Here is a 113999-nt window from a genome sequence, read left to right as displayed (position 1 = left end):
CGGGCAAGGCGCTCGACGAGTTCCTCGGCACCATCGCCTGGCCCGACGCGGTCGTTGGCTGCGCGCTCACCGTGGAGCGCCTGATGCTGCCGCCGACCGCCGAGGCGTCCGTCCCGCAGGGGCTGAGCGAGGCCCGGCTGGCGAAGTGGGTCGCCGAGCACCCGGACCGCCAGGAGGTCCGCATGACGGTCGGGGTCCTGCGCAACGGCACCCGCGACTCGGCCCTTCGCCTGCGCGAGAAGGACTCCCCGACGGAGGTCCTCACGGGCGGCGCGCTGGTCCCGGGTCTCGCGGAGGCACTGTCGGCGACCTTCGAGGACTGAGCCCGGCCGCAGCGGTCGCGGGTCCCTGGTTCTCCTTCTCCGACACGACGACGGGGGCGCCCTTCTGTGTGAAGGGCGCCCCCGGTCGTGTGCACGCGACGCGGTCAGCCCTTGGTGGTGCACTTCGGCAGGTCGGACGTCCTGCCCTCACGAAGGTCCTTGAGCGCGCCGAGGGCGTCGTCGATGGTGCTCACCTTGACCAGGGTGAGCCCGCCGGGAGTGTCCTTGGCGGCGGCCGCGCAGTTGTCGGCGGGCGTCAGGAAGTACTGGGCGCCCTTGTCGCGCGCACCGACCGTCTTCATCTCGATGCCGCCGATCGGGCCGACCTTGCCGTCGTCGTCGATCGTCCCGGTACCGGCGACGAACTTGCCGCCGGTGAGGCTGCCCGGAGTGAGCTTGTCGTAGATGCCGAGCGCGAACATCAGACCGGCGCTCGGGCCGCCGACGTCGGCGAGCTTGATGTCGATGGTGAACGGGAAGGTGTGGTCGGTCCCGGCGGCGATCCCGACGATGGCCCGCTTCTCGCCCTCGTCGTCGGAGGTCCTCGTCGTGATCGTGACCTTCTCGGTCCTGGTCGCCGTCTTGTTCGCCTTCTCGGCGGCGGCCTGCTCCTTGGCCGGTACGACCGTGAAGACGACCTTCTCGCCGGGCTTGTGCTTCGTCACCAGCTTGGCGACGTCGTCCGGCGCCTTCACCGTCGTACCGTCGACGGTCTTGATCACGTCACCGGCGTGCAGCTTGCCCTCGGCCGCGGAGTCCTTGACGACGGTCGAGACGATCACCCAGGACCGGACGGGGACGTCCAGCTCCTTGAGGGCGGCGACCTTGGCGCTCTCCTGGGACTGGCTGAACTCCTCGGCGTTCTCCTGGGTCGACTGCTGCTCGGTCTTGCCGTCCGGGTAGAGGGTGTCGTGCGGCACGACCTTGCTGTCGTGCGCGAGCCAGCCGTAGACGGCCTCGACGAGACTCATCCTGAAGTCGGCGCTGGTGACCCGGACGGTGGTCATGTTCAGGTGACCGGTCGTCGGATACGTCTTGCGCCCCGAGATCTGGAGCACCGGCTCGCTGCCGTGGTCCCCGAGGGTGTTCACCGTGGGGCCCGGTGACATCTCGGCGTACGGCACTTTGATGAGGAATCCCGCGCACAGGAGCGCGATCAGCATCAGGGTGGAGGCGAGCATCGTCGCGGTGCGGCGTGGCATGGCACGACAGTACGGGACGCTCCTGTCGGACCATCGTCAGGGCGCCGCAGCCGAGGCTGGCTGTCACGGGGCCGTCAGGTGCCGGAGTGCGACTTCTCCATGGCGGCGCGGAACCGGGCGTATCCGTCGAGCTCGGGGCCGTCGCTGCGCGCGCTACGGGTGCGGTTGGCCCAGCTGCCCCAGAGCCCGGCGGCAACCGCTGCCACGAACGGAATCAACAACCAGACGAGCGCCCCCATGCCGACCTCCCGACCCCACAGTGAGCAAGCGTGAAAAACTGACAGATCAGCAGATTAACCATCCGCACTGACAACGCTCACGCCAGGGGTGCAGTTACGCAACCGGAGGGGTGAAGGAAGGGTTCAGCAGGCGCCGACCCATTCCTCCGTACCGTCAGAAAACGTCTGGTGCTTCCAGATCGGCACCTCGTGCTTGAGATCGTCGATCAGTTTCCGGCAGGCCTCGAAGGCCTCCCCCCGATGAGGGCAGGAAACGGCGACGACGACGGCGAGATCCCCGACCGCCAGGTCCCCGACCCGGTGCACCGCCGCCAGCGCCCGCACCGGATACCCGGCGACCACCTTCTCGGCGATCCGCCGCATCTCGGCCTCGGCACTGGGGTGGCACGAATAGCCGAGCTGATCGACGTCGGCTCCCCCGTCGTGATTCCGCACGGTCCCCACGAACAGGGCGGTGCCCCCGGCGGCTTCGTCGCCGACGGCGCGGAAGACCTCGTCGAGGGAGAGCGGGGTCTCACGGATCGCGATCAGCTTGACGGGGTCCTGCGCGGCCTGCTCGCCGGGATGGTCGTTGGTGGGTGCCATACGTCCATCGTGCCGCACACCGGAGAGGGGCGGGAATTGCGTGATCGCCCGGCACACGCGTGTGCGCCTTTGGAGCGTCCTACGATGCAGCCCGTCCGGCGTCATCCAGCCCCTCCGGCGTTTGAGGAGCGGGGGCCCGGGGGCGGAGCCCCCGAGGGACGGGAAGGGGCGGCGGGGGCGAGAAAACCCAGACGCCACCCCCAGCCCACTCAGATCCGCCGACGCGCCTTCCGAGCCCGCCGTACGACGGCCGCCGCACCTAGCAGCGCCACCGTCGCCCCCGCGGCTCCCGCAGCCGTCGCGTCCTTGCGCCCGAGCCGCCGCCCGGCAACCGTGTGCCGTCCGGCGACCTCCTCCAGCAGCTCCGCAAGAACCTCTTCATTGGTCCACTTCGGCCGCCACCCGGCGTCATGGAGCCGGCTCCCGCTCACCACCCAGGGGTACATCGTGTACGCGAGATCCCCCGCCGGAGACGGCGTCAGCCCGATCCGGTGCAGCCGAGCCGCCGCTCCCAGCGCGACCGCCGAGGGCAGCTCCATCCGCCGGATCCCGCTGAGCTCCTCGATCTCCTCCTGCTCCAGCCACCCGTCGCACCCGACGGCGAGCTCCCCGTCGACCTTCTCCAGGACGGCGTACTCCAGAGCGCTGCACAGGTCCTCGAGGTGGCAGAACTGCCAGGCGGGCCGGGACCCCGCGACGACCAGCAGCCGCGGCGACTCGAAGTACCGGGTCAGCGCGGTGTCGGTCCCTCCGCCCACCAGCACGGCGGGCCGTACGACGGTGACGTTGAGTCCGGGGTGTGCCCGCGGCGCCCGCCGCGCGAGCCGCTCGATCTCCAGCAGGTCCCCGACGCCGGTCGCCTCCGCCGTGGCCCGCAGTTCGGCATCCTCGGACAGCGGCAGCTCGTTGTCCGGGAGCGCCCCGTAGACCATCGCGGAGGTGCACAGCACGACCCGGTGGACGCCGACGGCCGCAGCGGCGGTCAGGACGGTCTGTGTCCCCCGCACGTTGTACGCCGTACGGGCGGCCGGATCGGTCTCCAGATCGAGATCGAGCGCCAGGTGCACCACGACGTCGGCGCCCCGCAGCTTCTCCGCGATGGCCGGATCACGCACATCGAGGATGTGCCATTGCGCCGCCTCGCACTCGCCGCGCCGCTCGTCCAGCGCGATGACCTGCTTGATCTCCTCGGAGGCGGCGAGCCGCTCGGTGAGCATGGCTCCGACGCCGGACGCGGCACCGGTGACCGCGACGACTGGCCCGCGCGCGGCGGGATTGGTTGACTGGTTTCGCGCTGCGCGAACCTGCGGATCAGGGGAACTCACCGGGCGTCTCCAGCGGTTGTCTTCAGTAGGAACGCGAGTGACGCGTACGTACCAGGTGGCATCCATCCTGCCGCAGGCCGCGAGTCGGCGGAGCACCGAGGCCCGAACCGCCCGCGGTGTCTACGCTGGGTGGTGTTATCGGGCAGCCGCGCCGCCGGAGGAACCGGTGGCCTTACCAGCCGAGGAATCCCGTGAGTGACACCCCATTCGGATTCGGCCTTCCGCCGGAGGAGCCGGACGACGGCGACGAGGGCAAGAAGAAGGACCAGCAGAGCGGTGGTGGTCAGGGCCCGGCCAACCCGTTCGGTTTTGGCGACCTGCCCGGCGCCGGAGGCTTTGGCGGCCCTGGTGCCGACAATCCGCTCGCAGCCATGTTCGGTTCCCTGAACCCCACCGACCTGGGCGCCGCCTTCCAGCAGCTGGGCCAGATGCTCTCCTACGAGGGCGGCCCGGTGAACTGGGACATGGCCAAGCAGATCGCCCGCCAGACCGTCTCCCAGGGCACCCCTGACGGCACCAAGGACGCGAGCGTCGGCCCCGCCGAGCGCACCGCGGTCGAGGAGGCCGTCCGGCTCGCCGACCTGTGGCTCGACGACGCGACGTCCCTGCCGTCCGGTGCGGGCTCCGCCGTGGCGTGGTCCCGCGCGGAGTGGGTCGAGGCGACCCTGCCCGCGTGGAAGGAGCTCGTGGACCCGGTGGCCGAGCGCGTCGGCACCGCCATGGGCGATGTCCTGCCGGAGGAGATGCAGGCCATGGCCGGCCCGCTGATCGGCATGATGCGCTCAATGGGCGGCGCCATGTTCGGCACTCAGATCGGACAGGCCGTCGGCGTGCTCGCGGGCGAGGTCGTCGGCTCCACCGACATCGGCCTGCCGCTGAGCCCGGCCGGCAAGGCGGCGCTGCTGCCGGTGAACATCGAGGCGTTCGGCAAGGACCTGGGCGTGCCCAAGGAGGAGGTGCGGCTGTACCTCGCCCTGCGCGAGGCCGCCCACCAGCGCCTGTTCACGCACGTGCCGTGGCTGCGCTCGCACCTGTTCGGCGCGGTCGACGGCTATGCGCGCGGGATCAAGGTCGACACCGCCAAGCTGGAGGACGTGGTCGGCCAGTTCGATCCGCAGAACCCCGAACAGCTTCAGGACGCCCTCCAGCAGGGCATGTTCCAGCCGGAGGACACCCCGGAGCAGAAGGCGGCCCTGGCCCGTCTGGAGACGGCTCTGGCGCTCGTGGAGGGCTGGGTGGACGCGGTGGTCCACGCGGCTGCGAAGCCGCGCCTCACGTCCGCCGACGCGCTGCGCGAGACCCTGCGTCGCCGCCGTGCCTCTGGCGGGCCCGCCGAGCAGACGTTCGCCACGCTGATCGGTCTGGAACTGCGCCCGCGCCGCCTGCGCGACGCCTCCCGCCTGTGGGCCTCGCTCACGGACGCGCGCGGTGTCGACGGCCGGGACGGCCTGTGGGCCCACCCGGACATGCTGCCGACCGCCTCCGACCTGGACGACCCGGACGGCTTCGTGCACCGCGAGCAGCTGGACTTCTCCGAGCTGGACAAGATGCTCGGCGAGGCAGCGGAGAAGCCCGACCTGAAGAAGAAGGACGACTCCGAGGGCGACGACACCGAGTGAGCCTCCACGACGACGCGGTCCTCGTACTGAAGGGTTACGAGGACCAGGAGGAGCTGCGCCAGGCCTATCTGGATCACTTGTCGGCCCACCCGGACGGCATGTGGAAGGCCTGTCACGCGGGGCACATCACGGCGAGCGCGTTGGTGATCGACCCCTCGCGCGGGCAGGTTCTGCTCACCCTCCACAAGAAGCTGCGCATGTGGCTCCAGATGGGTGGCCACTGCGAGCCTCAGGACGTCTCCGTGGCGGCGGCGGCCCTGCGTGAGGCGACGGAGGAGTCGGGCGTGGCGGGGCTCACCCTGCTGCCCGGCGGCCCGGTCCGGCTGGACCGGCATCCCATCCCGGCGCCCTGTCACTGGCATTTCGACGTCCAGTACGCGGCACTCGCCCCGCACGGCGCCGTGGAGACGATCAGCGACGAGTCGCTCGACGTGCGGTGGTTCGCCTACGACGAGGTTGCGGGGGTCGCCGACGAATCGGTCGTACGACTACTGGAAGCCACGCGCGCGAGGCTGTGAGCGCATGTGTAAGGGGCGCCCGGCAATGGCGGGCGCCCCTTACCTGTACCGTCCCGGCGGTCAGCTGTTGCTGCCGCCGAGGGAGTTGCCGCGCATGCCGAACTGGCCGAGCATCCCGCCGTTGCGCATGCCCTGCGGCGGCAGGAGTTCGCTGGGTTGGACCAGGACGTGGCCCGTACCGCCGAAGTGCATCTCCCAGCCCTCGCCGGTGGTGCCCCTGCGGCGCCACACGCCGGAGGTGGAAGTGGGCGCCTGGAGCTGGGTGCGCAGGGATGTGGACCAGGCGATGACAGCGTCGGAGTCGACACAGACGTTCTTTTCCGGTCCGACCTCCAGCACCAGTGGCTCGCCCGAGGTCATCAGGACGACCTGCCCGGAGCCGGACAGCTCCAGGTTGTAGGCGCCCGCGGCGGCCACCTCGACCGCGCTGTCCACCGCGACGATGCCGACGCCGAGGGAGCCGTCGAAGGCCAGGACGTAGGAACTGTCGACGGTGATCCCGCTGCCGACCTCCATGACGTGCAGGTGCTGGGCGAGGTTGGCCAGGTAGACGACGCCGTTGCCCTTGCAGCGCATGAGTTCGAGGCGTTCGCCGGTCATCCGCTCGACGTTGCGCCAGTTGCGGTTGCGGTACTGGCTGTCGAACTCGACCTGACCCTCGAAGGCCACCATGGCGCCCTGCCGGGCCAGGATCGGGCTGCTGCCCTGGGTGACGTCGGTCTTCAGCAGCTGTGGGTTCTGCAGGGTGTAGCGCCCGGTCGACTCGACCGGGACGTGTGCGAAGAGTGTGCTGTGCATGATGTGTCTGGTGCTCCCCTCAGCCCCGGATCTTGAATCGGTCGCCGGTGTCCTCGCTCGGCTGGACGACGACGAAGCCCTGCCCCTTGAAGCCGATCTGGAAGGCCTCGCCGCTGCCGCGGCCGATGAGGGCGCTCGCCTTGATGGTGCGGCGGGCCTTCATCTCCATCCCGGTCGTCCAGGCGACGAGCGCGTCCGGGTCGACGTACGTCTCGCGTTCGGCGCAGTCCAGGGCCATCGGGATGCCGCGGCTGACCAGGGCGACCCAGCCCGTGCCCTTGATGACGAGGTTGGTCAGTCCGGAGCCGGACAGCTTGGCGAGTCCCTTGACCGGTTCGATGGCCAGTTCGAGCGAGGCGTCGCAGGCCAGCAGCGTGGCCCCGTTGACCGACAGCGCCTCGCCGTTCAGGTGCAGGACGAGGATGTCGCCGCCGTAGTCGGCCAGGTAGAGGTCTCCGTCGCCGCGCGCCAGCATCAGCCGGCCGCCCTCGCCGGTGACCATCGCCTCCGCCGAACGGCGCAGGCTCGCGGGCGCGCCGTCGAACTGCACATAGCCGTCGTACGCGATCATCGAGCCGGCCTTGGCGATCAAGTCCTGCCCGCTGACCATGGTGACCTTGAGCGTCTTGGAGCTGTGCACACTCATGCGGACGCCGGTCGGGGCGGCGCGGTGCGCACTCAGAGTCTGGGAGTCCATGGCCTCACACCTCGAAGGGCTGTACGACGACGAAGTTGCCGGGGGCGCCGCGGAACTGGAGGTTCACGGCCTCGGTCGTCGGCTGGGCGTACCCGGAGCGACGCAGCCTGAGCGCGGTCGTGGTGACCGCCTGCGCACCGGCTGACCAGGCGATCACGGCGTTGCCGTCGACGTAGGTGGCCGGGCCGACCGGGATGACGACGGGCACGCCGCGTGTTTTGACGACGACCGCTCCGGTGCCCGAGAAGAGCATGCTGAAGAAGCCCCCGCCGGGCAGTCCCTCGCCCTCGATGCGGCGGACCTCGGTCTCCAGGGACTCGTCGAAGGCGAGGACACCCTGGGCGCTGGTGTAGAGCTGCTCGCCCTGCAGACGGATGACGAAGACACGGCTGGCCTCGTCGGCGAGGAACACCTCGCCGTTGCCGGTGCAGCGCATCAGGGACATGCCCTGGCCGGTGAGCGCCCCGGTGAGTTTGCCGAGCACTCCCGAGCCCTTGTGGGCGAAGTCGATGTCGCCCTGGTAGGCGACCATGCTGCCCTGCTTGGCGAGGATGGGGGCGTCCTTGGTGAGGGTGGCCCGCACCAGGTTCGCGTTCTGTTCGGTCCAGCGGTCGCCGACCGGGGCTTCCGCGTACTTCGTCAGGACGACACGGACGTTCGCCTCCGGCGGCACGGGAGCGAGCTGTGTGCCGCCGCCGAAGGGCTGCGCCTGACCGGGGAAGGCCCCGGGGGCACCGGGAGGCGCGAACTGACCCGCGACGGCACCCGGGGGCGTGAACTGACCCGCGGGCGCGCCGGGGGGCGAGTACTGACCCGGCGCAGGCGCGCCGGGCGGCGCGAACGTCTGCGGGCTCGTCGGCGCGGCGGGCGCGGGCGGGGCGGCGGTCCCGGCGAGCGTCGGAGCGGTGTGGACGGACGGCGCCGGAGCGGGCGGTGCGCCGAACGACGGAGCCGGCGCGGCGACCTGGGCGGGTGGGGCGAAGGCCGGCGGCTGGGCCTGTGCCGGTACGGCGACCTGGGGCGAGGATTCCGGCTCCTCCTCGGCGACCTCGCCGCCGAAGTTCTTCAGCAGCGCGTCCAGCCCGCCGTCGAAGCCCTGGCCGACCGCGGCGAACCGCCAGACGTCCTTCAGGTACAGGTCGCCCACCATCACAGCGCGCTCGGTGGAGAACTCACTGCCGTCGAACGGGTACCGGGCCACTTCCTCGCCGCCGGCGACGATACGGAGACAGCCGGGGGCGATCTGCGACATCTGGCCGTCGCCGTCGAGAGTCGCCGTGAACGAGAGCTTCTGGATCTGCGACGGAATCTTGTCGAGCGTGACCCGGAACGACTCCGTGTCGCCCGCCTGCGCACCCAGGAGCTGAACGGAGTCCTCGGGAGACTTCGGCTGGTTGAAGAAGATGAAGTAGCGGTCGTCCGAAAGCTGTTCTTCGGCGTCGAGCCCGAAGCAGCTGATGTCGAAGGTCAGTCCGGGGCCGGAGATCTGTACACCTACGTACAGGTCCGTGCCCGCGGTCAGGTCACTGATCTTGGCCTTGTGGCCGCGCTGGAATTCCCTGGCCATGCGTAACGACCGTCCCCCATCCCGAATGCAAGTGCGTCGCGACAGGCTAACGGCAAACTCGGACACCGAGGGAGCTCGGTACAGATCCGGTACAAAAACCTGTTCGAGTCCGTGGTCACTCTCCGCGGGCGCCCGGAGGATGCGGCAACCGGTCCGCGGCGACTACGCCTTCCAGGTAGCCCTTGGCCCGTTCGGTGCGCGGATAGGCCTCCAGCAGCCGCCAGAAACGGGGCCCGTGTCCCGGGACGAGCAGATGTGCGAGCTCGTGGACCAGAACGTAGTCGACGACGTACTCCGGCATGCCCTGCAGCCGGTGCGACAGCCGGATGCTGCCCTCGGACGGGGTGCAGGAACCCCAACGCGTGTTCTGGTTGGTGACCCAGCGGACCGTGGTGGGCCGCGCCCGGCCGTCGAAGTACTGGTCCGACAGCCGCCGGGCGCGCTCGGAGAGCTCGGTGTCACCGAGAACCCGTTTGCTCTCCTGGGCTGCCAGCTTGTCGAGCATGACGCTCACCCAGCGCTGCTCCTCGGCCTCGGACATCCGGGCAGGGATGAGCACGACGGTGCGATCGCCCTCGCGGTACGCGGAGACCGTCCGGCGGCGACGGCTGCTCCTGCGAACCTCGATCGCGCTCGCCCCCGAGCCGCTCGGCGGCTGACTCGTCGTGCTGCGCTGTGGCGTTCCGGCGCTGTGCAGTGGGTCGGCGGGCACGCCTTGACGTTACCCTCTGCACACGCGGGAAGTCCCGACTCCGGGACGGTTCGGTTCCGATCGCCCGCCATGCGCTTGATTTGTACGACGAATACCCCCACCTGTGGACAACTTTCGGCACGCCCAGGCCGGGTCCGGGCATGCTGGCACCGCCGCCGGAATCGCGACCGACCATCGCCCGGCTCCGACGGTGTACGGAGACGTTCTACGAGGGCTACGGGGGCCTGTCATGCAAGCAGTGGTTCCGCTCGTGCACACCATGGTTCCGCAGATGAAACCCGCGCTCCGGCGTGGCTGGCGCGACCTCAACACCGTTCAGTTCGGGATGACCCCGGCACACGCGATGACGCTGGGTCCCATGGACACGGCGACGGGCAGCTTCCTCGACCTGCTCAACGGCACGCGCGGTCTCGCGCTGCTGCGGGAGGAGGGACACCGTATGGATCTGCCCGAGGGGCATGTCGACACGCTGGTGGACCGGCTCGCGCGGGCCGGCCTCGTCGACGACGCGAACGGCGGCGGGCCGGCCGCGGATGCCCTGCGCGGGAGGAAGGAGGTCCTCGACCGGCTCGCACCCGATCTGGCATCCCTCTCCCTGACCACGTCCGAACCGGGTGAGGCGATGGCGCTCCTGGCCGCGCGCCGCTCACTGCGTGTGCAGGTCAGGGGCGCGGGCCGGGTGGGCGTGGTGCTGGCCACCCTGCTCTCGGGTGCCGGAATCGGGGAGGTCGACGTGCGGGACGGCGGCCGGGTGGAGCCTGGGGACGTGGCCCCGGGCGGACTGCCTGCGGCCTCCGTCGGCGACCGCAGGGACACGGCCGCCCGCCGGGCGGTCTCGGCGGCGGCTCCGGGGCGCCTGCCACGCCACGGCTCCCGGGCCTCGGACGGGGCGGACGATCCCGGATTCGCCCTGGTGATCCTCGCTCCGCGGGACGACGTCGACGTGCACGCCCCCGCCCCGTCCACCGGCGAACCCCTTGTGCGGTCCGGGACACCTCATCTGTACGCGGGAGTGGCCGAGGCCACGGGGGTGGTCGGCCCGTTCGTCCTGCCGGGCGAGACGGGCTGCGCGGGTTGTCTGCACGAGACACGGACCGACCGGGACCAGACCTGGCCCCGGCTGGTCGCCCAGTGGCGTTCGGGCAGCAGGCCGCATCCGGCGCGACCCTGTGATCTGGCGCTGGCCACGACGGTCGCCGGGTTGGCGGCCGCCCACGCGCTCGCCTTCCTGGACGGCCGGGTGCCGTCGAGCGCGGGCGCCCGCTGGGAGGTCTCACTGCCCGGATTGAACTGGCACTCACGACCGGTCTGGCCGCATTCCGCATGCCCGTGCGGGGCCACGGCGAAAGGTAAGGGAGAACACACCTCCAAGAAGGAGGATGCGCACGAGACAATGAAGGAGCAATGGCCGTCGGAGGAGTTGTGCAACAGGGCAACCGCACCGCGGCCGGCTGGGACCTGGAGGGCGCATGTCTGATCTTCCCCGGAAGGCGGTTACCCGTACCGCCAAGCTCGCTGCGCTCCCGCTCGGCTTCGCCGGGCGGGCCACCTGGGGACTCGGCAAGCGGATCGTGGGCGAGTCCGCGGAGATCGTCGGCCGCGAACTGCAACAGCGCACAGCTGACCAGCTGTTCAAGGTGCTCGGGGAGCTCAAGGGCGGCGCCATGAAGTTCGGCCAGGCCCTGTCCGTCTTCGAGTCGGCTCTTCCCGAGGAGGTCGCCGGTCCCTACCGCGCGGCCCTGACGAAACTCCAGGAGGCGGCGCCTCCGATGCCGACCCGCACCGTGCACACGGTGCTGGAGGAGCGCCTGGGCAAGGACTGGCAGGAGCTGTTCGCCGAGTTCGACGACAAGCCCTCCGCCGCGGCGTCGATCGGTCAGGTGCACCGGGCCGTGTGGCACGACGGGCGCGAGGTGGCGGTCAAGGTCCAGTACCCGGGAGCCGGCGAGGCCCTGTTGTCGGACCTGACCCAACTGGGCCGCTTCGCCCGCCTGTTGGGCCCCCTCGTGCCCGGCATCGACATCAAGCCCCTCATCGCGGAAATGCGCGACCGGGTCTCGGAGGAGCTCGACTACGGCCTGGAGGCGCAGGCCCAGCAGGCCCATGCCGAGGAGTTCGCGGACGATCCGGACGTCGTGGTGCCGGCCGTGGTCCACCAGAGCGACCAGGTCCTGATCACGGAGTGGATCGAGGGCGTCCCCCTGTCGGAGGTGATCTCCGACGGCACCCCGGAGCAGCGTGACCGCGCAGGCCAGCTCCTGGCCCGCTTCCTCTTCTCCGGCCCCGCTCGTACCGGCCTCCTCCACGCCGACCCGCACCCCGGCAACTTCCGCCTCCTGCCCGGCGGTCCCGACGGCGAGGAGGACTGGCGCCTGGGCGTGCTGGACTTCGGCACGGTGGACCGGCTCCCGGGCGGTCTGCCCGCCCCCATCGGCGCCTCCCTGCGCATGACGCTGGACGGCGAGGCGGAGGCGGTCTACGACCTCCTGCGTGCGGAGGGCTTCGTGAAGGAGTCGATAGAGCTGGACCCGGACGCCGTCCTCGACTACCTCCTGCCGATCATCGAACCGGCCGAGGTCGACGAGTTCACCTTCAGCCGCAGCTGGATGCGCAGCCAGGCCGCACGGATCGCAGACCCCCGCTCCCCCGCCCACCAGCTGGGCAAACAGCTCAACCTCCCCCCGGCGTACCTGCTGATACACCGGGTGACCCTGAGCACCATCGGTGTGCTGTGTCAGCTGGGCGCGACGGTCCGGCTGCGCGAGGAACTGGAGGAGTGGCTGCCGGGGTTCCTGCCGGAGGACGAGCTCGACGAGGAGGTACCGGCCGCGGAGGCGTGACCTTGGCTCGTCAGCTCGTGTGGAAGTACACGGTCCCCGACCGCCACGGACCGTGCTCGGTCACCTCCGAGGCGATGACGACGTCCTGGATCTCGACCGGCCCCAACTCCTCGATGGAGTCCGCCAGTCGCCGCAGCAGCGCCGGCACACTGTCGCAGCCCGGCCCCTCCGGGTTGGCCTGGGAGAAGTACTGCAGGGACCAGTGCTGTGAGGTGCTCGTCATGGGCCGATCGTAGAGCGGCCCTACCACCAGGCCGAGTCCAGCCGGCCCTCGATGGCCCTGAGGTTCTCCCGAGAGCACGCGTCGCAGAAGTACTGGCGGTCGCCGTTCTCCACGGAACAGACCCAGGTGGGCCGTGGACCCGCAGCACTGGTGCCGCAGCGGGCGCACACGAGGAGCCCCGGCTGCGCCTCGGAACCGCCACCGTCACTGTCGCCGGGATAACTCGTCACCCCGGGGACGATAGCGCCGCACCCGGTCGAGTGCCGCACAACGCACCGCGAGGGCCGGCCCGTTCGGACGGACCGGCCCCCGAGAGGAGCTACTGCCTCCCGTCCGGCTCGGAACTGCACGATCCGGCTCGGTTCGGGAGGCCACCGCTTCAGGTGTGGTCGGACTACTGCATGACGGCCAGGGCGAGCGCACGGCGGGCACGCATCGAGGCGCGCTCGGCACGGCGCTGCATCCGGCGGGCGGTCGCCAGGCGCGATGCCCGGCGTTCCTGCTCGGCCTCCTGCAGCCGGTCGCGCATATGCGCACGAGCCAGGGCTTCTGGGATGAGTTGCATCTCTCGGGTCCTGTTCTGACGCGACTCGGTCGCGCCGATGGTGGTGAAGTCTGGGGTCGCGGAGCCTGCGGGCTCGGTGGTGGACGGCTTCATCGGGGCCTGCTTCTTGGGGTCGTTCGTGAGGGGGCGGTCGATTGTTCCTGTGATGTTCATGCTGTGACCGGGTTCTTGCGCGGACGGCCACGCGGCCGCTTCCGGGCGACGACGACACCCTGGACGAACAGCTCGCCACCCCAGACGCCCCAGGGCTCACGCCGCACCTTGGCGCCGGCGAGGCAGGCCTCCATCAGCGGGCAGGTACGGCAGAGGGACTTGGCGTACTCGACGTCGGCCGGCGACTCGGCGAAGAAGACCTCCGGGTCGTAGGAACGGCAGGGGACGGGTACGCCGAGGTTCTCGATGGCGTCGTCGAGCGCGGTGAGCGCAGTGAGCGGGATCAAGGTGGAGTCCTCCGTGAGACCGGGCGGGGGGAGTGTTTCGGAAGGCGGTACGGACGGGGCGTGCGCTTCGAGTTGCACGGTTGGTTTTCCTCGTCTGGTCGGTCCGGCCCTGTTGGGCCGGTAGTCGGCTTTGGTACCGGGTTCTTTACTTGTCCCGAGGCCCCTTCGCTCCGCTCTCCCCGTTCGGGGAAAACAGAAGGGCCGCGGATCCCGGGTGGGGTTCCGCGGCCCTGAAGGCGCCGGCCTGAGTCGATCAGGCTGGATCACTCCAGGGTTCTGGCCCACGGAAGGCCCACATCTGGTGGTGCTGCGTCGTCTGCTTCCGGGATCCGGCACCGGCCGCCGCAAAGGCATAGGCATGCGCCTGCGCCGCTACTGCTTCCAGTGCCTTCATCGGTCGCTCATTGCGCTCACGGACGGGAAGGACCGCGAGAGAGACGGAGGAGGACGCCGGACGGACGGCACGAATGCCGGACAGACCGGTGCCCAGGTTGGAAACGCCGAGCATGCACGCGGAGACGACCGAGCGATCGGTCATTTTGGCCGGGCTGATGAAGCTGGTGTTGATGCTGATCACTGGAATCGCCTCCTCTCGGCGTCTCGGGGGACCACGGCGCGAGCCGCAGTCCGACGGATATGCAAGTAGAGCACGGAATCGGGGCCTTCGAGAAGGCCTCCGTCCCCGTGGTTAAGAACCTATGGGGATTGCTGGGGCATGCGCAAACTATTTTTCCGACGAGTTGGAATCAGTCCTCGTCTTCTTCCTCCGAAACCTCCTGGCCTGCGCAGATGGCCAGAACATCGGCTCCGTAGCGGTTGAGCTTGCGGATGCCGACGCCCGGGATCCTCGCCAGCTCGTGCTCGTCGTCGGGGACGCCCTCGGCGATCGCCATCAGGGTCTTGTCGGTGAAGACGCAGAAGGCGGGCTGTCCACTGCGCTGCGCCTGCACCGCACGCCAGTCGCGCAGCCGCTCGTAGAGCCCCTCGTCCATGTCGGAGGGACAGTCCTCGCACCTCATGAGCTTCAGGTCGCCCGCGTCGGTGAGCGTGCGCCCGCAGACCCGGCAGCGGGCCGGGACGCGCCGGGTACGCCTCGGAGCGGCGTCCACGGGACTCGCGAGACCGCGCTCGACACTTCCGGCACCGCCCGCAGCGGGCCGTCCCGCGGTGGCCGTGGACCCGGGCCGCAGCCCGTCGAGGAAACGGCTGGGGCGGCGGTTGGGACGGCCGCCGGGCGAGCGGGAGAGCGACCAGGAGACATGGAGGCGCTCCCGGGCGCGCGTGACGCCGACGTAGAGGAGGCGGCGCTCCTCCTCGATCTGCTCGTCGGTCTTCGCGTAGCTGATCGGCATCATGCCCTCGGCGACACCGACCAGGAAGACGGCGTCCCACTCCAGACCCTTGGCGGAGTGCAGGGACGCGAGGGTGACGCCCTCGACGGTCGGGGCGTGCTGGGCGCCGGCCCTCTCGTCGAGTTCGGCCACGAGGTCGTTCAGGGTGGCTCCGGACCGCGCGGCGGCGAAGTCCTGCGCGAGGTTCACCAGCGCGGCCAACGACTCCCAGCGCTCTCTGACGGCACCGGAGCCGGCCGGGGGCACGGTGGTCCAGCCTTCGCTCGACAGCACGGCACGCACCTGGGAAGGCAGGTCGACGGCGTCGTCCAGCCCCGAGTCGTTGCCGCCGAAACGGGCCGCACCCCGGAGGTTGACGATGGCCCTGCGGACCTCGGGCCGGTCGAAGAACCGCTCGGCGCCGCGCAGCTGGTAGGGGACTCCGGCGTCGGCGAGGGCCTGTTCGTAGGTCTCGGACTGGGAGTTGGTGCGGAAGAGAACGGCGATCTCGCTGGCCCGGACGCCCGCGCTCATGAGGTCCCGGATGCGGTGGGCGGCGCCCTCGGCCTCGGCGGGCTCGTCGGTGTATTCGGTGTAGACGGGTTCGGGGCCCGGCCTGCGCTGGGAGACCAGTTCCAGCCGGTGGTCGGCGGCTCGGCCGCGGGCCTGGGCGAGCAGACCGTTGGCGAGGTGGACGACCTGGGGGGTCGAGCGGTAGTCGCGGACCAGCTTGACGACGGTGGCACCGGGGTGGCGGGTGCGGAAGTCGAGAAGATGGTCAGGAGTTGCGCCAGTGAACGAGTAGATCGTCTGGCTGGCGTCTCCCACGACACACAGGGTGTCCCGGCGCCCCAGCCACAGGTCCAGCAGGCGCTGCTGGAGGGGGCTGACGTCCTGGTACTCGTCGACGACGAAGTGCTGGTACTGGGAACGGACCTGTTCGGCGATGTCGTGCCGGTCCTGGAGGATGGCGACGGTCAGCAGGAGCACGTCCTCGAAGTCGATGACGGCACGGTCCCGCTTGAGGTCCTCGTAGGCAGCGTAGAGCTGGGCGATCTCGGCAGCCGCGCGCGGGGTCTCACGGCCGACCTTCGCAGCTGCGAGGGCGTATTCGGCGGGCACGGTCTGGGTCACCTTGGACCACTCGATCTCGCCGGTGACATCCCTCAGCTCGCCCCGGTCGAGGCGGATACGGCAGGCGGCGGCCGCGTCGGCGACGAGCTGGATCTTGCGGTCGACGAGCCGCGGCACGGATCCGCCGACGGCTTTCGGCCAGAAGTACTGCAGCTGACGCAGGGCGGCCGAGTGGAATGTGCGCGCCTGGACGCCCTCCGCACCGAGTTGGCGCAGCCGCCCGCGCATCTCACCGGCTGCGCGGTTGGTGAAGGTGACGGCGAGCACGCTGGAGGGCTGGAGAATTCCGGCCCGCACCCCGTAGGCGATGCGGTGGGTGATGGCCCTGGTCTTTCCAGTTCCGGCGCCCGCCAGCACGCAGACCGGCCCGTGCAGGGCGGTGGCCACCTCGCGCTGCTCGGGATCGAGCCCTTCGAGCACCGCGTCGGCGGAGTCCGGTGTGCGCGGGAAGAGCGTGGAATGCGTTGCTGCTGTCACACGGCCATGCTGCCAGGTCGGTGGAGACGGGTGAGCCGGTTGTCCACAGGGAGGTAGGTGCAGTCGTACTAATGCGGCAGGCGTCGGCGTGCGAGGGCCCCGGGTCGGGAATGTCACCCCGGTCGCATACGTTCCCTCTCTGGACGAGCTCTTCCCCCGAGCCATCGAAGGAGCGCGCGAGACATGCAGGGCACTGTGACGATGTACAGCACCACCTGGTGCGGTTACTGCCAGCGGCTGAAGAAGCAGCTGGACCGCGAAGGCATCGCGTACACCGAGATCAACATCGAGCAGGACCCGGCTTCCGCGGCGTTCGTGGAGAAGGCGAACGGCGGGAACCAGACGGTTCCGACCGTGCTCTTCCCAGACGGTTCGACGCTGACGAACCCGTCGCTGGCGCAGGTGAAGCAGAAGGTCGGCGCGTAGGCGCGGGCGGGCGTGGGCGGTTCCTGAGGCAGCTCAGGGACCGCCTTCTTGTGGCTTGTCCCAGACCACCGTGTAGCGCCACAGCAGTCGGCGCCGGTAGTGGCAGCCGGGCAGGAGGCGTCGGGCAGCACGCCGGGCTTCGCCCCAGTGCATGAGCGAGTCCTCGACGGGCATACCGGTCGGCGCTCGTCTGCCACCCCGCAACCGTCTGAGGAGCAGGCTCGCCAGCAGGCCGCAGCCGCTGAGCACCCGGTCCAGGCGGGTCTTGTTGTACGCCATACCGACGATGACCAGGCGCCCGCCCGGAGCCAGCAGCCGGAGCAGGCCTCCCACCGCCTCCTCGAAGCGCGCATGGTGCACCACCGCGACCGCGCTGACGAAGTCGTACTCACCCTCGGGCAGAGCTGTCCCGTCGAGGTAGTCCGCTTCGAGGAACACGATGTTCCCGGGGGCTGCCGCGCGGGCCTGCCGGATCATCTCCGGTGAGCGGTCCACGCCCGTCACGGACGCGGCCCGTGCCGCGAGTTTGCGGGCCAGCAGCCCGTCCCCGCACCCCACGTCCAGGACCTCGCCGCAGCCTTTCGGTATGGCGCCGAGCACCACCGAGTGGTAGTGGACGTTGTGGTTCCAGTACGGGTCGGGCATGCCGTCCCCTCAGACGAAACTCCTCGTCGGCAACGGCTTTCCGTACCAGAGCTCGATCAGGCGGGCCGCGATCGAGATGCCGTACGGCGGAAGGACCTCGCCGGACTCGAAGGCGGCCTGGAGTTCGTCGCGGGAGAACCAGCGGGCCTCGTGGATCTCGTCCCCGTCGACATTGATGTCCGTCGAGGTGGCGCGGGCCATGAAGCCGAGCATGAGGCTGGAGGGGAACGGCCAGGGCTGGCTGGCGACGTACTCGACGTGACCGACGGTGATGCCGGCCTCTTCGAAGACCTCGCGGCGCACCGTCTGCTCGATGGACTCGCCGGGTTCGACGAAGCCGGCGAGGGTGGAGAACCGGCCCTCCGGCCAGTGCACCTGACGGCCGAGCAGGATGCGGTCCTCCTCGTCGGTGACGGCCATGATCACGGCCGGGTCGGTACGCGGGTAGTGCTCGGCACCGCAGGCCTGGCAGCGGCGGATGTGACCGGCCGCGGCGATGACCGTGCGCTCACCGCAGCGGGAGCAGAAGCGGTGGGTGCGCTGCCAGTTCTCCAGGCCGACGGCATGCACCATCAGGCCCGTTTCGCGCGCGGACAGCAGCAGGCCCGCCTCGCGCAGGCCCGCCGGGCGCGCGGACTGGTCGATGCGTCCGGGCAGGGCGTCCTTCTGGAGCGCGAAGTAGCGGACGCCTTCCTCGTCGATGCCCAGGAAGTAGCGGTGTGCCTCGGTGAGCGGGGCTTCGAAGGCCGGGGTCATGACGAGTTCGGTACGGCCGTCCGTCGTCTCGTCGATGAGGACCTGGCCGCCGGAGACCACGAAACAGCGGGTCGTGGGGTGGCTCCATGCCGCCGCGAGCCAGGCCTCGTCGAGCCGGTGATGCGCGGCGCGGTCGATGCCGCTCGGAGCGGTGAGCGAGACGGGACGGTCGGCGGTGTGATCGGTCCAGGTGGTCACGGGTGCTTCCAACTCCCCCGGTACTGCGGATTGGTTCGGCGTGTGGTGGTTCGGCGGGGCGTGCGGCGGAGGGCGACCGGATCCGGCAGCAGCTTCGCGATGCGGGGCGGCCCTTGTGAGGTGCCCCGCGCGCTACCGGTCGGCGCGGGCCGGTCAGGGCGCATGACTCCAGTGCTCGGCGAGATCACCCCACAGGTACGCGGAGGTCTCGACACCCTTGAGGAGCAGATCGATCTCGACCTTCTCGTTGGGCGCGTGCCAGCCGTCGGAGGGGACGGAGATGCCGAGGAAGAGCACGGGCGCACCGAGGACTTCCTGGAGGTCGGCGGCAGGGCCCGATCCGCCTTCGCGGGTGAAGCGGACCGGCTTGTCGAAGGCACGGCTCATGGCTCGTACGACGGACTTGAGGGCGGGGTGGTCGAGCGGGGTCAGGCACGGGCGCGTGGCCGCGCCGAAGGTGATCTCCAGCCGGATCCCGGCGGGCACCCGGTCGGCGGCCCAGGCGCGAACGGCCTTCTCAATGTGGCCCGGGTCCTGTCCCGCGACCAGCCGGAACGACAGCTTCACCATGGCCGACGACGGGACGACCGTCTTGCTGCCGGGGCCCTGGTAGCCGCCCCCGATGCCGTTGACCTCGGCGGTGGGGCGGGCCCAGATCCGCTCCAGAGTGGAGTGCCCGGCCTCGCCGTGGGTCGCGTGCGACTTGGCGGTGCGCAGCCACTGCTCCTCGTCGAAGGGCAACTCGGCGAAGAGTTCCCGCTCACGGTCGGTCAGTTCGACGATGCCGTCGTAGAAGCCGGGGACGGCCACGCGTGCGTGCTCGTCGTGCAGGGCGGCGACGAGGCGGGCGGCGGCCGTGGCCGGGTTGGGGACGGCGCCGCCGAAGGAGCCGGAGTGGATGTCCTGGTCGGGGCCGTACAGCCGGATCTCGCACTCGGCGAGGCCACGCATGCCGGTGCACACGGTGGGGGTGTCCTCGGCCCACATACCGGTGTCGGAAACGATCACTGCGTCGGCTGCGAGCCGCTGTGCGCGCTCCTCGACCAGGGCGCGGAAGTGCGGGGAGCCGGACTCCTCCTCGCCCTCGATCAGCAGCTTCAGGTGCACCGCGGGGGCGGTGCGGCCGGTGGCGGCGAGGTGGGCGCGGACGCCGAGGGTGTGGAAGAACACCTGGCCCTTGTCGTCGGCCGCCCCGCGCGCGTAGAGCCGGTTGCCGCGGACGACCGGCTCGAAGGGGTCGCTGTCCCAGCCGTCCTCACGGGCGGCGGGCTGTACGTCGTGATGGCCGTAGACGAGGACCGTGGGCGCCGCCGGGTCCTCGGCGGGCCACTCGGCGAAGACGGCGGGCGCGCCCGGCGTCTCCCAGACCTCGACGGTGGGGAAACCGGTCTCCTTGAGCCTGGCGGCAAGCCAGTCGGCGCTGCGGCGTACATCGGGGCCGTGGTCGGGCTGGGCCGAGACGGACGGGATGCGCAGCCATTCGGCGAGGTCGTCGAGGAAGGCGGCGCGGTGCTGCTCGATGTACGTGCGGACGGCGCTGACGGCACTGTCAACGGGATGGCTCATGGTCATGAGCCTATCGGCCCGCACCGACATCCTCGTTGGGCGGTTGCTCACAGTTTGCTTGCGCGGAAGGGTCCGGGTCCTGTGTGAGCAGTCGTTCCAGGGCGGCCCTGTCCGGAAGGTTCCTGGGGCGTACGACTTCTCCGGTGCGCACGTACAGGAAAGTGGCCGTGACCGATTCCACAGGCACACCCTGCTGTTCGGCCCAGGCGAGCCGGTACAGGGCGAGCTGGAGGGGGTCGGCGGTGCGCGTGCGGCTGGTCTTCCAGTCGACGATCTCGTACGTCGTCGCGTCCCCGTCGGTCTGCCGGTAGACGGCGTCGATACGGCCCCGGACCACGCGGCCCGCGATGGCGAGCTGGAAGGGCGTCTCAAGGCGATGGGGGGTGCGGTGGGCGTACTCGGTGCGCTCGAAGGCGTCCTTGAGGCCTTCGAGGTCGCGTTCGTCGGCGATCTCGGCGTCGCTGCCCGGCAGGTCGTCCGGCTCCAGCATGGGCAGGGTCAGTGCTTCGAAGCGGGCTTCGACCCAGGCATGGAAACGGGTGCCCTGACGTGCGGCGGGTTGCGGAGGGCGCGGCATGGGGCGCGCGAGTTCCTCCGCGAGCCCGTCCGGGTCGGCGGCCAGGCGGAGCACCTGCGTCGCGGTGAGCGACGCGGGCAACGGCACTTCGGTGACGGATCGCCGCGCGCGCAGGAGTTCCCCGGTGAGGGCATCGAGGTCACGGTCCCAGGAGGCGATGGTGCGGGCTTCCTCGGGAGTGATGCGGGGGTGCGCTGCACGCGCGTGTGCCCGCGTGGGTGGGCGTTCCGGACCGTGGGCGGGCGGATCCTGCGGCTCATGCTCATCGGGGTGGCCGCGTGGTCCCTCCGTCGCATCGGAGTGCCCGTGCCCGTCGGTGTCCGGGGCCGTGGCCTGGTGCGGGACGGCCGGCCGGGCCGACGTCCAGGAGTCCCAGTCGGCCGGGTCCTCCGCAAGGGGCTCGTCCTCGGGGTCCCCGAGGTCCCCGAAGTCCGGCTCTCCGAAGGCCTGCCGCTCGAAGGCCCGACCCTCGGAGTCCTGTTCTTCGTCGTCCGGCGGCGGGGGCCAGTCCGGGTCGTCGTAGCTGTCCGGGTCGTGGGCGGCCGCGGGATGGTCGTCGGTGTGGGAGGCGAGGGCCTCCAGGTGGGCCAGGACCGTCTCGGCGGCGGCGCGACGACGGGCGAGGGCGGTGTCGTCGAGGGGCAGGGGCCAGACCTGGTCCAGGGTCTGCTGGTGGAGCGCCGGGTTCTCCTCGTCCTCGGCGGGCTCGTCGGCCCAGGACTCGATCTCGCCGTGACCGGCCGTGCAGTGGTCGTACAGGGCCTGGAGGAAGTCGGACGGTCCTCGGGGCTTCTTCTGCGTCGGCCCCCACCAGTGGCCGGAGCCGAGGAGCAGGGAGCGGGGGCGGGTGAAGGTGACGTAGCCGAGGCGGAGTTCCTCGGTGTGCTGGTGGTCCTTCATCGCCTCGTGGAAGTCCCTCATGCCACGCGAGTCCCAGGACGCGATGTCGGGCAGGGTGTCGGTGTCGCCGCGCAGGGCGTGCGGCAGCACCTTGCCCTGGGCGGTCCACTTCTCACGGCCCTTGGCGCTGGGGAAGGTACCGGTGACCAGGCCGGGAACGGCGACGACGTCCCACTCCAGGCCCTTGGACTTGTGCGCGGTGAGCACCTTGACGGTGTTCTCGCCGCCCGGCAGGGCGTTGTCGAGGCCCTTCTCGTACTGGGCGGCCGTGCGCAGGAAGCCGAGGAAGGCGAGCAGGGTCGCCTCGCCGTCGCCCGCGGCGAACGCGGCGGCGACGTCGAGGAAGTTCGACAGGGTCTCGCGGCGGCGGGCCGCCAGCGCGTGCGGGGACGCCGACAGTTCGACCTCCAGGCCGGTGACGGCGAGAACGCGGTGCAGCACATCCATCAGGGGGTCGGCGAGCGAGCGGCGCAGATCGCGCAGTTCGGCGGCCAGGCGCGCGAACCGCACGCGCGCGTCCGGCGAGAAGGGCAGCCCGTCGTCGTCCTCGTCGCTCTGCAGGGGCGTCTCCAGGAAGGTCTCCAGGGCGTCCGCGAGCGATATCACCTCGGCCGGGTCGACCCCCTCGACGGCCTCGGCAAGTCGGCGGTCGGGGTCGTCGTCGCCGTCCACGCGCGCGTGGGACACCAGGCGCCGGGCACGGCGTCCGAGGAGGGCGAGGTCACGCGGGCCGATGCGCCAGCGCGGACCGGTCAGCAGGCGGACCAGGGCGGCGTTGGCGCCGGGGTCCTGGAGGACCTCGCAGACGGCGACCAGGTCGGCGACCTCGGGGAGGTGCAGCAGGCCCGAGAGGCCGACCACCTCCACCGGGACGTCCCGCTCGACCAAGGCGCCCTGGATCTCGGCGAAGTCGGTCGCCGTGCGGCACAGGACGGCGATCTCACCTGGTTCCGTCCCGGTGCGGACGAGATGGGCGATCGAGTCCGCGAGCCAGTCGATCTCCTCCGCCTGGGTGAGCAGGAGGGCGCAGCGCACCAAGCCGTCGCGTTCGGCGCCGGGAGCGGGACGAAGTGCCTCCACGCCCGCGTGCATGGCGCGCAGGGGCTCGGCGAGGCCGTTGGCGAGGTCGAGGAGGCGGCCGCCGCTGCGGCGGTTCTCGCTGAGCGCCTGCCGGGCGGCGGGCCGGCCGTCGGGGTGGGCGAAATGCTCGGGGAAGTCGTCGAGGTTGGCGACGGAGGCGCCACGCCAGCCGTAGATGGCCTGGCAGGGGTCACCGACGGCGGTGACGGGGTGGCCGGTGCCGTCGCCGAACAGGCCTGCCAGCAGGACACGCTGGGCGACCGAGGTGTCCTGGTACTCGTCGAGGAGCACGACCCGGAACTCCTCGCGCAGGACGCGGCCCACCTCCGGGATCCCTGCGAGCCGGGCGGACAGGGCGATCTGGTCGCCGAAGTCGAGAAGGTCGCGTTCGCGTTTGGCGGCGCGGTAGCGGACGACCAGCTCGGCGAGTTCACGCCGGGCGGCGGCCGTCTCGGGGACCTTGCGCAGGGCGTCGTTGGTGAGCTTGGCGCCCTGAAGGCCGAGCAGCAGCTCGGCGTCGTACGTCCGCAACGCCTCGGGGCGTACGAGGTGCTCGGCGAGCTCGGCGTCGAGCGTCAGGAGGTCGCTGACCAGGTCGGCGAAGGAGCGGGTCAGGGCCGGGTAGAGGCCGGGGGCCTCGCGCAGCACACGCGCGGCGAGCTGGTAGCGGGTGGCGTCGGCCAGCAGCCGGGAGGTGGGTTCGAGGCCGATACGCAGGCCGTGGTCGGTCAGCAGGCGGCCGGCGAAGGCGTGGTAGGTGGAGATCACGGGCTCGCCCGGCGGGTTGTCCGGGTCGATGACGTCGGGGTCGGTGACGCCTGCCCTGATCAGTGCCTTGCGGACGCGCTCGGCGAGTTCACCGGCGGCCTTGTTGGTGAAGGTGAGACCGAGGACCTGTTCGGGGGCGACCTGGCCGGTGCCGACCAACCAGACCACGCGGGCCGCCATCACCGTCGTCTTGCCCGAGCCGGCTCCGGCCACGATCACCTGCGGGGCGGGCGGCGCGACGATGCAGGCCGTCTGCTCCGGGGTGAACGGGATGCCGAGGAGCTCCTTGAGCTGATCGGGATCGGTGAGACGGGCGGCCATGTCGGAGAGGCTAGCGGCGCGCACTGACAACCGATGACGAATCGCCCCGCGGGCCGGAAGAAGCGCTGGTCGGCACACATGGTGCGACCCATCACACCGGCATGCTCACCTCACTCCACGACGTGCCGTCCTTCCGGCCGCGCGCTGCACGAGGCCCGGAACGCGCAGTGGGTGCAGTGCTGCCCCGCGTTCGGCGTGAATCGTTCGTCGAGGACCTTCCCGGCCGCAGTGGCGAGCAGATCTCCGACCCACTCCCCCTCCAGCGGCTCCTGCGCCTGCACCTTGGGGAGGGTCTCGCCGCCGTCCCGCTTGGGGGCACCCTGGCGCAGCTGGACGAGTTCGGCCCCGCCGGTCTCCGGTCGTTCCCCGCCGAAGACCTCGTCGACGGCGCCCTCGCGCACGGCGAGCTGGTAGACGGCGAGCTGAGGGTGGCGCTCCACCTCGGCGGAACTCACCGGCTGCTTGCCGGTCTTGAAGTCGACGACGTACGCGCGGCCCTCGCCGTCGGTCTCGACGCGGTCCATCTGACCCCGGATGCGCACCTCGACGTCGCCCGCCGCGAGGGTGACGTCGAAGTCGTGCTCACTGGCCACCGGCGTACGTCCGGCGCGGCCACCACTGGAGTCGACGTGCCACTTCAGGAAGCGTTCGAGCGCCACGCGCGCGTTCTCCTTCTCCTGCGCCGACTTCCAGGGCGCGTCGAAGGCGAGGGCGTTCCACACTGAGTCGAGTCGCTCGATGAGGACATCGAGGTCGGCGGGGGTGTGCCCGGAGGCGACCTCGTCGGCGAGGACGTGCACGACGTTGCCGAAGCCCTGGGCGACCGTGGCCGGTGCGTCGGCCTTCACCTCGCGGCCCAGGAACCACTGGAGGGCACAGGTGTTGGCGAGCTGGTCGAGGGCGCTGCCGGAGAGCACGACAGGCTGATCGCGGTCGCGCAGCGGCACCTTGGACTCGGTCGGCTCGAACATGCCCCACCAGCGGTAGGGGTGGGCCGAGGGGACGAGCGGGCGGCCGTCCTCGTCGCCGAGAGCCGCGAGCCGGGCCAGCCGGCGGGCGGCGGCCTCCCTCAGAGTGTCGGAGACACGCGGGTCGACGGTGGTGGCGCGGAGCTCGGCCACCAGCGCGGCGACCGACAGGGGGCGGCGTGGACGGCCGGTGATGTCCTGGGGTTCGACGCCGAGTTCGGTCAGGAACCGGGAGGGCTGGTCGCCGTCGTCGGCCGGTGCCTTCACCGCGGTGACGACGAGGCGCTCACGCGCACGCGTGGCGGCGACGTAGAACAGGCGGCGCTCCTCGGCGAGCAGGGCCCCCGGAGTGAGCGGTTCGGCGAGCCCGTCACGGCCGATGCGGTCGGCCTCCAGGAGAGAGCCGCGCCGGCGCAGGTCCGGCCACAGGCCCTCCTGGACACCCGCGACGACGACCAGGCGCCACTCCAGACCCTTGGAGCGGTGCGCGGTCATCAGGCGTACGGCGTCGGGTCGTACGGCACGCCGTGTGAGGGTGTCGGCGGCGATGTCCTCGGCGTCGATCTCCTCCAGGAAGTTCAGGGCACCCCTGCCCCCGGTGCGCTCCTCCGCGCGCGCGGCGGTCGCGAACAGCGCGCACACGGCGTCGAGGTCACGGTCCGCGTTGCGCCCCGCCGCCCCGCCGCGCCGGGCGGACCTGGCCAGGCGCCCGGGCCACGGCGTGCCCTCCCACAGGTCCCACAGCGCCTCCTCGGCACTGCCACCGCCGGCCAGGCGCTCACGGGCCTTGCCGAGCAGCGCGCCGAGCCGCTGGGCGCCACGCGCGTACGCGGGGTCGTGCGCGGCCAGCCGTTCGGGCTCGGCGAGAGCCCGCGCGAGCAGTTCGTCCGAGGGCGGCGGCAGGGCGTTCCCGGCAGCCCGCTCCTCGTCGCGCAGAGCGCGTCCGAGGCGGCGCAGGTCGGCGGCGTCCATGGCGGCGAGGGGTGAGGCGAGGAGGGTGAGCGCGGTCTCGGTGTCGAGCCAGGAGGTGGCCGACGACTGCGGCTCAGGATCCGACGGCTGCGTCTCGGAAGCGCTTTCGCCGTCCGGCGCCCGTCCCTCAGGAGCAGCAGTCTCACCGTCCGACGCCCGCTCCCCGGCGGCAAGGTCGCCGTCGGGTCGTACTCGCGCCTCTTCGGGCCGTACGACACCCCCCGCAGTTTCCGCCGCGGCCACCGCCCGGAGTGCGGTCAGCAGGGGCGCCACCGCCGGCTCGTGCCGCAGCGGCAGATCGTCGCCGTCGATGTCCAGGGGCACGCCGGCCGCGGTGAGCGCGCGGCGCACCGTGGGGATCGTGCGCGAGCCGGCGCGGACCAGAACGGCCATCTCACCCCACGGGACACCGTCCTCCAGGTGTGCCCTGCGCAGGACGTCCGCGATGTTGTCCAGTTCCGTACCGGGGGTCGGGTAGGTGAACACCTCCACGCGTCCGCCGTCCCGGACGGGGGCGAGGCCGCGGTGGGCGCGGACCTTCTCCGCGGGCAGCCGGGTCAACGGCATGCGCTGGGTCACCAGCCGGGTCGCGGCGAGCAGGGCGGCGCCGGAACGGCGGGAGGTGCGCAGGACCTCGACCGGGGCCGCACGGCCGTCCACGCGCGGGAAGGCGTACGGGAAGTCGAGGATGCCGTTCACGTCCGCGCCCCGGAACGCGTAGATCGACTGGTCGGGGTCTCCGAAGGCGACGAGGTTGCGGCCGCCGCCGGCGAGGGCCTGCAGCAGCCGTACCTGGGCCGGGTCGGTGTCCTGGTACTCGTCGACGAACACGGCGTCGTACTGCGCGGCAAGTTGCTCGGCGACCTCGGGCCGGTGGGCGAGGAGCACCGCGCGGTGGACCAGTTCGGCGTAGTCGAGCACGCCCTGGAGGTCCAGGACGTCCAGGTACTCCGCGAGGAAGGCGGCCGCGGCCCGCCAGTCGGGGCGGCCGAGGCGACGGGCGAAGGCGTCCAGGGCGCCCGGCCCGAGGCCCAGCTCGCGGCTGCGGGCGAGGACCGCGCGGACCTCGTCGGCGAAGCCGCGGGTGGTCAGGCAAGCACGCAGTTCGTCCGGCCAGCGCACGTGCGCGAGGCCGAGCCGCTCCAGGTCGGGCTGGCCGGCGAGCAGCTCCCGTACCGCGACGTCCTGTTCGGGTCCCGACAGCAGCCGCAGCGGTTCCACGAACAGCTCGCTGTCCTGGTGGGCGCGGACCAGGGCGTAGCAGAACGAGTGGAAGGTGGTCGCCTGAGGGGAGCGCGCCGCTCCTATGCGCAGCGCCATGCGGTCGCGCAGTTCGACGGCCGCCTTGCGGCTGAACGTCAGCACGAGCACGCGCGCGGGGTCGCCGCCACGGGCGATCCGTGACGCCACGGACTCGACGAGCGTGGTGGTCTTCCCAGTGCCCGGACCTGCGAGAACGAGCAATGGGCCGCGTCCGTGCTCAACCACGGCACTCTGTGCGGCGTCAAGACGAGGGGGAGCCACACGGGCGGGCTGGGTACGCACCAGTCGGTAAGCGCCACGGCTGCCCTGCCGCACCTGGGAGTGCGGCAGACGCCTGGTGGAGGAAGAGGAGCTCACGTGGTTCGCCGGTCCTGGTGGGTGTGCTGTTGGGCGGCCCGCCGCGCGTGGAGGGCGGTGGACGGGAGATGAGGGGGACGAGTACGGCCGACGCTACGCCGACACCGAGTGCGGAGGCAGGGCTTCCCCTTCTTCCCGCGTGGCCCACGCAGCCCACGCGGCGCTCCCGACACCCACGTCCCTCACCCCATGAACGTACGGCATGCCACGGATGTACCCCGTTTCCCTCTTACGGGCCTGAGAGCGCCCCTGGGCCCGCGGGATGGCGGAAGCTGTCAGGTGTGACCCTCCGCGCGACCGCCGCCGTCCCAGCGCGCCCGTCTCATGTCGAGACGCGGCACATGGCTTTCGGCGGCCCTGCTCGCCTCTTTCAGGGGCGTGCCCTCCGCGCGGTAGTGGCCGAGGGCACGCAGTTCGTGCCCGGGGAGCAGGACGCCGTCCGAGCGGACGACACGCCACCAGGGGACGGCTCCGCCGTACAACGCCATGGCCCTGCCGACCTGACGGGGGCCGCCCTCCTCCAGCCACTCGGCGACGTCGCCGTACGTCATGACGCGCCCGGGCGGAATGCGTTCGGCCACGTCGAGGACCCGCTCGGCGTACTCCGGCAGCGTGTCCGCGTACTCCGGGTGGGCGTCCTGAGGACGGCTCTGCTCGCTCATCCGACCCATCCTGCCCCACCCCACCGACAATGTGACGGGCTCGCGACCGTGCGTATTCCTCGCCGAGGGATGGCGCTTCGGGCAGACTGTGCGCCCCCGCATGTGCACCCTGACACCCCCGTGTGTCGGTGGGGCATGCCACCATCGTGCGGGCGGTGACTGGTGATACGAGATCAAGAAGAGACGATGAAGCCACAGGGTGCGCACCCGGAGGGCGCCGAGAGCACCTCTGACGCCTCGTCGCGCCCTGACGCCGCCGACGCCGACACGGACGAGGTACGCATCGACGCCGAAGAGGTGCACGTCGACGAGGTCGAGGGCGACGAACCGCTGCTCCCCGCGCGCGTGCACCGGCCGTCCGACCTGATGCGGCTGCTGGTCGGCGTGCTGGCCGTCGTCATCCTGCTCGCGATCGCCGCGTTCGCGCACGGCACCACCTCGGGCCTCGAACAGGACATCAACAAGGGCACCGGTCAGGCACCCGACCTGCTCATCAAGATCGCCGGGCTGGCCTCCAGCATCGCGATCCTCCTGGTGCCGGTCGCCTTCGCGATCGAACGGCTGATCAAGCGTGACGGGCTGCGGATCGCCGACGGTGTGCTCGCCGCGGTCCTCGCCCACGGTGTGACCCTCGCCACCGACCTGTGGGTCGCCAAGGGCGCCCCCGGTTCGATCCAGGAGGCGCTCACCCAGCCCTCCCCGGGCGACATCCATGCCCTCACCGACCCCGTGCACGGCTATCTGGCGCCCGTCATCGCCTACATGACCGCCGTCGGCATGTCTCGCAGGCCGCGCTGGCGTGCGGTGCTGTGGATCGTGCTGATGCTCGACGCGTTCTCGATGCTGGTCACCGGCTACACCACACCGTTCTCGATCATCCTGACCGTGCTGATCGGCTGGACGGTCGCCTACGGGACGCTGTACGCGGTCGGCTCGCCCAATGTCCGTCCCACCGGGCAGACACTCATGGCGGGCCTCAGGACCGTCGGCTTCCACCCGGTGAGCGCGGCCCGCGAGGAGGCCTCGGAGACCGCTGAGAACGGCGACCGCGGCCGACGCTACTTCGTCACCCTGGAGGACGGCCCACCGCTGGACGTGACGGTGGTCGACCGGGAACAGCAGGCGCAGGGCTTCTTCTACCGGGTGTGGCGCAACCTCACGCTGCGCGGCTTCGCGACCCGCAGCAGCCTCCAGTCGCTGCGTCAGGCGCTGGAGCAGGAGGCGCTGCTCGCCTATGCGGCCATCGCGGCCGGCGCCAACGCGCCCAAGCTGATCGCCACCTCCGAGCTCGGCCCCGACGCCGTGATACTCGTCTACGAGCACACCGGCGGGCGCACGCTCGAATCGCTGCCCGAGGACGAGATCACCGACGAACTGCTGCGCAACACCTGGCGTCAGGTGCAGTCGCTCCAGTCGCGGCGCATCGCGCACCGCAGGCTCGCGGGTGACGCGGTCCTGGTGGATCGTTCCGGCGCGGTCATCCTCACCGACCTGCGCGGCGGCGAGATCGCGGCCAGCACACTGCTGCTGCGCATGGACGTCGCTCAGCTGGTGACGACCCTGGGGCTGCTGGTGGGCGCGGAGCGCGCGGTGGCATCGGCGGTCGGTGTCCTCGGCCCCGACGCCGTCGCCGACTGTCTGCCGATGCTCCAGCCCATCGCGCTGACGCGCTCCACGCGCGCGACGCTGCGCAGACTCGCCCGGGAGCGGGCCCAGCGCGAGCGCGAGGCGGTCCTGGAGGCGTCCCGGCAAGCCAAGCAGGCCCATCTGGACGAGGCGTCGGAGGACACCAGACCCGTCCTGGACAAGCCCGACAAGAAGGCCGTACGCGCGGAGGCGCGGGCCGAGAAGCGGGCCATCGACGACGCTCTGGAGGAGGCGCGCGAGGAGGATCTGCTGACGCAGATTCGCCACGAGGTGCTGTTGATCCGGCCGCAGGCACCGGTCGAGCCGGCCCGTCTGGAGCGGGTCAAGCCTCGCACACTGATCAGCTTCATCGCGGGCGCCATCGGCGCGTACTTCCTGCTGACGCAGCTCACCCACATCGAGTTCGGGCCGCTCCTCGAGAACGCCGAGTGGGGCTGGGTCGCCGCGGCCGTGCTGTTCTCGGCGGCCAGCTACTTCGCCGCGGCCATGTCGCTGCTGGGCTTCGTGCCCGAGCGGGTGGGGTTCCTGCGGACGGTCGGGGCCCAGGTCGCCGGGTCGTTCGTGAAGATCGTCGCACCGGCCGCGGTGGGCGGCGTGGCGCTCAACACGCGTTTCCTGCAACGCCAGGGGGTGCGGCCGGGGCTCGCTGTGGCCAGCGTCGGGGCCTCGCAACTGTTCGGTCTCGGCTGCCACATCCTGATGCTGCTGTCCTTCGGCTATCTGACGGGTACCGAGAAGACGCCGTCGCTGTCGCCGTCCCGGACGGTCATCGCGGGTCTGCTGACGGTGGCGGTACTGGTGCTCGTGGTCACCTCGGTGCCGTTCCTCAGGAAATTCGTCGTCACGCGCGTGAGGTCGCTCTTCGCGGGTGTCGTGCCGCGCATGCTGGACGTCCTCCAGCGGCCGCAGAAGCTGGTCACCGGCATCGGCGGAATGCTGCTGCTGACAGCCTGCTTCGTGATGTGCCTGGACGCCTCGATCCGCGCCTTCGGCCAGGAGGGCGCGTCGCTGAGCATCGCCAGCGTCGCCGTCGTCTTCCTCGCCGGCAACGCGCTGGGCTCGGCGGCCCCGACGCCGGGCGGTGTGGGGGCCGTGGAAGCGACCCTGACAGTGGGTCTGATCGCCGTGGGCCTGCCCAAGGAGGTCGCCGCCCCGGCCGTGCTGCTGTACCGGCTGCTGACGCTGTGGCTGCCCGTGCTGCCAGGCTGGCTGGCCTTCAACCACCTGTCCCGCAAGGGCGCGCTGTAGCCACTGCCGTCCCATGTACGACGGCTCTTTCCACGACGTACCCGGCGTACCTCATACGCCTCGCGCCCCGAGCGTGCCCGCGCGTGCGACCGCAGGATGGGATCATGCCGAACCCCCCTCGTGTGCGCGCCGCCGCCCTGACCGCCACCGCACTGCTGCTCTCCTCCGCACTGGCGGGCTGCGGCGACGGCTCCCACGACGAGGCACTGTCGGCCCAGAAGCTGACGTGGAAGGACTGCCCCGCCCCGTCCCCGGCCGAGGGCGGCGGTGACGCCCCCTCGCCGCTGCCGGGCGGCGACGAGTGGCAGTGCACCACTCTCCGGGCCCCCCTCGACTGGGCGAAGCCCAAGGGCGACACGATCGGCCTCGCACTGATCCGGGCCAAGGCCAGTGGCCCCGAGAACAAGCGCATCGGCTCGCTCGTCTTCAACTTCGGCGGCCCCGGCGGCTCGGGCGTCACCACCCTGCCCGCCTTCGGCACGGACTACGCGACCCTGCGCACCCGCTACGACCTGGTGAGCTTCGACCCCCGCGGAGTCGGCCGCAGCGCCCCGGTGGAGTGCCTGAACGACCCCCAGCTAGACGTGTACTTCGGGCAGGACTGGACCCCCGACGACGCGGCCGAGCGGACCGCCCTCGTGGGCAACACCAAGGAGTTCAACGCGGCCTGCGAGGAGAACTCCAAGGCGATGCTGCCGCATGTGCGCACCACCGACGCGGCCCGCGACATGGACCTGATGCGTCAGGTCCTCGGCGACGACAGGCTGCACTACTTCGGCATCTCCTACGGCACCGAACTCGGCGGCGTCTACGCCCACCTGTTCCCGAAGAAGGTGGGGCGCGCGGTCTTCGACGGAGTCGTCGACCCGACGCAGAACAGTGAGCAGGGTTCGCTGGGACAGACCGAGGGCTTCCAGCTCGCGCTCGACAACTTCGCCGAGGACTGCACCTCCAAGACCGAGGACTGCCCCGTCGGGGACACCCCGCAGGACGTCAAGACCCGTATCGCGAGGTTGCTCGCGGACCTCGACAAGAAGCCGATCCCCGGTATCGGCGCGCGCCGGCTGACCCAGACCGCCGCGACCAACGGCATCGCGCAGTCGCTGTACTCGAAGGACTTCTGGGAGTACCTCGTGGAGGGGCTGGAGCAGGCGTACGACGGTGACGGCAGGATCCTGATGCTGCTGTCCGACTCGATGAACGGGCGCGGCGACAACGGCGAGTACAGCAACATCACCGCGGCCAACATCTCCGTCAACTGCGCCGACGACAAGCCCCGGTACAGCGCCGCCGACGTCGAGCGCAAGCTGCCTGAGTTCCGGGCCGCTTCCCCTCTCTTCGGTGACTTCCTGGCCTGGTCCATGGTGAGTTGCACCGGCTGGGCCGTGGCGGGTGCCGGCGACCATCCCGACGTGAGCGCCACCGGCTCCGCGCCGATCCTCGTCGTGGGCAACACCGGCGACCCGGCCACCCCGTACGAGGGCGCCCGGAAGATGGTGGAGGCGCTCGGTGGAGGCGTCGGGGTCGAGCTGACGTACAAGGGGCAGGGGCACGGGGCCTACGACAGCAAGAACAAGTGTGTCCAGGACGCGGTCAACGGCTATCTCCTGACCGGGAAGGTGCCGAAGGCGGGGACCGTCTGCTCCTAGCACTTCCCCCACCAACCCATGAAACCCCTGGTCAGAAGGTTATCCACAGGCCCAGCAGGGGATTCGCGATCGGCCTACCATTGCCGGACCGACGTTCGCTGCTCGGCGCGGACGGCTTGGGACGGGGGCTGTCATGGGGCGTTTTGTACGGGGGGTGGCTGCGGCTGCTGCTGCCGCGCTGCTGGCCGCGGGATGCAGCGGCGGTTCGTCCGGCGGCGGTGAGGTGCACGAGCGGTCCGGCAGCGCACGGCCGACGGCGACGGACGCGAAGGCGTTGCCCACTGCGCTGACCTCGCAGAAGCTCGGCTGGGGACGCTGTGAGGCCACCGCGGCCTCTTCTCCGCCCGGCAACGACTGGCAGTGCGCGACGCTGAGGGTGCCGCTGGACTGGTCGAAGCCGGACGGGGTGACGATCGCCCTCCCGCTGATCCGCAGCAGGGCACGCGGCGGCGAGCGCATCGGCTCGCTCCTGTTCAACTTCGGCGGCCCCGGCCTGACGGGGGTGGGCACGATGCCGGGATACGCGGCCACCGCTTCCCTCCTGCGCGAGCGGTACGACCTGGTGAGCTGGGACCCGCGCGGGGTCGGCGCCAGCGAAGGGGTCCGCTGCCGCGGTGACAAGGAGATCCAGGCCGCCGAAGCGGTGGACCCCACTCCTGACACCCCGGCCGAGGAGCAGGCATACCTCCAGGACGCCGCCGACTTCTCCCACGGCTGCGCGAAGGACGCGGGCAGGCTGCTGGGACACGTCTCGACCACCGACACCGCACGGGACATGGACCTGATGCGCCAGATCCTCGGCGACACCAAGATGCACTACTTCGGTATCTCGTACGGCACCCAGCTCGGCGGCGTCTACGCCCACCTGTTCCCGGAGAAGGTGGGGCGACTGGTGCTGGATGCGGCCGTCGACCCGAGCGCTGACATGGTGGGCCACCGGAAGAACCAGGCCCGGGGCTTCCAGCGCGCGCTGGACAACTACCTGGCGTCCACCGGCCAGGACCGCGAACAGGGCACACGGAAGATCGCGGCCCTGCTGGACCGGATCGACACAGACCCGCTGGACACCTTCTCCGGACGAAAACTGACGCAAGTACTCGCGTTCACCGGCATCGTCCTGCCGCTGTACAGCCGGGACAACTGGCCCTCACTGACCAGTGCCCTGCAGACGGCCGAGCAGGGGGACGGCTCCGAACTCCTGGCGCTCGCCGACGACTACGACGACCGTGACGCCTCGGGCCACTACGGCACGCTGTCCCACTCGCAACGGGTCATATCGTGCTTGGACGACAAGCCGCGGCCCACGCTCGCGGAGGCGAAGAAGCTGCTGCCCGAGTTCGAGAGGATCTCACCCGTGTTCGGCCCCTTCCTCGGCTGGGACGCGGCCGGCTGGTGCCACGACTGGCCGGTGGCCGGGCAGTCCGAGACGCCGGAGGTGAGCGCGCCCGGTGCGGCCCCGGTGCTGGTGATCGGCACCACGGGCGACCCGGCGACGCCCTACGAGGGTGCCCGGAGGATGGCGGACGAGCTGGGCAAAGGAGTGGGCGTGGAGCTCACCTGGAAGGGCCAGGGACACACGGCGTACGGCAACGGGAGCGACTGCGTGGACTCCACGGTGAACGCGTACCTGTTGAAGGGCACGGTGCCGAAGGACGGCAAGGTCTGCGCCTCCTAGCCACGGCGTACGCGGCCGGAGCAGCGGAAAGGAGCCCGGCACACCTGGTGCCGAGCCCCTCCCTGGAAAGCGTGGGCCTAGTAGACGGGCTTGTCCGGCTCGATCTGGTGGACCCAGCCGATCACACCGCCGCCGACATGGACGGCGTCGGAGAAGCCCGCGGACTTCAGGACCGCGAGGACTTCCGCACTACGGACACCCGTCTTGCAGTGCAGGACGATCTTCTTGTCCTGCGGGAGGCCCTCGAGTGCGGTGCCCATGAGGAACTCGTTCTTGGGGATCAGCTTGGCGCCCGGGATGGAGACGATCTCGTACTCGTTGATCTCACGGACGTCGATGATCTCGATGTTCTCACCGTCGTCGATCCACTCCTTGAGCTGCTTGGGAGTGATCGTCGAGCCGGCGGCCGCCTCCTGGGCCTCCTCGGACACGACGCCGCAGAAGGCCTCGTAGTCGATGAGCTCGGTGACGGTGGGGTTCTCGCCGCAGACCGCGCAGTCCGGGTCCTTGCGGACCTTGACCTGGCGGTACTGCATCTCCAGGGCGTCGTAGATCATCAGTCGGCCGACGAGCGGCTCGCCGATGCCCGCGAGGAGCTTGATGGCCTCGTTGACCTGGATGGAGCCGATGGACGCGCACAGCACGCCCAGCACGCCGCCCTCGGCGCAGGAGGGCACCATGCCGGGGGGCGGGGGCTCCGGGTAGAGGCAGCGGTAGCAGGGCCCGTGCTCGGACCAGAAGACGGACGCCTGGCCGTCGAAGCGGTAGATCGAGCCCCAGACGTACGGCTTGTTGAGCAGCACGCACGCGTCGTTGACCAGGTAACGGGTCGCGAAGTTGTCGGTGCCGTCGACGATCAGGTCGTACTGGCTGAAGATGTCCATCACGTTCTCGGCTTCGAGCCGCTCTTCGTGAAGGACCACGTTCACGTACGGGTTGATGCCCAGCACCGAGTCGCGGGCGGACTGGGCCTTGGAACGGCCGATGTCCGCCTGGCTGTGGATGATCTGGCGCTGGAGGTTCGACTCGTCGACCTCGTCGAACTCCACGATGCCGAGCGTGCCCACGCCCGCCGCGGCCAGGTACATCAGCGCCGGCGAGCCCAGGCCGCCGGCGCCCACACAGAGCACCTTGGCGTTCTTCAGCCGCTTCTGCCCGTCCATCCCGACGTCGGGGATGATCAGGTGGCGGGAGTACCTGCGGACCTCGTCTACGGTGAGCTCGGCGGCCGGCTCGACCAGGGGTGGCAGCGACACGGGGACTCCGTTGGTCGGTCAATCACTACAGTTGTTCTCCCCTTAACACTGCCATGGGCTTCTTCATTCCGAGACACCCGTTCCGATCCGCGAGACGATGTCGTCCCAGTAGCCGGGCATGGTCTCCCAGGGGTCGACGCGGCCGCGGTGCTCCGTACGGTCGGTGAACCAGATCGTGGACGCGCCCTGCCAGCGGGCGATGCGCAGTGCCTCGTCGAGGTGCGGGCCCGGCAGTCCGTGGACGAGGTGGCAGAAGCGGTCGGGTGGGTAGTCGGCGGTCCACTCGGCCACCTGCGACCAGCGGTAGTCGCTCCAGGGGCCGGAGAAGGTGACCAACTGGTCGGCGTTCTCGGCGTATCCGGGGTACGGGTGGGTGCCGTGGCCGAGGACGATGTGGGCGTCGTCGCGGATCGCGCGGAGCGTGGTGACGGTTCGGCGGACCTCGGGGAGCATGGCGCGTTCGGTCGGGCAGCGGTCCAGGAGGAAGCCGTCCACCTGGTACCAGTCGAGGTAGCGCTGCGCCTCGGAGATCAGCTCGCCGAAGGTTCGGGCCCCGTAGGTGGTGTCGAGGTGACCGAGGACGCGGATGCCCGCGTTGCGCAGCCGGCCTGCCGCTTCGAGGCAGTGCGGGTCGGGGCGGGCGCCTGGGCCGTCGGCGACGTTGAGGACGGCCCAGTGCAGTGGGGCGCCCGGGCGGGTGAGTTCGGCCCATTCGGCCGGGGCGACCAGCGGGTGGGCGAAACCGGGGACACCGAAGCCGGTGCGCAGTTCGGTACTCGACGTGCTTGTCGTCGTGCTGGTCAGATGCGGCATGCCGCCTCCATCCAGATGTCGGCGAGGGACTCTTCCAGGTTGATCCGGGGGCGCCAGCCGAGCCGGTCGCGAGCGGTACGCACGTCGGCCTGCTGCCAGCTGCCGCAGCCGTCGGGGTACGGGTTCGCAGCCGGCGCCGTCTGGTCCGGTTCGGAACGGGGGTGCCCGATGGTCGCCCTCAGCGGGCCGGGCGGCCCGTCGAGTTCGTGGAGGGCACCGCCGTATCCCGCGACCCGGGCCAGGACGCCGGCGGCGTCGCGGAGGCGCACGGCACGGCCCGAGCCGATGTTGATGACGCCCTGGGCGGCGGAGAGCGAGGCCGCGTGCACGGCGCGGGCCACGTCACGGACATCGATGAAGTCGCGCTGGGCGCCCAGGCCGGCGAGCTTCAGTTCGCCGTCGCCGGACTGCATGGCCCGGCGCATGGCCTCGGCGAGGCGGCCGAGCGGGGAGCCGGCGGGGGTGCCGGGGCCGGCCGGCGAGAAGACGCGCAGGACGACCGCGTCCAGGCCGGAGCCCAGAACCAGTTCGGTGGCGGCGAGTTTGCTGACGCCGTACGGGCCGCCGGGGCGGGGGACGGCATCCTCGGCGGTGGAGGAGCCGGGCTGGCTGGGGCCGTACTCCGCGCCGCAGCCGATCTGCACCAGGCGGGCGCCGCAGCCGCTGCGGCGCAGGGCCTCGCAGACGGTGGCGACCGCGACCGTGTTGTGGCGGGTGAGTTCGCGGGCGCCGCCGCGGGTGGCGCCCGCGCAGTTGACGACAACACCTGGATGGACCGCGTCGAGGAACCGGGTGAGGGCTCCGGGGCTGCCGGACGCGAGGTCGAAGCGGACGTCCGCGTCGTCGCCGCGGCCGAGGGCGGTGAGCTGGACGGCGGGGTCGGCGAGCAGACGGTCGGCGACGAAGCGGCCGAGGTAGCCGTTGGCTCCGATCAGCAGAACTCTCATCGGGCTGCTCCCGGGGCCTTGCGGGCGGGTCGGGAGGTGGTCATTGCGGGTTCTCCTTCGGGAGGGGCTTGCGAGTCGCCTCCGGCGGTGGGCCGGGGTGCCTGCGGCGGCCGGTTGGGATGGAACGGGGAGCGAGCGGATCGCCCATGGCGGGTGGGCCGTTGCGCCCTTGCGTCCACGACGGTCTGGGCTTCGTGGCCGACGGACGGGTGAGCGGCTGGACCCACTGCGGCAGGTGACCGCGCCTACGGCGGGTGCGTGGGGCGGGGCCGGGTCAGCACGGGGCCTCCGCCCGGGCGGGTGCGTGGGCCGACGCCCTCGTCAGCTTGCGGATCGCGTGGACCAGCAGGGCCAGGGCTCCGATCCCGCAGGAAAGGGTCTGAATGCCGCCCGCCCCCCAGAGGTCCACGAGGGCGTCCACCGGGGTGACCAGGAAGGCGCAGCCCGGCAGGCGGGAGGCGAAGGCCGCGGCCAGAGCCGTCGCCTCAGCTGTCGTGGCGGCGACGAGGACCACGGTCGGGGCGTGGGTGAAGCCGTGGGCGGTGAGCAGACGGGCGAGGTAGAGGAGGGCGCCCAGGGTGATGGTCTGCGCGTAGGGGGCGGGTTCGTCCAGGACCGTGCCGGACAGGGCCAGGAGGGCCGTCAGGGCACACAGGTACAGGGCGAAGGCGCCGAGCAGCAGGGGGCGTACGGAGGCGGCGAAGTCCTCCAGTCCGCGGCTGACGGTGAGTTTGCGGCGGGCCCGGGCCGTGAGGATGTGGGCGGACCAGGCCGCCGGGGCGCAGGACAGGGTCAGGGCGAGGAGGGGGGCCGTGGCCACGGGCCAGGGCGCGTCGGCGGCACCGGTGGGCAGGACGTCGGGGCCGCCGGTCACGGCCGCTGCCAACAGGCCGTCGCCGAGGGCGACGTAGGCGAGGAGCCAGTACGTCCAGGTGGAGGGGCCGGTCGTGGGGGCGCGGTCGGGGGTGCCCAGGGGGCCTCGGGACAGGGCCGCGCGTACGGCCATGGACACGGCCAGGGCGCCTACCAGGACGGCCACCAGACGGGACTGGCCGTCGGTGAGACGGATGCCGGCCACCGTGGCGGCGCACAGGGCGCCGGGAAGGAGGGTGAGCAGCGCCCAGTCGGCGCGGGCCCGGGGGGCTTTGTCCGCCGTGGGCGGCGGGGGTGTGTCGCCGCCTCTCGGGACGCGGGCGTACATCTCCTCGGCCAGCGAGAAGACGTCCCGGTGGCGGAAGCGGACGGCGGTGCGGTCGGTGACGCCGTGGGCCTCCAGGCCCGCCGCGATCTCCAGGGGATCGACGGCCCGTTCGCACAGCTCACGATGACGGTGCATCAGGGTCTTCACCGGGTCCGCGGCGGAACGCCGGGCGGGTCCGGGAGTTGGCTTGCGGCCGGTGGAGAGCTCGGTGGCGCGGCGCGTGGATGCCGAGAAAGGGGGCTCACTGGTGTGCGCCTCCACGCCCCCGGAATCGTCACCGGTGTGCGGCCACCGCCCGGCGAGTGCATCGGCGGCGTCCGGCTCCGCGGCCTCGACGCCTTCGGTGACGTCGGCGTCTTCGGGAACTTCCGCTGTTCGCGGCTCCGGCGCTCCCCGCGTCTCCGATGTCCCGGCACGGGGCGCCTCTCCGTCCGATACGGCCGGCTCCCCCGTCAGCCACTCCCCCGAGTCCATGTCCCGAGCACCGGGCCTGCCCGGAGTGCCGGGGCGGTCGAGTCCCAGGTCGCTCATCCGGGGGTTCCTTCCGTGGCGGCGAGGGGTGGCGTCGCGCTGACCGGGGGGCCCGCGGCCCAGCCGGGGCCGCCGCGGGCCACGACGCGTGTGCTGCGCTCGGTCCAGCGGCCGGGGACGTGGGCCTCGGCGGGTGCGGCGAACGGCAGGGGTTCGCCGGTGCGGTCCAGGACGACCCGGCGGATCGGGGTGTGCGAGACGATCTCCAGGTAAATGCTGTGAAATGCCGTGATGTTCTGTTCCACGGTGAACAGTTCGAGTGCGCGGGCGCGCGCGGCGGCTCCCAGGCGCTCACGGCGCTCGGGGTCGCGCAGCAGCGTGACGCACGCCTCCGCGAGCGCCTTCGGGTTGCGCGGCGGGACGACGAGCCCTGTGCCGCCGATGACCTCCACGACCGCGCCGACGTCGGTGGACACGGTGGCCCGGCCGCAGAACATGGCCTCGACAAGGCTGATCGGGAAGCCCTCGACGACGCTGGACAGGACGGTGACGGCGCCCGAGGCATACGCGTCGGCGAGGGTGGCCACCTCGGGGCCGCCTATCTCCTCGAAGGAGACCGGGTTGTCGCCGACGGCGTGCATTCCGTCCGCTTCGTCGGGGAAGAGTTGCGCGGCCAGCGCCCTGCAGTGCCCCAGATAGGCCGCCCCCTCGGGGCCGGCGGGCGCGCCGACGACCCTCAGGCGCGTCTTGGGCTCCTCCTTGCGGATCTCCGCGAAGGCGTGGAGGAGGGAGATCAGGTCCTTGGCGGGTTCGACCCGGCCGACCCACACCAGCGTGTCCGGATCCACGCACTCCGCCGACTCTCCCACCTCCGCGAAGTGGGTGGCGTCCATGCCCGGATGGACCGTGCGCAGCTTCTCGCGGTCGGCGCCGCAGCGCTCCTGCCAGCGGCGGGCGTGGGTGTTGCCGGGCGTGACGACCGCGGCCCGGCGGTAGGTCTCGGTGGCGAGCCGGCCGTGGAAGGCGGCGAGCAGGGTCCGTACGGCGGGTGAGGACTCGGTGTCGGTCAGGTAGTGCGTGCGCAGCCGCACGCCGTACTCGGTCACCAGCAGGGGCACATCGCAGAAGTGGTGCGTGAGAAGTCCGGGCAGGGCGGCCGGGCCGCCGGAGGCCGCGTGGCACAGGTCGACCGCGCCGAGGCCGTCGTCCTCGTACCAGTCGAGTGAGAGGGGGCGCAGGGCGCGCTCCAGGTGCGCGGCCACGGCGAGCAGATCCGGTACGCGCGCCTCGCGCGCCGCCTGCCGGGCGCCGGGCGCACGACAGGCGCGCTCCAGGGCACGTACGGCGGTCTCGGATCGGAGCGCTCCCACCAGCCCGCCCTCGTCGCGGGCGAGTTCGGCGAGCCCGTACAGGGCGTTGGCGAAACGGTCCGCCTCAGTGCCGGACGCCTCCCCGGAGCCCTCTGCCCCGGCTCCCGCGCACAGCGCCGCCGCCAACTCACCGTAGGACTCGGCGAACCGGCGGCGCGCACGCCGCCCGTACACCACCCCGTCGTCCTCCGCCGTCCACAGCGGGGCGGTGATGACCCTGCCGACCTGCGGCGGCAGTTGGACCCAGCCCTCGTCCTCCTGGCGCTCGCCGCGGCTGAGGGCGTAGATGTCGAACTCGTGCTGCTCGAGCCCGCGCACGAGCCGGTCGCACCAGAGCCTGGCGTCACCGCTCACATACGGATAGCCACCCTCCGTAAGCAGTCCGATACGCACGAGTGCACCCCCGATCTCCCGTATGAGGAGCCGTCGTTGACCCGGCGGCTCGCAGCGGGACGAACGTATGCGGACAAGGCGGTGGTGCGATGGACGGTTGTCCATCGCACCACCAGAAGGGGTGAACGGTCGTAACTTTCCTGTGCGGGTCGCGTTCGGTCGCGCTAAGAGATCATTCGAATACGGACCGTCAGGTCACGGCCACTTCCCGGCGCTGCGCCCTGCGCCTGGCCGCGATCCGCGGATCGAGCGCCGGTACGGCGGCCAGGAGTTGCTTGGTGTACGGGTCCTGGGGGTTGTCGTAGACCTCGTCGGCCGGGCCCTGTTCGACGATGGTGCCGCGCCGCATCACGGCGACCCGGTCGCTGACCTGGCGTACGACGGCGAGGTCGTGCGCTACGAAGACCAGCGCGATTCCGAACTCCCGCTGCAACTCACCGAGCAGGGCGACCACCTGGGCCTGGGTGGTGACGTCGAGTGCGGAGACGGGTTCGTCGCAGACGATGACGCGCGGGTCGGCCGCGAGTGCCCGCGCGATGCCCACACGCTGGCGTTGGCCGCCGCTGAACTCGTGCGGGTAGCGGTCGTAGTGCGCCTCTTCGAGCCCCACGCGCTCCAGGAGTTCCCGCACACGCCCCCTGATCCGCTGCTCGTCCTGTTCCCCGCGCGCGCGGAGCGGGTCTGCGATGGACTCGCCCACGCTGCGGCGGGGGTTGAGGGAGGAGACGGGGTCCTGGAAGACCATCTGGACGGCCGGGTTCACGCCCACACGCGTGTGGCCCTCGTGACGGACCTCTCCCGCGGTCGGCTCCAGCAGCCCGACGAGCATCCGCCCCAGGGTCGTCTTGCCGCTGCCGCTCTCGCCGACGACACCGAGGGTCTCGCCCCGGCGGACGGTCAGCGAGACGCCGTCCACGGCCGCGAAGGCCCTCTTGCCGCGCCCGAACTCGCGCCGCAGGCCCGTCGCCTCCAGGACCACCTCGCCGGATGCCCGGGAGAGTGCCCTGGGCGCGTCCACGCGCGGGACGGCGGCGAGCAGTTCGCGCGTGTACGCCTTCGCGGGCGCCCCGAGCACCGCGGCGACCGGCCCGTGCTCGACGGCCTTGCCGTGGCGCATGACCAGTACGTCGTCGACGCTCTCGGCGGCGACACCCACGTCGTGGGTGACGAGCAGCAGGCCCATGCCGGTCTCCTGGCGCAGCGTGTGCAGCAGGTCGAGGATCTGGGCCTGGACGGTGACATCGAGCGCGGTCGTCGGCTCGTCGGCGATCAGCAGGTCCGGCTCGCAGGCCAGCGCCATCGCGATGAGGGCGCGCTGGCGCATCCCACCGCTGAACTCGTGCGGACGGGACCGGGACCGCCGTACGGCGTCCGGGATTCCCACCCGGTCGAGCACCTCCACCGCACGCGCGCGTGCCGCTCGTCGTGACACACGCGTGTGCACGCGGTGCACCTCGGCGATCTGGTCGCCGATCGCGTAGTACGGGTCCAGGGACGACAGCGGGTCCTGGAAGACCATCGCGGCCTTGGCGCCCCGCAGCCGCCGCAGCTCGTCGTCGGACGCCTTCTGTACGTCCACCGCGGCGACCTCGACCGAGCCGCCCACGCGCGCGCCCGTGCCGCGGTGCAGCCCGAGCAGGGCCGAGGCGACGGTGGACTTGCCGGAGCCGGACTCGCCGACCAGGGCGAGGGCGGCGCCCTGCTCCAAGCGGAAGGAGAGGCCGTCGACGGCGCGCAGGTCGCCGAACTCGACGGTCAGGTCAGTGACGTGGACGAGACTCACGCGAGCACCACCCGTCGGTCGGCCACCGCGTACAGGACGTCCGCGAGGGCGTTGGCGAGAACCACGAAGAAGCCGATGACCAGGACCATGCCGACGACGACAGGAAGGTCGACGACGGTGACGGCGTGGACCAGTTCCTGGCCGATGCCGGGGAGGCCGAACAGCGACTCGACCAGGACGGCCCCGCCCATCGCACTGCCGAAGTCGTTGGCGTTCAGGGCGATGATCGGCGCCAGGGCGCCGCGCAGGGCGTGCCGGCCGACGATCGACCGCTCGCCGACGCCGTAGGCGCGGAAGGTCCGGATGTGGTCCTCGGCCAGCGTTTCGAGCATCGACGCCCGGGTCAGCCGCGCGAAGTAGGCCGCCTCGGCGAGGGCGAGCGTGAACCAGGGCAGGAGCAGTCCCCACATCCACTGTTCGGGGTCGTCGGAGAAGGAGACGTACTCCGGGAAGGGCAGCAGTTCCAGCTGGCCGCAGATCACGATCATCAGGACGAGGCCGATGACGAAGACGGGTGTGGCGACTCCCGCGAGGGTGAGGCCGGTCAGCGCGCGCTCGGTGAACCGGCCGCGCCGCCAGGCGGACAGCACGCCGGTGCCGACGCCCAGCAGCAGCCAGAGCACCATCGCGCCGACCACCAGCGACAGGCTGACGGGCAGCTTGTTCAGGATGATCCGCGTGACCTGCTGGTCGCTCTGGTACGACAGCCCGAGGCAGGGCGCCGGGCAGTGCTCCACGGACGTGCCGGTGGAGTAGTCGTGGCCCACGACGATGCCCTGGAGGAAGTGCCAGTAGCGCAGGTACAGCGGGTCGTCGAGCCTGAGTTGCTGGGCGACCTGGTGCACCTGTTCCGGCGAGCAGCGCGGACCGCAGGTGATCTGGGCGACGTTGCCGGGGGTGGCATAGAAGACGACGTAGATGATGACCGAGAGGGCGAGCAGCGTGAGTACGGCGCTCACGGACCGGCGCAGGGCGAATCCCGCGAAGCCGCTCATGAGGCGCCCTCCTGGCCTTCCCTGGATGTGCCGGCCCCGGAACTGCCGTCCTCGGAACTACCGGCCTCGGAACTACCGGCCTCGGAACTACCGGCCTTCGAACTGCCCGCCCCGGCCTCGTGCTTGCGGCCTGTCCCGATGCGCAGTCGTGAGGCCGCGCGTGGGTCCAGTGCGGTGCGCACGCCGTCGCCGAGGACGGTGAGGGCGAGCACGGTCACGAAGAGCGCGGACGCGGGCAGCAGCAGGTACTGCGGGGCCGCCTGGTACCAGACGTCGGCCGAGGAGAGCATCTGTCCCCAGGACGGGGTGGGGGGCTTCACGCCGATGCCGAGGAAGGACAACGACGCCTCGATGCTGATGTTCGCCGGGACCATCAGCGCGGCGTAGGTGATGACGGGCGCGGCGAGGCCGGGCAGCAGTTCCCGGCGGGCGATGCGCACGGTCCCCCAGCCGCTGAGCCTGGCGGCGGCCACGTAGTCGAGTTCCTTGAGGGTGAGCGTCTGGGCGCGGGCGATCTTGCCGATCGTGCCCCAGGCGACGAAGCCGATGATGAGCGCGACCAGGACCGGCCTCGGGAAGCTGTCCGGCACGACGGCGAGCAATGCCAACGCCATGATCATCAACGGCATCGCCACGATGATGTCGGTGATCCGGCTCAACAGTTGATCAACCCATCGGTTGCCGAGCGCGGCCGCGACACCCACGACGACGCCGAGAAGGACCTGCACGGCGGTCGCGGCCAGCGCGACTCCCAGGGAAACCCGGGCCCCGTACACCAGACGCGCGAACAGATCACGTCCTGTCTGCGGTTCGACGCCCAGCCAGTGGTCCGCGCCGATCCCCCCGAAGGAGCCGATGGGGACGCCGCCGCGCGCGGAGTCGATGAGCGAGGGGTGATAGGTGGTGGGGTCCTGGCCCTCGACGGCCGTGAGGAGCGGCGCGGCGAGCGCCACCAGGACGAGCAGGGCGACGACGGCCGCCGCGACCATGGCGGCGCGCTGCGCCCGCAGCCGCCGCCAGAACTGACGGGCCCCCGAGATCCCTGAGACGGCCGTCTCAGGGATCTGGGTGGCGACAAGTGCCTCGCTCATCGGGTTACTTGACCGCGACCTGCGAGATGTCCAGAACACCGGTCCAGTCGCTGATCACGACGTTCTTGATGTCCTTGCCGACCAGCCGCTTGTAGACCGGGTGGAACAGCGGCACGGTCAGTGCCTGCTCGCCGATCTTCTTGTCCAGCGCACCCCATCGCGCGGCGGCAGCGTCAAGATCGGTCAACTTGTTGATCGAGTCAATCTCCGCATTGACCGTCTTGTCGTTGAGCAGGCCCGAGTTGAAGTTCGCGCCGTCCTTGACGATCTGACGGCCGTCGAAGATCGGGGCGAGGAAGGGGCCGCCGGAGGGCCAGTCGGCACCCCACGCGGAGAGGAAGAAGCCCGGCTCGGTCTTCACGCTGTGGACCGTGTCGGAGTAGTTGTTGTCCTCCAGGCCCTGCAGCTTGACGGTGATGCCTGCCTTCTTGAGCGCGTCCTGGACCGCGGTCGCGATCTCGGGGCTGGTCTTGAAGTTCTGGGCGTTGTCGTGGGTCAGCGTGACGGTGAGCCCGCCTGGGTGACCGGCCTCCTTGAGCAGTTCCTTGGCCTTCGCCGCGTCGCCCGTCGGACCCGCGGGGAAGAGGTCGTACGGCTCGTAGCCGAAGGACTTCTGGTTCGGCAGGAAGGTCGTGGCGGCCTCCGCGAGGGCGGAGCCGCCGGCCGCGTTGACCACGGAGGAGCGGTCGATGGCGTACGAGATCGCCTGCCGCACCTTGACGTTGTCGAACGGCTTGACCGTCGGGTTGAACGCTATGTAGTTGGTGTAGCCGAAGTGCCCGGTGCCGACGCGGGAGGCGAGCTCCTTGTCACCCGTCACCTTGGCGAGCTCGGCCGGGCCGAGGTTGGTGTCCGTGGTGACCGCCGCCGCGTCCGCGCCCTGGGACGCCGACAGCCGCTGGTTGATCACCGACGAGTCGAGACCGGACTTGACGTCGATCCGGTCCGGGTAAGCCTTGCGCTCGGCGTCCGTCGAGGCGGACCAGTACTTGTTGCGCTCCAGGACGACGGTCTCGCCGTCGTTCTCGTTCGTGACGACCTTGTAGGGGCCGGACGAGACCGGGTGCTCCTCGTACTTCGTACCGGTGTCCTTGGCCTTCGGGACGGGCGTGAACTGTGTCTGCGTGGCCAGGTACGGGAACTCGCCCTCGGGCTTGTTCAGATGGAAGACGATCGTGCGGTCGTCCGGCGTCCCGATGACCGCGAGGCCCTTCTTGTCCTTGTACGGCCCCTGGTAGCCAGCCGCGCCGACCAGCCAGTCCCGCAGGTAGGGGGCGCCGCCGGACAGCTCAGGCGCGAAGGAACGCTCGATGCCGTACTTGATGTCGGCGGAGGTGATCGCGGTGCCGTCCTCGTACTTGAGGCCCTTCTTCAGGGTGTACGTCCACACCGTCGCGTCCTTGTTGGGACGCCCGGTGTCGGTGGCGAGGTCGGGGACGACCTTGGCTCCGGCGGCGCCGCTCTCCCGGTTGCGGGTGGTGAGGGTCCGGAAGACGAGGGAGGGCACGTTGCCGCCGCCGGAGGTGTACAGACGGGCCGGGTCGAAGTCCGTCTGCGGCTCCGCGTTCAGGACCGTGAGGGTGCCGCCCTTGTGGGGCGTGGAGTCGCCGCCGGCGCTCTTGGCATCGTTGTCCTCAGGGCCGCAGGCGGCGGCGCCCGCTGCCAGAACCAGGCTTACGGACACCGCGGCCACACGGCGCGACGTGAGGGACGGTTGACGCATCGGAGACGACCTCTCGAATGACATGTCTCGAATGGCGAGACGAATTGACGAAGGGTGAGACGAAAGCGGACGGACGTCTGCCCCGGCGTCGGGTCGTCGAGAAGGCCGTGATCCAGGTCACGGAGAAATGCGGGATTCGCGACGCGCACGCCAGAGGGCGGGCGTCAGCGACAGAGAATGTCGGCCACGCAGAGTGGGGTCACGCCGATGAGCGCCAGCTCTATGGCGGCGCTGCTCTCGACGACATGACTAGACCACATGCGCAGCAATATGTACGACCGGCGCAACGCATGTCAATGTGACATCCGCGCCATCCGTCAACTCCCGGGATATGCCCACGGGTTGGCTCGGCAGTGGATCCCGTCGTGATCGAGGAACTTGGTCTGCTGCTGCATCACCGGCGCCAGCTCGCCGTTCTTGTCGCATGTCACGTGGGAGTAGCCGAGACGGTGGCCGACCTCATGGTTGATCAACATCTGACGGTACGCATGGATCCGATCACCGTATGTGGTTGATCCCTGCGCCCATCGGTACGCATTGATCATCACGCGCTCCGTGGCGGCCGAGTCGCACGAGACGTTGTCCTGCGTGGTGTCCAGGCCGGACTTGGCACACCACTCGGCGGTGGTGCCGGGGCTGGCGAGCGTGATCACGAAGTCGGGCTTGCCGGAGTAGATGCGCTCGAAGGTCCTCGCACCGGCATGCGCCCAGCTGCGGTTGTCGTTGAGCGTCTTCTGCACGGCCTCCGCGAAGAGTCCGCCGTCGAGTCCGAGCCCCTGTTCCACGTCCACGCGGTAGGTGTACTTCCGTCCCTTGCCGGGCGCCTTGGCGATCCCCTGGACCGCGTCGAACTTCCCCGAGCCGTCGAGCTTGGCGCTGAGCGGGTACTTCTTGCCCATCTGCTGGTCGTACGTCAGCGTCACCACGCCGGGTGAAGGTGACGGCGCCGGTTGCCCGCCCGCATCCGTGGCGGAGTCCCGGGCGTCCCGCGCCTGGTCGGTCGCGGCCTCGGTGCCCGCGGCCGTGCCACGCCCGTCCGTGACCTGTCCGGCCACGACCACGGCGAGCACGGTGACGACAGCGGCGGCCGCGATGCCGGTGAAGGTCCGGCCCTTGCCGCCCTTGGCCGCCGGCGGGGCGTCGAGAGGCGGTACATCTCCGGAGCCGGAACGTGTACCGGAGCCCGGACGCATGTCGGCATCCGTGTCGTCCGGCCAGTCGGTGGCGGAACCGTGCGGGCCGGATCCGTATGAACCGGAGTCGTAGGAATCGGAAGGGTGCGCGGCGAGAACCGGCCCGGCCCCTCGGACGGGACCGGGCGCCGGAACACGACCGCGAGACCCGCGAGGCCCCTGAGGACCGCCCGGCGCCAAGACATCGAAGCCTTCGGGACCGTCGGAGCCGTGGGAGCCGCCCGAGAACGCGTCGAGGTACTCCTGGCGCGGGGCCGACCGGGATCCCGACGGCGCCTGACGCTGCCGCGGCAGAGCAACTCCCGCTCCCTGCCCCGGCCCCTGACCGCTCGGCTTCCCCCAGCCGCCCCCGGATTCACGCGCCTCGGGATGCCCGCCACGCACCCGCGGCACCCCATGAGCAGGGGTGCCGTCGGCAAGCCGGGGGAAACCATGGGCAGGGGTGCCGTCCGGAAGCCGGGGAAAGCCCCGCGCGGGCGTCCCGTCGGGCAACCGGGGAAACCCGTGTGCCGGAGTGCCGTCGGGAAGCCTCGGACCGCCCTGCGCAGGCGTCCGGTACCCGGCGGCACCAGTCCCAGTCCCGGCCCCGGTCCCGGTCCCGGAACCTCCGTACTCAGGCCCACGGCCCCCCGGCGCCCCTCGCCGGGCAGCACTCTGCGGTGCCGGAGCGGGAGGAACCTGCGCCCGTCCGCGCTCCGTCGCCTGCGCACCGAGGCTCCCGGCGCCCCGAGCCCCCTCGGAGCCCGCCCGGCCCGAACCGCTTTCACCTGAACTGCCTGCGTCGGACCCCTGTTCGGGAGCGCGCCCGCGTCGACTGTGGCGTCCCACGCCCCGCCTCAGCTCCCCACAGTCGCGGCGTCGGCCCCGCCGCCGGAGGCCGTAGCGGCGCCCGAAGCAGACGTACCGAACGCACCTGACACACCCGCCGAGCCGTCCCGCCCACCGGAGGCCTCCACGGAGCCGTCACCGCCGAAGGCGCCCTTGCCCCCCGTGCCCACCTTGTCTGCGACGAGCTCGCGGAACGCCCCCGCCACCGTCTCCGGGTACTCCATCATCGCCACGTGCCCCGCCTCCGGCAGGGTCAGCAGGCGGGACTCACGGAAGGCACGGGCCGCCTTCTGGGCCATGCGGAAACCGACGAGCTGGTCACGGCCGCCGTAGACGAGAAGCGTGGGTGCGAGGACCCGCTCCGCCTGGCGCCAGAGCGCGTGCTGGCCGCCCAGCGTGTACGCGTTCACCAGCCCGCGCGCGGAACGCGTCAACGCGTCCCAGAAGTAGGGCAGTTGGAGCCGCCGCTCCATCTCCTCGACGGCCTGCTGAAAGCTTTCGGGGGTCACCCGCGCGGGATCGCCGTAGCAGAGCGCGGTGACCCCGCGGACGCGCTCCTCGGCCGTCCACCCCTTGCTGTACCGGGTGAACAGACCCGCCACCCCGGGCACCGCCAGCAGCCCCGTGGGTACGGCGGTGCGCTGGACGCGGATCTCCGGGAGCGCCGGCGACACGAGGGTGAGAGTCCGCACCAGGTCGGGCCGGGCCGCGGCGACGCGCGTGGACACCGCGCCGCCGAGGGAGTTCCCGAAGAGGTGCACGGGCCCCCGGCCGGACGCGTCGAGAAAGCGGATCACCGCGCGCGCGTGCCCGGTGACCGAGTAGTTGCCGTCGTCGGGTGGCGGGGAGTCCCCGAACCCGGGCAGGTCGACGGCCTCGCCGTCGACCTCGTCCTCCAACTGCTCCATCAGCGCCGACCAGTTCTGCGAGGAACCGCCGAGGCCGTGGACGAACAACGCGGGCGGCAGCCCCTCGCTCGCGGGCGGTCTCGAACGCACCGTCAGGGTGACCCCCGGCAGCCCCACCGACCTCAGCCGCTCACCCTCACCGACCCTGACGGGCGCCACTCTCGGCAGGACGGCGGCGGGCGGCACGAAGGGCAGCTCGGTCGAAGACATGCGGCAATGTTACGAGACGATCACGCGCTAGTTCATGTGTTCGCCATCACAGCACTCCTGTACGACCCATGTCCTGCTGTCCCGCGCGGCACTCACATCGCATGGCATCCGGATCGGGTGTCTCCTAGGCTCGTACACAGGGCACCCGCATGTGGCCCCCTGAACACATCAGGGACGTTCTAGGAAGGGAGCCCGCCATGACCTACGACCCCACCGACCCCACCGACCCCGAGACCTTCGCGGCAGTGGACGACGACGCCGAGCTCGACGTCGAGGCGCCCGAGGGCGACGCGGCCGAGCAGCGCACCGAGGTCGCGCCGAACCGTGACGACCCGTTGACCGCAGTGGACCCCGCCCAGGCCAACGAGGCCGACCTCGTCGAACAGTCCAGGGTCGTCTCGATCGACGAGGAGGACTACCGGTGACGCCGGTACGACACCGAGCGGTCGACAAAGCACTCATCAGGGCATTCCTGGTCAGGAACGGGTCAGCCGATGCCCGTCGGATCCCTGTGTGAAACCTTTGCGTGGCTTTCGTCACCGTCCGGTCCGTGAAATTCTGCGTTCGCACCGCGCACAGCAGGGTTACTGAAAAGTACGATGGCGGCGCGGCGCACACCGCATGTGGACGACATTGGGAGGCGGCGTGACAGCCATCGAGCAGACAGAGGCAGCACGCCCTCGGGGTACGCGCCTGCCGCGCCGTGCCCGACGGAACCAGCTGCTGGGCGCCGCGCAGGAAGTCTTCGTGGCACAGGGTTACCACGCGGCCGCGATGGACGACATCGCCGAGCGCGCCGGCGTCAGCAAGCCGGTGCTCTACCAGCACTTCCCGGGCAAGCTCGACCTCTATCTCGCGCTGCTGGACCAGCACTGCGAGTCGCTGATCCAGTCGGTCCGCACCGCGCTCGCGTCGACGACCGACAACAAGCAGCGCGTCCGGGCGACCATGGACGCCTACTTCGCGTACGTCGAGGACGACGGCGGTGCCTTCCGGCTGGTCTTCGAGTCGGATCTGACGAACGAGCCCGCGGTGCGCGAGCGCGTCGACAAGGTCGCCAACGAGTGCGCCGAGGCGATCTGCGAGGTCATCGCGGAGGACACCGGCCTCTCTCGCGCGGAGTCGATGCTGCTCGCCTCGGGCCTCGGCGGTCTCGCCCAGGTGGTGGCCCGCTCCTGGCTGCACAGCGATCGCAGCGTCCCGCGCGACCAGGCCGTCCAGCTGCTGACGTCCCTGGCGTGGCGGGGCATCGCCGGATTCCCTCTGCACGGCATGGACAGCCACTGACGGCACCCCGCTGAGAACATCCCTGCGCACACGACCGACTGCGCCACTCGACCCGCACGCGTGCGTGCGGGTCGTTTGTTCCCGTCGGTTGTTCGCTGTTGGCGTTCTTGCGCGGAACGTGTACGTCCCCTCACCGGGCTAATGTGTGCTGGGTACGGCGCGGAAGGACGCGCACTTCACTGACCGTCGGAGGGACATAGCCGTGGAGGTCAAGATCGGCGTGCAGCACGCGCCCCGCGAGATCGTTCTGGAGAGCGGTCAGAGCGCCGAAGAGGTCGAGCGGGCGGTGGCGGAGGCCCTGGCCGGCAAGTCTCAGCTGCTGAGCCTGGTGGACGAGCACGGCCGCAAGGTGCTCATCCCGGCCGAGCGTCTCGCGTACGTCGAGCTCGGTGAGCCGGCTCCGCGCAAGGTGGGCTTCGGCGCGCTGTAGGCAGACATGCGAAGAGGGGCCCGGCGACCGGAAGTCGCCGGGCCCCTCTTCGCGTGGTCCGCGGGATTTCCCCCTCCGCATATGGAGCACGACTCGCGCTTCGAGGAGGATTGCATTCCGCAGGTCACGGGTATGACGGGCTACGACCGTGATGAACAGTGTGGCCGCGTGGGAGGGACCCCATGATGTTGATCGAAGCGCTCGGCTCCGCGTTGCTCGGTCTCGTTCTGGCGGGGGTGGCGGTAGGCCGCCTCTCGCACCGTCTGCCCGTCCGCTCACTGGTCCTCGCGACGGGCACCGCGGGAGCGCTCTTCGGCGCCTTCCTGACCCACACCGCGCTGGATTCGGGCAGCGTCCTGGTGACGTTCATCGGCGCGGCAGTGGTCTCGGTGGCCTCCCTGTCGCTGCTGCTGCGGCCGGACGGACGAATGCGCCGCCGATCATCGGCCCCGGCGTAAGGACACCTGAGGGCGCGGGGAACCGGGCGGGGTACCGCGCGCCGAGCGACGACGACCCGTATCCGCCCGCCCCCCGGTGCCCCGAGACGCCCGTTACGCGGCGAGCCCCAGCGCGGCCATCCGCTTGGTGTGCGCCTCGGTGATCCGGGAGAACATCCGGCCGACCTCGGCGAGGTCGAACCCGTCGGCGATCCCGCCCACGAGCATCGTCGACAGCGCGTCCCGGTCGGCGACGACCCGCTGCGACTGCGACAGCGCCTCCCCCATCAACCGCCGTGCCCACAGGGCGAGTCGCCCGCCCACACGCGGGTCCGCGTCGATGGCGCCCCGCACCTTCTCGACGGCGAACTCCGCGTGCCCGGTGTCGTCGAGCACGGCCAGCACCAGCTCGCGGGAGTCTCCGTCGAGCCGGGCCGCGACCTCCCGGTAGAAGTCACTGGCGATCGAGTCCCCGACGTACGCCTTGACGAGCCCCTCCAGCCAGTCCGACGGAGCCGTCTGCCGGTGGAACCCGTCCAGCGCCGCGACGAACGGCTCCATGGCGAGCGTGGGCTCCTCACCGACCTCGGTCAGCCGGTCACGCAGCTTCTCGTAGTGGTGGAACTCGGCCGACGCCATCTTCGACAGTTCCGCCTTGTCCGACAGCGTCGGCGCCAGCTTGGCGTCCTCCGCGAGCCGCTCGAACGCCGCCAGCTCGCCGTACGCGAGCGCACCGAGCAGGTCGACGACCGCGGCTCGGTACTGCGGATCGGCGGCGGCCGTCGTCCAGTCCTGGGCGGCGACTCCGGTCGGTTCGGCAGGGGTCTCGGAGGCGCGGTCGGGCTTGTCAGAGGTCGTCATGAAGCGCACAATAGCCCGCTCTCCGGGCGACGGAAGGCCCTGGTCAATCAGTGTGACGACGACTACGTGACCAAATCGGCCATCGCATGTGCGCGATTCCGGGGTATGGTGGTAATGCGCCTGCTGATACGACCGCACTTCATTACCGCGCCGTATCTCGACAGGCCGCACGCATGAGGATGCCCGGTCGGTGGCCCGATCGGCTCCGACCCGACAGCCCTCCTCGCCTGTACGGCACTTTGCGTACGGAGTTCGGAGGGGGATCCCTCAGCGGTTCGAGCGCTAGAGCGTCGGCAGTGGTCCCGTGCCATTACGGATTGCCCGTAAGGCAGCCGGCGTCCCCAGCACGGCAGGACGACCCCCGCGCTCGCCTCGCACCGCGCACACAGAAGAGGCAGCACCCTGACTACGACCTTCCGCGATCTCGGAATTCTCACCGAGACGGCCGAGGCCCTTGAGGCCGTCGGCATCGTCAACCCGTTCCCCATCCAGGAGATGACGCTCCCGGTCGCCCTCTCCGGCGCCGACGTCATCGGCCAGGCCAAGACCGGCACCGGCAAGACGCTGGGCTTCGGTCTCCCGCTCCTCGAGCGCGTCACCGTACCCGCCGACGTCGAGGCCGGCCGCGCCAGGCCCGAGGACCTGACCGACGCCCCCCAGGCGCTCGTCGTCGTCCCCACGCGCGAGCTGTGCACCCAGGTGACCAACGACCTGCAGACCGCGGGCAAGGTGCGCAACGTACGCGTTCTCGCCATCTACGGCGGCCGCGCCTACGAACCCCAGGTCGAGGCCCTCAAGAAGGGCGTCGACCTCGTCGTCGGTACCCCGGGCCGGCTCCTGGACCTCGCGGGCCAGAAGAAGCTCAACCTCAGCCACATCAGGGCGCTCGTCCTCGACGAGGCCGACGAGATGCTCGACCTGGGCTTCCTGCCCGACGTCGAGAAGATCATCAACATGCTTCCGGCCAAGCGCCAGACCATGCTGTTCTCGGCGACCATGCCGGGCGCGGTCATCGGGCTCGCCCGCCGCTACATGTCGCAGCCCACGCACATCAACGCCACGTCGCCGGACGACGCGGGCAGGACCGTCGCGAACACCAAGCAGCACGTGTACCGCGCGCACAACATGGACAAGCCCGAGATCGTCTCGCGCATCCTGCAGGCCGAGGGCCGCGGCCCGGTCATGGTGTTCTGCCGTACCAAGCGCACGGCGGCCGACCTCGCCGACCAGCTCCAGCAGCGCGGCTTCGCGTCGGGCGCGGTCCACGGCGACCTCGGCCAGGGCGCCCGTGAGCAGGCCCTGCGCGCTTTCCGCAACGGCAAGGTCGACGTGCTCGTCTGCACCGACGTCGCCGCCCGCGGCATCGACGTCGAGGGCGTCACGCACGTCATCAACTACCAGTCCCCCGAGGACGAGAAGACGTACCTGCACCGCATCGGCCGTACCGGCCGCGCGGGCGCCAAGGGCATCGCGGTCACGCTCGTCGACTGGGACGACATCCCGCGCTGGCAGCTCATCAACAAGGCGCTGGAGCTCGACTTCAGCAACCCGCCGGAGACGTACTCCACCTCCCCGCACTTCTACGAGGAGATGAACATCCCGTCAGGCACCAAGGGTGTCCTGCCGCGGGCCGAGCGCACGCTCGCGGGGCTCGACGGGGAGGAGCTGGAGGACCTGGGCGAGACGGGCGGACGCGGTGCACGTGGCCGCGGCGACCGTGACCGGAACGACCGGAACCGGGGCCACGGACGCGGTGGCCGGGACGAGTCCCGCTCCGCCGAGAGCGAGCGTCCGGACCGTACGCCGCGCCGTCGCCGCCGTACCCGCAGCGGGACCGTGCCGGACGGCGCAGCCCCCGTCGAGGCGGTCGCCCCGTCGGAGAGCACCGCGACCGAGGACACCACCTCGACCCGCACCCCGCGCCGCCGTCGCCGCACCCGTAACGGAGCGGCCGACTCGGCGCCCGTCGCGGCGACCGCGGCAGTGACGCCGGTTGCGTCGGAGGCCGCGGAGTCCGCCGTCACGACGGCGGAGGGCCCGTCCCTCGACACCGAGGCGGCGTCCAAGCCGCGCCGCCGTCGGACCCGCAGGTCCGCGGAGACTGCGGCCGTGGACGCGCCGACCGTGGCGGAGACGGCCGTCGAGACCGCTCCGGTCACCGAAGCCGCTCCGGAGGCGCCGGCCACCAGGCCGCGCCGTACGCGCAAGGCGTCTGCCGCGGCTCCGGCCGCCGAGGCCGCCGTCGACACCGTCGAGGCCACGCAGACCACACCGCGCCGCCGTACCCGCAAGGCCGCCGAGCCCGCTGTGGCCGCTGTCGAGACGGTGGAGACCGCGGTTGCCGAGGTCGTGGAGACCAAGCCGCGCCGCACCCGCAAGACCGCGACCACGAAGGCAGCCGAGGCGGCCGAGGCAGCGGTGGACACCGCGGAAGGCACGGTCACCACGCCGCGCCGCACCCGCAAGACCGCCGCCGCGACGACCGAGGCCACCGTCGACACAGCGGAAGCCGTGGCGACCACGCCCCGCCGCACCCGCAAGACCGCCGCCGCCAAGGCAGCCGAGGCCGCCGTCGACACAGCCGAGGCCACCGAGGCCAAGCCGCGTCGTACGCGCAAGGCAGCCGCTGCGGCTCCGGTCGCCGAAGCCGCAGCGGAGGTCGCGGCGGCCACGCCGCGCCGCCGCGTCCGCAAGGTCGCCGAGCCGGCCGTGACCGCCGAGATCCCGGTCCAGGCGGTCCCGACGGTTCAGCCGGTCCAGGAGCTTGAGGTCGCGGTGACCAAGCCGCGCCGTACCGCTCGCAAGACCGCGGCCACGAAGGCCGCCGAAGCGGCAGTGGACACCGCGGAAGGCACGGTCACCACGCCGCGTCGCACCCGCAAGACCGCCGCCGCGACGACCGAGGCCGCCGTCGGCACAGCGGAAGCCGTGGCGACCACGCCCCGCCGCACCCGCAAGACCACCGCCGCCAAGGCAGCCGAGGCCGCCGTCGACACAGCCGAGGCCACCGAGGCCAAGCCGCGTCGACGCACCACCCGCAAGGCCGCCGTGCCCGCGGTGACCGCGGACATCCCGGCCCAGGCCGACCAGGAGCCGAAGGCCGCCGCACCGCGCCGCCGGGTCCGCAAGACGGCCGCCGCGGAACCCGCGGACAGCTGATCCCACACCCGACGGCCCGGCCCCCCTCCCAGGGGTGCCGGGCCGTCGGCGTTCCCGTCACCTCCGTCCGCCGCACCCCGGCTGCTCCGCCACACAGGCGCAACCAGCCGCACCCGGCCCACCGGCTGCCTCACTCCCCCGCCCGATACCCTCACCCCGTGAGCATCCGAGCCGTCTTCGCCCTGCCTCCCGGCGCCCGCGCGTACCCCCTGCGCACCGCGCGCGGTGAGTTCGCGGTCGTGGATTCCGATGTGGGTCCCGGTGTCGCCCACAAGGGCACCGCGTTGATGCTGCCCGGGTTCACGGGGAGCAAGGAGGACTTCACGCTGCTCCATGAGCCGTTGACGGCACGCGGGTACCGTGTCGTGGCCGTGGACGGGCGCGGGCAGTTCGAGTCGGACGGCCCGGAGACGGACGAATCCGCTTACGAGCGGGGCGAGTTGGCGCTGGACACGCTCGCCCAGGCCGCGGCCGTCGATGGCCCCGTGCACCTGGTCGGCCACTCCCTCGGCGGCCAGATCGCGCGCGCGGCCGTACTGCTCGACCACTCGCCCTTCCTGTCCTTCACTCTCGTCTCCTCGGGCCCCGCGCAGATCTCCGACTCCCAGCAGCAGCGCGTGAAACTGCTGCGGGACGCGCTCGGAGTGATGACGATGGCCGAGGTGTGGGCCGCGATTCTGGCCATGGGGCCCCCGGAGGATGTCGGCGGCCCCGCGAAGGGCATCGGGAACGTCGAGCAGCTCCAGCGCCGCTGGCTCGGCAACAAGCCCGCCCAACTCCTCGCGACGGGGCGCCAGTTGTGCACCGAGCCGGACCGGGTCGCCGAACTTGCCGCGGTCCCCCTGCCGTTCCACGTCCTCTCGGGTTCCCAGGACGACACCTGGCCGGTGAACCTCCTCGACGACATGGCCCTACGACTCCGGGCGCGCCGCACGGTGATCCCGGGCGCCGACCACTCCCCCAACGCCGACCAGCCCCTCCCCACGGCCCGAGCCCTGGCCGACTTCTGGGACAGCACCGTCGACGGCGTCACCTCTCGCCCCTGAGCGTCAGCACGCCCACCATGCCGGCCGCCCCGCAGAGCGCCCGTGCGCAATCAGTACTGCCCCTGCAAGTGCTCCCAGAACCCGTCCCGCAGCGCCCGCCGCAGGTCGGACTGGCCGCGCAGGGAGTACTGGAGAAGCCCCTCCGCCTCCACCAGCAGGTCCTGGTCCACCGAGCCCGGTAGATACGGATACCCGGGCAGCAGTTCCTGAAGGGCCGCTCTTCCCCGCTCCGCCAGCCACTTCGCGGCGATCTGGGCACCCACGAAACGGATGCCCTCGCGGGTGGGCCGGGTGGTCGTCGCCTCAAAGGCGGCCGTCGCCCGCCGTGAGACGTAGGGCTTGAAGAAGTCGAGGTCGAGGGTGCGCTGGCTGTCGACCTCCCACAGGAGTGGCTCCGCCTGGTTGCGGCCCTCGGGCGCCTCGATGCCCCAGAGGTGGACGCGGGCGCCGTATCCCTGGGCCGCCTCGACCGCCGAGACCAGGTCCTCGTCGCCGCCGAGGAGTGCCGCATCGCTGATGGCGCGGTGGCGGGCCAGGGACTCCAGGTCGCTGCGGATCAGCGAATCGACGCCCTTCTGCTGGTTGTTGGCGTTGAGGTTGCCCAACCGGACCTTGACGTCCGGGAGTTCGGCGATGGACTGCTGCTCCGACGTGTGGATGCGGCGTCTCGCGCCGTCGTACCAGTAGACCCTCAGCAGCCTGCTGTCCGCGAAGATCGTGCGGGCCCGGTCGATGAGGGCCTCGATCAGGCCCTCGGCGTCGAGATCGAAGGCGCGCCGGTCCTCGGTGCCGGCGACGAGTCGTCCCGCGGCCGCGTAGAGGTATCCCGCGTCGACGAAGATCGCATGCGTCGAGGGCGTCTTGGCCACCTCGGCGAGCACGCGCTGGAGCAGCTCGTTGGTGCGGTCGATGCGGGCACTCAGGGCCGCGAGGTCGTCGTTCATCGCCTCTATTGTCTCGGCGGTCACGCTGCGAACACAACCGGTCCCAAGGAGTCTCCGATGGATCACTTACCGGTCAGTAGTTAGTCGTTCGAAAAATTTCTTTAGCGTAGGGAATGTTTGTAACACGCACCCCGTTGACTAACACGTACCCAGCAATTCTCCGCAGGAGGATGACCAGACGAAGGGAGAAGCCTGTGCGCTTCGAAATCATGCGACTCGACGACGTCGACGGTACGCCCGTGGACAGCACCGTTGTGGACGCCGCCTCCGTCAACCGGATCGTTCAGCAGGCCGCCGCCATCGGGCAGCGGCTGTGGATCCGTCCGGCCGACACCACGGCCTCGTAACACCGACGCGGATCACCGCAGACAGCTTCAGAGCCCCCGCCCAGGCATCGATGCCGGGCGGGGGCTCTGCGCATGTCAGAGCCAGGTCGCAGCATGTGCGAGGCCTGCGGTGCACTCAGTTCGCCTGGATCACCTGGGTCACCCCGTTGATGATCTGCTGCACGGCGATCGCGGAGAGCATCATGCCGGCGAGCCTGGTCACCAGTACCACGCCACCGTCCTTGATGACCCTGATGATCAGCAGCGAGTACCGCATCACCAGCCACAGCACGACATGGATGGCGAGGATGGCCGTCCACACCGACACCTGCGAGGCGAGGCCGTCCGCCTTCTGCACCGCGAGAATCACCGAGACGATCGCACCGGGACCGGCCAGCAGCGGCATGCCCAGCGGTACGAGCGCCACGTTGACGTCCTTGGTCTGCTTCGGCTCGTCCGTCTTGCCGGTGAGCAGGTCGAGCGCGATCAGCAGGAGCAGCAGCCCGCCCGCGATCATCAGTGCGGGCACGGAGACATGCAGGTAGTCGAGGATCTGGTGGCCCAGGAGCCCGAACACGGTGATGACACCGCCCGCCACACAGACGGCCTGGAAGGCCATCCGCTTCTGCACCTTGCCGGGCCGGCCGGCGGTCAGCGCGAGGAAGATCGGGGTGATCCCGGGGGGATCCATGATCACGAACAGGGTGAGGAAGAGCGAGCCGAAGACGGCGACGTCGAACATGGGGAGCCTTGCGGGAAGAGGGAGTGGACGGGAAGCGGGCGCGAGGCTCAGATTCCGCCGGTCCCCGGGACGGGAAACGCGCCCGTCGCCCGGCGGGTGATCTCCCCGTACACCTCGGGATCCGTCGTGTACTCACCGAGGGCGACCGTCTTACGGCTGCCGTGGTAGTCGCTGGACCCGGTGGTCAGCAGCCCCAGCTCCGCGGCGAGCCCGCGCAGCCGTACGCGCGTCTCCTCGTCGTGGTCCATGTGGTCGACCTCGATGCCGTCGAGCCCGGCGGCGGCCATCTCGGCGATCACGGACTCCGGGACGGTGTGGCCGCGCTTGCTCGCGCCCGGGTGGGCGAACACGGTGACCCCGCCGGCGCCCTTGACCAGGCGGATCGCCTCGAAGGGGTCGGTCTCGTGCTTCTCCATGTGGGCCCGGCCGCCGTCGGCCAGCCAGTCGGTGGTGAACGCGTCGTCGACGCTCGGCACGACGCCCAGTTCGACGAGCGCGGTGGCGACGTGCGGCCGCCCGACGGACCCGTCTCCGGCGATCCGCGCCACCTGTTCCCAGGTGACCGGAACGCCCAGCTCCTGGAGCCGGGCGACCATCCCGCGGGCCCGGGGCACCCGGTCGTCCCGCACCAGTTCCCGCTCGGCGAGCAACGCCGGCTCCTCGGGATCGAAGAGGTAGGCCAGCATGTGCATGGACACCCCGCCGACACGGCAGGACAGCTCGGCCCCGGTGATCAGCGTCAGCCCCTCGGGCAGCGCGGCCAGAGCCTCGCTGTGCCCGCGGGTCGTGTCGTGGTCGGTGAGGGCCACGACGTCCAGCCCGGCAGCAGCGGCGTTCCGCACCAGCTCGGAAGGCGTGTCGGTCCCGTCGGAGGCGGTGGAGTGGGTGTGCAGATCGACACGCACGCGGACTCCAGACACTGACGGAACAGAAGGGAACGCCCAAGGATAACCGGCGTTTCAACCACTCCGGTCACACCCGAACCCTGCGAGCGCCCCCTACTCAGGGGCGCTGGACCGCATCCGCCGGCGGCCGCACCGGGGGCGCGACCGGCCTCGACGAACCCGCGGTGGCCCGGCATCCGAGAGCCCCACGCCGTAGGCGCTACGGCTTCAGCAGGCGCGGCGACAACGCCCCGCAGGGCACCAGCTCCACCTCGGCCCCGGCGTCCCGCAGATCCGTCAGCACCAGCTCGTCATACATCAGCAGCCCGGACTGCTCGGGCCACACCACGGCCCAGAGCCACAGTCCGAGGGCCTCCCCGGCGAACACGGCCCGGTCGTCCGGCGCTCCCGCGACATGCCACAACGGCGTCGGCCGCCCCGCGGCCAGCACCTTCGCCTGCGGCGGCTTCTCGACGCTCATGTACGGCCCGGGATCCGGCCCGTCGATCCCCGCATAGCGCGCCCCGAGGCCGACCCCGAGTTCCTCGGCGACCAGAATCAGCTCGCCGACGCCCCCGAGCGGGCCGGGTCCCGTGCAGGCCACAGCCGTCGCGCGACCGCCACTGCGGTCGTCACCCGCACAGACCACGCCCGTGAACAGCCAGCCGACCGGCAGCGGCCACGGCATCCACACCGGCACCTGGGTGCGGTGCACCACGACCCCGAGGGCCTCGACGCTCGGCGGGATCGCGGGCTGCAGCGGATGCACCGTCCCGTGCACATCGCACTGCCAGGAATCGGCGAAGAGTCCGGGAGCCCTGACCCGGCCACCACACTTCGGGCAACTGGGTTCGCCCCTCATAGGGCCCCACGGTCCTACCCTCGCACCGCCACGTCAAGGACGATCACCCGTCCGGAGGGAAGCGGTTCACTCCCGGCCCCGGCGGGCCTCACCGGGCACAACTAGATGTAGCTTGCATTTATTAGCTGCTCTAACTTACTATGTGCATATACCAACTATCTCGTGAGGGAGTGGAGGAAGACCATGGATTCCTTTGATGCGGGAGCCGGCGGCATCCTGCGCCAGCCGAAGGCCGTGTGGGCGACGGCAGGTGCTTCCGTCGTCGCCTTCATGGGCATCGGACTCGTGGACCCGATCCTGCCGTCGATCGCCAAGGGCCTGGACGCCACGGCCAGCCAGGTCTCCCTGCTGTTCACCTCGTACTTCCTGATCACCGCGATCGCGATGCTGGTCACCGGCTTCGTCTCCAGCCGCATCGGCGGCAAGAAGACCCTGCTGGTCGGACTCGCCGTCGTCGTGCTCTTCGCAGGCCTCGCGGGCACCTCGGACTCGGTCGCCGAACTGGTCGGCTTCCGCGCCGGCTGGGGTCTCGGCAACGCCCTCTTCGTGTCCACCGCCCTCGCCGTCATCGTCGGCGCCGCGGCCGGCGGCAGCGCGGCGGCGATCCTGCTGTACGAGTCCGCCCTCGGCCTCGGCATGGCGTGCGGCCCGCTCCTGGGCGCCCTGCTCGGTGACGCCAGCTGGCGCTACCCGTTCTTCGGCACGGCGTTCCTGATGGCGATCGGCTTCCTGTGCATCACGGTGTTCCTGAAGGAGCAGCCGAAGCCGGCCCGCAAGACGTCACTGCTGGACCCGATCAAGGCGCTCGGCCACGGCGGCCTGGCCTCGGCCGCGGCCTCGTCGTTCTTCTACAACTACACGTTCTTCACCGTGCTGGCCTTCACCCCGTTCGTGCTGGACATGACCCCGTACAAGTCGGGTGCCGTGTTCTTCGCCTGGGGTGTCCTGCTCGCCGTCTTCTCGGTGTTCGCGGCCCCGCGCCTGCAGGAGCGGTTCGGGTCGCTGAAGGTGCTCGGCGGCTCGCTGGTGCTGCTCGCGGCCGACGTGCTCGTCCTCGGTTACGGCAACCACACCACGGCCATCGTCTGCACGATCCTGTCCGGCGCCTTCATCGGCGTGAACAACACGGTGTACACGGAGCTGGCGCTCGGCGTCTCGGACGCCCCGCGGCCCGTGGCGAGCGCCGGCTACAACTTCGTGCGCTGGTTCGCCGCCGCGGCGGCGCCCTTCTTCGCGCCGAAGATCGAGGAGTGGAGCAACATCCACATCCCGTTCGTGGTGGCCGCGGTGACCGCGGTACTGGGCGCGCTCGTGGTCGTCGTACGGCGCAAGGCCCTCACTCACGAGGCGGAGGAGCTGGAGCCGCGGCACGCGGTCGAGGACAGTGTCGCCGTCTTCGCCAACTGACGCCTTCCGACCAGCGGTTGGTGAGCTTGCTCACCAGGCCCTCACTCCAGCGGGACGGACTTCCGGGACGGATCCCGGAGGTCCGTCCCGTTCGTCAGCCAGCGCTCCTGAAGGGCCTGGGCGCCGTGCACCCGCTTCCAGGCGGCCTCGTTGGGTGTCATGGGCAGCAGTGGCAGGAAACGGACCGGGTCGAGGGGGTCGTCGAGCTCCAGGTCCTCGACCAGCCCGCCCGGCTCCGCGACCAGGACCGAGGTGAACGGGGCGCCGGTCCACAGCGGTTCACCTACGTCGAGCGAGGCGCCCGGGGCCACGATCACACCCTCGACCTGCGGGGACGCGGCGAGGACGGCGAGCGGGCGGAGCACCTTGTCGGTGTCGGCGCGTCCTGCCCGTACGGAGATGACCAGTTCGGCACGTGGTCCCTGCACCGGGTCGGCGAGCATCGAGGCCGGGTCGCCCATCGGCTGGGCGGACATACCGAGCGTGGCGTAGCGGACGACGTCCCCGTCGGTGAAGCGGAGCACCTCGACGCGATCCGTGCCCAGGAAGGTGACCGCCGCGCGCGCGTCCGGCTCGCCCAGCGCGCCGCGCAACCGGGCCTCGACCAGAGGAAGAACATCAGCCATGCGGCGAGCATAGAACTCGTCACCACCGGGCAAAGCAGCGCCTTGACACTTCGGCCTGCTGGTACTCTGGCCCGGTCGTCGGGGCAGCACGCTGAAGCATCGCGCATCGAGTCCCGACGCCGAGTGAGACTCCCTTACGGGAATGGATCGTCCCTCACGAGGGACCGGCCGGAGGAGGTGGGGCTGTCATGGATCGAAGTCGACCTGGTAGTACCACTCGTTCTTCCGGCCGCTGATGCAGCCTCTGTGACGTTCGGCAACCGCCGCCTCTCACGTTCGCGTCTTCGTGCGGAAGAGCACTTCGTTTCTTTTTGCCTGATCTGTCTGATCTGAAGCAGTAGCTGCAGCAGTACCTGAATCAGTGACGAAGTTCGCCACCGCGATGGTGCGGTGCTCCCCGCTTTGCGGACGTGCCAAACACACGAATTTGCGGACGTCCCCATTCCGGGTAGTTCCACCCGTCGCAGGTGCCCTTTGTTGCCCGTCACGAAGGAGCCTGCCATGTCGATGATCCGTGACCTGCGTGCCGCAGTACGCCCGTCGCGTCCCTCGCTGCGCAAGGACACCGGCGCGTACGACGCGACGCGCGACCCCTCGACGCCCTCCGCCGTCGTCGACTGCGCGGTCTACCGCGACGGCCGGCGTGTGGTCACCCCGGCCCCGCTGAGCCCGCACGAGGCGATGCGCCAGGTGCGCCGTGACGGCGGGTTCGTGTGGATCGGACTGCACGAGCCGAGCGAGGCCGAATTCTCCGGTATCGCGGGCGAGTTCGGACTCCACCCGCTCGCCGTCGAGGACGCCGTCCAGGCCCACCAGCGGCCCAAGCTGGAGCGCTACGACGACTCCCTGTTCACCGTCTTCAAGACCATCCACTACGTCGAGCACGACGAACTCACCGCCAACAGCGAGATCGTCGAGACCGGCGAGGTCATGTGCTTCACCGGCCGGGACTTCTTCATCACCGTCCGGCACGGCGGCCAGGGTTCGCTGAGGGCGCTCAGGCACCGGCTCCAGGACGACCCCGAGCTGCTGGCCAGGGGCCCCTCGGCGGTGCTGCACTCGATCGCCGACCATGTCGTCGACGGCTATGTCGCGGTCGCCGACGCGGTGCAGGACGACATCGACGAGGTGGAGACCGAGGTGTTCACGCCGGGACGCGGCGGCAAGGTCTCGCGCGGTGTCGACTCGGCTCGGATCTACCAGCTCAAGCGTGAGGTGCTGGAGTTCAAGCGGGCCGTCGCGCCGCTGCTGCGCCCCATGCAGCTGCTCAGCGAGCGGCCCATGCGGCTCGTGGACCCCGACATCCAGAAGTACTTCCGGGACGTCGCCGACCACCTCGCCCGCGTCCAGGAGCAGGTCCTCGGCTTCGACGAACTGCTCAACTCCATCCTCCAGGCCAACCTCGCGCAGGCGTCCGTCGCGCAGAACGAGGACATGCGGAAGATCACGTCCTGGGCCGCGATCGTCGCCGTACCGACGATGGTGTGCGGTGTCTACGGCATGAACTTCGACTACATGCCCGAGACCCACTGGAAGCTCGGCTACCCCGTGATCATGGCGATCACCGGGGTCATCTGCCTGGGCATCCACCGCACGCTCAAGCGCAACGGCTGGCTCTAGAGTGGGCGCCATGACAAGCGAGCTGCTGGACCGGGCCCTCGTCGAGGAGGCCACGAAGAAGTCCGGCCTCGTCTGGGTCAAGGGGCCCGGGAGCCCGGCCCGCGCCCTGTGGCACGTCTGGCACGAGGGCGCTGCCTGCCTGGTCGGCGACGGGCCCGGCGAGCAGCCGTTCCCGGGACTGACCGACGCGGGCCCGGCCGAGGTGACCGTCCGCAGCAAGGACAAGGGAGGCCGGCTGGTCTCCTGGGCGGCGAGGGTCGTGGAACTCGCTCCCGGCTCCGAGGCGTGGCAGGCGGCCGTCGCCGAGCTCAAGGGGAAACGGCTCAACGCCCCCGACGGCGAGGCGATGACGGACCGCTGGTCCCGCGAGTGCCGGGTGCTTCGCCTGGAGCCGACCGGGGTCACGGCACCGCTGCCCGACGGTGACCTGGCCGAACCGCCGCTGCCGACACCGGCGACCACGCGTGAGCCGGTCCCCGCAAGTCTTCCGCGCCTCCTGGTGAAGCGCCGCAAACGCGGCTAGGACGTCGGCAGTTGCTTGCCGTAGTCCACCGTCTCGTCCTTCTTGGGCTCGGTCAGGGCGAAGTTCTTGCCCCAGGCCGAGAAGGTCAGCGTGCCCGCGCCGCCCGCCCTTACCAGGCGCAGGGGGTACGGCTGACCCTCCAGCGAGACGTCCAGCGTGCCGCCGTCGCCCTCGTCACCGGTGATTCGGATCGTGCGGGTACCCGCCTGCTCGTGATGACCGTCGGTGCCCAGGGTGCCGTGAAGGGTCAAAAGCCCGTCGAGGAGAACGTCCTTGTCCGTGAAACCGCTGAACTTCTTGTACGCCGGGTCGCCCGACGGCACCTTCACGTACTTGCCGTCGAGCTTGTCCGCCGTCCCCGCCGAGGCCACCCCGTCGCCCTTGCCGTCCGCCTGGGTCCAGAAGTCCGCGTCGGCCTTCAGATACAGCTGCTCGCCCGTCCGCAGCAACTGGAAGGTCGCCCCCTCCGCGGTGACCGACCCGGAGCCGCCGTCGGAATTCAGGCGCATGTCGAGTTTGTATGTGCGCCCGCTGGTGACCACGTTCCCCGAGACCCGCAGCGCGTCGGCGGACCCGGCGGCCGCACGCGTCCTGGAGCGGATCTGGTCGGCCGACAGTTTGCCGACCCCGTTGGTGCCCGCGTCGGGGTCCTCGCTGCAGCCCGTCAGCCCCGTTCCCGTCACGACCAGGGCGCACATCGCGCTCACCAGTACGGCACTGCGGGTACGGCCCTGGGCAATCGCGGTCACAGGTGGGGCTGCCTTTCTGACGAGGGTCCTTCAGCGGCGTACGGCAGCGTACCGGGGCCCGGGACCCCTGACGGAGCCAGCCCGTCCGAAGCGCTCACCAGGGCGTATCCGATCGGTACGGGCTAGCCTGAAGCCCTCCCGAGCGGGCAATCCGGACAACGACCGACGAACGAAACACCCTGTACGCAAAGGAAGCACAGCCATGGCAGCGGGAGCCCCCCGGATCTTCGTCTCGCACCTCGCCGGCGTCGCCGTCTTCGAACCCAACGGCGACCAGGTCGGCCGCGTACGCGACCTGGTCGTCGTGCTGCGCGTCGGGCGCCGGCCCCCGCGCGTGCTCGGCCTCGTCGTCGAACTGTCCACCCGGCGCCGCATCTTCCTGCCCATGACCCGGGTGACAAGCATCGAGTCCGGCCAGGTCATCAGCACCGGCGTGCTCAACGTCCGCCGCTTCGAGCAACGGCCCACCGAGCGCCTGGTCTTCGGGGAGCTCCTGGACCGGCGGGTCACGCTCGTGGAGACCGACGAAGAGGTCACCGTCCTGGACGTGGCGGTGCAGCAACTGCCGGCCCGCCGTGACTGGGAGATCCACCGCGTCTTCGTCCGCAAGGGCGGCAAGGGCGGGGCGTTCCGGCGCAAGGGCGAGGCGCTGACCGTCGAGTGGTCCGCGGTGACCGGCTTCACCCTGGAGGAGCACGGACAGGGCGCCGAGAGCCTCCTGGCCACCTTCGAGCAGTTGCGCGCCGCCGACCTCGCCAACGTCCTGCACCACCTCTCCCCCAAGCGCCGCGCGGAGGTGGCCGCCGCCCTCGACGACGACCGCCTGGCCGACGTACTGGAGGAGCTCCCCGAGGACGACCAGATCGAGATCCTCGGCAAGCTGAAGGCGGATCGCGCCGCCGACGTCCTGGAGGCCATGGACCCGGACGACGCGGCCGACCTGCTCGCCGAACTGCCCACCGAGGAGCAGGAACGGCTGCTGAGCCTGATGCAGCCCGGCGACGCGGCCGACATGCGGCGCCTGCTGGCCTACGAGGAGCACACGGCGGGCGGTCTGATGACGACGGAACCGATCGTCCTGCGGCCGGACGCCACCGTCGCCGAGGCGCTCGCCCGCGTCCGCAACGCCGACCTCTCCCCGGCCCTCGCCGCCCAGGTGTACGTGTGCCGCCCGCCCGACGAGACCCCGACCGGGAAGTACCTCGGCACGGTCCATTTCCAGCGCCTGCTGCGCGATCCGCCGTACACCCTGGTCAGCTCACTCGTCGACGACGACCTGCAGGCCCTGGACCCGGACGCGACCCTGCCGGTCGTCGCCGGGTTCTTCGCGACGTACGACATGGTCGCGGCACCCGTGGTCGACGAGGCGGGGTCGCTCCTCGGCGCGGTGACGGTGGACGACGTGCTGGACCACATGCTGCCGGAGGACTGGCGGGAGACGGAGTTCCATCTGGACGAGGACGCCGACGACGACACCGACCGCGCCGACGAGGACGTCCGGGGGGTGACCTCCCGTGACGCCTGAGCGCGACACCACAGGCCGCGAGCGCACCCCGGCCGGAGCCACCGCCGCCACCCGTCCCCGCGCCCGCCTCGACCAGCCGCGCGCGCCGCGCCGCAGGCTGCTGCCCGAGTACGACCCGGAGGCGTTCGGACGGCTGTCGGAGCGCATCGCGCGGTTCCTCGGCACCGGGCGGTTCATCGTCTGGATGACGGTCGTCATCATCGTGTGGGTGCTGTGGAACATCTTCGCGCCCGGCGATCTGCGCTTCGACCACTACCCGTTCATCTTCCTCACGCTGATGCTGTCCCTCCAGGCCTCCTACGCCGCCCCGCTGATCCTGCTCGCGCAGAACCGGCAGGACGACCGGGACCGGGTCAACCTCGAACAGGACCGCAAGCAGAACGAGCGGTCGATCGCGGACACCGAGTACCTGACCCGGGAGATCGCCGCGCTCCGGATCGGTCTCGGCGAGGTGGCGACCCGCGACTGGATCCGCTCGGAGCTCCAGGACATGGTGAAGGAGCTGGAGGCACGGCAGCACGACGGGCATGCCGCATTCCCGGCAGAACGGTCGGATCGACCGTCGGGACGTGACGTAGAAGACCGTTGAGAGCCGTACAGGGGTCGGTGCGCAGCCCCGTACCATCGTCGGTATGGCTAGCGAAGACGCGGTGCGCGAGGCATTGGCGACGGTGAACGACCCCGAGATCAACCGGCCCATCACGGAACTCGGGATGGTCAAGTCCGTCGACATCGGCGCGGACGGAGCGGTCGCGGTCGCCGTCTACCTGACGGTCTCCGGCTGTCCCATGCGCGAGACGATCACGCAGCGTGTGACCGACGCGGTCTCGGCCGTCGAGGGCGTCACCCGCGTCGATGTCACGCTGGACGTGATGAGCGACGAGCAGCGCAAGGAACTGGCGACCGCGCTGCGCGGTGGCCAGACCGAGCGCGAGGTCCCCTTCGCCAAGCCGGGCTCGCTCACACGCGTGTACGCGGTCGCCTCCGGCAAGGGCGGTGTCGGCAAGTCGTCGGTCACGGTCAACCTGGCTGCGTCGATGGCGGCCGACGGCCTCAAGGTGGGCGTGGTCGACGCCGACATCTACGGCCACTCGGTGCCGCGCATGCTGGGCGCCTACGGCAGTCCGACCCAGGTCGAGAACATGATCATGCCGCCGTCGGCACACGGCGTGAAGGTCATCTCGATCGGCATGTTCACCCCGGGCAACGCGCCGGTGGTGTGGCGCGGCCCGATGCTCCACCGTGCCCTCCAGCAGTTCCTGGCGGACGTGTACTGGGGCGACCTGGACGTGCTGCTCCTGGACCTGCCCCCGGGCACGGGCGACATCGCGATCTCGGTGGCCCAGCTGGTCCCGAACGCGGAGATCCTGGTGGTGACGACCCCGCAGCAGGCAGCCGCGGAGGTCGCCGAGCGCGCGGGCTCGATCGCCGTCCAGACCCACCAGAAGATCGTCGGCGTCGTCGAGAACATGGCCGGCCTGCCCTGCCCGCACTGCGGCGAGATGGTCGACGTCTTCGGCACGGGCGGCGGCCAGTCGGTGGCGGACGGCCTGACCCGCACGACGGGCGCGACGGTCCCGGTCCTCGGCTCCATCCCCATCGACGTCCGCCTCCGCGAGGGCGGCGACGAGGGCAAGCCGGTCGTCCTGACCGACCCCGACTCCCCGGCGGGCGCGGCCCTGCGGGGCATCGCGGGGAAGCTGGGGGGCCGGCAGCGGGGGCTTTCGGGGCTGTCTCTGGGCATCACGCCGAGGAACAAGTTCTGAGCCTGAGACGCATCTGACAAGAGGCATTCCACGGGCCGGGTAGGGTCCGTGGAATGCCGAGAGTCAAAGTCAGCGTCATAGTTCCCGTCTACAACACCGGGAAGTACGTCGACGAGTGTGCCCCGTCGCTGCTCGGGCAGAGTCTGCCCGCCGACGAGTACGAAATCGTCTACGTCGACGACGGGTCGACCGACGACACGCTGGCCCGGCTTCAGAAGATCGCCGCCGCCCATCCGAACGTCCAGGTGCACACCCAGCCGAACTCCGGCTGGCCGGGCGCGCCCCGCAATCTCGGCATGCGGCACGCGAAGGGCGAGTACATCCAGTTCGTCGACCACGACGACATGCTCGGGCCCGAGGCCCTGGAGCGGCTGTACGCGCACGCGAAGCGGAACGACGCCGACGTCGTACTCGGCAAGATGTCCAGCACGATGGTGCGGCCCCGGCGGCTGTTCCGGCACACCGTGGACGCCTGCACGATCGAGAACGACGAGCTCATGCAGAGCATGTCGCCGCACAAGATGTTCCGGCGGGCCTTCGTCGAGGAGCACGGGCTGCGGTTCCCCGAGGGCCCGTGGATCCTGGAGGATCTGGCCTTCGTCAGCGCCGCCTATCTGAAGGCCGAGCGGATCTCGGTCCTCGCCGACTATCCCTGCTACTACTGGATGAAGCGGGACGACGGCGGCAACAACACCCAGCACCGCTTCAATCCGCGCCACGGCTTCTGGTCCAACTGCCGCACGATCGCCCAGCAGATCAAGGACGGCACGTCCCCGTCCGACGACGTCGACGCACTCCAGAACCGCCTGCTGCACCGCATCTACCACGTCGAGCTTCTCTCCCGCGCCCGTGAGCCCGAGATCCTCCGCGAGGACCCCGCCGAACAGCGGGAGCGGTTCGAGGCGGCCCGGCGGCTCGCCCTGGAGGAGTTCCCGGCCGCCGTGCGCGAAGGTCTGCCCGCCGTTTCCCGCCTGCGCGCCGAACTCCTCGAACGCGGTGACTTCGACGGGGCCGTAGCCCTCGCCGAGCGCGTCCGCGAGGTCAAGGCCCGCAGCACGGTCGGCGGACTGCGCTGGCAGGACGGCCGGCTCGTCGCCGACGTCACGCTGGACCTGCTGCGCGGGGACGGCGAGCCGCTGGTCCTCGTCGAGCGGGACGGGAAGCGGTGGCTGGACCCGGAGCTGGTGGCCGGGGTGCCGGGCGCGGAGGACGGCTGGGAGGTTCGCGATCCGTTCCGGCTGGCGTACGCCGAGGTCGTGGTCAAGGACCGGGACCGTGAGGACTGGTGGTACCCGGAGGGCGACCTGGAGGTGCGCCTTGAGCCCAGCGGGGAGGGCCGGTCACGGCTCGTCGCGTCCGGGCGGCTGCTCCTCGACCCCGAACAGCTCGCGGGCGGGCGGCCGTTGGAGCGCGGGGTGCACGACGTGTGGGCGTTCGTCCAGCTGTTGGGCGTCGACCGGATGGTCCGCCTGACCGGTGACGGCACCCCGGGTGCCCCGGCCGCGGGCCCGGCGCTGACCGGTGGGCGGCTCGCGCTGCCGTACTGGACGGGGAGCGGTCAGCTCGCGCTCGACGTGGACCAGCGTCAGCGAAGGCTCGGTTCCGACACGGCCGGTGCCGCCGCCACGAACACCGCGCGCGGTGAGCGGTCGCTCCCGCTGCCGTACCTGGCGGCAGTGCCCTCCGGCACTCCGGCCCGTGTCAAGGTCACCGTGTCCGCCCTGACGGTGAACGCCGAGCTGGTCCCCGGCGAGGACGGAACGACGGCGGCCCTGCGGCTTCCCGCCCGCCTCGACCTCCCGGCCGGGCGCCACCCCGTCAGCCTGCCGAAGTCGGACGCCCCGGTCGCCCACGCCGTCGTCCGCGACGGCGCCCTGCTGCGGCTGGAGGGCCCGGCCCACGAGAACGGCACCGGGCGCCGGCTCCTCGACGCGGTCGCCGACAACCGCCAGGTCCGGCGGGTACGGCGGCGGCTGGGCCGATAGCACGGACCGCCAGGCGGGGCACCGCACGAGCCTGCGGTGCCTTTGCCGGTCCTAGGCGTACGCCGAGATGTCCTTGATCATCGCGAACCCGAGACCGTACGCGCTCATGCCCCGCCCGTACGCCCCCACGTGCACCCCCTCCTGCGTGGAACCCGCGAGCACCCAGCCGAACTCCGACTCCCGGTAGTGGAAGGGCGTGGGCACCCCGTCCACCGGCAGGGAGAGCGTCGACCAGTCGGAGCCGTCGAGGTCGTCCGCCAGCACCCAGGCCGTCTCGGTCTGCTGGTCCAGCCAGTCGTCGCGCAGCGAGTGGTCCATCTGACCGGGCCAGGTGAACGACAGCAGCCCCACCCCGGCCAGCCAGGCGGCCGAGGAGACGGACGTGGCCTCCAGCAGCCCCGTGCCGTCGGCGCTTCTTCGGGACGGGTTCGCGGCGACGGTCACGACGACCGCGAACTTCTCCTTCGGCTCCCCGGTGGAACCCGCCTCGTTCTTCACGGACGGCTCGTCACCGTGTCCGATCGACCCGTGCTCGACGGCCCCGTCCGCCGACGTGCCGACCTGCATCAGCCAGCGCGGCCCCGTGAACGCCTCGTCGAGGCCGTACCAGGGGAAGGGCGCCTGAAGGTAGCCGTCGACCGTGCGCCGGGCGGAGGGAACCTGCCGGCCGCCCTCCGCGGCCGGCGCCTGCGCGACTGCCTCACTCGTCGTCTCCATGTGCTGGACGCCTCCCACTAGCTCTCGTCGGACCGGACCGCCCCCTTCGGGTGGCGTCGCTCGCTCACGTACGGCCCGCACAACAACTCGGCAGCATAGCCACACCGCTCCGAGCTGCCGGGAAACCGCCGGGCGCGCGGGGCGTGCGGGGGACGCGTTCAGGCCGTAAAGGGGGTGGGAGGAATATGAAACGCGTCACGTACGACATCGCGTAGGACATCACGCACGACGTCGGTCACCTCGGCACTCACCACGGAAAAGGCGCCCGCGAACCGAGCTGTTCGACGGGCGTCCACCGGCTGGGCGTACGGCTCAGGTGGCGTCCGCGTCGAAGGGCGGGCGGTCCTGCTCGCCGGGCTCCTCGGCCTTCTTGGTCATGTCGATCCGGCCACCGGACTGCGACGACGAGGAAGAGGACGCGGATGACGACGACGTGTCCGTGCTGTGCACGGCGTCGGTGACCTCGGCCATCTCCTTCTTCAGGTCGAAGCCGTTGCGGATCTCCTTGAGCCCCAGTTCGTCGTTGTCCAGCTGCTTGCGGATGAACGTCTTGGGGTTGAGGTCCTCGAACTCGAAGTCCTTGAACTCCGGGCCGAGCTCGGACCGGATGTCCTGCTTGGCGCTCTCCGAGAACTCGCGGATCTTGCGCACCGTCCGCATGACGTCCTGGATGACCTTCGGGAGCTTTTCCGGACCGAAGACGAGCACGGCGAGGACAACGAGCGTGATCAGCTCGAGCGGTCCTATGTCATTGAACACCTGAAGCTCCTTGCGATGTCCTCGGCCCTCGGCCCTCGGGTGGTCTGCGCGGGTCTTCCGTGGTCCGGGCCGGGTCCACGGTACCTGCCGTTCCCGTTCGACCGGTACTGTCCCGAGGCCTCAGAGTGCGGGCGGGTGAACGGTTTTTAGGGTTGTTGCCTTGTGGAGCAGGGTTTGGAGCCGTATCTGTGAGGTTTGTGTTCATCGAACCTCTGACGGTTCTCATGCCATTCTCTTAGCCGCCGTCCGAGGATCCGAGTACCAGGGACACGGTCCTTTCCCTGCCGCCGCGCCTCAAGGTGAGTTCCAGACGGTCGCCGGGACGGTGGGCGCGGGTCCTGACGATCAGTTCGTCCGCGGAGTGGACGCGGCGGCCGTCGACCTCCGTGACGACGTCACCCGCCTCGATCCCGGCCCGGTCGCCCGGACCTCCCTCGGTAACGGCGGGTCCGCCGCCGTTGCCCTTGGCCCCTACCCGGGCGCCGTCGCCGGTGTAGTCCATGTCGAGGGTGACGCCGATGACGGGGTGGGTCGCCCTGCCGGTGTTGATCAGTTCCTCCGCGACCCGCTTGGCCTGGTTGACCGGGATGGCGAAACCGAGGCCTATGGACCCGGCCTGACCGCTTCCGGAGCCGGAGCCTTCGTCGGCGGACCGGATGGCGGAGTTGATGCCGACGACACGGGCCCGGGAGTCGAGGAGCGGGCCTCCGGAGTTGCCGGGGTTGATGGGCGCGTCGGTCTGCAGGGCGTCCACGTACGACACGTCACTGCCGTCCCCGCTCTCGCCGCCGGCGGTGATGGGCCGTTCCTTCGCGCTGATGATGCCGGAGGTGACGGTGCCCTCCAGGTCGAAGGGGGCGCCGATGGCGACGACGGGGTCGCCGACCTGGACGTTGTCGGAGTTGCCGAGGGGCATGGGCTGCAGCCCGCTGACACCTCTGACCTCGACGACGGCGAGGTCGTACCCGCTGTCCCGGCCCACGACGGTCGCCTTGGCGGTGTCCCCGCTGTGGAAGGTCACCGATATCTCGCCGTCGGCACCGGCCGGCTCCACGACGTGGTTGTTGGTCAGGATGTGTCCCCGGCCGTCCAGCACGAAGCCGGTCCCGGTCCCGGACTCCGAGGCCCCGCTCACATGCAGGGTCACGACACTGGGCAGGGCCCGGGCGGCGATCCCGGCCACGCTGTCGGGAGCCCGCCGACCGGACTCCCGCACGGCCTGCGGCAGCCGCACCACCTCGCCGCCGACGCCGTTGCGCTCCAGATACGCCCCTACGACCCCGCCGGCACCGCCCGCGACGAGCGCGAGCGCCACGGCCCCGCCGAGCAGCCTGCGCCGCATGCGTCGACGCCGTGTGTCGTCGGTGTCGACGGGGGCGCCGGTTTGATGGAGAGGGGCGGGGGCCCAGGGGTCGTAGTTCTGCCAGGGCGTGGCAGCGGGAGTGGGGACCGGGTCTGGGGATTCGGGGGTCCGCGGTGGTGATGCGGGAGTCCCCGTGCCCCGCTGCGGCTCGGGCACCGTCGGATCGGGCGTGTCCGTAGGCGGGGGTCCCGACGCGGGTGGGCACGGGGGTGGAGGTGGTGCCGGTATCGCCGTGCCGTGTTCGCGGGTGGCCGCCGGGTGCTGGACGGGCGGGGCGGGGGCCCAGGGGCCCGGTACGCCGTACGGCGGGGTGCTGGTGGACTCGGAGTCGCGCGGAGGCTCGGGAGGGCCCTCAGCGGGCGGAACGCGCCCCTCCGGGACGGGGGCGGGGGCTGCAGCCGAGCGCTCAGGGGCCGCAAGCTCGAAGTCGCCCTCCGCGACGACCTTCGCCGCCGGTGCCGGGAGCAGGAAGTCCGTGTCCGCTCCCTGGGCATCCGGCAGAGCTGACGGCTGCTCCAGGTCGCTGTCCACGTGATGTGGGGCGACGAGCTCGTCGTCACTGCCCGAGTGCCGCGCCCCGAGTTCACTCTTCTCTGCGCCGGCCTGCGCATCCGCAGGGGCCCTCGCTTCGAAGTCCCCGTCCGGACCCGTCGCCCCGGGTGTCGGCACGGTGTTCTCGCCCGGCCCGGAAACCCCCTGCGGCCTGGGTCGGCTCCACCATTTCGCCTTCGTGGGCTTCCCCTCGCTCATGCTCTCCCCACAGCTGACCGGCCGCGGTTCGCGGCGCGTCGACCTACCTGTGGATTCAACCAGGTTCACGCGCCGCGGAGCAGGGATCCGGTCAGCGGGCGGTGGCGGGGGGAGTGGGCGCGGACGTGGTGTGGGGGACGGGGGCGGTGAGGAGACCGGAGGTGGTGAGGTCCGGGGTCGCCGACCAGGACGCCAGGGTGAGCGGCGGGGTGGCGTCGAGGGGGCGTATGAGTGGGGACATGGCGGCAGCACCCGCGACCACCGGCGCCGTGAGGGTGTGCGCGACCGCGTCCTGGATCTGCGCGGGAATCCCCGGCAGCAGCGGCGCGGACGCCTCGGTCGGGGCGACCGCGGCGTCACCGAACGCCCGCTGCCCCTGTTCCTGCGCGAGTTGCGGACTCAGACCACGGCGCCGCTGGTTCTCCGGCACCGCCGCCCCGCTGCCCGGGGTGCGCGCCGGGGTCACATTGCTGCCGGCCCCTGAACCACCGCGGGCGTCGTTGGTGTCACCCGGCGCCCCCGTGGTGACGCCGCCCAGCGCGATCGCGGCCAGCGACACCGCTCCGGCGGCGACGAACGCGAACCTCATGCCGCGGGAGGCAGAGCGCTCGGCCTCGTGACGACTGACGTCATGAACGGGGAAGCCCCGGCCGGCGGACGGCGGGAGCACCGGCGCGTGCGGACGGGCGGGTACGTAGTCGAATGCGAAGCGCTCGCCACGTCTCACGCCGAAGACCCCGGCGCCGGGTCGTCCCGACAGTCCTCCGGTGAGTCCTCCCCCGCCGAACGGCGAGTTGTCGCCGTCCTCCGGACCACCCCCCGGCAGCCCCTGGAGTCGGGCCAGGAAGCTTTCCGAGGGCGGCGGCGGGGCGGCCTCCGCGAAGACGTTCTTCAGGCGGCGCTGGGCGTCCGCCTCCGCCTTGCACTTGGGACAGGTGGCGAGATGCGCGAGGACACGCTCGCGCGTGGCATGACCGAGCTCGCCGTCCACCAGGGCGGCGAGTCGGTCTCCCAGATGCTGTTCCGCGAGGCTTCCCTCGCCGGGTTTGGGCAGTGATCCACTCACGCGGTCGCGCCCCCTCCTCCCAGCGCGGGAACCCGGGCCATGAAGGAGCGTCGCTCGGCACGGGCCTCCGGGGAGCGGTGTGCAAGGGCCTTGCGCAGCTGGGAACGGCCACGGTGGATCCGCGAGCGGACCGTACCGAGCTTGACGCCCAGGGTCGCGGCGATCTCCTCGTACGACAGTCCTTCGATGTCGCACAGGACGACCGCGGCGCGGAACTCCGGCGCGAGGGTGTCGAGGGCCTGCTGGACGTCCGCGTCGAAGTGGGCGTCGTTGAAGATCTGCTGGGGGGACGGCTCGCGGCTGGGCAGTCGCTCGGCCGCGTCCTCGCCAAGGGCGTCGAAGCGGATGCGCTGCTTGCGGCGGACCATGTCCAGGAAGAGGTTGGTGGTGATGCGGTGCAGCCAGCCCTCGAAGGTGCCCGGGGTGTAGGTGGACAGCGAGCGGAAGACGCGGACGAAGACCTCCTGCGTGAGGTCCTCGGCGTCGTGCTGGTTGCCGGTGAGGCGGTACGCGAGGCGGTAGACGCGGCCGCTGTGCGTGCTGACGATCTCCTCCCAGGTGGGCGGAGTCCACGCCTGCCCGTCCGCGTCGGTGGCGAAGGTCGCGGTCTGGGTGTAGTCGCCGGCATGGCTGCGGTCAGCGGTTTTGTTCACGGATTTGGGCCTGCCCGCCGATCCGAGGAAGCGCCTCAGCACTCCCCCACGATCTCCGAACGCGGCCGCACCTCCCCTGTCGGCTCTGGTTGTCTCCAGTGGAGCCCCTACCATAGCCACCTCGCCCGTTAGCTCCGGATAAGCGGTTTTACGAGAATTTGATCTGGGGTGATACCACTCGGGCCCCCGCATCAGCAGTTGCTCGAGGGCCCGCTCGGCTTCGTGATCCAACTGTGTCCCCCCGGGTGCGTCTCCACCCCTCTAAACGCCCGGTCCCATCTGCGGGTTCCCGACGCCAACGGATACAGTCACGCCCAGGCAACCACGGGGCAAGGAGAGGGTTATTACCGGCAACCGGCTGACGAGCTGGGCGTTCTCCGACGCCTACGTCGCCGAGGACGAAGTCCTGCGCTGGGCCCGCGACCGGGCCCGTGAGGCGGGGCTGCGCTCGGTGTCGCCCGGCGCGGGCGCGGCTTTGCGGTTGCTGGCCGCCTCCGTGGACGCCAAGGCCGTCGCCGAGATCGGTACCGGCACCGGCGTCTCCGGCATCCATCTGCTGCACGGGATGCGTCCGGACGGGGTGCTGACCACCGTCGACCCCGAGCCGGAACACCAGCAGTTCGCCCGCCAGGCCTTCCGTGCCTCCGGTTTCGCCAGCAACCGGGCCCGTTTCATCCCGGGCCGCGCCCTGGAGGTCCTGCCCCGCCTCGCCGATGCCGGCTACGACCTCGTCTTTTGCGACGGTGACCGGCAGGAGGTCATGGACTACCTCGCTGAATCGTTGCGCCTGCTGCGTCCGGGTGGGCTCGTCGTCTTCGAGGGCGTCTTCGCCAACGGCCGCACGGTGGACTCGGGACCGCAGCCCACGGAGGTGGTCCGCCTCAGGGAGCTGCTGCGGGCCGTACGCGAGACCCAGGAACTGGTGCCGTCACTGCTGCCGGTGGGTGACGGGCTGCTGTGCGCGGTCAAACGCTGAGCCGGGCGGGCCGCTAGGACGAGAGCGGCCGGGACTGTTCGAACGGGCTGCGCGCGAGAGGCGTACGTACCCGCTCGGGGCCGTGGAATCCGGTCTGCGAGCCGTGGAAACCCGGATGAGGGCCGTACGGCCATCCGTGGATCCGCCCGGGCAGACGGCTGCCCCGGCACCATGCGCGATGCCGGGGCAGCCGAAAGAGTATGGTCACTCCCGCGTCAGCCGACGACCTTCTTGAGGGCGTCACCGAGCGCGTCGGCCTCGTCAGGGGTCAGCTCGACGACGAGCCGCCCGCCGCCTTCGAGCGGAACGCGCATGACAATGCCCCGCCCCTCCTTGGTCACCTCGAGCGGGCCATCGCCCGTCCGCGGCTTCATGGCCGCCATGCTCGTTCCCCTTCCTGAAACCAGCTCATCGTCAAAGCCGACGGCCCCGGGAAAGGGCGCGCGTCCAAGTGGGACGCGTGGCACCGGCATCGAACACATTGCTTCCAGGCCATTATCCCGCATCGCAGGACCCGATGACCAACATCAGTCGGCATCGCTTGGGCAACGCGCGCGAGCAAAACCACCCAATTCGGCGATGTGGCTGCGATACTCCGCCGCCGCGCGGATCCCAGCCGACCGAATACGCGTCCGGATTCTTTGACGCAGGTCACACGTCAGGTCCGGTCAGCGGACGGTGATCTCCGACATGCTGTCCTTCGGACAACGGATGCAACGGACACACCGGAGGGGAAAAGCCATGGCCGACACCGTGCTCTACGAGGTGAGCGACGGACTCGCGACCATCACGCTGAACCGGCCCGGGGCGATGAACGCGCTCGACATCGCCACGAAGGTCGCGTTGCGGGAGGCCGTGGAGTCGGCGGCCACGGACGACGCCGTACGGGCCGTGCTGCTCACCGCGGCCGGGGAGCGGGCGTTCTGCGTGGGGCAGGACCTCAAGGAGCACATCGGGCTGCTGCTCCAGGGGTCCGACGTCGTCATGAGCACGGTCAAGGAGCACTACAACCCGATCGTGCGGGCGCTGACGGAAATGCCGAAGCCGGTGGTCGCCGGGGTGAACGGTGTCGCGGCCGGGGCCGGATTCGGGCTCGCGCTGGCCGCGGACTACCGGGTGGTCGCGGACACGGCCGCCTTCAACACGTCGTTCGCGGGAGTCGCGCTGACCGCGGACTCCGGAATCTCCTGGACGCTGCCGCGGGTGGTGGGCCCGGGCAGGGCTGCCGATCTGCTGCTCTTCCCCCGGACCATCTCCGCTCAGGACGCGTACGAGCTGGGGATCGTGAACCGTCTCGTGCCGTCGACCGAGCTGCCCGCCGAGGCGGAGAAGGTGGCACGGGCACTGGCCTCGGGGCCGACGGTGGCATACGGGGCGATCAAGGAGTCGCTGGCGTACGCCCTGTCGCACACCCTGTCGGAGACGCTGGAGAAGGAGGACGAGCTGCAGTCACGGGCCGGGGCCTCCGAGGACCATGCGACCGCGGTTCGGGCGTTCGTGAACAAGGAGACGCCCGAGTTCTCGGGGCGGTGAGCCCCCTGGGGGCTGCGGGCCCGGTGGCCGGCCGCCCCCTAGGAAGCTCTCGACACGCAGGTCCGCAGGTGGTCGTTCACCAGGCCGCACGCCTGCATCAGGGCGTACGCCGTCGTCGGGCCCACGAAGCGCAGGCCCCGTTTCTTCAGGGCCTTCGACAGGGCTGTCGACTCCGGGGTGACCGCCTGGACGTCGCCCAGCGTCTCGGGGACCGTCTGAGAGGCCGGCGCGTGGCTCCAGATCAACTCGTCCAGCTCGCCCGGCGCCCAGTCGGCCAGCACGCGCGCGTTGGCCATGGTCGCGTCGACCTTGGCGCGGTTGCGGATGATGCCGGCGTCCAGGAGCAGTCGGTCCCGGTCGGCCTCGCCGAACGTCGCCACCTTGGCGATCTCGAAGCCCGCGAAGGCGGCACGAAAGCCTTCGCGGCGGCGGAGGATCGTGATCCAGGACAGGCCTGACTGGAACGCCTCCAGGCTCAGGCGTTCGAAGAGGGCGTCGTCGCCGTGGACAGGGCGGCCCCACTCCTCGTCGTGGTAGGCCACGTAGTCCGGCGTGGACAGGGCCCAGGGGCAGCGCAGCGCGCCGTCCGCGCCGGCCAGGGCGGTACCGGAGGTCACTGCTGCTCCCCGAGCCCGAGACCGAACCCGTAGCCGTGGTCGTTGCCCTGGTCCGGCTTCTGCATGGAGACGTGCGCGGCGGCCTGGGCACCGGCCAGCGCGGACTCCAGGTCGGCGATCCGCGCGTCCCGCTCGGCGAGCTCCGCGCCGAGGCGGCCGAGGGCGTCGTCCACGTCGGCCATGCGGTAGCCGCGGGCGGTGAGCGGGAAACGCAGGCTCTCGACGTCGGCGCGGTCCACCGGGCGGTCCAGCGGCAGGGGGTCCTGGAGCCGCTCCGGGGCGACGTCCGGCAGCGGGCCGTCGCTCTCGCCACCGCCCACCACGGCGAGCGTCACCGCGGCGACCACGACCGCTAGGGCGATGACCAGGAACAAGAACATAACCATTGCTGAGGTCCCCATGGTCCCAGCCGGCGGCCGGCCGCCGGCGTCGAATGTGTCAGGGTCCGATCGTGCCATGCGAGTCTGACAGTTAGGGTCGCAGGCGGCCGCAGACGCCGAACACACAGACGGACGAAGTGAGGTCACAGGGGATGCTCAGGCTGGGCAGGCGCGAGTTCGACGCGCACGAGCCGGTGATCATGGCGATCGTGAACCGGACGCCCGACTCCTTCTACGACCAGGGAGCCACGTTCCTCGACGAGCCCGCTCTCGCGCGCGTGGAGCAGGCGGTGGCCGAAGGGGCCGCGATCATCGACATCGGCGGCGTCAAGGCCGGGCCGGGGGAAGAGGTCTCCGCGGCGGAGGAGGGCCGGCGGACCGTCGGCTTCGTATCGGAGGTCCGGCGGCGGTTCCCGGATGTCGTGATCAGCGTCGACACCTGGCGGGCGTCGGTCGGTGAGGCCGTCTGCGAGGCCGGGGCGGACCTGCTCAACGACGCGTGGGGCGGGGTCGATCCGGGCCTCGCGGAGGTCGCCGCGCGGTACCGGGTGGGGCTGGTGTGCACCCATGCCGGGGGCGCGGAGCCGCGTACCCGGCCGCATCGGGTGACGTACGACGACGTGATGGCCGACATTCTGCGGGTGACCGTGGGGCTGGCGGAGCGGGCGGTCGCGCTGGGCGTGCCCAGGGAGTCCGTGATGATCGATCCCGGGCACGACTTCGGGAAGAGCACGCGGCACAGTCTTGAGGCGACCCGGCGGCTGGGCGAGATGGTCGGGACGGGGTGGCCGGTGTTGGTGTCGCTGTCCAACAAGGACTTCGTGGGCGAGACCCTGGACAGACCGGTGAAGGAGCGGGTGGTCGGGACGCTCGCCACCACCGCCGTGTCCGCGTGGCTGGGGGCTCAGGTGTACCGGGTGCACGAGGTCGCCGAGACGCGGCAGGTGCTGGACATGGTGGCGTCGATCGCGGGGCACCGGCCGCCGGCGGTCGCGCGGCGGGGGCTGGCGTAGGGCCTTTTCGCCCCCGCCGCCCCTACCCGTCCCGTCCTGCGGGGGCTCCGCCCCCGTAGTTCAGCGGCCGGCCTCCTTCGACACCAGTGCCACCGCCTCGTCCACGTCGTCCGTCACGTGGAACAGGTGCAGGTCCTTCTCCGACGCCTTGCCCTGGGCGACCAGCGTGCTCCTGATCCAGTCGACCAGTCCGCCCCAGTACTCGCTGCCGAAGAGGACGATCGGGAAGCGGGTGACCTTCTGGGTCTGGACGAGGGTCAGCGCCTCGAAGAGTTCGTCGAGGGTGCCGAGACCGCCGGGCAGGACCACGAACCCCTGCGCGTACTTCACGAACATCATCTTGCGGACGAAGAAGTAGCGGAAGTTGAGGCCGATGTCGACGTACGGGTTGAGCCCCTGCTCGAAGGGGAGCTCGATGCCGAGGCCGACCGAGACGCCGTTCGCCTCGCTGGCGCCCTTGTTGGCCGCCTCCATGGCGCCGGGGCCACCGCCGGTGATGACCGCGAAGCCGGCCTCTACCAAGCCGCGGCCCAACTGCACACCCGCCTCGTACTCGGGCGAGTCCGCCGGTGTCCGAGCCGAGCCGAACACGCTGATGGCGGGCGGGAGTTCGGCGAGTGTGCCGAAGCCTTCGATGAACTCCGACTGGATGCGCAGCACGCGCCAGGGGTCGGTGTGGACCCAGTCCGAGGGTCCGCCCGCGTCCAGCAGGCGCTGGTCGGTCGTGCTCGCCGTGACCTGTCCCCGCCTGCGGAGGACAGGTCCCAGGCGCTGCTCCTCCGGCGGCTGCTTCTTGCCCTCGGGGTTCCCGGTAGCCATGTGCGCTCCCTCCGCTTGCCTGTCTTTCCATCTCAGCGTAGATCTACGCGGGTTACGGAGGGGGGACGTACGCGTGTCCGCCATGAACCGCCCGCCGGCGCAGTGCCTTCCTACGACGTCAGCCAGGCCTTCAGCCGCGACTCCGCCTGCGGGATCTGCGACACCTTCACCCGCTCGTCCACCTTGTGCGCGAGCAGCGGCTCACCGGGGCTGTAGTTCACCGCGGGTACGCCCAGCGCGCTGAAGCGGGACACGTCCGTCCAGCCGAACTTGGGGCGTGCCACGCCGCCGACCGCGGCCATGAAGGCCTGCGCGACAGGATGGTTGAGGCCGGGGCGGGCACCGCCCGTGTGATCGTCGACGACGAACTCGTCGACCCCGCAGTCCGCGAAGAAGTCCCGGACGAAGGCCTCCGCCTCGGCCTCGCTTCGGTCGGGCGCGTAACGGAAGTTGACCGTCAGGGTGCAGGAGTCGGGGATGACGTTCGTCGCCACACCGCCCTTCACGCCGACCGCGTTGAGGCCTTCGTGGAACTCCAGCCCGTCCACGACTGGCTTGCGCGGCTCGTAGGCCGCCAGCTTCGCGAGGGCCGGGGCCGCCTTGTGGATCGCGTTGGAGCCCATCCACGCGCGCGCGGAGTGCGCCCGCTCTCCCTTGAACGTCAGCAGCACCCGCAGGGTTCCCTGGCAGCCGCCCTCGACCTGGTTGTCCGTCGGCTCCAGGAGGACCGCGAAGTCGCCCTCCAGCCACTCGGGGTGGGCCTCGGCCACATGTCCCAGGCCGTTGAGGTGGGCGGCGACCTCTTCGTTGTCGTAGAAGATGAAGGTGAGGTCGCGGTTGGGCTCGGGGACGGTGGCCGCGATGCGCAGCTGGACCGCGACCCCGGACTTCATGTCGCAGGTACCGCAGCCCCAGAGGTAGCCCTCGTCGTCGAGGCGGGAGGGGACGTTGCCCGCGATGGGCACGGTGTCGATGTGGCCGGCGAGGATGACGCGTTCCGTGCGGCCGAGGTCCGTGCGGGCGACGACGTTGTTGCCCTGGCGGTCGACCGTCAGGTGCGGCAGGGCGCGCAGGGCGCTCTCGATCGCGTCCGCGAGGGGCTTCTCGGTGCCGCTCTCGGAGGGGAAGTCGACGAGCTGCGCGGTGAGCTGAGCTGCGTCCAGCGAAAGGTCAAGAGGGGTGTCGGCCATGCTCTCGACCCTAACGCCCTCTCCGGCGGCCCTCACTGTCCCCGCCGGGCGCAGAGGCCTCAGTACTCTCCAGTATCTTGTCCGGATGCCAGAGCCGTCGCCTCCTACTCGCAAGCGCCGTGGCCGCGTCCTCCGTTTCGGGGCGGCCCTAGTGATCCTGTGTGCGGTCGCCGGATACCTCGCGGTGCAGTACGTCACCGGAGGCTCACACGGGCCGGGCTGCACGGTCGTCTCGGGCAAGGCGGACGGGCCTGCCTACGACTTCACGCCGGAGCAGGCGGTGAACGCGGCGACGATCACCGCCGTGGGCACCGGGCGCGGGCTTCCCGAGCGGGCCGTGGCCATCGCGCTGGCCACCGCGCTCCAGGAGTCCGGGCTGCGCAACATCTCGCACGGCGACCGTGACTCGCTCGGCCTGTTCCAGCAGCGGCCCTCGCAGGGCTGGGGCACGCCGAAGGAGATCCTGGACCCGACGTACGCGGCGGGCGAGTTCTACACGCACCTGGTCAAGGTGGACGACTACGAGAAGATGCCGCTGACCGAGGCCGCGCAGCGTGTGCAGCGCAGCGGCTTCCCGGAGGCGTACGCGAAGCACGAGCCGGACGCCAGGCTGCTCGCCGCCGCCCTCACCGGCACCTCGGCGGCCGCCCTGACCTGTGACGGCCGCCAGGACAGCACTCAGGCCGGCGCTCAGGACGGCACCCAGGCCGCCGCCACGGGCCCGGACGCGGTGCGGTCGGCTCTCGTACGGGACTTCGGGCGGGACGCGCTGGAGACGACCGCCGCGGAGGTGGGCGGCAAGGCGTCACCGACTCCGACGCCGACCACGGGTGACCCGCGCACCGTGACCCTTCCCGTGCGCAAGGACACCAGCCCGGGTTCCGGCCGCACCCTGCGGGAACGCGGCTGGCAGCTCGCGCACTGGGCGGTCGCCAACTCCTCCGCGCTGCGCATCGAGCGGGTCTCGTACGCCGGGCGGCAGTGGACCGCCGGGAACACGGACAGCCAGTGGCGGCCGGCGGGCAGCGAGGCGGCCACGGCGACCGTACGGATACTGACGGCACGGTAGTTCGGATGATCACCTGGAAGGGTCACGTCCGCCTGCTGTCGGAGCGGGTGTGCGCAGGTTTTCGCCACGTCACTCCCGTATCCGTCAAAACCCTTGAGAACAAAGGGCTGCAAGGATTCGGCGGACTTTCAGACCGGTAGCTTTTTGCCCGTTTTTATCCGCAGGTGATAATGCGACGCATTACCAACTCTTTGCGTTGGATCTCCGCAACCTTCCTCGGCTTCGAGCGGTAGTCACGGCGTCCTAGCAACGTTTCCCCTCGAAGGAGCAACATGTCCCTCCCCCTGACCCGCAGGATCGCCCGCGCCGCGCTGCTCGTCGCTGCGGGAGCGGCAGCCGGGGTCGGTGCGGCCGGCTCCGCCAGTGCGGCCCCCGCCACGCTGCCCGCCGCCCCGAACCTCGGCGGCCTGACCGCCATGGACGGGGCGCACGTCGGCAACACCGTGGACGGCGCGACGCAGAACCTGACCGGGACCGCGGGCAAGACCGGTGGAAAGACGGTCGAGAAGGCGGTGCCGTCCGCGGGCAAGACCAGCGGCAAGGCCGTGAAGAAGGCGGCGCCGGCCGCGCAGAAGACGGCGGGCGAGGCCGCCGGTTCCGCCGGTGGCCTCCTCGGGGACACCACGTCCACCGCGACCAAGGGCGGCCTGCCGACCGACTCCCTCACCAAGGGCGGCGGCCTGCCGGCGGCGGACACCCTGCCGGTGAAGAGCCTGCCGCTCGGCTAGTACGCACAGACGGTGAAGGGGTCCGGGACGGCGTCCCGGACCCCTTCACCGTGTGCCCGCGCGACTACGCCAGACGCTGGACCGCAGCCCGCACCCGCTCGTCCGTCGCCGTCAGCGCCACGCGTACGAAGTTCTCGCCCGCCTCGCCGTAGAAGTCCCCCGGCGCCACCAGGATGCCCAGGTCGGCCAGGTGGGCGACGGTCGACCAGCAGGTCTCCTCGCGCGTGGCCCACAGGTAGAGGCTGGCCTCGCTGTGCTCGATGCGGAAGCCGTGCTTCACCAGTGCCTCGCGCAACAGGGCCCGGCGGGCCGTGTACCGCTCCCGCTGCTCACGGACGTGGGTGTCGTCGCCCAGAGCAGCGACCACCGCGGCCTGGGTCGGCGCCGGCGTCATCATGCCGCCGTGCTTGCGGATCTCCAGGAGGGGCGCAAGGACGGCCGGGTCGCCCGCCAGGAAGGCCGCGCGGTAGCCCGCGAGGTTGGACCGCTTCGACAGCGAGTGCACGGCCACGATGCCGTCGTGCGAGCCGCCGTTGACGTCCGGATGGAGGACGGAGACCGGGTCGGCCTCCCAGCCCAGCTCCAGGTAGCACTCGTCGGAGAAGATCAGGATGCCGTGGGACCGCGCCCAGGCCACGATCCGGGTGAGCTCGTCCTTGGACAGCACCCTGCCGGTCGGGTTGGACGGGGAGTTGAGCCACAGGAGCTTCAGGCCCGCCGGGTCCAGCTCGGTCGGGTCGTCGTACACCTCGTGGTCGGCGCGGGCCAGGCGCGCGCCGACCTCGTAGGTCGGGTAGGCCAGGCGCGGGTACGCGACCCGGTCGCCGGGGCCCAGGCCCAGCTGGGTGGGGAGCCAGGCGACGAGTTCCTTGGAGCCGACGATCGGCAGGACGTGGCGGTGGGTGATCCCGCGGGCGCCCAGCCGGCGCTCGACCCAGCCGGTGATCGCGTCACGCAGGGCCGGGGTGCCCCACACCGTCGGATACCCCGGGGAGTCCGCCGCGTCGATCAGGGCTTTCTGGACGAGGTCGGGGACCGGGTCGACAGGTGTGCCGACCGACAGGTCGACGATGCCTCCGGGGTGCGCGGCGGCCGTCTTCTTGTACGGCTCCAGCTTGTCCCAGGGGAAGGCGGGAAGGCGGTCGGAGACTGCGGACACGGCGATCGGCTCACTTTCGGGTCGTACGGCAAACGCCTCGGCCCCGTACGGCCACGCTCGGAGGCGTTCAGGCCGTACGGGACCGAGGCGGCACGAGGTGCGGGCCGCTGATGCGGACGACTAGGCCTGCGGCGGCAGCGCGGCGATGAACGGGTGGTCCCGCTCGATCAGGCCCAGCTTGCTGGCGCCGCCGGGCGAACCGAGCTCGTCGAAGAACTCGACGTTCGCCTTGTAGTAGTCCTTCCACTCGTCCGGAGTGTCGTCCTCGTAGAAGATCGCCTCGACCGGGCAGACCGGCTCACAGGCCCCGCAGTCGACGCATTCGTCCGGGTGGATGTACAAGGACCGGGAGCCCTCGTAGATGCAGTCGACCGGGCACTCTTCGATGCACGCCTTGTCCTTGACGTCGACACAAGGCTGCGCGATGACGTAGGTCACGCTGTCGTTCCTCCTCCATAGGGCGCCGGCGGGCCTCCTCAGGCTCCGCCGCCTCGCGCGCGGGAGCGCGGCTCGTCGATGCCCGCCCCTAGTATCTCCGTTCCTGGGCATGATCCGAACAGGAGGGGTGAACTGACCTGTGGAAATCTCCGCCGGCGGACGTCTCGTCGTCCGCATCTCCGCTGCTGACGTGGGCAAACGGGTATCCGTGCGCTGTCTGGACGAAACCGGCGTCACACAGGAGAAGTTCACCGACACGGTGGGTGTTCTCACATCATGGGACGACGGTGTGCTGATGATCACGCGCCGGGACGGCCGGAGCGTCCGCGTTCCGGAGTCCGCGCTGGTGGCGGGCAAGGTCGTGCCCGCGGAGCCGGCCCGCCGCCGGGGACCGGCCGCCTCGTACCCGGAACTGGCCCGGATCGCCGCGCGGGGCTGGCAGCCGGTGGAGAGCGACCGGCTCGGCGAGTGGGAGCTGCGTGCCGCCTCCGGCTTCACCCGCCGAGCCAACTCCGTCCTCCCGGTCGGCGACGTGGGCATGCCTCTCGACGAGGCCCTGACCGCCGTACGACGCTGGTACCGCGACCGTGGTCTGCCCGCGTACGTGCAGACCGCGACCGGCGCCGCCGGCACCCAGGAGGTGCTGTGCGCGGAACTGGAGGCGCGGGGCTGGACGCGGGAGGTGACGGCGGAGTTGTGGACCGGGGCGCTGGCACCGGTCGCCGACCGGTCCGGTGACGGCGTGGTCCTGTCCCGTCAGGCCGACGCGGACTGGCTGGCGCGCTATCAGCGCAAGGGGGTGAGCGAGGTGGCACTGCGGGTGCTGGGCGCGGGGCCCTCGGTGTGGTTCGCGACCGTCCCCGGTGCGGACGCGCCGGCCGCGATCGGGCGGTGCGTCGTGGACGGCAGATGGGCCGGGTTCGCCGCGGTCGAGGTGGATCCCGCGCTACGGCGACGGGGGCTGGCCTCCACCGTGATGGCAGCGCTGGCCCAGCGGGCGCTGGACGAGGGGGCGTCGGCCGCGTGGCTCCAGGTCGAGGCCGACAACGCCGGTGCGCGGGCGCTGTACGGGCGGATGGGGTTCGCCGCGCATCACGCCTACCACCACTACCGCGAGCCGGACGTCTCCGGCGGCTCGCGGTAGTAGCGATCGCAGCGAAAGGGCACGAGCCAGCTATGCGTCCCCCGAATCCGCCCCCGCCCGAACGGTCCGCCGAGCTACGGAGGCGGTTCGCCGAAGAGGCGCGGTCCGAGCGGCCCGACCTGTCCGCACTGTGTCTGCTGGTGGGGGCGCAGGCGGACGCGGCGCTCGGCGAGACCGGCATCGACGCGGCGCAGGTCGAACTGGACCGGCTGGCGGGGCAGTTGCCGTTCCGGCCGGGCGGACCGCGATCGTGGGCGGTGTCGCTGCGGGAGCTGCTCGGGGACCGGTGCGGGTTCCGTGGGGCGCCGGTGGACTACCAGCGGCTGGAGTCCTCGCTGCTGCACGAGGTGCTGCGGCGACGCAGGGGGCTGCCGATCCTGCTGTCCGTGGTGTGGATGGAGGTGGCCAGGCGGGCGGGTGCTCCCGTGTACGGGGTCGCGCTGCCGGGGCACTTCGTGGTCGGGTTCGGGCCGCCGGAGGAACAGGTGCTGGCGGATCCGTTCGACGGGGGGCGGGTGTTGACCGGGGGCGACGCGGAGTTGCTGGTCGCCGGGGCGACAGGGGGTTCGCTGGATGCGTCGATGCTGGGGCCGGCGGATCCGCTGGACGTGGTGCAGCGGATCCTGAACAACGCCCGCGCGTGGGCCGCCGCTCGGCCGGAGCGGTCGGATGTGGGGCTGTGGGCCGTTGAGCTGGCCCTGTTGCTGCCTTCGCATCCGGCGCGACTGCGGTACGAGCGGGCGCAGTTGCTGGTGCAGCGGGGTGACTTCGTCGAGGGTGCCGGGGAGTTGGAGGCGTACGCGGGGGTGGTGGCCGCGGTGGACGAGGCCGCGGCGGACCGTCTGCGACAACAGGCACGGGCCGCGCGAGCTCGGTTGAACTGACGGCCGTTCGCGTCTACTGGTGCGTCGTGGCTGGTCGCGCCCGCGCGGCGGAGCCGCATTTTGATACAGCCCCGCGCCCCTGAGTGGGTTACAGCCAGCCCTTTTCCCTTGCGATACGGACCGCCTCCGCCCTGTTCCGCACCGCCAGCTTCTGGATCGCCGTGGAGAGGTAGTTGCGGACGGTGCCCTGGGAGAGGTGAAGTGCCTTGGCCAGCTCGGCGTTTGTGGAGCCGTCGGCCGCCGCTCGCAGGATCTCCCGCTCCCGGTCCGTCAGCGGGTTCGCGCCCTCCGCGAGGGCCGCTGCCGCCAGGGTGGGGTCGATGACCCGCTCCCCCGCCAGCACCTTGCGTACCGCTGCCGCCAGTTGGGCCGCCGGAGCGTCCTTGACCAGGAAGGCGTCGGCACCCGCTTCCATCGCGCTGCGCAGGTAGCCGGGGCGGCCGAAGGTCGTGAGGATCACGAGCTTCACCGACGGGAGTTCCTTGTGGAGCTGGGCCGCGGCCTCTATGCCCGTCACGCCCGGCATCTCGATGTCCATGAGGGCCACGTCGACGTCGTGGGCGCGGGCCGCCGCCAGGACCTCGTCGCCGCGGGCCACTTGGGCGACGACCTCGATGTCGTCCTCCAGGCCGAGCAGGGCGGCCAGTGCCTCGCGGACCATCGACTGGTCCTCGGCGAGCAGGACCTTGATCGTGCGGCTCGTCATGAGGCGGATCCTACGTCGGCCGCGGAGCCGGCGGGCACGCGGGCGACCAGGCGGAAGCCGTTCCGGGTGCCGGCGGCCTCCAGGGTGCCGCCGGCTTTCTCCAGGCGTTCGGTGAGGCCGGTGAGGCCGTTGCCGGGGCCTCCGCCCGAGCCGCCGGAACCGTCGTCCTCGACGCGGAGTTCGAGCCGGGCCCCGTCGAGGGTCTGGCGGCGGAGCAGCTCCACCGTGCAGCGCCGGGCCCCGCTGTGCCGTACGACGTTGGTGACGGCCTCGCGCAGCGCCCAGGCAAGGGCAGCCTCGCTGTCCTCGGGAACGCCGGTGAGATCCGGCTCGGCGGGCAGCGCGGCGGTGACTCCGGCAGCCGTCAGGGCGACCTGGGCGCCCGCCAGTTCCGGGGCCAGGCGGGCACGCCGGTAGCCGGTGACGGCCTCGCGGACGTCCACCAGGGCCTGGCGGCTGACCTGTTCGATGTCGGCGACCTGCTGGGCCGCCTTGTCGGGGTGGGCGGGGAGCATCCGGCCCGCGAGCTCGCTCTTCAGGGTGATGAGGGACAGCGAGTGGCCGAGGAGGTCGTGCAGGTCACGGGCGAGGCGCAGCCGCTCCTCGTTCGCGGCCAGTTGGGCGACGGTCGCGCGGGCCTTGCGCAACTCCACGGTCGTGCGCACGAGTTGGCGTACGCCGGTCATGGAGTAGCCGACGAGGAGCACGACGATGAACAGCCCCCAGGCCGCGTCCAGGTCGGTGCGCAGACCCACCAGCATCAGTGTGAGGGTGATCGCCGGAATCGCCCAGTACGTGGCCCGGAGCGGGAAGGTCACCCCGCAGGCCACGGAGACGTACACGAACAGTCCGAGCCAGGAGGAGCCGAAGCTCAGGGTCAGGACGACCGCGAGCAGCCAGAGCACGACGACCAGGCCGCAGACCAGCCGACCGGGGAACGTCCGGCCCATGTTCCGGAAGACCAGCGCCAGATAGGTGCCGGTGAAGACGGTGAGGCCCGCCCAGCCCGCGATGGTGGCCGAGCCGGTGTGGTGACCGGAGGCCAGGTCGTGCACCGGTGAGCTGAGGAAGACCAGCCAGGGCACGATCCACACCAGCTTGCGCACGACCTCGCCCCGGCTGCGGGGCGGCCGGCCGATGGGCACCAGCCGCTCCGCACGCGCTTCCTCGTCCCTGCGCGGCTCGTCCGTCATCGCGCTCACGCCTTCAACGTGTCCTTCCGGTACAGCCAGGCCGCGCCGCCCGCGAACAGGACGAAGTAGACGGCCAGGATGGCGATGTCCTGTGCGTGCGGGGCACGGCTCTGCTCGATGGCGCGCCCGAGGGCAGCGTACGCGTGCGTGGGCAGCCACTTGGCGATGTCCTGCAGCCACTGCGGGAAGGTCGTCGTCGGCATCCACAGGCCGCCCAGTATCGACAGGCCGAAGTAGGTGATCATCGTGATCGGGCGGACCGCGTCCCCGGTCGCGAGGTAGCCGATGGCCACGCCGAGCGCGGCGAAGACCAGGCTCCCGGCCCAGATCGCGCCGGTGAGGGCGAGCCACTGCCAGGCGTCCAGGCGTACGTCCTTCACGGCCGCGGCGACGACGAACACGACCACGATCGAGGGCAGGCTCACCACGGCGGCGCTCGCCGTCTTGGCGAGGACATAGCCGCGGCCCGGGAGCGTGGTCAGCCTCAACTGCCGTACCCAGCCGCCCTCCCGCTCCTTCGCGATGCGCTCGCTGTTGCCCATCAGGACGGCGGTCAGGGCGCCGAAGGAGGCCATCGAGACCATCATGTAGGTCGCGACGGTCAGGCCGGTGCCGTCGACCTTGTCGGTGGACCCGGAGCCGCCCGCGATGATCAGGAACAGCAGCGACGGGTACATCACCGAGAAGAACAGGAACTTGCGGTTGCGCAGGGCGCGGGCGAGCTCCAGCTTGATCAGGCTGTTCATGACTGCTTGGCCTCCTCGGCCTCGGTGATGGCGACGAAGGCCTGCTCCAGGCCGAGCCCGGCGACTTCGAGGTTGCGGGGGTAGACGCCGAGGCCGTAGAGGGCGTGGACGGTCGCGTCGGCGTCGGTGGACTGGATGCGGACGGTCTGGCCGCTGATGTCGACGGAGTTGAGGAACGGCAGCGCGCGCAGGGGCGCCTCGTCGATCGTGCCCTCCAGGTCGAAGGCGATCCGCCGGGCACCCGCCTTGGCCTTGATCTCGGCGGCGGTGCCGTCGGCAAGGAGCCGGCCCCGGTGCAGCACCAGCACCCGGTCGGCGATGGCGTCGGCCTCTTCGAGGTAGTGGGTGGCGAAGAGGACCGTACGGCCCTGGTCGGCCTGTTCGCGCATGGTCGCCCAGAAGGCCTGGCGGGTGGTGACGTCCATGCCGGTCGTCGGCTCGTCCAGGACGATCAGGTCGCTGTCGCCGGCCGTGGCGAGGGCGAAGCGGACGCGCTGGGCCTGGCCGCCGGAGAGCTTGTTGACCTTGCGGTCGGCGATCTGCCCGACACCGGCCCGGGCGAGGACCTCGCTCACCGGGTACGGCTTCGGGTGCAGGGCGCAGGCGAGCTTCACCAGCTCGGTGACGGTGACCTCGTCCATCAGGCCGCCGCTCTGGAGCATCGCGCCCACACGCCCGGCGACGATCGCCTCACGCGGGGTGGTGCCGAAGAGGCGGACCGTGCCGCTGTCGGGCTGCTTGAGACCGAGCAGCAGGTCGAGAGTGGTCGACTTGCCGGCGCCGTTGGGGCCCAGCAGCGCCACGGTCTCCCCCGGACGCAGGGTCAGGGACAGTCCGTCCACGGCCCGTACCTCGCCGTATGCCTTGCTCACCTGGTCGAACGCGACCACCGCGGCTGTCGTTGTCATACGGCCATGATGGCTTCGCGGGGGCGTCCGCGAGCAGTGTCGGCCGTCCGGAGTGCCGCATGACAGATGTCATGTCGGGCGGCACTCCGGTGCCGGTTTACGCGGGTCGGTCAGCTCGGGTTGACGTCGATGACGCCGATCCGCTGGGCCGCCGTCTTGCCGCGCAGCGCCTTGCCCAGTGCGGAGGCCACGTCCTGCGGCAGGACGTCACGCTTCCCGCTCGCGCCGTTGATCTTCACGCCGTCGAAGGTGGCGCCGTATGCCGCCTTGAGCGCTTCGAGGTCGTACGTCTCCACGAGCTTGCCGTCGACCGCCTTGAATCCGAGGATCTTCGGCAGGGAGAGCGAGCCGAACTGGATGCTGTGCGCGGCATCGGTCTGAATGGTGACGCGCTCGGACATCGCGGGCTTCGCGAACTCCGTCATCATCCGGTCGACCTCGGCGTTCGAGATAGTCGGCTGCCTGGTGGTCGTGGGCAGCGTCACCGCGCCGGCGGTGCCGGTCTCCACCTGGGTGCGGTACGCCTCCTCGACCGCGGTGGTCGACCCGGGGACGTCGATGCCCTTGCCCACCTTGCCGTACACGGCGACGGCCTTGCCGTTCTGGAACTTGATCGTGCCGTCGGTGGCCGAGCCGGAGCCGCCGGAGACGTCCTTGAGGGCCGCCTGGAGCTTCTCCTCGTCGACGGGCATGACGGGGTCGACGATCCGGTGGTTGCCGAAGAGGGAGCCGATGACCGAGACCGGGTTGTAGTCGCTCTTGGCGGCCGCGGCGACCGTGGCCTGGTCGTCGAGCTGGAGTCCCGCCTGGTCCGGCTTGAGCGAGACGGTGTCGCCGCCGACCGACAGCTTCAGCGCCTCGCTGACCCGGTCGCCGAAGGCGTCGTCGAGCTTCTTGACGGCGTCGTCCCGGGTGCCGCCGCCGATGTCGACGCCGAGCACGGTGGTGCCCTTGGGCACGTCGGACCGGTTCATCAACAGGCCCGCGCCGTAGGCACAGACACCGAGGAGGACCACGGTGCCGCCGACCAGCGCCAGCTTGCTGCGGCCCTTCTTCTTCTTTTTCTTCTTCGACGAGGCGGCCGGCGCGTCCTGCGACGCGGTGTCGGGCAGCTTCGGGGCCGTGTGCGGGCCGTCGGTGACCTGTCCCTGTGCGCCGGGGGGCACGACCGGGATGCCGCTGGTGACGGTGTGCCCGGAGACGTTGTCCTGGGCGCCGTAGCCGGGGACGCCCGGTCCGGGGGCCGGCTTCTGCGGGGTGAGGATCGCGGTGTCGTCGCTCAGACCGCCGCCGGGGCCGAGGCCGGCGCCGGGGACACCGCCGGGCGTGGGTGCGCCGGGGCCACCAGGGCCTCCGGGGCGACCGAGGGTGCCGGGGCCCCCCGGAGCGGCCTGGCCGCCGGAGATGCCGGGGGCACCGGGGCCTCCTGCGCCGCCGAAGGCGCCCGGGGCGCCGGTAACGCCGAGGCCACCCTGGCCGCGGTTGCCACGGGGGCCGGCCGGGCCGCTGGCACCGCCTCGGCCGGCGTGGGTGCCCTGACCGCCCTGACCGCCCTGGCCGCCTTGAGTGCCCTGGCCGCCTTGGGTGCCGAAGCCGTCGGAACCGTTGAAGGACTCGCCGCCGAAGGACTCGGCCCTGGTGAAGGGGTCCGCTCCCGGGGGCAGGGCCACCGGGCCGGTACCCGTGACCGGGCCGCCGGTCGGGCCCGCGGGGCCCTGGGCTCCGCCGAAGCCGCCGCCGTAGTCGATCTGGCCGTTCTGCCCGCCGGGGGCCCCGGGGCCGCCCTGCGCGCCGAAGCCTCCCTGCCCGTTCAGGCCGCCGAAGCCGCCCTGGCCGTTCCCGCCGGGCGGGCCGCCGGGGGCGTTGCCGTCCTCGGCGAAGTACGGGAGGTCGTCGCGGCGGGGTTCCGCAGCGCGCGGGCCTGCGTTCAGGGCTTCCGTGACGTCGAAGGAGCCCGTGCCGCCGCCATGGCCGGGGGCCACGGGGCCGCCGGTGGCACCCGTGATGCCTGCGCCGTTCGTACCGCCGGCGCGAGAGCCGCCCGGCACGCTCATCGAACCGACCACACCACCGGGCCGGCCGTTGCCGGGCCGCGCGCCGTGACGGGGACCGGACGCACCTGCACCCGCGCCACCCGGCGCACCCGTGCCCGAACCGACCGGCAGTCCCGCCCCGTTGGTGGCGTCCGTGCCCGGACCGCCCTTGGCGGGGCCGGACTTGCGGGGCGCGAACCAGTCGCTCGTCTTCTCGTCGGCGCCGGGCCCGCCCGGTTCGGGGGGCAGCGCGACGGTACCCGTGGTCGAGGAGGGGCTCTCCGCCACCTCTGCGACCGGGGCGCTGTCTCCGGAGTTCGGCGTCTCGCCGACGGGCTGGCGCACGACGACCGGCGGAATGGGCCGCGATCCGGGGATGTTGATCCGAATCCGGGTCGTCAGCGTGGTCTCGGTCTTGCGCTCCTCCGGCTGCGCGGCCGAACGGCCCGCGTCCGGACCGCCGTCGGAAGCCATGGGCGTCCCGTAGGGCGGCGTACCCGAGGGGTAGGCGGCTCCGCCGCGCCCGTTGGGCCCGGAGGACGGACTGTCAGTTTCACGACTCAAGGCAGGTTCTCCCGGTTGGCTCCACCGCCCGTTTCGACCTTCACTGCGAGTGGGGGTCCCCCGGCCCCGGTGGTTCGGGGCTGGAGGATGCTCGGCGGCGCGCACCACCATACTGGCCACTTCTGGCCCGTATCCCACGACCGCCATGGAAACCCACACGGGACTCGCACGCCCGCGATATGGAGAAGTGGTACGTCACTTGCCAAGTCGGACGGCGCCGCCGTTCGGTTGCCGCCCCTGTCCAAGGGTGGCGCAGATCACAGCCACAGCCATGCCGCCGAGCAGGAAGAGATAAGAGCCACTTCCTGCGGCGAAGACGAAGTCGCCTTCCGGACGGCTGGCGGTGAGGAAGATGACGGCGACCATCCAGCCGGCGGCCGGTGCGACGGCCCCGGCCCGGCTGTCGGCGGCGCGTGCTCCGCCGAGCAGCAGTCCGGCCTCGCCCAGCAGCGCGAGCAGCAGTCCGCCCGGGAACCAACTGCCCTGCATCAGCGATCCGGCGAGCCCCACGACCGCGCCGAGCACGAAGAGGCCGAGGTAGGCGGCGGCTCTTCCGGCGGACGGGCGCTGCAGGGGCTGGGCCAGCGTCGACGTACGGTCGCTCATGACGCGTCCTCGATCCCGGCGAACAGGTCGGTCTCTCTCATGCTCCCGCGTTCCCCTCGTGCCAATTCGTAGTACTCGGTGGTGAAGAGGGGTTGCGCGAGTTCGTTGGAGAGCGCGAAGTACGCCCCCGACACATCGATCTGGGTCGCGTGCGCGGTCATCGCGGCGCTCTTGGCGGCGGCATACGCCGTGCCGTCGATCTCCGTGGTGATCCGCTCGTCGTCCACCACACCCGGTACGTCGTCGAGGACGCCGGCCTTGGTGAAGGGGAGGCCGGGCAGGTCGGTGCGGAGCCGGCTGAAGGCCTGCTCGCCGACCGTGCGCGGTACGCGGTTCCAGTAGACCTTCTCGATCCGCAGGCCCGCTTCGGCGGCGAGATCGACCGCGCGCGTGGCGACGCGGTGGGCCTGGATGTGGTCGGGGTGGCCGTAGCCGCCGTTGTCGTCGTAGGTGACGAGGACCTGGGGGCGGACTTCCAGGATCACCTCGGTGAGGAGCGCGGCGGCCTGGTCGACGTCGGCTTGCCAGAAGCAGGCCGGGTCGTCGTTCTCCGGGAGGCCCATCATTCCGGAGTCCTGGTAGCGGCCCACGCCGCCGAGCAGCCGGAAGTCCTCGACGCCGAGTTCGCGCAGGGCCGCGGTGAGCTCGCCCCGCCGGTGCTCGCCCAGGGCGGCGCCGGTCAGATGCCGCAGCCCGGGCGGGATGACCTCGCCGAGTTCGCCGAGGGTGCAGGTGACCAGGGTCACCCGGGCGCCCTCGGCCGCGTACCTGGCCATGGTCGCGCCGTTGTTGATCGACTCGTCGTCCGGGTGCGCGTGCACCAGGAGAAGACGCCGGTCGGGCTGTTCCGTCATGGCTCCAGCCTACGAGGAGCCACCGACAGTCCCGCGCAGCCGGGTCGCCGGAGCCGCCGGGGCGGGGTCAGAACTTGATACTGCCGATCATGCCCGCGATGTTGGTCGTCAGCTCACTGATCGTCGGTGCGATCGAAGAGGCGGCGAGATAGAAGCCGAGCAGGATGCACACGACGGCATGCCCGCCCTTCAGTCCCGACTTCTTGACCAACAAGAAGACGACGATCGCCAGCAGCACCACCGCCGAAATCGAGAGTGCCACGGCGGTTCACCTCCAAAGATCCCAGGGACGCGGGGGGGGTCGGACCAGGGGGGCAGATAAATCCATACGTCAGCCAGCAGGTTCATACCCACTATGCGGTAGTGATCATAACTATCCGGGCCTGCGCATCCGTCGGCGCACGGCCGCACAAGGGGGCGCATGGCCAATATGGTCGGAGCATGACGACCGAGCCTGACTCCTTTCCCCGACGGCACGCCCGTACCCAGCGCTTCACGCTCGGCGCGCCACGCGCGTTCACCGTGGCGCCCGACGGGTCGCGGGTCGTGTTCCTGCGCTCGAACTCCGGCACGGACCAGGCCGGTTCGCTGTGGGTGCTCGACACGGCGGACGGCCAGGAGCGCGTGGTGGCCGACCCGCGCGCCCTGCTGGGCGGTGCGTCGGAGCGGCTCTCTCCCGAGGAGCGGGCCCGCCGCGAGCGCAGTCGCGAGGGCGGCGCCGGCATCGTCGGCCATGCCACCGACGCGGCCGTCGAGTTGGCCTCTTTCACGTTGTCAGGGCGGCTTTTCGCAGCCGGGCTCCGATCCGGCACGGCACGTGAACTGCCCGTCCGAGGGCCGGTGATCGACCCGCGTCCGGCCCCCGACGGACGACACATCGCCTACGTCGCCCAGGGTGCCCTGAGGGTCGTGGGCGCCGGCGGCGAGGACGACCGGGCCCTCGCCGAAGCGGACGGCGACCAGGTCACGTGGGGCCTGGCGGAGTTCGTCGCGGCCGAGGAGATGGGCCGTTCACGGGGGTTCTGGTGGTCGCCGGAGTCGGACCGGCTGCTGGTCGCGCGGGTGGACGACACGCCCGTGCAGCGCTGGTGGATCTCCGATCCGGCCCATCCGGAGCGTGATCCACAACACGTCCCGTACCCGGCGGCGGGCACCGCCAACGCGGACGTACGGCTGTTCGTGATCGCGCTGGACGGGACGCGCACGGAGGTCCTCTGGGACCGCGGGCGCTATCCGTATCTGGCTCGTGTGCACTGGTCAGCGGCGGGTGCTCCGCTGCTGCTTGTACAGGCGCGCGACCAGCGCAGCCAGCTGTTTCTCGCGGTCGACCCGGAGACCGGGGCGACCCGGATGGTGCACGCGGACGAAGATCCAACTTGGCTGGATCTTTTCCCTGGTGTGCCCTGCTGGAGCCCCTCGGGCCAGCTCGTGCGGATCGTCGACGAGGGCGGCGCCCGCGTGCTCGCCGTCGGCGAACGCCCGCTGACCGGACCACAGTTGCACGTCCGCGCGGTTCTGGACGTGGGCCGGGACGACGTGCTGGTCTCGGCGTCGGCCGGAGCGGAGGCCGCGGCCCCGGAGACCGGAGAGGTGCACGTCTACCGGGTGAACGAGCTCGGAATGGAGCGCGTGTCCCAGGAGCCCGGCGTGCACTCGGCGGTGCGCGCGGGGGGCGTGACCGTGCTGGTGTCGGCGACCCTGGACCGACCGGGCACCCGCGCGCGGGTGCTGCGCGACGGCAAGGAGACGGCGACCGTCACGTCGTACGCGGAACATCCCGGTTTGACCCCGCGCGTGACCCTCACGGAGGGGGGCGCACGGAAGATCCCGTGCGCCGTGCTTTTGCCGCAGGACTACGCCGGTGACACCCGGCTTCCGGTTTTGCTGGACCCGTACGGGGGTCCGCACGGGCAGCGGGTGGTCGCCGCGCACAACGCGCACCTGACCTCGCAGTGGTTCGCCGACCAGGGTTTCGCGGTGGTCGTGGCCGACGGCCGGGGCACCCCGGGACGCTCCCCCGCCTGGGAGAAGGCGGTCCGGGACGACCTCGCGGCGGTGGTCCTCCAGGACCAGGCCGACGCGCTCCAGGCGCTCGCCGAGGACTTCCCGCTGGACCTCTCCCGGGTCGCGATCCGCGGCTGGTCCTTCGGCGGCTACCTGGCGGCGCTCGCGGTGCTGCGCCGGCCCGACGTCTTCCACGCGGCCGTGGTGGGCGCCCCGGTCAGTGACCTGCGCCTGTACGACACCCACTACCAGGAGCGCTACCTCGGCCACCCGCAGGAGCAGCCCGCGGTCTACCGCCGTAACTCGCTGGTCGGCGACGAGGGACTGGTCGACGCGGTCGAGCCGCACCGCCCGATGATGATCATCCACGGGCTGGCGGACGACAACGTGGTCGTCGCCCACTCCCTGCGCCTGTCCTCGGCCCTGCTGGCCGCCGGCCGCCCGCACGAGGTCCTGCCGCTGTCCGGGGTGACCCACATGACCCCGCAGGAGACGGTCGCCGAGAACCTGCTGCGGCTCCAGCTGGACTTCCTGAAGCGGTCGTTGGGGATGGCCTAGGCACGGCAACGGGCCGGAGCGACATGGCGCGCTCCGGCCCGTTTACGGCACCCGCACGGCCGTACGTTCCTCAGCCTGACGCGTCCGTATATCGGAAACGGGTCGGCCAAGTTGCCTCCGTGTTACTCCGGCCCCTCGGCCCGGACGACCTGCTTCTCTTCCGCGAAGTGACAGGCCGAGTCGTGCGCGGCGGGCCCGCTCGACGACCGGAACTCCGCCGGCACCGCCAGCAGGGGGACCTCCAGCTCACAGCGCTCCTCGGCCTTCCAGCAGCGGGTGCGGAAGCGGCACCCGGACGGAATGTTCGTCGGGGACGGGACGTCTCCCGTGAGGATGATCCGCTCCCGGTGCTCCCTGGCCTCGGGGTCGGGCACCGGCACGGCGGACAGCAGCGCCTGGGTGTAGGGGTGCGTCGGATGATCGTAGATCTCGGCGTCCCTGCCGATCTCGACGATCCGCCCGAGGTACATCACCCCGACCCGGTCCGAGATGTGCCGGACGATCGACAGGTCGTGCGCGATGAACAGGTACGACAGCTCGAACTCGCTCTGCAGACGGTCGAGGAGGTTGATCACCTGGGCCTGGACGGAGACGTCGAGGGCGGAGACCGGTTCGTCGGCGACGATGACCTCCGGGCGCAGGGCCAGGCCGCGGGCGATGCCGATGCGCTGGCGCTGGCCGCCGGAGAACTGGTGCGGATAGCGGTTGATGTACTCGGGGTTGAGCCCGACGACGTCCAGCAGGTCCTGGACCTTCTTGCGGCGCTCACCCCTGGGGGCCACCTCGGGGTGGATGTCGTAGGGCTCCCCGATGATGTCGCCGACCGTCATGCGGGGGTTGAGGGAGGTGTAGGGGTCCTGGAACACCATCTGGATGTTGCGGCGGACCGACTTGAGCGCCTTGCCGGACAGCTTGGTGATGTCCTCGCCCCTGTACTTGATCGATCCGGCCGTCGGCCGTTCCAGGTTGACGAGCATCTTGGCAACGGTCGACTTGCCGCAGCCGGACTCCCCGACGATGCCGAGGGTCTCTCCCCTGCCGAGGGCGAAGTCCACACCGTCGACAGCCTTGACGGCACCGACCTGCTTCTTGAACAGGATGCCCTGGGTCAACGGGTAGTGCTTGACCAGTCCACTCACTTCCAGGATCGGCTCAACCATTGAGGCACTCCCTCCAGAAGTGGCAGGCACTCGTCCGGCGGCCGTCAACACCGTCAATACCGTCAACCTCGTACAGAGGTGGTACGTCCGTACGGCACACGTCCTGAGCCATCGGGCACCGGGGGTTGAACGCGCAACCCGCGGGGATGTGCGTCAAGTTGGGCGGCAACCCCTTGATCGCGTACAGCTCCTGCCCCTTCTGGTCGAGACGGGGGATGGAGTCGAGAAGTCCTCGCGTGTAGGGGTGGGCGGGCGTCTTGTAGATGTCGTGGACGGGAGCCTGTTCGACGATCCGCCCGGCGTACATGACGGCGATCCGGTCGGCCACGTCCGCCACCACGCCGAGGTCGTGGGTGATGAGGACGAGCCCCATGCGGTACTCGCGCTGCAGTTCCGCGAGCAGGTCCATGACCTGGGCCTGGACGGTGACGTCCAGCGCGGTCGTCGGCTCGTCGGCGATGATCAGCGCGGGTTCCAGCGCGAGCGCCATCGCGATCATGATGCGCTGGCGCATACCGCCGGAGAACTGGTGCGGATAGTCCCGCACCCGCTCCTTGGCGGCCGGGATGCGGACGTGGTCCATGAGCTCGACGGCCTTGGCCCGCGCGTCCTTCTTCGACATGCCCCGGTGCACGACGAACATCTCGCCGAGCTGGTCGCCGACGCTCAGCACGGGATTGAGCGAGGACAGCGCGTCCTGGAAGATCATCGCCATCTCGGCGCCGCGGACCTTCCGCCGCTCCTCCTCCTTCAGCGTGAGCAGGTCCTTGCCCTGGAAGAGGATCTCGCCGCCGGTGATCCGCCCGGGAGGCATGTCGAGGATCCCCATGACGGCCTGCGCGGTCACCGACTTCCCGGACCCGGACTCCCCGAGCACCGCGAGGGTCTCCCCCGCGTCCACGGCGTAGTCGACCCCGTTGACGGCCTTGGCGACCCCGTCCCGGGTCCGGAACTCCACGTGCAGGTCACGTACTTCCAGCAGCACGGCGGCTCACCTCAGCTTCGGGTCGGGGTGTCGCGGACCGGGCCGCAGGGTGGGAGAGCGTGCGGGGCGGGCGGCGCCTGCCGCGGTGCTGCCCGGCCCTTCGCCGAAGGCAGGCCGCACGGTCCCGGCCCGCCCGTCCGGCTCCACCACACCTGACCTGCCCGTTCACCACCACGTCCGCTCACCGCAGCTTCGGGTCGAGGGCGTCGCGGACCGCGTCGCCGAGCATGATGAAGGCGAGGACGGTGATGCTCAGCGCGCCGGCCGGCCACAGGAGCATGTGGGGGGCGCTGCGGATCTGCTGGGCGGCCGAGGCGATGTCGATGCCCCAGGAGACGGTGGGCGGCCGCAGCCCCACACCGAGGAACGACAGCGTCGCTTCCAGCGAGATGTAGGTGCCCAGAGCGATGGTCGCGACGACGATTACCGGCGCGACGGCGTTGGGGGCGACGTGCCGCAGCAGCAGTCGGCCGCTGCCGGCTCCCAGGGCCCGGGCCGCCTGGACGTAGTCGTTCTCCTTGGCCGTCAGGACCGACCCTCGCGCGATGCGCGCCACCTGGGGCCAGCCCAGCAGGACGATGAAGCCCACCACCGGCCAGACGGTGGTGCCGGTGACGACCGAGAGGAAGACCAGTCCGCCGAGCAGAACCGGGATACCGAAGAAGATGTCGGTGACACGGGACAGCAGCGCGTCCCACCAGCCGCCGTAGAAGCCGGCGAGTCCGCCCAGCACGCTGCCCAGAAGAGCGACTCCCAGGGTGGCGCAGACACCCACCGTCATCGAGGCTCGGGCCCCGTGGACGGTGCGGGTGTAGACGTCACAGCCCTGGGTGTCGAATCCGAAGAGGTGGCCCGGAGCCGAACCCTGCTGGGACTTGGCGAGGTCGCAGGAGAGCGGGTTGCCCGAGGCGATCAGCGAGGGCCAGATCGAGATGAGCACCAGGAAGACGATGAGCAGCGCGGACACGATGAAGACCGGGTTGCGCCGCAGCTGATGCCACGCGTCCGACCAGAGACTGCGTGGCTTCGCCTCCCTCGCCGATCCGTCCGGCGGGACGCGCGGCGGTGCTTCCGGCGGTGCGGAGAGGGATGTCGCCTCGCTGAGCGCGAGATCCATCGCGCCGCCGGTGCCGGTGGCCGCGATCGCCTCCCGGGGGTCCTGGGGTTCAGACATAGCGAATCCTCGGGTCGAGAACCGCGTACAACAGGTCGACCACCAGGTTCGCCAACAGGAAGACGATTACCAGGACCGTCACGAAGCCGACGACGGTGGGGGCGTTGTTGCGCAGGATCCCTTGATAGATCTGAAATCCGACTCCATGAATGTTGAAAATGGTCTCGGTGACGACGGCACCGCCCATCAGCGCACCGACGTCCGTGCCGATGAAGGTGACGACCGGGATCAGTGAATTCCGCAACAGATGACGGGTGATGACACGGTGTCGGGGAAGCCCTTTGGCCACGGCGGTCCGTACGTAGTCCGCACGGGAGTTCTCCGCGATGGAGGTTCTGGTCAACCGGGTCACATAGGCGAGCGAGACCATGGCCAACACGACACCTGGCACGATGAGTTCGTCGAGCGGTGCGTCGCTGGAAACCGTCGGGCGGACGATTCCCCATTTCACCCCGAGCAGGAACTGCAGAACATAACCGGTGACGAACGTGGGGACGGAGATGACCAGCAGAGTGGTGAAGAGGGTCGCGCTGTCCACGAGCCGGCCCCTGCGAAGCCCGCTGAGCACGCCCAGGGTGACGCCCACGACCAGTTCGATCACGATGGCGACGAGGGTGAGCCGCAGGGTGACGGGGTAGGCGTCGGACATCAGCTCCGTGACCTTCTGCCCGTTGAAGGCCGTACCGAAATCACCCTGGAACAACTGGCCCATGTAGTGCAGGTATTGCTTCCACAGCGGTTGGTCGAGGTGGAGCTCCGCACGGATGCGTGCCGCGGTGGCGGGGTCCGGTGCCCGGTCCCCGAAGAGGGCTGCCACGGGGTCGCCGAGCGAATAGACCATGAAGAAGATGAGGAAGGTGCTTCCGAAGAACACCGGAATCATCTGGAGCAGTCGACGGATCACATAGCTGCCCATGCGGCCCTCCGCAGATCGGCACGGCACGGTGATGTGAGCACCGATTCCCTCCTCAGGGCCGACTGGAGACACCTCGGGACAAATACACCCCATGGCGACGAGGGCCGCATCCCGGAAGCCGCCTTTCGGGTCGGGTCCGCACATGCCGTTCGTCCGGACGGGCGCTTCAGTACCGAATTCCCTTACCCGTCAGCGGAATTGACCACCATTCACATATTCATGATTGACGCACAGGGAATTAATTGGCCCAGGCCGTGGACGGCGACCAGTGGACGTGTCATCACGCCAGTTCCGCCAGTCCGAACGACAAGGGGGGACGTGACTCGTACGTCACCCACATGAACCCGGACAACGGGGACCGCGCCGGAATGACCTTCACGGCGAGCAGCGAAAAGGTGCTGCAGTGGAACGACAGCAAGGACAACGTCGACTTCTACGCGAACTTCTACTCGGGCACCAAGATCGTCCTGACCTGGCACTGGAACATGGAGGGGCGCGAGAAGGACAAGACCTACGACTTCGACCGCCCCGAGGGCCAGAAGGTGCAGCTCGAAGTGACCCACTGGCAGCCTTCCAAGGGTGGCTGCATGGACAAGGGCGGCGTCACCTGACGGCCCACCGGGTGCGCGTCGCGGCGGTCACGACGGTCTGTGTCGTCGTGACCGCCGCGGCCTGCTCGTCCCGGTCGCCGCTCTCGGGCATCGGCGACCCCGGGCGGTCCTCGCCCTGCACCGCGGCCTTCGAATGGGACATCTCCCGGTCGTGGCGCCTGATCACGCTCGACGACCTGGCGAGAGTGAGACGCGGCGACACCCTGGAGATCCGGGCGAAACCGTACAAACCCATGACCTCGGAGGTGACCGTCACGGGCAGCCGGAACGCGCCCTCCCGTTCCGAGGTGCTGACCGCCCTGCGTGAGAGGACCCGCACGCCGCTCGCCGCGCCCGGCACCTCGACTGCCCGGCTGGCGAGAAAGGCGGAGGTGACGTTCCGGGCCAAGGGCGCCGAGGCCGTCTACTTCCAGGGGCTGGAGGCGGTCACTGCGACCTACCGGTACCGCTGCACTGCGGACGGCGCCGGCGCGGACCGGGGGACGGGACATGTCGCCACCTGGGATCCTCGCTCCCTGACCGTGGGACTGATCGACTGCCTGGCACCGGCACGGGACAACCCCGACAGCGAACCGGCGGAGCTCGCCCTGAAGTTGCGCTGCCCCGGGGACAGTCCCGCGGTACGCACCTCCTGAGGGGGAAACCCCCGGGCTAGCCGACCTTGATCTCGTTGTAGACGGGCACGCTGAACGGGTCGAGCTTCACGTTCGAGAGCCGCTCCGAGTAGCCTGCGCTGCCGTTCTGGTACCAGAGCGGGATGGCGGCCATGTTGTCCCGTACGACCTTCTCGGCCTCCTGGAACTTCTCGACGGCCTTGCCGGTGTCGGTCTCGGCGTTGGCCTCGTTCACGAGCCGGTCGAAGTCCTTGTTGGACCACTTGCCGTCGTTGGAGGAGGCGTTGGTGTAGTAGAGCGGCTGGAGGAAGTTCTGGATGAGCGGGTAGTCCATCTGCCAGCCCGCCCGGAAGGGGCCGCTCATCTTCTTCGCGGTGATCTGGCTGCGGAAGTCGGCGAAGGTGCCGACCGGGTTGCCGACGCACGCCTTGTCGTTGTCGAGCGCGTTGTTGATGGAGTTGCAGACCGCGTCGATCCACTGCTTGTGGGAGCCGGTGTCCGCGTTGTACGTGATCTTGACCTGGCCGCCGGGGATGCCGCCGCCCTCCTTGACGAGCTTCTTGGCCGCGGCGGGGTCGTAGTCGCAGGCGTCCCCGCACAGACCGTCCTTGAAGCCGCCCTCCTCGCCGAGGACCGGGGAGGTCCAGTCGGTGGCCGGGGTGCGGGTCTTCTGGAAGATCGTCTCGGTGATCTGGTCACGGTTGATCGCCCGGGACAGGCCCGTGCGGACCTTCTCCATCCCGGCGGTGTTCCACTTCTTGTCGTAGAACGGGAAGGCGAGGGTCTGGATGATGCCCGCGGGGGTGTTGAGGTACCGGCCGCCGAGGTCGCTCCCGACGTTCTTGAGCTGCGCGGCCGGGACGTCGTCCAGCAGGTCGAGGTTGCCCGCCATCAGGTCGGTGTAGGCGGTGTTGTTGTCGGTGTAGACCTTGAGCGTCACACCGCCGTTCCGGGCCTTGTCCGCACCGGGGTAGGCGTCCCACTTCTTCAGGGCCATCTGCGAGCCCTTGGCGTACGACTCGATGGTGTACGGCCCGTTGCCGACGGGCTTCTTCAGCCAGGCCGCGTGGTCCGTGAAGAACGCCTGCGGGAGCGGGGCGTAGGCCGGGTAGCCGAGGGTGTCGGGGAACGTGGAGAACTTCTGGTTGAGCTTGACGGTGAAGGTGTCGGTGCCGGTGACCTTCAGTCCGGAGAGGGTGTCGGCGGTCTGCTTGCCGCCGTCCTCCGGGTGCGTCTTGTCGTACCCGTCGATGTAGCCGAAGAAGTAGGCGTTCTTCTGGTTGTTCTTGAGGGAGGCCCCGTAGTTCCAGGCGTCCACGAACGACTTCGCGGTGACCTTCTCACCGTTGCTGAAGGTCCAGCCGTCCTTGAGTGTGATCGTGAAGTTCTGCGAGTCGGCCGTCTCGATCTTCTCCGCGAGCATGTCCTCGGCCTTGCCGGTCTGCGGGTTGTACTTCTTGAGGCTGCGGAAGATCATGTTGAGGACCTTGCCGCCCTGCACCTCGTTGGTGTTGGCCGGCTCCAGCGGGTTCTGCGGGTCGCCCCAGGAGGAGCTCAGCGTCGCGCTGCCGTCACCGCCGCCGCTGCTGCCCCCGCTGTCCGCACCACCGCAGGCCGTCGCCGCGAGGGCTACCACCGCCGCGCATGCGGCCCATCCGGCCTGCGTGGCTCCACGCATGGAGTGCCTCCTCAAGACTGATCCGTTACCGGCCAATATCAAGAAAAGAGGGGCATTCTGCACGTCTGGCTAGGCCTTTGGAGGCAGGCGTCGGTGCATGTGCGGGCGGGCGAGGGTGATGGTGGGTCACGCGCCGCGGGCCGGGGTGCGACGTACCGATGCGCCACGCGCAGGCGGGCCGGGCGTAGGTGGAGCAAGGCAGCAGGGCGGAACGGCCGCCGGGGGCGGAGGCATTCGCCTCCGCCCCCGGTCAGGGGTCGTGCCGGGTTGTCAGTCCTCGGCCGGGGTGTCGGACTCCGTCGCGTCCTCCAGGGCCCTCAGAGCCGGGTCCATGATCACGTCCTCGTCACGGGCCTCGATGGTCGGGTCCTCCGGGAAGTGGCAGGCCGTGAGGTGGCCGGTCAGGTTGCCGGAGATCTGGACCAGCGGGGGCTCGTCCGTGGCGCACTTGTCCTGCGCCTTCCAGCAGCGGGTGCGGAAGCGGCAGCCGGACGGCGGGAGGATCGGCGAGGGGACGTCTCCGGAGAGGCGGATCCGCTCGCGGCTGGCGCCCGTGCCGTCGATGTCGACCTCGGGCACCGCGGAGAGCAGGGCGTGCGTGTACGGGTGCCGGGGCCGGTTGTAGATCGACTCCCGGTCGCCCACCTCGACGATCTTGCCGAGGTACATGACCGCGACCCGCTGCGAGAAGTGCCGTACCACCGCAAGGTCGTGCGCGATGAACAGGAACGCGATGCCCAGCTCGTCCTGGACCTTCTTGAGCAGGTTCACGACCTGCGCCTGGATCGACACGTCCAGTGCGGAGACCGGCTCGTCCGCCACGATCAGCTTGGGCTGCAGGGCCAGCGCCCGGGCCACGCCGATGCGCTGACGCTGGCCGCCGGAGAACTCGTGCGGGAAGCGGTTGTAGTGCTCGGGGTTGAGGCCGACCAGCTCCAGGAGTTCGCGGACCCGCGTCTCCCGGCCGCCCTCCGGCTCGATCCCGTTGACCTCCATCGGCGACTTGATGATCGTGCCGACGGTCTGCCGCGGGTTCAGCGAGGAGTACGGGTCCTGGAAGATCATCTGGATCTCGGACCGCACCGGCGCCAGCTGACGGCGCGAGGCGTGCGTGATGTCCTGACCGGAGTAGGTGATCTTGCCGGCCGTCGGCTCCAGGAGCCGCGTGATCAGCCGGCCGGTCGTCGACTTGCCGCAGCCGGACTCGCCGACCAGGCCGACGCTCTCGCCGACGCCGACCGTCAGGTCGACCCCGTCGACCGCCTGGACGGCGCCGACTTTCCGTTTGATCGGGAAGCCGCCGTAGATCGGGAAGTGCTTCGTCAGGCCCTCGACCTTGAGGAGTTCTTCGGTCGAGGTACCGGTGGAACCCTGCTGGGTGGGGAGGGTGAGGTTGTCGCTCATGTCTCGGGATCTCCCTAGCGCAGCCGGGGCTGGATCTTGTCGATGAAGATGGACTGCTTCTGCTCGGCCGTCAGATGGCACGCGGAGGCGCGCCCCTCGCCCAGCGTCGGACGGGAGTCGGTGCACAGCGTGCCCGGCACCTCGTCCTTGAAGGCGCACCGCGGGTGGAACGGGCAGCCGGAGGGCGGGTTGAGCAGCGAGGGCGGCGAGCCGGGGATCGGCTCCAGCGCCTCGTTGATGTCACCGTCCAGGCGGGGCATGGAGCTCAGCAGGCCCCAGGTGTAGGGGTGCTTGGGCGCGCCCAGGACCTCCCGGACGGAGCCGCGCTCCACGGCCCGGCCCGCGTACATCACCAGCAGGTCGTCGGCCATGTTCGAGATGACGCCGAGGTCGTGCGTGATGAAGATGATCGCGGAGCCGAACTCCTGCTGGAGGTCCTTGAGCAGGTCCAGGATCTGGGCCTGCACGGTGACATCCAGCGCGGTGGTGGGCTCGTCGGCGATCAGCAGGTCGGGGTCGCACATCAGCGCCATGGCGATCATCGCGCGCTGGCGCATACCGCCGGAGAACTGGTGCGGGTAGTCGTCGTAGCGCTGCTTGGGCTGGGGGATGCCGACCTTCTCCAGCAACTGGACGGCACGGTCCTTGGCCTCCTTCTTGGAGGCGCCCCGGTGCTTCATGAACGGCTCGGCCAGCTGACGGCCCACCGTGTAGAACGGCGACAGCGCGGTCAGCGGGTCCTGGAAGATCATCGCCATCTTGTTGCCGCGGAGCTGCTCCAGCTCCCGCTCCGTGGCCGTGACCAGCTCCTTGCCGTCGAGGACGATCTCGCCGTCGACGGAGCTGGTGCGGGGGTTGTGCAGGCCCAGGATCGTCAGGTTGGTGACGGACTTCCCGGAGCCGGACTCGCCGACGATGCCCAGAGTCTTGCCGCGCTCGACGTCGAAGGAGAGGCCGTCGACCGCCTTGACGATGCCGTCCTCGGTGGAGAACTGCACCTTCAGATCACGCACCGAGAGGAAGCTCTCCGGACCGGTCGGGGCCGGCGCGTCCTCGGTCTTGGTCAGTGTGGTCACGGTGGTTCGTTCTTCCTAGGAGAGCCGGACGCGCGGGTCGATGTAGGCGTACGCGATGTCGGTGAGCATGTTGACGATCAGGATGAAGAAGGCACCGAACAGCATGACACCCATGGTGAGCGGCAGGTCCTTGTGGACCGCGCCGTCCACGGCGAGACGGCCGATCCCCTGGAGCGAGAAGGTCAGCTCGGTGACCACGGCGCCGCCGAGCATCGAGCTGATGTCGATGCCGAGGACCGTGACGATCGGGATCATCGAACCGCGCCAGGCGTAGCGGAAGAACACGTACTTGTTCGACATGCCCTTGGCGCGGGCGGTGCGGACGTGCTCCTCCGCGAGCTGTTCGATCATCGAGGAGCGCGCCATACGCGTGTACTGCGCGGTGAAGATGGTCGCCATCACCAGCGTGGGCAGCAGCAAGCCGGTGAACCACTTCCAGGGGTCCTGGGTGATCGGGTGGTACTGCGGGTTGTCCATCCAGCCGGTGCTGTAGACGAAGATCAGCAGGACGATCGGTCCGAGCACGTAGATCTGGAACGAACTGAGCACCATGGACACGCCGGTGGCGACCCTGTCGATCAGCGTGCCGCGCTTGTACGCGGAGATCATGCCGGCGCCGACACCCACGATGACGAAGACGATCGCACCGCCCGCGGTGAGCGTGAGGGTCGTCGGGAAGCGGTCCATGATCGTCGACCAGACCATGTCGCCCGAGTAGAACGACTGACCGAGGCAGGGCGCGCTGCAGTGCCCGGTCGGGTAGTCGCGGCCCATCACGATTCCGGACATGAAGTCCCAGAACTGCTGATGGATGGGCAGGTTGAGGCCGAGTGCCTGGCGGATGTCCTCCAGTCTCGCGGGCGAGCAGTCCTTGCCACAGGCCAGGGAGGCGTAGTCGGAGGGCGCGGCGACGAACAGGAAGAACGTGGCGGCGCCGATGAGGAAGAGGGTGACCAGGGCACCGACTGTGCGCCGGATGATGAACTGAAACATGGCGGGAGGGCTGCTCTCTGCGGAGACGGTGGAAGGTTTCACGGAGGTGCGGGGGCGCGCTCCGCCTGGTGCGCGCCCCCGCGATCAGCCGTAGAGAGTTACGACTTCACGTACAGACGGGTGATGTCGATGAGGCTGGACACCGAGCCGTAGCGGGCACCGCCGATGTTCGACCCGGAGAGCTGGAACTGCTTGGTGTACCAGAGCGGAGCAGCCGGGAGGACCTTCTCCAGCAGGTAGTGCTGGGCTTCCTTCCAGGTCTTGGCGGCCGCGGTCGGGTCCTCGGAGAGGGCCTGCTTGATCAGCGCGTCGACCTTGGGGTCCTTGACGTGGGAGTAGTTCGAGGAGCCGTCGGCGACCTGGGTACCGTCGTAGATGGGCGTGATCACCGTGCCCGCCGACGGCCAGTCCTGGCCCCAGCCCGAGATGTACAGGTCGTACGGGTTGTTGAGCTTGCCGATCTGCTCGTAGTAGCTCGCGGAGTCGACCTCCTTGGACACCACGTCGAAGCCGACCTTGGTCAGGGCGTCCTCGATGGCGACCTTGCGCTTCTGGCCGGCCTCGCTGTTGGAGTAGGCGAAGACGACCTTCTTCTCGGCCGCCGGAACGCCCTTGAGGATCTCCTTGGCCTTCGCGATGTTGCCCTGCGGCGTCTTCAGACGGCCGTACGGGTCGTAGCTCGCCTCGTAGCCCGGCAGGGTCGGGGCGAAGTAGTTCGGCGCCACGTCGCCGCCGTACGCGCCACCCTCACCGGCGATGAGCGACTTGGAGTTGACCGCGTACGTGATGGCCTGGCGGACCTTCAGGTCCTTCACGCGGGTCAGGTTGAACGTCAGCTGCATGACGTAGGGCTGGTAGCCCTTGACCGTGCGCTTGCTGACGGCCGGGTTGCCGATGACGTCCTGGATCTGCGTGGCCTCGACGCCGCCGGTGAGCTGGATGGCGCTCTTGTCCTCACCCTGGTCGGCGATCAGACGCTTGGTCTGGGTCGACTCGGTGACGCCGAACTGGAAGTCGAAGCTGTTCGCGTACTGGTGACGGACCGAGTCGGTCTTCGGGTCCCAGTTGGTGTTCTTCGTGAGAACGAGTTCCTTGCCGACCTTGTTCGAGGCGATCTTGTACGGGCCGGTGGCGACCGGGGCCTTGTCGTACGCCGCCTTCGTGTCCGTCTTCGCCGGGACGATGGCGTAACCGGCCATGGCCAGGGTCTGCGGCAGGTCAGGACGCGCGGTGTCGAAGTGGAAGACGACCGTCTTGCCGTCCGGGGTGTCCAGGACCGAGGACGGCAGGTGCTTCTTGCCGAAGCCGCCGTCCGGGAGCGCCTTGCGGTACTCCGCGCCGCTCAGCCAGGTCTGCAGGTAGGTCGGGCCGTCGAAGATGAAGCTCGCGTACTGACGCTCGACGGTGTGGCGCACGTCGGCGGACGTGATCGCGTTGCCGTTCTGGTCCTTGATGCCGTCCTTCAGCGTGAAGGTCCAGGTCTTGCCGCCGTCCGAGGACTTGCCCGAGTCGGTCGCGAGGTCACCGACGACCGAGACGCCGCCCTTGCCGTCCTCCTTGAACTGGGTCAGGCGACGGAAGAGCAGGTTGGCGACCTGACCGGCGTCGGAGACGTAGATCTGGCCCGGGTCCAGGTGCGAGAGGCCCGCCTCCTGGTAGACGTTGATCGTGCCGCCGGCCTTGGCGCCCGTGACGTCCTCGGCAGGACCCGTCGACCCCGCGGCGTCGGCGTAGGTGACCGCCTTCGACTGGACCGAGGCTTCGCTCTGGTCCTTCTTCGAGTCGGTACCGGAGCCGCCGCCCTCGTTCTTGGAGCAGGCCGTGAGAGCCAGGGAACCGGCTGCAAGGGCGACGATTACGGCGCGCGCTCTGCGCGAGCTGATGGGCTTCATTTGGCGAATACCTACCTGTCGGTTGTTATCCATGAGTACTGCCTGACGCGGCTGGTAGGCCGACGCGGGGGCGGCAGTCACCCCCCACCAATGGACGAGTTACCGCCCGGACTTGGGGTCGAAAGCGTCCCGGACCGAGTCTCCGAGGAGGTTGAAGGCCAGAACGAAGATCACCAGCGCCAGGCCGGGGAAGAAGAGGAACGCCGGGTCCTGCTCGGTGTACTTGGCAGCGGCGGCGAACAGTCGTCCCCAGTCCGGGGTCGGCTCGACGAAACCGACTCCGGCGAAGGAGAGGAAGGCGATGGTGAGGATGGTGCTGGGCAGGGAGTACGTGAACTGCACCAGGATCGGCGTCACCACGTTCGGCAGGATCTCCTTGCGGACGATCCGCGCCGGGGAGGCGCCGGAGACCTTGGCGGCCTCGACGAACTCCCTCTCACGCAGGGACAGCACGGTGGAGCGGACCAGGCGCGCCATACCCATCCAGCCCAGCAGCCACAGCACGATCAGCATCGCCAGTGCGCGGAAGTACGTGGGGGTGTCCTCCTGCGGGTCGACGAAGAACGCGGTGACCACGGGCATGAAGGCGATGAAGAACAGCTGCTGGGGGAAGGACAGGAAGAAGTCGGTGACCCGGCCGATCCAGTAGTCGGTACGACCACCGAAATACCCGCCGATCAGACCGATGATCACGCCCGTGACCATCAGCAGGACCGTCACACCGAGTGCCATGAACAGCGATGTCCGCATGCCGTACATGAGCATGGCGAACAAGTCACGGCCGAGCTGCGGCTCCACACCGAACCAGTGGTCTCCCGAGACGCCGCCGAAGTAACCCAGGGGCAGACCGAACTGGTCCAGGATGGGCTTGTCCGCGTAGGTCGGGTCCTGCCCGTACAGCGTGTACGGGTCGGTCCCGCTCAGCTTGGTCAGCAGCGGCGCGAGCAGCGCGACGACGAAGTACAAAATCACTACCACGGCGCAGATGACACCGGTACGGTCACGCTTGAAGCGCTGCCACATCAGCTGGCCGGGAGAACGACCCTCGAGCTTCTGCTCGGCCTTGACAGGCTCGGCGTCCGTCTCGAGCTCGGGGTCCAAGGCGACTGGACTGGTCATGTGTGTACTTCCCCCGGGGGGTTGGAGAGCTGTGCGCAGCACAGATACCGGCAGGTTCTGTGGTTTGGGGGAACTGTCGCCAAAGTGTTCAACGCGCGTCAAGGGCGGAAGACATAGGGATCTCCCTACTGGCGATATTTTGAGGAAAAATTGCAAAGATTGACACCTGGTCGCGCTTGACACGCGAGACGCCAGACCGGCAAAACGGGCATACCGGAAGGGATTTCCGTTCACATGTCCGAAACACGACGGACGGATTACCGATTACCGGACGGTCACACATAGGTCACGGACAGGCTTCTGTGGGCAGGCCGAATGCCCGGTTCCTCAGATGCCGAAGAACCGGGCGGGCCGACTGTCGTCGGCGGTGGGATCAGCCGTGCTTGGCGCGGCTCGCGGCGCGGGCGCGCTCGCGGCCGTCCAGCTTCACCTTACGGATGCGTACCGCCTCCGGAGTCACCTCGACGCACTCGTCGTCGCGGCAGAACTCCAGGGACTGCTCCAGGGAGAGCTTGCGCGGCGGCACGATCGCCTCGAACGAGTCGGCGGCGGCCGAGCGCATGTTGGTGAGCTTCTTCTCCTTGGTGATGTTCACGTCCATGTCGTCGGAGCGCGAGTTCTCGCCGACGATCATGCCCTCGTACACCTCGGTGCCGGGGTCGGTGAACAGCACGCCGCGCTCCTGCAGGTTCGTCATCGCGAAGGCGGTGACGGCGCCGGAGCGGTCGGCGACCAGCGAGCCGTTGTTACGGGTCGACAGCACGCCGAACCAGGGCTCGTGCCCCTCGTGGATGGAGTGGGCGATGCCCGTGCCGCGCGTGCCGGTCAGGAACTCCGTACGGAAGCCGATGAGACCGCGGGACGGGACGACGAACTCCAGGCGGACCCAGCCCGAGCCGTGGTTGGACATGTTGTCCATCCGGCCCTTGCGGACGCCCATGAGCTGCGTGACCGCGCCCATGTGCTCCTCGGGCACGTCGATCGTCATGCGCTCGACCGGCTCGTAGACCTTGCCGTCGACCTCCTTGGTGACGACCTGGGGCTTGCCGATGGTCAGCTCGAAGCCCTCGCGGCGCATCTGCTCGACCAGGATGGCGAGCGCGAGCTCACCACGGCCCTGGACCTCCCAGGCGTCGGGACGCTCGGTGTCCATGACGCGCAGCGAGACGTTACCGATGAGCTCGCGGTCGAGGCGGTCCTTGACCTGGCGGGCGGTGACCTTGCGGTCCTTGACCACGGCCTTGTTGTCCGCGCCCTTGCCGGTGGCACCGCGGCCGACCATCGGCGAGGTGTTGGTGCCGATGGTCATGGAGATCGCGGGCTCGTCGACCGTGATCAGCGGCAGCGGGATCGGGTTCTCGGGGTCGGCGAGGGTCTCGCCGATCATGATGTCCGGGATACCGGCGACGGCACAGATGTCACCGGGGCCGGCCATCTCGGCAGGCTTGCGGGTGAGCGCCTCGGTCATCAGCAGCTCTGTGATGCGGACGTTGGCCATCGTGCCGTCGCGCTTGATCCACGTGACGCTCTGGCCCTTGCGGAGTTCGCCCTCCTCGACGCGGAGCAGCGCGATACGGCCGAGGAAGTTGTCCGCGTCCAGGTTGGTGACGTGCGCCTGGAGCGGGGCCGCCTCGTCGTACTGCGGGGCCGGGACGTGCGACAGGATCGTGGAGAAGAACGGCTCCAGGCTGTCGCTGTCGGCCGGGACCGTGCCGTTCTCCGGCTTGGTCAGCGACGCGACACCGGCACGCGCACACGCGTAGACGATCGGGAACTCGATCTGCTCCTCGTCGGCGTCCAGGTCGAGGAAGAGGTCGTAGGTCTCGTTGACGACCTCGTCGATACGGGAGTCGGGCCGGTCCGTCTTGTTGATGCACAGGATGACGGGCAGCCGCTGCTGGAGCGCCTTGCGCAGCACGAAGCGGGTCTGCGGCAGCGGGCCCTCGGAGGCGTCGACGAGCAGCACCACCGCGTCCACCATCGACAGGCCGCGCTCGACCTCACCACCGAAGTCGGCGTGGCCGGGGGTGTCGATGATGTTGATGGTGATGACATCGCTGCCATCCTTGGGGTGGTACTTGACCGCGGTGTTCTTGGCCAGGATCGTGATGCCCTTCTCACGCTCCAGGTCGTTCGAGTCCATCATTCGGTCGTCGAGCGACTCGGCGGCGTGCGCTGCGAAGGCACCGGCCTGCTTCAGCATGGCGTCGACGAGGGTCGTCTTGCCGTGGTCGACGTGGGCGACGATGGCGACGTTGCGGATGTCGTGGCGCGTGGCCATGAAGGCGTACTCCTGGAGTGTGAGGAAGGCCG

General features: G+C 70.5%; 103 protein-coding genes (1 of these 103 cut by a window edge). 33 read left to right on the top strand and 70 right to left on the bottom strand.

The features are described from left to right. On the top strand, positions 1-323 hold the 3' portion of the coding sequence (locus OHT57_RS33055; RefSeq protein ID WP_328750382.1) for a PPA1309 family protein. The gene continues 220 nt to the left of window position 1, outside the view; the window shows 323 of its 543 coding nt (coding positions 221-543); its start codon lies beyond the left edge, outside the window; the stop codon is at positions 321-323. A 104-nt stretch (positions 324-427) separates the two neighbouring features. On the opposite strand, the gene OHT57_RS33050 is transcribed toward OHT57_RS33055, so the two are convergent. The 4 genes from OHT57_RS33050 to OHT57_RS33035 all read right to left on the bottom strand — a co-directional run bounded on the left by OHT57_RS33050 (position 428) and on the right by OHT57_RS33035 (position 3674). Further along, the gene (locus tag OHT57_RS33050) at positions 428-1525 is read right to left on the bottom strand and encodes a YlbL family protein (protein ID WP_328750381.1); all 1098 of its coding nucleotides are present in this window, start codon (positions 1523-1525) and stop codon (positions 428-430) included. 74 nt (positions 1526-1599) lie between these two features. Next, the gene (locus OHT57_RS33045) at positions 1600-1731 is read right to left on the bottom strand and encodes a hypothetical protein (RefSeq protein WP_328753544.1); all 132 of its coding nucleotides are present in this window, start codon (positions 1729-1731) and stop codon (positions 1600-1602) included. A gap of 156 nt (positions 1732-1887) precedes the next feature. Continuing rightward, positions 1888-2349 (bottom strand): molybdenum cofactor biosynthesis protein MoaE, encoded by a 462-nt coding sequence (locus tag OHT57_RS33040; RefSeq protein ID WP_328750380.1) that lies wholly within the window; start codon positions 2347-2349, stop codon positions 1888-1890. A gap of 209 nt (positions 2350-2558) precedes the next feature. Beyond that, positions 2559-3674 carry an SDR family oxidoreductase gene (locus tag OHT57_RS33035; protein ID WP_328750379.1) on the bottom strand — a complete coding sequence of 372 codons (1116 nt, stop codon included), beginning with the start codon at positions 3672-3674 and terminating at the stop codon, positions 2559-2561. Positions 3675-3865: 191 nt separating this feature from the next. On the opposite strand from OHT57_RS33035, the gene OHT57_RS33030 reads away from it, so the two are divergent. Both OHT57_RS33030 and OHT57_RS33025 read left to right on the top strand, forming a co-directional pair. Then, a complete protein-coding gene (locus tag OHT57_RS33030; RefSeq protein WP_328750378.1) occupies positions 3866-5293 on the top strand; it encodes a zinc-dependent metalloprotease in 1428 nt (475 codons plus the stop codon). Next, a complete protein-coding gene (locus OHT57_RS33025; protein WP_328750377.1) occupies positions 5290-5811 on the top strand; it encodes an NUDIX hydrolase in 522 nt (173 codons plus the stop codon). Before OHT57_RS33030 ends, OHT57_RS33025 begins: the two co-directional genes overlap by 4 nt. Positions 5812-5871: 60 nt before the next feature. On the opposite strand, the gene OHT57_RS33020 is transcribed toward OHT57_RS33025, so the two are convergent. From OHT57_RS33020 to OHT57_RS33005, 4 genes are all read right to left on the bottom strand, one after another. Beyond that, positions 5872-6609 (bottom strand): AIM24 family protein, encoded by a 738-nt coding sequence (locus OHT57_RS33020; RefSeq protein WP_328750376.1) that lies wholly within the window; start codon positions 6607-6609, stop codon positions 5872-5874. Positions 6610-6628: 19 nt separating this feature from the next. Next, positions 6629-7306 carry an AIM24 family protein gene (locus tag OHT57_RS33015; protein WP_328750375.1) on the bottom strand — a complete coding sequence of 226 codons (678 nt, stop codon included), beginning with the start codon at positions 7304-7306 and terminating at the stop codon, positions 6629-6631. A gap of 4 nt (positions 7307-7310) precedes the next feature. Continuing rightward, positions 7311-8873, bottom strand: coding sequence for a TerD family protein (locus tag OHT57_RS33010; protein WP_328750374.1), 1563 nt, complete (start codon positions 8871-8873; stop codon positions 7311-7313). 115 nt (positions 8874-8988) lie between these two features. Further along, a complete protein-coding gene (locus tag OHT57_RS33005) occupies positions 8989-9585 on the bottom strand; it encodes a M48 metallopeptidase family protein (protein ID WP_328750373.1) in 597 nt (198 codons plus the stop codon). 259 nt (positions 9586-9844) lie between these two features. Between OHT57_RS33005 and OHT57_RS33000 the strand changes: the two genes are divergently transcribed. Both OHT57_RS33000 and OHT57_RS32995 read left to right on the top strand, forming a co-directional pair. Next, entirely contained in the window at positions 9845-11062 is a 1218-nt protein-coding gene (locus OHT57_RS33000; RefSeq protein WP_328753398.1) for a TOMM precursor leader peptide-binding protein, read from the top strand. Next, entirely contained in the window at positions 11055-12425 is a 1371-nt protein-coding gene (locus OHT57_RS32995) for an ABC1 kinase family protein (protein WP_328750372.1), read from the top strand. The genes OHT57_RS33000 and OHT57_RS32995 overlap by 8 nt, the downstream gene beginning before the upstream one ends. A gap of 10 nt (positions 12426-12435) precedes the next feature. On the opposite strand, the gene OHT57_RS32990 is transcribed toward OHT57_RS32995, so the two are convergent. From OHT57_RS32990 to OHT57_RS32965, 6 genes are all read right to left on the bottom strand, one after another. After that, positions 12436-12648 (bottom strand): hypothetical protein, encoded by a 213-nt coding sequence (locus OHT57_RS32990; RefSeq protein WP_328750371.1) that lies wholly within the window; start codon positions 12646-12648, stop codon positions 12436-12438. Between the two features lie 20 nt (positions 12649-12668). Continuing rightward, on the bottom strand, positions 12669-12878 hold the full coding sequence (locus OHT57_RS32985; protein WP_328750370.1) for a hypothetical protein: 210 nt from the start codon (positions 12876-12878) through the stop codon (positions 12669-12671). Between the two features lie 164 nt (positions 12879-13042). Further along, positions 13043-13366: a hypothetical protein gene (locus OHT57_RS32980; RefSeq protein WP_328750369.1), complete on the bottom strand. Its 324-nt coding sequence runs from the start codon at positions 13364-13366 to the stop codon at positions 13043-13045. Continuing rightward, entirely contained in the window at positions 13363-13731 is a 369-nt protein-coding gene (locus tag OHT57_RS32975; RefSeq protein ID WP_328750368.1) for a WhiB family transcriptional regulator, read from the bottom strand. Before OHT57_RS32975 ends, OHT57_RS32980 begins: the two co-directional genes overlap by 4 nt. 175 nt (positions 13732-13906) lie before the next feature. Continuing rightward, positions 13907-14230, bottom strand: a complete 324-nt coding sequence (locus OHT57_RS32970; RefSeq protein WP_328750367.1) for a hypothetical protein — start codon at positions 14228-14230, stop codon at positions 13907-13909. Positions 14231-14399: 169 nt separating this feature from the next. Then, a complete protein-coding gene (locus OHT57_RS32965) occupies positions 14400-16595 on the bottom strand; it encodes an ATP-dependent DNA helicase UvrD2 (RefSeq protein WP_328750366.1) in 2196 nt (731 codons plus the stop codon). A 183-nt stretch (positions 16596-16778) separates the two neighbouring features. Here OHT57_RS32965 and OHT57_RS32960 point away from each other — a divergent pair, with 183 nt between their 5' ends. Then, complete coding sequence (locus OHT57_RS32960) at positions 16779-17021, top strand: mycoredoxin (protein WP_030594559.1); 243 nt, start codon at positions 16779-16781, stop codon at positions 17019-17021. 33 nt (positions 17022-17054) lie between these two features. Here the strand turns inward: OHT57_RS32960 and OHT57_RS32955 are convergent, their stop codons facing one another. The 6 genes from OHT57_RS32955 to OHT57_RS32930 all read right to left on the bottom strand — a co-directional run bounded on the left by OHT57_RS32955 (position 17055) and on the right by OHT57_RS32930 (position 28054). Beyond that, positions 17055-17666, bottom strand: a complete 612-nt coding sequence (locus OHT57_RS32955; protein WP_328750365.1) for a class I SAM-dependent methyltransferase — start codon at positions 17664-17666, stop codon at positions 17055-17057. A 9-nt stretch (positions 17667-17675) separates the two neighbouring features. Continuing rightward, complete coding sequence (nudC, locus tag OHT57_RS32950; RefSeq protein ID WP_328750364.1) at positions 17676-18620, bottom strand: NAD(+) diphosphatase; 945 nt, start codon at positions 18618-18620, stop codon at positions 17676-17678. A 153-nt stretch (positions 18621-18773) separates the two neighbouring features. Continuing rightward, positions 18774-20192, bottom strand: coding sequence for a dipeptidase (locus tag OHT57_RS32945; protein WP_328750363.1), 1419 nt, complete (start codon positions 20190-20192; stop codon positions 18774-18776). Positions 20193-20196: 4 nt separating this feature from the next. After that, positions 20197-23832: a UvrD-helicase domain-containing protein gene (locus tag OHT57_RS32940; RefSeq protein WP_328750362.1), complete on the bottom strand. Its 3636-nt coding sequence runs from the start codon at positions 23830-23832 to the stop codon at positions 20197-20199. A 110-nt stretch (positions 23833-23942) separates the two neighbouring features. Next, positions 23943-27392 (bottom strand): ATP-dependent helicase, encoded by a 3450-nt coding sequence (locus OHT57_RS32935; protein WP_328750361.1) that lies wholly within the window; start codon positions 27390-27392, stop codon positions 23943-23945. 275 nt (positions 27393-27667) lie between these two features. After that, positions 27668-28054 carry an MGMT family protein gene (locus tag OHT57_RS32930; protein WP_328750360.1) on the bottom strand — a complete coding sequence of 129 codons (387 nt, stop codon included), beginning with the start codon at positions 28052-28054 and terminating at the stop codon, positions 27668-27670. 186 nt (positions 28055-28240) lie between these two features. Here OHT57_RS32930 and OHT57_RS32925 point away from each other — a divergent pair, with 186 nt between their 5' ends. From OHT57_RS32925 to OHT57_RS32915, 3 genes are all read left to right on the top strand, one after another. Next, the gene (locus OHT57_RS32925) at positions 28241-30949 is read left to right on the top strand and encodes a flippase-like domain-containing protein (protein WP_328750359.1); all 2709 of its coding nucleotides are present in this window, start codon (positions 28241-28243) and stop codon (positions 30947-30949) included. Positions 30950-31053: 104 nt separating this feature from the next. Further along, on the top strand, positions 31054-32598 hold the full coding sequence (locus tag OHT57_RS32920; RefSeq protein ID WP_328750358.1) for an alpha/beta hydrolase: 1545 nt from the start codon (positions 31054-31056) through the stop codon (positions 32596-32598). 133 nt (positions 32599-32731) lie between these two features. Continuing rightward, positions 32732-34273, top strand: coding sequence for an alpha/beta hydrolase (locus OHT57_RS32915; protein ID WP_328750357.1), 1542 nt, complete (start codon positions 32732-32734; stop codon positions 34271-34273). A gap of 77 nt (positions 34274-34350) precedes the next feature. Here the strand turns inward: OHT57_RS32915 and moeZ are convergent, their stop codons facing one another. From moeZ to OHT57_RS32855, 12 genes are all read right to left on the bottom strand, one after another. Further along, positions 34351-35529: an adenylyltransferase/sulfurtransferase MoeZ gene (gene moeZ / locus OHT57_RS32910; RefSeq protein ID WP_328750356.1), complete on the bottom strand. Its 1179-nt coding sequence runs from the start codon at positions 35527-35529 to the stop codon at positions 34351-34353. A gap of 63 nt (positions 35530-35592) precedes the next feature. Next, positions 35593-36342, bottom strand: coding sequence for a spherulation-specific family 4 protein (locus OHT57_RS32905; RefSeq protein WP_328750355.1), 750 nt, complete (start codon positions 36340-36342; stop codon positions 35593-35595). Next, on the bottom strand, positions 36330-37289 hold the full coding sequence (locus tag OHT57_RS32900) for an NAD-dependent epimerase/dehydratase family protein (RefSeq protein WP_328750354.1): 960 nt from the start codon (positions 37287-37289) through the stop codon (positions 36330-36332). The genes OHT57_RS32905 and OHT57_RS32900 overlap by 13 nt, the downstream gene beginning before the upstream one ends. A 274-nt stretch (positions 37290-37563) precedes the next feature. After that, positions 37564-39021, bottom strand: coding sequence for a hypothetical protein (locus tag OHT57_RS32895; RefSeq protein ID WP_328750353.1), 1458 nt, complete (start codon positions 39019-39021; stop codon positions 37564-37566). After that, entirely contained in the window at positions 39018-40724 is a 1707-nt protein-coding gene (locus OHT57_RS32890; RefSeq protein WP_328750351.1) for a DUF3492 domain-containing protein, read from the bottom strand. Before OHT57_RS32890 ends, OHT57_RS32895 begins: the two co-directional genes overlap by 4 nt. A gap of 190 nt (positions 40725-40914) precedes the next feature. Beyond that, on the bottom strand, positions 40915-42507 hold the full coding sequence (locus tag OHT57_RS32885; RefSeq protein WP_328750349.1) for an ABC transporter ATP-binding protein: 1593 nt from the start codon (positions 42505-42507) through the stop codon (positions 40915-40917). Beyond that, complete coding sequence (locus tag OHT57_RS32880) at positions 42504-43502, bottom strand: ABC transporter permease (RefSeq protein WP_328750348.1); 999 nt, start codon at positions 43500-43502, stop codon at positions 42504-42506. The genes OHT57_RS32885 and OHT57_RS32880 overlap by 4 nt, the downstream gene beginning before the upstream one ends. Further along, positions 43499-44593, bottom strand: a complete 1095-nt coding sequence (locus tag OHT57_RS32875; RefSeq protein ID WP_328750347.1) for an ABC transporter permease — start codon at positions 44591-44593, stop codon at positions 43499-43501. The genes OHT57_RS32880 and OHT57_RS32875 overlap by 4 nt, the downstream gene beginning before the upstream one ends. Positions 44594-44597: 4 nt before the next feature. Further along, complete coding sequence (locus OHT57_RS32870; protein WP_328750346.1) at positions 44598-46316, bottom strand: ABC transporter substrate-binding protein; 1719 nt, start codon at positions 46314-46316, stop codon at positions 44598-44600. 164 nt (positions 46317-46480) lie between these two features. Further along, positions 46481-46576, bottom strand: coding sequence for an Ms4533A family Cys-rich leader peptide (locus OHT57_RS32865; RefSeq protein ID WP_328750345.1), 96 nt, complete (start codon positions 46574-46576; stop codon positions 46481-46483). Between the two features lie 57 nt (positions 46577-46633). Next, positions 46634-48337, bottom strand: coding sequence for a DUF3152 domain-containing protein (locus OHT57_RS32860; RefSeq protein WP_328750344.1), 1704 nt, complete (start codon positions 48335-48337; stop codon positions 46634-46636). Between the two features lie 8 nt (positions 48338-48345). After that, on the bottom strand, positions 48346-49455 hold the full coding sequence (locus tag OHT57_RS32855; protein ID WP_328750343.1) for an alpha/beta fold hydrolase: 1110 nt from the start codon (positions 49453-49455) through the stop codon (positions 48346-48348). 197 nt (positions 49456-49652) lie between these two features. On the opposite strand from OHT57_RS32855, the gene OHT57_RS32850 reads away from it, so the two are divergent. The 4 genes from OHT57_RS32850 to OHT57_RS32835 all read left to right on the top strand — a co-directional run bounded on the left by OHT57_RS32850 (position 49653) and on the right by OHT57_RS32835 (position 51630). Continuing rightward, positions 49653-49880, top strand: a complete 228-nt coding sequence (locus OHT57_RS32850) for a hypothetical protein (RefSeq protein ID WP_328750342.1) — start codon at positions 49653-49655, stop codon at positions 49878-49880. A 220-nt stretch (positions 49881-50100) separates the two neighbouring features. Continuing rightward, a complete protein-coding gene (locus OHT57_RS32845; RefSeq protein WP_328750341.1) occupies positions 50101-50742 on the top strand; it encodes a TetR/AcrR family transcriptional regulator in 642 nt (213 codons plus the stop codon). A 202-nt stretch (positions 50743-50944) separates the two neighbouring features. After that, positions 50945-51172, top strand: coding sequence for a DUF3107 domain-containing protein (locus OHT57_RS32840; RefSeq protein ID WP_328750340.1), 228 nt, complete (start codon positions 50945-50947; stop codon positions 51170-51172). 182 nt (positions 51173-51354) lie between these two features. Further along, positions 51355-51630, top strand: coding sequence for a hypothetical protein (locus OHT57_RS32835; protein ID WP_328750339.1), 276 nt, complete (start codon positions 51355-51357; stop codon positions 51628-51630). 93 nt (positions 51631-51723) lie between these two features. Here the strand turns inward: OHT57_RS32835 and OHT57_RS32830 are convergent, their stop codons facing one another. Further along, a complete protein-coding gene (locus OHT57_RS32830) occupies positions 51724-52470 on the bottom strand; it encodes a ferritin-like fold-containing protein (protein ID WP_328750338.1) in 747 nt (248 codons plus the stop codon). Positions 52471-52965: 495 nt separating this feature from the next. Between OHT57_RS32830 and OHT57_RS32825 the strand changes: the two genes are divergently transcribed. Together OHT57_RS32825 and OHT57_RS32820 are read left to right on the top strand one after the other, a co-directional pair. Beyond that, complete coding sequence (locus OHT57_RS32825) at positions 52966-55629, top strand: DEAD/DEAH box helicase (RefSeq protein WP_328750337.1); 2664 nt, start codon at positions 52966-52968, stop codon at positions 55627-55629. A 158-nt stretch (positions 55630-55787) separates the two neighbouring features. Continuing rightward, positions 55788-56675, top strand: coding sequence for an alpha/beta fold hydrolase (locus OHT57_RS32820; protein ID WP_328750336.1), 888 nt, complete (start codon positions 55788-55790; stop codon positions 56673-56675). A gap of 50 nt (positions 56676-56725) precedes the next feature. Here OHT57_RS32820 and OHT57_RS32815 read toward each other — a convergent pair whose 3' ends face one another. After that, a complete protein-coding gene (locus OHT57_RS32815; protein ID WP_328753397.1) occupies positions 56726-57619 on the bottom strand; it encodes an NYN domain-containing protein in 894 nt (297 codons plus the stop codon). A gap of 194 nt (positions 57620-57813) precedes the next feature. On the opposite strand from OHT57_RS32815, the gene OHT57_RS32810 reads away from it, so the two are divergent. Further along, positions 57814-57966, top strand: a complete 153-nt coding sequence (locus OHT57_RS32810) for a hypothetical protein (RefSeq protein WP_020136747.1) — start codon at positions 57814-57816, stop codon at positions 57964-57966. 115 nt (positions 57967-58081) lie between these two features. Here OHT57_RS32810 and OHT57_RS32805 read toward each other — a convergent pair whose 3' ends face one another. From OHT57_RS32805 to OHT57_RS32795, 3 genes are all read right to left on the bottom strand, one after another. Continuing rightward, positions 58082-58687 carry a MarC family protein gene (locus OHT57_RS32805; protein ID WP_328750335.1) on the bottom strand — a complete coding sequence of 202 codons (606 nt, stop codon included), beginning with the start codon at positions 58685-58687 and terminating at the stop codon, positions 58082-58084. A gap of 47 nt (positions 58688-58734) precedes the next feature. Continuing rightward, the gene (locus OHT57_RS32800; RefSeq protein WP_328750334.1) at positions 58735-59592 is read right to left on the bottom strand and encodes a PHP domain-containing protein; all 858 of its coding nucleotides are present in this window, start codon (positions 59590-59592) and stop codon (positions 58735-58737) included. A gap of 199 nt (positions 59593-59791) precedes the next feature. Next, entirely contained in the window at positions 59792-60433 is a 642-nt protein-coding gene (locus OHT57_RS32795) for a DUF6758 family protein (protein WP_328750333.1), read from the bottom strand. A gap of 183 nt (positions 60434-60616) precedes the next feature. On the opposite strand from OHT57_RS32795, the gene OHT57_RS32790 reads away from it, so the two are divergent. Beyond that, positions 60617-61840, top strand: coding sequence for an MFS transporter (locus OHT57_RS32790; RefSeq protein ID WP_328750331.1), 1224 nt, complete (start codon positions 60617-60619; stop codon positions 61838-61840). A 41-nt stretch (positions 61841-61881) separates the two neighbouring features. Here OHT57_RS32790 and OHT57_RS32785 read toward each other — a convergent pair whose 3' ends face one another. After that, positions 61882-62466 (bottom strand): suppressor of fused domain protein, encoded by a 585-nt coding sequence (locus OHT57_RS32785; RefSeq protein WP_328750330.1) that lies wholly within the window; start codon positions 62464-62466, stop codon positions 61882-61884. Positions 62467-62967: 501 nt separating this feature from the next. On the opposite strand from OHT57_RS32785, the gene OHT57_RS32780 reads away from it, so the two are divergent. Continuing rightward, positions 62968-64086, top strand: a complete 1119-nt coding sequence (locus OHT57_RS32780; RefSeq protein WP_328750329.1) for a magnesium and cobalt transport protein CorA — start codon at positions 62968-62970, stop codon at positions 64084-64086. Between the two features lie 10 nt (positions 64087-64096). Beyond that, a complete protein-coding gene (locus OHT57_RS32775; protein ID WP_328750328.1) occupies positions 64097-64609 on the top strand; it encodes a hypothetical protein in 513 nt (170 codons plus the stop codon). Here the strand turns inward: OHT57_RS32775 and OHT57_RS32770 are convergent. Continuing rightward, positions 64606-65358 (bottom strand): hypothetical protein, encoded by a 753-nt coding sequence (locus tag OHT57_RS32770; protein ID WP_328750327.1) that lies wholly within the window; start codon positions 65356-65358, stop codon positions 64606-64608. The genes OHT57_RS32775 and OHT57_RS32770 overlap by 4 nt on opposite strands. 202 nt (positions 65359-65560) lie before the next feature. Between OHT57_RS32770 and OHT57_RS32765 the strand changes: the two genes are divergently transcribed. The 4 genes from OHT57_RS32765 to OHT57_RS32750 are packed head-to-tail and all read left to right on the top strand — an operon-like array spanning position 65561 to position 70634. Continuing rightward, the gene (locus tag OHT57_RS32765; protein ID WP_328750326.1) at positions 65561-66883 is read left to right on the top strand and encodes a magnesium transporter MgtE N-terminal domain-containing protein; all 1323 of its coding nucleotides are present in this window, start codon (positions 65561-65563) and stop codon (positions 66881-66883) included. Beyond that, positions 66873-67472: a DUF1003 domain-containing protein gene (locus tag OHT57_RS32760; protein WP_328750325.1), complete on the top strand. Its 600-nt coding sequence runs from the start codon at positions 66873-66875 to the stop codon at positions 67470-67472. Before OHT57_RS32765 ends, OHT57_RS32760 begins: the two co-directional genes overlap by 11 nt. A 43-nt stretch (positions 67473-67515) precedes the next feature. Further along, the gene (locus OHT57_RS32755) at positions 67516-68649 is read left to right on the top strand and encodes an Mrp/NBP35 family ATP-binding protein (protein ID WP_328750324.1); all 1134 of its coding nucleotides are present in this window, start codon (positions 67516-67518) and stop codon (positions 68647-68649) included. Positions 68650-68702: 53 nt separating this feature from the next. Further along, on the top strand, positions 68703-70634 hold the full coding sequence (locus OHT57_RS32750; protein WP_328750323.1) for a glycosyltransferase family 2 protein: 1932 nt from the start codon (positions 68703-68705) through the stop codon (positions 70632-70634). Positions 70635-70685: 51 nt separating this feature from the next. Here OHT57_RS32750 and OHT57_RS32745 read toward each other — a convergent pair whose 3' ends face one another. From OHT57_RS32745 to sigE, 5 genes are all read right to left on the bottom strand, one after another. Then, positions 70686-71351: a hypothetical protein gene (locus tag OHT57_RS32745; RefSeq protein ID WP_328750322.1), complete on the bottom strand. Its 666-nt coding sequence runs from the start codon at positions 71349-71351 to the stop codon at positions 70686-70688. Between the two features lie 312 nt (positions 71352-71663). Beyond that, the gene (locus OHT57_RS32740) at positions 71664-72110 is read right to left on the bottom strand and encodes a sec-independent translocase (protein WP_328750321.1); all 447 of its coding nucleotides are present in this window, start codon (positions 72108-72110) and stop codon (positions 71664-71666) included. A 235-nt stretch (positions 72111-72345) separates the two neighbouring features. Beyond that, positions 72346-74223, bottom strand: a complete 1878-nt coding sequence (locus OHT57_RS32735; protein WP_328750320.1) for a trypsin-like peptidase domain-containing protein — start codon at positions 74221-74223, stop codon at positions 72346-72348. Positions 74224-74314: 91 nt separating this feature from the next. Then, positions 74315-75289, bottom strand: a complete 975-nt coding sequence (locus OHT57_RS32730) for an anti-sigma factor family protein (protein ID WP_328750319.1) — start codon at positions 75287-75289, stop codon at positions 74315-74317. Continuing rightward, the gene (sigE, locus tag OHT57_RS32725; RefSeq protein ID WP_328750318.1) at positions 75286-75984 is read right to left on the bottom strand and encodes an RNA polymerase sigma factor SigE; all 699 of its coding nucleotides are present in this window, start codon (positions 75982-75984) and stop codon (positions 75286-75288) included. The genes OHT57_RS32730 and sigE overlap by 4 nt, the downstream gene beginning before the upstream one ends. Before the next feature lie 235 nt (positions 75985-76219). On the opposite strand from sigE, the gene OHT57_RS32720 reads away from it, so the two are divergent. Continuing rightward, positions 76220-76918, top strand: a complete 699-nt coding sequence (locus tag OHT57_RS32720; RefSeq protein ID WP_328753396.1) for an O-methyltransferase — start codon at positions 76220-76222, stop codon at positions 76916-76918. 215 nt (positions 76919-77133) lie between these two features. Here OHT57_RS32720 and OHT57_RS32715 read toward each other — a convergent pair whose 3' ends face one another. Next, a complete protein-coding gene (locus OHT57_RS32715; RefSeq protein ID WP_003966491.1) occupies positions 77134-77301 on the bottom strand; it encodes a DUF3117 domain-containing protein in 168 nt (55 codons plus the stop codon). 358 nt (positions 77302-77659) lie between these two features. Between OHT57_RS32715 and OHT57_RS32710 the strand changes: the two genes are divergently transcribed. Next, positions 77660-78451, top strand: coding sequence for an enoyl-CoA hydratase/isomerase family protein (locus tag OHT57_RS32710; protein ID WP_328750317.1), 792 nt, complete (start codon positions 77660-77662; stop codon positions 78449-78451). A gap of 38 nt (positions 78452-78489) precedes the next feature. Here OHT57_RS32710 and OHT57_RS32705 read toward each other — a convergent pair whose 3' ends face one another. Together OHT57_RS32705 and OHT57_RS32700 are read right to left on the bottom strand one after the other, a co-directional pair. Next, a complete protein-coding gene (locus OHT57_RS32705; RefSeq protein ID WP_328750316.1) occupies positions 78490-79068 on the bottom strand; it encodes a DNA-3-methyladenine glycosylase I in 579 nt (192 codons plus the stop codon). After that, positions 79065-79454, bottom strand: coding sequence for a DivIVA domain-containing protein (locus OHT57_RS32700; RefSeq protein ID WP_328750315.1), 390 nt, complete (start codon positions 79452-79454; stop codon positions 79065-79067). Before OHT57_RS32700 ends, OHT57_RS32705 begins: the two co-directional genes overlap by 4 nt. A 146-nt stretch (positions 79455-79600) precedes the next feature. On the opposite strand from OHT57_RS32700, the gene folP reads away from it, so the two are divergent. Then, positions 79601-80461, top strand: a complete 861-nt coding sequence (gene folP / locus OHT57_RS32695) for a dihydropteroate synthase (RefSeq protein WP_328750314.1) — start codon at positions 79601-79603, stop codon at positions 80459-80461. A 60-nt stretch (positions 80462-80521) separates the two neighbouring features. Here folP and OHT57_RS32690 read toward each other — a convergent pair whose 3' ends face one another. Continuing rightward, a complete protein-coding gene (locus OHT57_RS32690) occupies positions 80522-81280 on the bottom strand; it encodes a TIGR00730 family Rossman fold protein (protein WP_328750313.1) in 759 nt (252 codons plus the stop codon). Between the two features lie 110 nt (positions 81281-81390). Beyond that, entirely contained in the window at positions 81391-82470 is a 1080-nt protein-coding gene (gene dapE / locus OHT57_RS32685) for a succinyl-diaminopimelate desuccinylase (protein ID WP_328750312.1), read from the bottom strand. Positions 82471-82555: 85 nt separating this feature from the next. Between dapE and OHT57_RS32680 the strand changes: the two genes are divergently transcribed. Next, positions 82556-83539: a heavy metal transporter gene (locus tag OHT57_RS32680; protein ID WP_328750311.1), complete on the top strand. Its 984-nt coding sequence runs from the start codon at positions 82556-82558 to the stop codon at positions 83537-83539. A gap of 272 nt (positions 83540-83811) precedes the next feature. Then, positions 83812-84267: an ATP-binding protein gene (locus OHT57_RS32675; RefSeq protein WP_328750310.1), complete on the top strand. Its 456-nt coding sequence runs from the start codon at positions 83812-83814 to the stop codon at positions 84265-84267. Positions 84268-84331: 64 nt separating this feature from the next. Here the strand turns inward: OHT57_RS32675 and OHT57_RS32670 are convergent, their stop codons facing one another. Together OHT57_RS32670 and fdxA are read right to left on the bottom strand one after the other, a co-directional pair. After that, positions 84332-85426 (bottom strand): bifunctional succinyldiaminopimelate transaminase/glutamate-prephenate aminotransferase, encoded by a 1095-nt coding sequence (locus tag OHT57_RS32670; protein ID WP_328750309.1) that lies wholly within the window; start codon positions 85424-85426, stop codon positions 84332-84334. Positions 85427-85546: 120 nt separating this feature from the next. Further along, complete coding sequence (gene fdxA, locus OHT57_RS32665; RefSeq protein WP_007384503.1) at positions 85547-85864, bottom strand: ferredoxin; 318 nt, start codon at positions 85862-85864, stop codon at positions 85547-85549. Positions 85865-86003: 139 nt separating this feature from the next. On the opposite strand from fdxA, the gene OHT57_RS32660 reads away from it, so the two are divergent. Then, positions 86004-87008, top strand: coding sequence for a GNAT family N-acetyltransferase (locus tag OHT57_RS32660; protein ID WP_328750307.1), 1005 nt, complete (start codon positions 86004-86006; stop codon positions 87006-87008). A gap of 32 nt (positions 87009-87040) precedes the next feature. After that, positions 87041-87892, top strand: a complete 852-nt coding sequence (locus OHT57_RS32655) for a transglutaminase-like domain-containing protein (RefSeq protein ID WP_328750306.1) — start codon at positions 87041-87043, stop codon at positions 87890-87892. Between the two features lie 88 nt (positions 87893-87980). Here OHT57_RS32655 and OHT57_RS32650 read toward each other — a convergent pair whose 3' ends face one another. From OHT57_RS32650 to OHT57_RS32615, 8 genes are all read right to left on the bottom strand, one after another. Next, a complete protein-coding gene (locus OHT57_RS32650; protein ID WP_328750305.1) occupies positions 87981-88598 on the bottom strand; it encodes a response regulator transcription factor in 618 nt (205 codons plus the stop codon). Further along, on the bottom strand, positions 88595-89791 hold the full coding sequence (locus tag OHT57_RS32645; RefSeq protein WP_328753395.1) for a sensor histidine kinase: 1197 nt from the start codon (positions 89789-89791) through the stop codon (positions 88595-88597). Before OHT57_RS32645 ends, OHT57_RS32650 begins: the two co-directional genes overlap by 4 nt. Positions 89792-89796: 5 nt before the next feature. Continuing rightward, positions 89797-90537, bottom strand: coding sequence for an ABC transporter permease (locus OHT57_RS32640; protein WP_328750304.1), 741 nt, complete (start codon positions 90535-90537; stop codon positions 89797-89799). After that, the gene (locus tag OHT57_RS32635; protein ID WP_328750303.1) at positions 90534-91445 is read right to left on the bottom strand and encodes an ABC transporter ATP-binding protein; all 912 of its coding nucleotides are present in this window, start codon (positions 91443-91445) and stop codon (positions 90534-90536) included. Before OHT57_RS32635 ends, OHT57_RS32640 begins: the two co-directional genes overlap by 4 nt. A 110-nt stretch (positions 91446-91555) precedes the next feature. After that, positions 91556-94042 (bottom strand): hypothetical protein, encoded by a 2487-nt coding sequence (locus OHT57_RS32630; protein ID WP_443053510.1) that lies wholly within the window; start codon positions 94040-94042, stop codon positions 91556-91558. A 195-nt stretch (positions 94043-94237) separates the two neighbouring features. Beyond that, complete coding sequence (locus tag OHT57_RS32625; RefSeq protein WP_328750301.1) at positions 94238-94648, bottom strand: DUF6113 family protein; 411 nt, start codon at positions 94646-94648, stop codon at positions 94238-94240. Beyond that, the gene (gene mshB / locus OHT57_RS32620; RefSeq protein ID WP_328750300.1) at positions 94645-95502 is read right to left on the bottom strand and encodes an N-acetyl-1-D-myo-inositol-2-amino-2-deoxy-alpha-D-glucopyranoside deacetylase; all 858 of its coding nucleotides are present in this window, start codon (positions 95500-95502) and stop codon (positions 94645-94647) included. Before mshB ends, OHT57_RS32625 begins: the two co-directional genes overlap by 4 nt. Positions 95503-95569: 67 nt before the next feature. Further along, positions 95570-95764 carry a hypothetical protein gene (locus OHT57_RS32615; RefSeq protein WP_328750299.1) on the bottom strand — a complete coding sequence of 65 codons (195 nt, stop codon included), beginning with the start codon at positions 95762-95764 and terminating at the stop codon, positions 95570-95572. 179 nt (positions 95765-95943) lie between these two features. Between OHT57_RS32615 and OHT57_RS32610 the strand changes: the two genes are divergently transcribed. Beyond that, entirely contained in the window at positions 95944-98064 is a 2121-nt protein-coding gene (locus OHT57_RS32610; protein ID WP_328750298.1) for a S9 family peptidase, read from the top strand. Between the two features lie 122 nt (positions 98065-98186). Here OHT57_RS32610 and OHT57_RS32605 read toward each other — a convergent pair whose 3' ends face one another. The 4 genes from OHT57_RS32605 to OHT57_RS32590 all read right to left on the bottom strand — a co-directional run bounded on the left by OHT57_RS32605 (position 98187) and on the right by OHT57_RS32590 (position 102299). Further along, on the bottom strand, positions 98187-99224 hold the full coding sequence (locus tag OHT57_RS32605) for an ABC transporter ATP-binding protein (RefSeq protein WP_328750297.1): 1038 nt from the start codon (positions 99222-99224) through the stop codon (positions 98187-98189). Beyond that, complete coding sequence (locus OHT57_RS32600; protein WP_328750296.1) at positions 99217-100209, bottom strand: ABC transporter ATP-binding protein; 993 nt, start codon at positions 100207-100209, stop codon at positions 99217-99219. Before OHT57_RS32600 ends, OHT57_RS32605 begins: the two co-directional genes overlap by 8 nt. A gap of 181 nt (positions 100210-100390) precedes the next feature. Beyond that, on the bottom strand, positions 100391-101383 hold the full coding sequence (locus OHT57_RS32595; protein ID WP_328750295.1) for an ABC transporter permease: 993 nt from the start codon (positions 101381-101383) through the stop codon (positions 100391-100393). Then, positions 101376-102299 (bottom strand): ABC transporter permease, encoded by a 924-nt coding sequence (locus OHT57_RS32590; RefSeq protein WP_328750294.1) that lies wholly within the window; start codon positions 102297-102299, stop codon positions 101376-101378. Before OHT57_RS32590 ends, OHT57_RS32595 begins: the two co-directional genes overlap by 8 nt. Before the next feature lie 242 nt (positions 102300-102541). On the opposite strand from OHT57_RS32590, the gene OHT57_RS32585 reads away from it, so the two are divergent. Next, entirely contained in the window at positions 102542-102910 is a 369-nt protein-coding gene (locus OHT57_RS32585; protein WP_328750293.1) for a hypothetical protein, read from the top strand. Between the two features lie 11 nt (positions 102911-102921). Then, positions 102922-103545, top strand: coding sequence for a hypothetical protein (locus OHT57_RS32580; protein ID WP_328750292.1), 624 nt, complete (start codon positions 102922-102924; stop codon positions 103543-103545). Positions 103546-103561: 16 nt separating this feature from the next. On the opposite strand, the gene OHT57_RS32575 is transcribed toward OHT57_RS32580, so the two are convergent. The 7 genes from OHT57_RS32575 to typA form a co-directional block, all read right to left on the bottom strand. Then, the gene (locus OHT57_RS32575; RefSeq protein WP_328750291.1) at positions 103562-105202 is read right to left on the bottom strand and encodes a peptide ABC transporter substrate-binding protein; all 1641 of its coding nucleotides are present in this window, start codon (positions 105200-105202) and stop codon (positions 103562-103564) included. Between the two features lie 270 nt (positions 105203-105472). Next, a complete protein-coding gene (locus tag OHT57_RS32570; protein WP_328750290.1) occupies positions 105473-106606 on the bottom strand; it encodes an ABC transporter ATP-binding protein in 1134 nt (377 codons plus the stop codon). A gap of 14 nt (positions 106607-106620) precedes the next feature. Further along, the gene (locus OHT57_RS32565) at positions 106621-107682 is read right to left on the bottom strand and encodes an ABC transporter ATP-binding protein (RefSeq protein WP_328750289.1); all 1062 of its coding nucleotides are present in this window, start codon (positions 107680-107682) and stop codon (positions 106621-106623) included. Positions 107683-107697: 15 nt separating this feature from the next. Continuing rightward, positions 107698-108675: an ABC transporter permease gene (locus OHT57_RS32560; protein WP_328750288.1), complete on the bottom strand. Its 978-nt coding sequence runs from the start codon at positions 108673-108675 to the stop codon at positions 107698-107700. A gap of 98 nt (positions 108676-108773) precedes the next feature. Next, entirely contained in the window at positions 108774-110567 is a 1794-nt protein-coding gene (locus OHT57_RS32555; protein WP_328750287.1) for an ABC transporter substrate-binding protein, read from the bottom strand. Between the two features lie 99 nt (positions 110568-110666). After that, entirely contained in the window at positions 110667-111686 is a 1020-nt protein-coding gene (locus OHT57_RS32550; RefSeq protein ID WP_328750286.1) for an ABC transporter permease, read from the bottom strand. A 373-nt stretch (positions 111687-112059) separates the two neighbouring features. Further along, the gene (gene typA, locus OHT57_RS32545; protein ID WP_328750285.1) at positions 112060-113967 is read right to left on the bottom strand and encodes a translational GTPase TypA; all 1908 of its coding nucleotides are present in this window, start codon (positions 113965-113967) and stop codon (positions 112060-112062) included. Positions 113968-113999 lie beyond the last annotated feature (32 nt).

This window comes from Streptomyces sp. NBC_00285 (assembly GCF_036174265.1).
Classification (GTDB): Bacteria; Actinomycetota; Actinomycetes; order Streptomycetales; family Streptomycetaceae; genus Streptomyces.
The sequence above is the reverse complement of the archived record's forward strand: the minus strand, read 5'-3'. Positions and strand labels throughout refer to the sequence as shown.

Excerpts from the sequence above, each read along its gene's own strand:
- OHT57_RS32610 (WP_328750298.1), top strand. The coding sequence starts at position 95,944 with ATGACGACCGAGCCTGACTCCTTTCCCCGACGGCACGCCCGTACCCAG.
- OHT57_RS32825 (WP_328750337.1), top strand. The coding sequence starts at position 52,966 with ATGACGCTCCCGGTCGCCCTCTCCGGCGCCGACGTCATCGGCCAGGCC.
- OHT57_RS32735 (WP_328750320.1), bottom strand. The coding sequence starts at position 74,223 with ATGAGCGAGGGGAAGCCCACGAAGGCGAAATGGTGGAGCCGACCCAGG.
- OHT57_RS32900 (WP_328750354.1), bottom strand. The coding sequence starts at position 37,289 with ATGAGAGTTCTGCTGATCGGAGCCAACGGCTACCTCGGCCGCTTCGTC.
- OHT57_RS32795 (WP_328750333.1), bottom strand. The coding sequence starts at position 60,433 with ATGAGGGGCGAACCCAGTTGCCCGAAGTGTGGTGGCCGGGTCAGGGCT.
- OHT57_RS32920 (WP_328750358.1), top strand. The coding sequence starts at position 31,054 with ATGCCGAACCCCCCTCGTGTGCGCGCCGCCGCCCTGACCGCCACCGCA.
- OHT57_RS32780 (WP_328750329.1), top strand. The coding sequence starts at position 62,968 with ATGTCGATGATCCGTGACCTGCGTGCCGCAGTACGCCCGTCGCGTCCC.
- OHT57_RS33040 (WP_328750380.1), bottom strand. The coding sequence starts at position 2,349 with ATGGCACCCACCAACGACCATCCCGGCGAGCAGGCCGCGCAGGACCCC.
- OHT57_RS32700 (WP_328750315.1), bottom strand. The coding sequence starts at position 79,454 with ATGGTTATGTTCTTGTTCCTGGTCATCGCCCTAGCGGTCGTGGTCGCC.
- OHT57_RS32575 (WP_328750291.1), bottom strand. The coding sequence starts at position 105,202 with ATGCGTGGAGCCACGCAGGCCGGATGGGCCGCATGCGCGGCGGTGGTA.
- OHT57_RS32940 (WP_328750362.1), bottom strand. The coding sequence starts at position 23,832 with ATGGCCGCCCGTCTCACCGATCCCGATCAGCTCAAGGAGCTCCTCGGC.
- OHT57_RS32915 (WP_328750357.1), top strand. The coding sequence starts at position 32,732 with ATGGGGCGTTTTGTACGGGGGGTGGCTGCGGCTGCTGCTGCCGCGCTG.
- OHT57_RS32830 (WP_328750338.1), bottom strand. The coding sequence starts at position 52,470 with ATGACGACCTCTGACAAGCCCGACCGCGCCTCCGAGACCCCTGCCGAA.
- OHT57_RS33050 (WP_328750381.1), bottom strand. The coding sequence starts at position 1,525 with ATGCCACGCCGCACCGCGACGATGCTCGCCTCCACCCTGATGCTGATC.
- OHT57_RS32995 (WP_328750372.1), top strand. The coding sequence starts at position 11,055 with ATGTCTGATCTTCCCCGGAAGGCGGTTACCCGTACCGCCAAGCTCGCT.
- OHT57_RS32640 (WP_328750304.1), bottom strand. The coding sequence starts at position 90,537 with ATGAACAGCCTGATCAAGCTGGAGCTCGCCCGCGCCCTGCGCAACCGC.
- OHT57_RS32605 (WP_328750297.1), bottom strand. The coding sequence starts at position 99,224 with ATGGTTGAGCCGATCCTGGAAGTGAGTGGACTGGTCAAGCACTACCCG.
- OHT57_RS32765 (WP_328750326.1), top strand. The coding sequence starts at position 65,561 with ATGGCAGCGGGAGCCCCCCGGATCTTCGTCTCGCACCTCGCCGGCGTC.
- OHT57_RS32905 (WP_328750355.1), bottom strand. The coding sequence starts at position 36,342 with ATGCCGCATCTGACCAGCACGACGACAAGCACGTCGAGTACCGAACTG.
- typA (WP_328750285.1), bottom strand. The coding sequence starts at position 113,967 with ATGGCCACGCGCCACGACATCCGCAACGTCGCCATCGTCGCCCACGTC.
- dapE (WP_328750312.1), bottom strand. The coding sequence starts at position 82,470 with ATGGCCGACACCCCTCTTGACCTTTCGCTGGACGCAGCTCAGCTCACC.
- OHT57_RS32650 (WP_328750305.1), bottom strand. The coding sequence starts at position 88,598 with ATGACGAGCCGCACGATCAAGGTCCTGCTCGCCGAGGACCAGTCGATG.
- OHT57_RS32925 (WP_328750359.1), top strand. The coding sequence starts at position 28,241 with ATGAAGCCACAGGGTGCGCACCCGGAGGGCGCCGAGAGCACCTCTGAC.
- mshB (WP_328750300.1), bottom strand. The coding sequence starts at position 95,502 with ATGACGGAACAGCCCGACCGGCGTCTTCTCCTGGTGCACGCGCACCCG.
- OHT57_RS32835 (WP_328750339.1), top strand. The coding sequence starts at position 51,355 with ATGATGTTGATCGAAGCGCTCGGCTCCGCGTTGCTCGGTCTCGTTCTG.
- OHT57_RS33020 (WP_328750376.1), bottom strand. The coding sequence starts at position 6,609 with ATGCACAGCACACTCTTCGCACACGTCCCGGTCGAGTCGACCGGGCGC.
- OHT57_RS32680 (WP_328750311.1), top strand. The coding sequence starts at position 82,556 with ATGCCAGAGCCGTCGCCTCCTACTCGCAAGCGCCGTGGCCGCGTCCTC.
- OHT57_RS33015 (WP_328750375.1), bottom strand. The coding sequence starts at position 7,306 with ATGGACTCCCAGACTCTGAGTGCGCACCGCGCCGCCCCGACCGGCGTC.
- OHT57_RS33010 (WP_328750374.1), bottom strand. The coding sequence starts at position 8,873 with ATGGCCAGGGAATTCCAGCGCGGCCACAAGGCCAAGATCAGTGACCTG.
- OHT57_RS32815 (WP_328753397.1), bottom strand. The coding sequence starts at position 57,619 with ATGAACGACGACCTCGCGGCCCTGAGTGCCCGCATCGACCGCACCAAC.
- OHT57_RS32930 (WP_328750360.1), bottom strand. The coding sequence starts at position 28,054 with ATGAGCGAGCAGAGCCGTCCTCAGGACGCCCACCCGGAGTACGCGGAC.
- OHT57_RS32855 (WP_328750343.1), bottom strand. The coding sequence starts at position 49,455 with ATGTCTTCGACCGAGCTGCCCTTCGTGCCGCCCGCCGCCGTCCTGCCG.
- OHT57_RS32745 (WP_328750322.1), bottom strand. The coding sequence starts at position 71,351 with ATGGAGACGACGAGTGAGGCAGTCGCGCAGGCGCCGGCCGCGGAGGGC.
- OHT57_RS32980 (WP_328750369.1), bottom strand. The coding sequence starts at position 13,366 with ATGAACATCACAGGAACAATCGACCGCCCCCTCACGAACGACCCCAAG.
- OHT57_RS32865 (WP_328750345.1), bottom strand. The coding sequence starts at position 46,576 with ATGTGGTCTAGTCATGTCGTCGAGAGCAGCGCCGCCATAGAGCTGGCG.
- OHT57_RS32635 (WP_328750303.1), bottom strand. The coding sequence starts at position 91,445 with ATGACAACGACAGCCGCGGTGGTCGCGTTCGACCAGGTGAGCAAGGCA.
- OHT57_RS32550 (WP_328750286.1), bottom strand. The coding sequence starts at position 111,686 with ATGACCAGTCCAGTCGCCTTGGACCCCGAGCTCGAGACGGACGCCGAG.
- OHT57_RS32715 (WP_003966491.1), bottom strand. The coding sequence starts at position 77,301 with ATGGCGGCCATGAAGCCGCGGACGGGCGATGGCCCGCTCGAGGTGACC.
- OHT57_RS32955 (WP_328750365.1), bottom strand. The coding sequence starts at position 17,666 with ATGCCCGACCCGTACTGGAACCACAACGTCCACTACCACTCGGTGGTG.
- OHT57_RS32675 (WP_328750310.1), top strand. The coding sequence starts at position 83,812 with ATGTCCCTCCCCCTGACCCGCAGGATCGCCCGCGCCGCGCTGCTCGTC.
- OHT57_RS32805 (WP_328750335.1), bottom strand. The coding sequence starts at position 58,687 with ATGTTCGACGTCGCCGTCTTCGGCTCGCTCTTCCTCACCCTGTTCGTG.
- OHT57_RS32755 (WP_328750324.1), top strand. The coding sequence starts at position 67,516 with ATGGCTAGCGAAGACGCGGTGCGCGAGGCATTGGCGACGGTGAACGAC.
- OHT57_RS32655 (WP_328750306.1), top strand. The coding sequence starts at position 87,041 with ATGCGTCCCCCGAATCCGCCCCCGCCCGAACGGTCCGCCGAGCTACGG.
- OHT57_RS32790 (WP_328750331.1), top strand. The coding sequence starts at position 60,617 with ATGGATTCCTTTGATGCGGGAGCCGGCGGCATCCTGCGCCAGCCGAAG.
- OHT57_RS32555 (WP_328750287.1), bottom strand. The coding sequence starts at position 110,567 with ATGAAGCCCATCAGCTCGCGCAGAGCGCGCGCCGTAATCGTCGCCCTT.
- OHT57_RS32945 (WP_328750363.1), bottom strand. The coding sequence starts at position 20,192 with ATGACCATGAGCCATCCCGTTGACAGTGCCGTCAGCGCCGTCCGCACG.
- OHT57_RS32645 (WP_328753395.1), bottom strand. The coding sequence starts at position 89,791 with ATGACGGACGAGCCGCGCAGGGACGAGGAAGCGCGTGCGGAGCGGCTG.
- OHT57_RS32960 (WP_030594559.1), top strand. The coding sequence starts at position 16,779 with ATGCAGGGCACTGTGACGATGTACAGCACCACCTGGTGCGGTTACTGC.
- OHT57_RS32875 (WP_328750347.1), bottom strand. The coding sequence starts at position 44,593 with ATGAGCGAGGCACTTGTCGCCACCCAGATCCCTGAGACGGCCGTCTCA.
- OHT57_RS32690 (WP_328750313.1), bottom strand. The coding sequence starts at position 81,280 with ATGGCTACCGGGAACCCCGAGGGCAAGAAGCAGCCGCCGGAGGAGCAG.
- folP (WP_328750314.1), top strand. The coding sequence starts at position 79,601 with ATGCTCAGGCTGGGCAGGCGCGAGTTCGACGCGCACGAGCCGGTGATC.
- OHT57_RS32710 (WP_328750317.1), top strand. The coding sequence starts at position 77,660 with ATGGCCGACACCGTGCTCTACGAGGTGAGCGACGGACTCGCGACCATC.
- OHT57_RS32570 (WP_328750290.1), bottom strand. The coding sequence starts at position 106,606 with ATGAGCGACAACCTCACCCTCCCCACCCAGCAGGGTTCCACCGGTACC.
- OHT57_RS32870 (WP_328750346.1), bottom strand. The coding sequence starts at position 46,316 with ATGCGTCAACCGTCCCTCACGTCGCGCCGTGTGGCCGCGGTGTCCGTA.
- OHT57_RS32560 (WP_328750288.1), bottom strand. The coding sequence starts at position 108,675 with ATGTTTCAGTTCATCATCCGGCGCACAGTCGGTGCCCTGGTCACCCTC.
- OHT57_RS32775 (WP_328750328.1), top strand. The coding sequence starts at position 64,097 with ATGACAAGCGAGCTGCTGGACCGGGCCCTCGTCGAGGAGGCCACGAAG.
- OHT57_RS32880 (WP_328750348.1), bottom strand. The coding sequence starts at position 43,502 with ATGAGCGGCTTCGCGGGATTCGCCCTGCGCCGGTCCGTGAGCGCCGTA.
- OHT57_RS32990 (WP_328750371.1), bottom strand. The coding sequence starts at position 12,648 with ATGACGAGCACCTCACAGCACTGGTCCCTGCAGTACTTCTCCCAGGCC.
- OHT57_RS32595 (WP_328750295.1), bottom strand. The coding sequence starts at position 101,383 with ATGTCTGAACCCCAGGACCCCCGGGAGGCGATCGCGGCCACCGGCACC.
- OHT57_RS33000 (WP_328753398.1), top strand. The coding sequence starts at position 9,845 with ATGGTTCCGCAGATGAAACCCGCGCTCCGGCGTGGCTGGCGCGACCTC.
- OHT57_RS32750 (WP_328750323.1), top strand. The coding sequence starts at position 68,703 with ATGCCGAGAGTCAAAGTCAGCGTCATAGTTCCCGTCTACAACACCGGG.
- OHT57_RS32850 (WP_328750342.1), top strand. The coding sequence starts at position 49,653 with ATGACCTACGACCCCACCGACCCCACCGACCCCGAGACCTTCGCGGCA.
- OHT57_RS32590 (WP_328750294.1), bottom strand. The coding sequence starts at position 102,299 with ATGGGCAGCTATGTGATCCGTCGACTGCTCCAGATGATTCCGGTGTTC.
- OHT57_RS32785 (WP_328750330.1), bottom strand. The coding sequence starts at position 62,466 with ATGGCTGATGTTCTTCCTCTGGTCGAGGCCCGGTTGCGCGGCGCGCTG.
- OHT57_RS32895 (WP_328750353.1), bottom strand. The coding sequence starts at position 39,021 with ATGAGCGACCTGGGACTCGACCGCCCCGGCACTCCGGGCAGGCCCGGT.
- OHT57_RS32625 (WP_328750301.1), bottom strand. The coding sequence starts at position 94,648 with ATGAGCGACCGTACGTCGACGCTGGCCCAGCCCCTGCAGCGCCCGTCC.